The sequence below is a fragment of the Thermodesulfobacteriota bacterium genome, assembly GCA_040757775.1.
Classification (GTDB): Bacteria; Desulfobacterota; UBA8473; order UBA8473; family UBA8473; genus UBA8473.
In genome coordinates this window covers 1-92,369 of the sequence record JBFLWQ010000011.1, presented here as the reverse complement: position 1 = coordinate 92,369, position 92,369 = coordinate 1, and the positions used below count along the sequence as shown (strand labels likewise).

The following is a 92,369-nucleotide window of genomic DNA, read 5'->3' as shown; positions in this document are numbered from 1 at the left end:
TTCAAAGATCCGGGAGTGGCTGAGTAATAACGATGACAAGCCTGGCAAGACAGGTAAACCAAGAAAGAGCAACATCACGGACAACGAGTCTGCCAAGATGAAGACCTCTCATGGAGTTATCCAGGGTTATGACGGCGTGACGGCGGTAGACAGCAAGCGCCAGGTTATAGTTCATGCAGAGGCATTTGGAGAAGCACAGGAACACGACTTATTGAAACCGATGGTCGAGGGTGTGCGGGAGAACTTTAATGCCATTGAGAAAGAAGAAGACATTTTTACAGAAACGAAACTGACAGCAGATAGTGGATTCCATACGGAAAAGAATATGGAGATGCTTTTTACCGGGGGGATAGATGCTTATATAGCAGATAATCTTTTTCGGAAGCGAGATCCCCGGTTTGCCGACTACGAGCGTTACAAAGAGCGTAGCAGGAAAGAACGAGCTGAACGGGCCAGACAGAAGGGGCATGCTCCGCTTTTTAGTGTCAGAGATTTCATCTTTGACAAGGAACTGCGCTATTGTCTGTGTCCTGCTGGTAAACGACTCTACCGCAGTGGCGCCAACGTTGTAGTGAAGATCTTTCGGGCATATAAGTTTAAGGGCCCCAAGTCGGCCTGCCTTCCATGCGCCCTTCGTTCCCAATGCCTGCGGTATCCGGAGCGTACGGAGATACGGCAGGTTGCTTATTTTGTGGGAAGGTCGGCAAAAGGCGAGATTACCTTTACAGAGAGGATGAAGCGAAAGATCGACTCTGCTTTAGGTAGAGTTCTTTACGGAATGCGGCTGGCAATAAGTGAGCCACCGTTTGCCCATATTACATCAGCTATAGGACTCGACCGTTTCACATTGCGGGGGAAGATCAAGGTGAATACACAGTGGAATCTCTTCTGTATAGTGCACAACGTTAAGAAGATACACCGGTATGGATTGGGATTTGCCTGATGTACCCGAATGATGGTAAGATAAGCAGAGATGAAGCTAAACAAAGCAACGCCACCCGATATCTTCATAGATTGAAGGAAAGGCAATAATGCTTCGCCGGAAAAATTTATAGCCTCTGCCAAGTTAAAAGCCTGAAAAAATCCGTTTTTATCAGGAAACTACTTCCCTGTAAAAGGACTTTTTCTACAGACTCGTTATGCGAAAATAAAAAATGAGATAGAAGGTACAACAGACTAAAAGCTTTTAATTAAAATCAAAAAAAGGTAGAATTCTAAAATGGTGAACCTCTGGAATAATGACGTTGAAAAAAAGTTTTTTATTGAATCCTCTAAATTTGCCTCTCCCGAACAGTTGTTCTATGTAACAGCCGAAGGCAGCTATCTCGCTTATTGGCCCAAAGGGTATAAAGGGAAGAAAAGCACACTTCAAAGCAGAAATTCTTTAATTGGAAAGTTTACCGAAAAATGGACAAAGGACTTAATCCAAGAGGCTGTTAAAGATAAGGGGCTGTTTGCAGTTCAAGGGGCGATCTGTGAGGAAATTGCCTTATCAAACATGTCTCCTGCCGATGTCGTCATTTCAAAAAACAAAAATATAATACAGAAACCAGGGGACATCTTGACCATAGTTGAGGTTAAGATGTCCATCGTCTGGAACTGGAAATTCCATTCAAATTCCCTATCCTGTATTGGTGATTATAAAACTCATCAGGGAAATCCCGGGTTATTACGTTCAGATTCGATGCTAAAAGCTATAGGCAAAAGCATAAACATAAGGGTCTCAAGCTTCAAGGCTTCAACGATTCCATTAATTGTTGTGGGCAATACTCCCATTACAGAGAGCTACTTTTCAAAAGTTGACCATTTGAAAGTTGCTGGAATCATACAGGGTTTTTGGTCTGTAAATCCTAGGCCATTGGACGATAAAAGAGAAAACATCAAAAAAAACCGAGAAGGAGGGATTTATTCGGTTTGATGATTTTGAAGAATTAAAAAGAGCGCTCAATGTTTTGTTGGCAGAGGAAAGGAATTATTTTTCAAGTATGAAGAGTAAGAATGAATTGGGGAAGATTATTGAAACTGCAAATCTTGAAGGCACATACGAAAAGAAAGCTGAAGTTTTTTTAAGGCTTATTAAGGAATAATAAAACATGCCAGATTTTAAATTCAAACGCAATGGAACAAAAACGAGTTCCTTCGGAGCTCCAGGGCGGATCAATCACGATTCTTCAGAGTTTTATTCCAGCAAAATGTATGCAGGTAAACAACCTCCTAAACGGGTTAAGTTCATTGAAAACAACATACCCCCTGAAAACATAGACAAAATCTACTGCAAATCAAGTGAAGTTATGGATGAACTACCTGATTACAGTGTCCATTTAATGATCACTTCTCCACCATATAATGTAAAAAAGGAATACGATAAAGATCTTTCCCTCGACGATTACAGAGCATTATTAAAGGCTGTATTCAAAGAGACTTACAAGAAACTTGTAACCGGGGGGAAGGCTTGTATTAATGTGGCTAATCTCGGCAGGAAACCATATATCCCACTCCATAGTTATATCATAGAAGACATGCTTGAAATCGGATATCTGATGAGGGGCGAAATTATCTGGGATAAGGCTTCAAGCGCCAGCCCCTCAACTGCTTGGGGAAGTTGGCAGTCGGCTGCTAATCCTGTATTGAGGGATATACACGAATATATTTTAATTTTTTCAAAGGAATCGTTTTCTAGAAAACGAGGATATAAAAAGGACACTATCGGTAAAGAAGAATTCCTCGAATGGACCAAAAGCGTCTGGACCTTTCCGGCCGTTTCTGCACGCAGTATAGGGCATCCGGCTCCTTTTCCAGAGGAACTACCCCACCGCTTAATCCAGCTCTATACTTTCAAAGACGATGTTGTATTAGACCCTTTTTGTGGTAGCGGAACCGCTTGCCTTGCCGCCTTAAAAGACAAGAGGCACTATATTGGGTATGACATAGAACCTGAATATATAAAACTGACAAATCAAAGGATAAGGGCATATTCAAGCCAAGGGACCTTATTTGATAACGAAAGACCTTCCCGAACCATGAATCCAACTGGTGAGTTGGCACAGCAAAACATTCAAAAACCCGCATAACAACCGGCTGGACTTGATCGCTAAAACCTGCGGCAAGTCAGCCGAGGTGTTGAATCTGTAGAAAAAGTCTGGATGTCTCCAGTTACTTTATGATATGGCAGATTTATGGTACTATCACTGCAATAATATGAGGTCAAAACCTGTCTGCCTGACAGGCAGGCGCTTAACCTTTATGCAAGGAGATTGCAGTGGCTAGGTACAGATATTATTCTTGACAAAACACCACCTAAGATGTACACTTGAATGTACACATGAGGAGGTGTGTAAATGAAAAGCGTCGCATTCACAGATTTCCGCAAAAAGGCTTCAGATTTAATAACTGAAGTGGAGCATGGAGAAACGCTTATTCTTCTTAGGCACGGGAAACCAGTAGCTGAGATAGTCCCTTTTTCTGAAAAAGTACAAAGAACCCCAGCATGGAAACTATCAGGAATCCGTTTGCGTATCCAGGGAAGCGATTTATCTTCGGCTATCTTAGAAGAACGTGAGACGACCTCATGAAGCTTGCAGTTGATTCATCATCGTTTGCCAAAAGATATGTGCAAGAGACTGGTAGTGAAGAACTGGAAGGCTTTTTGGAGGATGCTTCGGAGTTAGCTTTCTCTATTGTTTTAGTGCCTGAAATTATGTCTGGCCTCAACAGGCGGCTAAGAGAGCACATTTTAACTATCGTTGATTATAGGGCTGTAAAAAAGCAACTGATGGATGATATTAGAGATGCAACTGTTTTGCAGATAACCCCTTCAGTAATCTCTCGTTCGGTAAAGCTCTTAGAGAACAATGCGTTACGCGCACTGGACTCTCTTCATGTCGCATGTGCTCTTGAGTGGAAGGCTGACCTGTTTATAACCTCTGACAAAAGACAATTTATGGCTGCAAAAAATTCAGGTCTTCATGCTGAATATATCGGCCAACCAGCCATTGGAGCCGATCGCTAACGCTCTAGCTCAACTTCACGTTGAATCTATAGGAAAAGGGCAATATAAAACAGGGACTTGGGAACGTTATTTATAATTAACACTACTTACTATGGGGGGATGGTTTTCGATCTTGAGGAGTAAAGAGCAGCTTTTTTATAAGTCTATTATGAATGTTTTACCGCTTTGATATTCTTAACTATTTAAAAAAGGAGGATAAAAAAGATGGATCTAGGTTTAGCAGGGAAAAATGTTATTGTCATGGGCGGAGGTTCAAATATAGGCAGAGCTATTTCGATGCTGTTTGCAGAGGAAAAGGCAAATGTCCTGATAGGTGATTGGGATGAAAAACAGGCAGAGAAGACAGCTGGAGACATAAAGAACCTTGGCGTTAAAGGTATAGCCGTGAAAACCGATGTTTCTGATTGGAACAGTGTGCAAAATACTGTAAAAAAAGCTTTGGAAGAATTCGGCTCAATAGATATTTTAATCAACAATGCAGGTTGGGCAGTTGACCGGCTCTTTGTGGAAAAACCAAGGAGTGAGTGGGAGAAAGAGATATCTATAAATTACTGGGGCGTTATAAACGGCATAAGGGCCGTTCTTGATCATATGATAGAAAGGAAGCAGGGAAGCATAATCAGTATCGGGTCGGATGCAGGAAGAATGGGAGAGTATAGGGAGGCTGTATATGCTGGGTGCAAGGGCGGAGTAATTGCGCTTACAAAAACTATAGCAAGGGAAAATGGGCGTTTCGGGATTAGGCTTAATGTAGTGTGCCCGGGGCTTACTCCTGGCAGGCTTGAAGATTGCGGTGAAATGAGCCTGTGGAAAGGTGAAGAGGGTGAGGTATTCTCACCTGAGGCTCAAGAAAGAGCTAAAAAGCTATATCCCTTAAGAAAGCTCGGTACGCCTGAAGATATTGCAAACGCAGTTGTTTTTCTTGCTTCCAGCCGTGCAGGTCATATAACGGGCCAGACTTTAAGCGTAAGTGGTGGGTATACGATGATGTAATTCGTCAAACCAGTTTGAAGTTATAAGGGGTATTCTTAAGATTATTTTCGCTATTCTGTATTCTGTCATTCCGTGCTTGACCCCGTGTCTGGAAACTGTGTCGTAATAGGGGAAAATGTCATTCCGAATCTGCCTCTTGTGGATGAGGAATTTTAACATCTTAATATTACTAATGATTTAGATTTCTAGCTTTGCTCGAAATGACAAAAAAGGGGATTGTGACACAGTCTTCAAGGGAGGGGAGACATTTTTGGTAAAGCTATTTATGAGTCAAAGCACCAACTAACTTTATGAGAGAATTAAATATCCTGAAAAAGAACAAAATAGATGCGGAATATCAAGCTTGTTATCGAATACGATGGTACCAACTATCACGGCTGGCAGATTCAGCCCAATGCAGTGACTATACAGGAGACCATCGAGGAAAGGTTACAGAAAATCACCCAGGAAGAAATCAGACTGATTGCAGCAGGGAGAACAGATGCAGGTGTTCATGCCGTAGAACAGGTAGCAAATTTTCCCACCAATTCTCGACTTGAAATAAACAACATACAGAGGGGGCTTAACAGCCTGCTTCCTCCTGATATTTCTATTAAAGAAATTAGTGAGGTAGAACAAGATTTTCATGCCCGATACAGCGCCAAAAGCAAGATATACAGATATGTAATCCTGAACCAGAGGTTTCCTTCTCCCCTATACAGGAATTTCTCCTGGTTTATACCCTTTAAATTGAACGTTAAGAAAATGAAAAAGGCTGTGAAATGCCTCATCGGGAAACACGATTTTTCTTCCTTTAAGGCATCAGGTTGCAACAGCCATAACCCTATCAGAGAGGTTTATGCTATATCCCTTGATAAAAGTCCAAAGGGATTCATAATCTTTGAGATTGAAGCCAATGCCTTTTTGAAACAGATGGTAAGAAATATTGTAGGGACAATGGTCGATGTGGGCAATGGTAAAATCGGGGGAAGTGAATTTGAAGAGATACTTAGAGCTAAAGACAGAAAAAAAGCCGGTATAATGGCCCCTCCCCAGGGATTGTTCCTGCTAAAAGTTAATTACTAGTGGACAGCACTAATTAGTCCCTCCTGAAAAAATGGAAGCTTTCATCTTTCCTTTTCCGCTTCATAAATCAACGGCTTTATATCATCACAATGAGCAAAACTTTGATAAACAGGACAATCCCTGCAAGAGGGCAGCTGACAGGAACAATTTTCTCTTAGTACCCAGCAGGGTAGTGTTTTATCTATAAAAGCCTTGCACGAATTTTTTACTTTTATTGAACAACCTCTTATCTTATGGCAAGGAATAAGCGCCATCATACGTCGCATTCCCTCAAAGTTGAGCCCCTCAACCTGTGTCATTTCTTTAATACAACGAATTTTTTCCAACTCTAAATCGGAATAAATCCGTCTTCCTGTAGATGTCTTAAAGGGGATAATCAATCCTTCCCTCTCATACTGGCGAAGAGAATGAACTGAAATATCCAGTTTCTTTGAGGCAATTCCGATTGTATAAACAGGTTCGCTGGATAGTATTTCCTTCTCCACCTTTTTACTTTCTGCCCTTCCTGTTTTCATCCTCTATTTTAGCACCCTTTCAGTTTCTTGTTTGTTTTTTTCGGCATCTCTATTGCTTTCTTTTCAGTCTTTGTTTTATCATCTACGGTCGAAGCCACGGGGGAACCCCCTCCAAAATAGTTACCCACGGCTATTTGTGACTTGTATTTAAGAACCTCATCATCTGAAGCGTTTATAGAGCATTGTGCCGGGTTTAAAATAAAACTGCTCCAATAATTAAAACCTCCTTCAAGGATATAAGCGTCGATGCCCGCAGTCTTCATTACAAGCCATGCCTGACTTGCATGAGAGCTTCCATTGGAATAAATCACAATAATCTTGTCTTTTGGTAACCCTTCAATAGTACTCTTTGTAATTAATTTTTGTAATGGTATATTTTCTGCGCCCTTTATTTTGCCCTTTTCAAATTCTTTTTCGCTTCTGATATCTATTAAAATAAAATCCCTGCGCCCTTCTATTATCCATTCTGAAAGTGTCTGAGGACCTATCTGGTCTGTACCTTCAATTATACTCCTGGCAACAACTTCGGGATCAAACCGATACTTTGAACTATCCTGATAAGGAAGAAAAAGCATTATCCCAGCCAAAATCAGGGCTATTAAAACTCCAATCTGTTTCCCTTGTAGTTTCATGCTTCCTCCTTTTCTCCAAACCTTTTTTCAGCCCACTCAGCACCCCAGAAACCGCCAAGTGCAATCAAAAGAACGAAGGAACCAACAACACCTGCCGATATTCCCAGGATTCCGTATAGTGTTATTCTTTCTCCCCAAAATCCGCTTATAAAGAAATCATTGAATAATGGGATGGTCTCTCCAAAAACAAACACTCCAAAAAGTACCCCGACAATATAAAATAAGGCATCTGTCTTCAATGTGCTGAGACCTACAGCACTCGTACCGGGTCAGTATCCCCCTATAACAAAACCGGCTCCCATGATTAATCCTCCAATAATCCCTGGCCAGAGATAGGTTGGGTTGATATAAATCGAATCAAGATCAAGCCAGCCGAAGGCATTAAAAAAAATCATTCCTGTCATCGCAGTAACAATAGCTGTAAACATCACCTTAAAAACAGTAAGGTCGCGGAAATAAAACTGAAGTGCAAGCTTGCGCGAATTTCCAAAACCTCCCCTTTCGAGAAAAAAACCAAATCCAATGCCTATGAGGAAACCAATCAACAAACTTATCTCCAGCCTAAAATCATGTGTTATTTCTAATGGCGCAAACATTATACTCCTCCTAAATCCACAATTTTCTGAAGACAAATGCAAGGGCATAAGCTCCGGCAAAGATTGACATCATAGTAATCCATGCGCCCAGAGAAAGTGCCGCTCCACCCGAAAGGGCTACTCCACTTGTGCAGCCTCTTGCCAGACGGGCACCAAAACCGAACAAAACACCTCCAATAACAGCAAAAACCCAACGCTGTCTTTTACTTATCCGCGGGCCATGATTCGTTTCCTTTTTTACCCTTCCCGCAAGGGCCCCTGAAATAAGCCCCCCAACAAGGACTCCAACAAGCTCGAATACATACCAATCCTTCAAAGGGTTTGTGTCCCCTCCTCCGTATTTTGCCAGGTACTCGTTCTGGTTAACATGTTCAGGTGAAAAAACCTTTTCGACTGCGACAACTGCACTCATCATAGAACCAGATGCTCCTAATCCATGCCCTGTTATAAAGAATGAAGCCAGAAGAACCAGTCCTAGTCCGACTCCTGCTAGATATGGGGAAGAGTATCTTTTGCCTGCCATACCGTACCTCCTTTTGTATTTACTTCCTCTTTATTAATAACCAATCCATGTTGATACCTGTCCTGCCTCAACGATTATAAACCTCAGCAAAATCCCTCCAAACAATACGAGAGAAGCTGCTATAGTGCCGGGGATTTTTCTGCCTTTCAGTTCCATAAACTCAAGAAAGGCAGGGAGAAGAAGACCAATCCCAAAGAAAAACACCCAGAAATACGTGGTCATCTCTCCGCCTAAAATCAATTGTATTGCCTTTAAATGTTGTTCTGAAGAAGATAACATTCCAGTGATGAATAATATAAGCAAGGATATTTCACCTGCGATTAACCAAATATCTACCCTTGTGAAAAATTCTATTTCTTCATGATCCTTTGAAAATAACACAACCATGGCAACCGCTGTCGAAACCCCTGACACGAGGAAAATAGGTCCCATGATTGGAGAGTTCCAGAAAGGTCGTGCACCAAAAGTACTCAGGAGAATTCCTGTATAGATACCAAGAAGGATACCAAAAGGAATGGCTATCTTCGCTATCAATCTCCTGTGTTTTTCAGAAAAACCGAGAAGCCAGAAATATGCGCTCAGGTATCTCCATATCCTGGGCTTCGATTGAATACAGGCGTCAATCCATAAAGAAGCCTTTGAAAAGCCCTTTCTAAATGTTGTCAGTGTCAGTAAAAAGCTTATCGGATATACAATGAGCAGTATCCAGGAACCCCAAGACATGGGGGATGTAAACCGAAAGGTCGTATAAAATCGCCATACATACAATTTATGCTCAAGGTCTACAAAAAGAGCAAGTATTCCTAAACTCAGAAGTACAGGTGCAAGAAGCGCCAGCCTATTGGCAACAACATGGGATTTCTCTCCTTTGTCTTTCAATAACATAAAAGAAACAACAATCAGTATCCCTGCTGTTACCCCCCCCAGGAAAAGATAAACGGGGACTTCCCACCCCCATATATGGAGATTTGGATCAACAAGATAATTCATTTTATTGGTGGTAATCTCAACTTCCATTATTGTCACCTCAAATAAGATGAAGTCGTAAAAAGTCAGGAAACTCTCTTTCTTGTCATTCCGGCGGACCCCGCACCAAGTACGGGGCAGGCACCGGAATCAAGTAATTTCAAGCACTTCTAGACTCCGGCTTTCGCCGGAGTGACGGCTTTGGGGACTTTTTAGGAGACCGTCAAATAAGATAATAGACATTCGGTCTGGTTCCTGCTTCAGGGATCAATGTTTTGTATCTCCTTTTTCTTAATAGTTTTAAAACGTTACTCACAGACTCATTTACATCACCAAAATCTATAGAATGGGTTGGGCATACAGACGCACACGCCGGGACCAACCCTTTTTTTATACGATGCTCACAAAAAGTACACTTGCTCACATATCCTTCAGGCATTATAAAACGGGCATCGTAGGGACATGCTGCTATACAGGCTTTGCAGCCGGTACATTTGCTTTTGTTCACAAGTACAATATTCGACCCGCTTTTTATATAGCTGGCTCCCGTAGGGCAATAGGTAACACATGGAGGATTCGAGCAATGATTGCACCTCTCGGAACGGATTTCCATATTAAGATTAGGGAATTTTCCCGAAACATCCTCCACAATCCAATCCCTGTGCAGACCTTCGGGAACAAGATTCTCAGTCTTGCATGCGATAACACAGTCACCACAACCCACACAGCTTTTTGTGTCAATGACCATTGCGTATTTTTTCACTTCTCTCTCCTAAACATTAAATGTCACAAAATTTGCTCTCATACCTACTCCTCCCATAATGGGATCGATCTTTGTTCTGGTAATAAGCCCGGTATCACTTGCCCCTTTCATATAAGACCGTTTCAATCTCTTCTGGTCATGACCAAATCCATGAACCATATAAATGCAGTCTGCCCGGATACGTTCGGTCACCTTTACTTTGACTCTGTTGCTTACTACCTGATCCTGGTTTTCGAGCCTGAGATACTGACCGTCCTTTAACCCCCATTCCTTTGACACGTCAGTATTAATCCATATCTCATTTTCTGGATCCATCTGGGTCAAGAGAGGGTTATTCGTTGTTCTTCCGAATGAATGGGATGGGGATCGACCGTAGAGAAGCCTGTAATATCCTTTGGGTGGCTCCTCATGGTGTACATACCTTGGCACGGGATCAAAACCATAGTCCTTCAATGTCTTAGAATAGAGTTCAATCTTACCGCTTGGTGTAGCAAACTTTACTTCCTCTCCTTTGGCGAAATAAAGGGGCGTTTCCCTTTTTAGAACCTTAACCCCAATTTCTTGCATCTCTCTTAAGGAAGTACCAGCTTTTTTTAAGCGGTAATCAAGATATTCCTCTATATTTTTCCATGAAAAGTACTGCCCAAGTCCCATCTTATCTGCCAATTGCTTCGCCATCCACCATGCCGGTTTTGTATTGTATTTCGGTTGGAAAGCTGGCATTCGCAAAGCTATCTGCGATTCCCGCCCCCATTCTGTTCTAAGGTCATCGTAGCGTTCCAGATACGTGCACTCCGGCAAAACAACATCTGCCCAACCCGAAATTTCAGAAGGCAATATATCGACAACAACCAGAAGGTCAAGGTTATGTATCGCCTCGATTGTTTTTTTTCTATCCGGTAATGCATGCAGCAAATTGGTTCCATATACAATCCACCCTTTGAAATTACAGTCACTGCGGGCAGAAGGGATAGTCGCTTCACAAATACCGGAAGATAGCGCAAGGTTTGCCAGCTCAAATTTCCCAGGGAAAGCATCCCGCCAGGATCTTTTTGGTTTCGGAAATTGAGGGTGAGGATATTCTGGAACATCTGGTTCTACCGGCATGAAAAAACCTCCTCTTCTTCCCCAGCTTCCAAGAAGTGCATTGAGAATAGCGCCTGCACGTACACGCTGAGTATCGTCCCCGTACCAGACAACATGCCTCCCAGGATGAATCAATGTTGCAGGCAGATATCTCGCCATCTCCCTTGCCGTCTCTCGTATAATCTCCGGTTTTATAGTTGTTATAGGATATGCCCACTCGGGTGTGTCGTCTTTAACTGATTTTCTCAGTTCATCAAAACCGATTGTATATTTCTTCACATATTCTTTATCATAAAGCTCTTCCTCGATAACGACATTGATCCATGCTAATAAAAGGGCCATATCAGTGCCCGGTTTGATAGGAAGCCAGTATTTAGATTTACTCGCTGCAACCGAAAATCTGGGGTCAACAGTTATTATAGTGGCTCCCCTGTGAATGGCCTGACCAAATTCATAAACCTGAGAACTATGTGTATTTTCACCAATATGGGAGCCTATCAACACTATGCATTTACTGTTGCTCATATCGGTTCGTTCCGGCGTACTGATTGCGTCTCCAAACGTGAGAAGATAAGCTTCTTCTCTTGGCCCACGACAATTGGCATAGGAAGGGGCTGCTATATTATCTGAGCCGTAACCCTGAAGAAAAGTCTTAAAGAAGCTCCCGCCCGTACCATGAGTAAATAGAGCAACACATTCAGGACCATATTCTTTCGCTATTCTCTTCAGTTTAGACGCTATATAATTAAAGGCTTCATCCCAGCTTACCTCTTTGAAAACCTGTTTCCCTCTCTCTTGCATTCTGATTAATGGTGTTTTGAGACGGTCAGGATCGTCATATGCGCCAAACCCGGCAGAACCCTTTGTGCATAGACGCCCGTAGCAATGCTGATCATTCTCATTGCCAATAATTTTCCACGGCTTGCCGTCTAACCTGTATGCCCAACCTGCACATTTAAAAGTACACATCTCACAATATGTTGGGGTTCTCAAAACCTTATGGGGATAAGCATTTCCATAACCCAATACATCAGATGCAAACCTCAGAAGACTCCCACTTGCAGCGAGTCCACCCAAACCTATACCCGAGATTTTTATGAATTCTCTACGGGTAAAATCTCTTTTCATGGCATAATCACCTTTTATGATAGTATGTTATAGTAACTATATTATCTATATCAAATAATATAGAATATCTAGATTAAAATGTAAAGCTTTTTTTGATGTTGGTTAAAAATTTTTTTGAACAGTCAATGAACCTCCCCGCAGCAAGCAGCGGGGTATTGTCTTCTGTCCTGGGGCTGTCATTCCGTGCTTGACACGGAATCCAGTGGATTTTTTGGATACCGCCCCGGTTTTCACCGGGGTGACGCGCCGGTATGACTAATTCGCAGCAAGGCGCGGGGAATCTACCTCGAAGAAATTAAACTTGGGCATCTTGAAGAGCTTAACTAATCAAGCCGTTTTCTAAAGCGACCGACAGCTCCTGCAAAGACAATCATGCCGAGGAAGGTCAATGCCGCAAATTGGGGCCAGAGAACATCCATACCTACTCCCTTTAAAAATACACCTCTAATAATAACAAGGAAATACCTTAAAGGATTCAGGCAAGTCAACCATTGCACCACAAGAGGCATGTTTGCAATAGGAAAGACAAAACCGCTGAGCATGAAAAAGGGGAGAATAAAGAAGAAGGTGGTCATCATTGCCTGCTGCTGGGTAGATGATATAGTGGATATAAAAAGCCCGATACCCAGTGTACTCAGGAGGAAAACACATGCGGCAACCAGGAGAAGGACAACATTTCCGGACACGGGGATACTGAACCATAAAACAGCAAAGGGGGCTACCACGAACATCTGGCCAAGAGAAATGATGATATAGGGGATGGTTTTACCTACAATAAGCTCAATAGGTCTCAAAGGCGTGACGATCAACTGTTCCATAGTCCCGGCCTCTTTTTCCCTGATGATTGCCATAGAGGTAAAGAGCAGGGAAATCAGCATAATCAAAAAAGCTACAATACCAGGTACAAAGAAGTTCTGGCTGTCAAGGTTTGGATTATACCATGTCCTGATTCTGGCATCTATTTTTCCATAATCCAACTGCTGTGGATATAGCTCTCTGATTAATTCCCGATTAAGCCTGTCGAGAATCAACGATGTATAGGCAATCCGTACAGATGCCATATTGCTCATGCTGCCATTAACTAAGATCTGAATATTTGCCGTCTCACCTTTTCTAATACGCCGACTCAAATCGGGACCTACCTTAACGCCAATATCTACTTTCCCTTTAAGGAGCAATTCTTCTAATTCACGGTGGTTTCTTGAGAAATGGGTAATTCTAAAGACCTTATTGGCATCGAAAGCATCAACCAGCATGCGGCTTTCCTGTGTGCGCGACTGGTCAAAAAAAGCGACCCGTATATCCCTGATATCGTAATTGACAACATAACCGAAAACCAGTAATTGTACGAGGGGTGAAATAATCAGTATGGGCCGGTTTCGTCTGTCTCTGAAAAGCTGAATGAACTCCTTGCGGATCAGTTCACGGATTCGAAGCCATTTCATGTTACATACCTTCCCTTTTCAGTATAACAAGATTTGCAATGGCCAGTGCAATGAACATCATCATCAGAACCAGGTAACTCGACCACAGGTGTATGAGACCCAGATTTCTTAAATATATTCCACTCAGAATATCTATATAATAGGTAGCCGGTACAATGTAAGTCACAAGATTCAGGACTTTGGGCATGTTAACCACTGGAAAAACAAAATTAGAAAGGAGGAGCGAAGGAAGGTATGTAATAAGGACAGCAACCTGATTCGCAACCAGTTGTGATTTTGTAACGACTGAGATGAATAAACCTAGCGTGAGGGCAACAGCAAGATAGATAGAAGATGCTATAATCATGAGCCAGAAACTGGCTTTCATGACTACTCCGAATAGGACCTGTCCCATAAAAATCGCTACCAGGACATCGGTAAGCCCAATCAGGAAGTAGGGAATTGCCTTGCCTATCAGAAATTCCCCTGCATTTATGGGTAAGGATCTGATCGTTTCCATCGTTCCGTTTTCGTACTCCCGTGCAATGACAAGAGAAGTCAACATAGCACCTACAATCATAATAATAATTGCTATGATACCGGGGATAATAAAGTTCCGGCTCTCAAGGCTTTCGTTGAACCAGACCCGGATAATGCCTTCGACAGGCGGTTCGATTTTTTCCAAACCTTCACGATTAAGAAAATCCACCAGAAGTTGCTGGTTATATCTTTCGATAAAAGCAGTAATATATCCCCTTGATATGCCGGCGAAATTAGGGTCGCTGCCATCAAGAAGCACCTGCAATGGTGCTTCCCGGTTTGCCCTGATATTCCCGGTCCATCCCGGAGGAATAATAACTGCCAATTTCACACGGTTGTGGTCCAGATATTCTGTTACAGTCTTTGTATCCTCGAGATGGGCAACAATATTAAAATAGGAAGATGCGCCAAGATGGCGGATAAGGTCGCGGCTAAGGTCTGTCTTTTCATGGTCTACAACGACAGTTCCTATATTGTTTACATCCAGGCTTAAGGCATAACCAAAAAGTAGGATCAAAAGTAGGGGAATTGCAAATGCCAGGTAAAGGCTTCTGAAGTCCCTTATCAGGTGGTATATTTCTTTGCGTGTAATGGCCTGAATCTTTAAAAGGTTCAATAGTTTTTTCGGGACATTAAGGTTATAAAAGCATCGTTTAAGTTTGCCGCAGGAAGATCCGGGCATGTCTCGCTAATAATCTTCGCCGGACTGCCCGTTGCTACTATCCTCCCCTCATTGATCATCACAATTCGCAGGCAATTACGGGCATCATCCATGTAGTGGGTAGTAACAAAGACTGTGATCCCCTCCCCTGCCAGTTGTCCTATGAATGTCCAGAAGTGCTGCCTCGTAATGGGGTCAACCCCTGAGGTGGGTTCGTCGAGGAAGAGGATATCAGGCTGATGAAGCAGGGCACAACCCAGAGCGAGCCGTTGCCGCCATCCGGGTGGCAATTCCCTGGCATACCGATGTCGCACCTCCTGGAGACGGACCACACCCATGATCCATTCAATCCGTTCTTTCCACTGGTTCTGAGGCACGTTGTATATTCCGAGATAAAAACGGAGGTTTTCAAGGGGGTTTAAATCTTCATAAAGGGAAAATTTCTGAGACATGTAACCTATGGACTGTTTTATTTCTTCGGATTCGGTAAATATATCATGCCCTGCCACCATTCCCTCACCGGATGTTGGAGTGATTATACCGCAGAGCATCCGGATAGTAGTTGATTTGCCTGAGCCATTGGGACCAAGGAAACCGAATATCTCTCCTTTCTTTACGGAAAAGGAGATTCTATCGACGGCAACAAATTGACCGAACCGCTTTTCAAGGTCTTTTACAACAATGGCATCAGAGTTTGAAGCTGTCATTAAGCAGTTCCTTATCCACCTTCTGAATGCGATGGATCATTGCTTCTTCCAGACTGGAAAAATTGGAGCGAATCTCTGCCGGGGTGGCTGTATCCAGAAGCTGTGATTGGTGCATCAAACCCAGATAGTCACATTTTTCACCCTCATCGAGGTATGAAGTGGAAACGAGGATGGTCATACCATCATAGCGCATCTGAGTCAGTATATCCCAGAATTCCTGTCGGGATACTGGGTCTACACCATTCGTTGGTTCGTCAAGAATGAGTATCCTGGGTTCGTGGATGAGGACACAGGCAAGTCCCAGCTTCTGTTTCATACCACCGGAAAGATTGCCTGCCAGTCGGCGGGCAAATGGGAGAAGGTTTGAAAATGCGAGATAACGTGCCCTCCTCTTCTTCCTTTCCGCTCCAAAAATACCAAAAATATCCATAAAAAAATCTATGTTCTCTTCGACGGTAAGGTCCTGGTACAGACCAAAGCGCTGCGGCATATAGCCTATCATTGACTTGACCTGCTTCTTTTCGTTTACCACATCCAGTCCATCGATGAAAATACTTCCTGAAGACGGCTTGATCATTGTCGCCACCATCCTCAGGAGGGTCGATTTGCCTGCCCCGTCTGAACCGACAAGACCGAATATAGTTCCCCTGTTTACTGCAAATGATACCTGGTGGACTGCCTCTGCCTGACCGAAGCTCATCGAAACGTTATCTACCTTAATAAACTTATCGTAACCAGGCATCGGCTGGCATTCCTGACTTTAATTCGAGGTTGGGGTTGGGGATAGAAACCTTGACCAGGTAAACAAGCTTGACCCTTTCCTTCTTGGTCTGGATGATCTTAGGTGTGAATTCACCTTCGGGAGAGATAAAAGAAATGCGCCCTGTATAGACCTTGCCGGGAAAGGTATCTACCCTTACCTCTACCTTCTGACCCGGTTTGACTTTACCGATTTCAGTCTCATCTACGAATATTTTAAGGTCCACTTTTGAAAGGTCGGAAAGCGTTATAACCTCACGGCCTGATGTGACCACTTCCCCCGGTTCCACATTGCGGCTGGTAATGATCCCGGAAAAAGGCGATTTCAACTGCGTATATTGCATCTGGATTTCTGTTTGATTGAGGGATGCCTTAGCCGCCTGAACCTGAGACCGGGCAGCCTCAACATCTTTCTTTGTGGCTTCTATCTTTATTAAGTTGCTCCGGGCCTGTTTAACAAGTGCCTCACCTTCGGAAAGCCTGGCTCTTGCTGTCTGAACAGTTTCCTTTCGGGCACCTTCCTTAACCAAATCATAGGATGCCTTGCTGACCTCATATTCCCTCGAAGCTATCTCATACTTGAGCTTCACAGCATCCCAATCCCTTTCAGAAACGATACCTTCCTGATAAAGATTGTTATACCTCTCTCTGGTCTTTTTTGCGTCTTCCATGACGGCATTTGCACTCAAAAACGCCTGGCGTGCCCGTTCTATATCCTGTGCCCTGTTGCCCGCCAGCAACTCATTTAGCTGCGAGCTTAAAGCCCTGACACCTGCTTCTGCCCTTGCCAGTTCAGCGGGCAGGGTCTTCTTATAAACCTCTAACAGGGTTTCAAGTTGCTGTTGATTCTTTAAGGATTTATCCAGGTTTGCTTTTGCCTGTTCATAGCGGGATTGGTGCTCTGATTTATCGAGTTCTGCGAGGAGATCTCCCTTTGCCACAGACTGACCTTCGTTGACCGTAACACTGGACACCCTGCCACCCACCTGGAAAGCAAGATTCGCCTGTGTCGCCTCGATGGTTCCCGAGTAGTACAATTCACTGTGCTGCGTCTTTCGCTGTCCAAAATAGACAAGCAGCCCAACACTAACAAAGAGGATAATGAAAATGAGAATGATGACTCGTTTCTTCATAAAGTGTTTTTCCAGAGGGCTTCATCTACTTCACCCTTTTACCAATTGCCCCCTGTACTCTTTTTATGCTCTCCAGGTCTCTATTCGTCCTTTCCTTGATTCCCAACCTTTCATTAACCTTAAATGCCCTCTCATAGAAACTCAATGCCTTGTTTAACTCTCCCATACCCTCATAGACATGACCGATATTATAAAGGTCTACACCAATCCCAGGTGAGTATTCTATCTGCTTATCAATCTCCAAAGCCATCTTGTAATGCTCAATAGCCGATTCCAACTCCCCTTTTGCCTCATAAACCATCCCTATATTGCTCAGGTTGTTTGCCATTCCTCTTAAGTTTTTTACCTCTCTGTTTATATTAAGGGCTTTTTGATAAAAATCCAGTGCCCTGTCCCGTTCCCCTGAGGAGTTATATGCAATGCCCAGATTATTCAGCCTGACAGCGGCCCCTTCCCTGTTCCCGGTACTCTCATCAAGGAGGAGCGCTTCCCGGAATTTCTCTATAGCCCCTTTTATATCGCCCTTTTTCAGCAATACATTGCCGATATTGTTCAGGCTAGCCGCCTTTCCTGACGAATCATGGATCTCCCCACCTATCCTTAACGCTTCTTCAAAATATTTAAGGGCATTATCCAGTTCTTTTGCATAATAGTACACAGTGCCAATATTGTTTAAGTCTCTTGCAATCCCCTCTCTGTTGTCTATGCTTTCATTGATCATCAAGGATCTCTTAAAGCAGTCAAGTGCCTTTTGATAATCAGCCTTTAAGTAATACATAGAACCCTTCTGGCTGAGTTCCGAAGCCATAGTCTTCTTTTCAGGCAGAATCTTTGCGCTACCACAGCCTGCAAGGATAACAAGGATAAATAGGATAAATAGGATAGGAATCTTTGCGGTCTTCATCTTTCTGCCCCTCTACTTATAAGGCTGTTCCCTGTTGTCAATACTTATACTCTTTCCAGGTTCCGGCTCTTTTATGTTTCTGCTTATTGGCCAGGTCTTGTTCACGGATTGAATTAGTTTATGTGCATCTTCCATAGTTTCCTGACCTGTATTTACAATTCCAGGGACATTAGAGGTTGACTTTTTGATATCATTTACTATTCCTGAAATATCAGAGCTTGCTTTTTCAAAGCTTGCCGTAATCTTTTTAACCAGTGCAGTCGATTCTAACAGGTTATCATACAGCCCTCTTTCTTTAATTGCAGCACCCAGATTTCCTTTTCCCTCCTTAATTTCACCGGTTATTGTTTCCAGATTGCCAAGGGTTTTTGTAAGACTCTTCGTACCCTCTATGATCTCGCTTGTGGTCTTATCAAGATTATGAGTAATCTTTCCCGCATTGCCGGTTATTTGTCCTACAGAATTATTGATCTTCTGAGTGGTCTCTCTAAGGCTAACTGCTATACCACCGGATTCTCTGTTAAATTTTTCTGTGATGGACTTTACATTATCAAGAGTCTCTGTCAGTTTATCTATTGGGGACTTGAAGTCTATCTCTTTAATTATATCGGTAACCTCCTTGGTCTTCTCAGACTTTATCACCCCTCCTTCATATAGGGGTTGTTGCAACATAGCCCCAACGGAGATCTCTATCACTTTACTCCCAATGATAGGGCCGGAAATCCTAGCCACAGAATCACCCCGAATTTTATCTCTATAGGTATCCAATATACTAAGGACAATTTCTACCTTATTGTCTTTGGTTAAACGAATATCTTTTACGCTTCCTATCTCCATCCCTGAAAGTACAACCTTTGACCCCAGTTCAACACCGCCTGCACTATCGAAAATAGTTATAAAACTGTATTTCTTCTCAAACCATCTCTGCCCTCGTCCAATAAAAACCAGGGCGGCTACCAGTACAATAATGGAGAATAATACAAATGCACCAACATATTTTTCAAAGCGTTTAACCCTAAAGTACATGACTAACCTCCCCTTTAGCACTGACCTTTATTTGTCGGCACTCAGCTATCAACAAAACTGAGAGCTGATAGATGATGGTTTCTCGTCTAACTAATTATTTAGTAACTGTGTAGGTAGGCACAAAGGGACAGAACACCAAAGGCACATAGGTAACCCCCCTTCACCCCCCTTTGGCAAAGGGGGGCAGGGGGGATTGCCTTTGCCACTTTGTGCCTGAGTAGCTACCTTATTTATTCATAGAAGTCATGCGTATTACATCAGGATTCTGACTATTCATTATCTCATCCGGTGTCCCTGTTTCAATTATATTGCCATTTTTTATAATAGCTATTCTGTCTGCAATGGAATATGCAAGGGATGTATCACCGGTTACTATTATAGAGGTAACCTTCAGATTCTTAAGCTCCTTAATAATCATGGAAATCTTCTGGACGGTCTGCGAATCAAAACTGGCAGTAATTTCATCAAATAATACAATGTCGGGTTCTATAACCAAAGCCCGGGCAATCCCCACGCTCCTCTTTAGTCCAAGGCTTAATTGGGCAGGCAGAAAATAATAATAACTTTTGTCTATCTGTAAAAGATTCAGCTTTTGTGATACCATCTTTTCTATTTCAGGCTCGCTCAGGTCGGTATGATAACGAAGAGGAAGGGCAACGTTATCGAAGATACAGGTATTGCTTATCAGTGCTGCATCCTGGAACACAAATCCAATCTTTGCTCTCAATTTCCGAATACGGTCCTTTGGTGCCTTATGTACATTAATACCCTTTATATCCACATCCCCATCTTTTGGATGAAAAAGGCCTGCACATAATTTCAGAAGGGTGCTCTTACCGCTTCCACTTGGTCCGATTATTACGAATATTTCTCCGGAAAAGACCCTCATAGTAACTCTACTGAGTACCTCCTCACCATTGTAACTAAAGTTGAGGTTGTCGATTTTTACCGCCACCTCAGGACTCATAAGCTTTAACCTACAAATAGAATAAGAGTGTTATAATAAAATTTACAATAAAACATGAAAGGATAGAGTTAACAGTCCCTCTGGTTGCGGCCTGGGGTACCTCTGTAGAAGAGAATTTTACAGACAACCCATTGTATGAACAGACAAGAGATATAATTAAACCAAAAACAAGACTTTTGAGCAAAGAAACAGAAACATCTGTTAGTGTAAGGGAGATTGCTAAATTATGGAGAAATACGGAAAACCTGGCAGTAGTTATCAAAGTGGAGACAACCAATCCCCCTACCATGGCTACCAGGTTGAAGTATACAGATAAAACCATAACTGCGATGGTCACGCCAATGATTCTGGGTGCAATGATAAAATGAACAGGGCTTATCCCCATAACCTCTATCGCTTCAATCTCATGGGCAACCACCATGTTCCCCAGTTCAGCAACAATCGCTGTACCTGAACGACCGATAACAACAAAGGCTGTAAGCAAAGGTCCCAGTTCCCTGATTATAACCATTATCAGGATCGGAGCAACCAGACTCCCACCTCCTAATTTTGTCAATTGGGCGCCTGATTCTATTATAACTACAGCACCCAGTACCAGAGAAATCAGGGTTATAACCTTTATAGCCTCGACACCGGTAAAGTATATCTGTTTCAAAGTGGTATCGATTATAACATTTAGTCCAAATCTCCTCTCCGTCCACAGCTCTTTAAAGGACAAAAACAGTAAGGTGAAAACATTCAGAACAAAGCCTGCCCTTGACCAACCTTTCCTGGCAGAAAAATCTATGACATTCGTTTCTGATTTTACTCCCCTCACTGTTAGTTTCCTTTTTATTATGCGTTTCTCTTATCTCAGCAACTGCAGGACCCTCCGCAGGCTCCTCCACTCGATAGATTGGAGGAAATAGAATAACCTGACCCTCTATCCGTTTCAATGAAATCTACTTTGACAGGTTGAACCCGCTTTAACAACTCCTTGTTTATTATAAAGGTGCTACCGTCTTTGTTAACAACTTCGTCGTCTTCCTGTGGTCCATCCAGGACCATGCCTAAAGCAGGACCTGCTCAGCCGCCCTCGTTTAAGACTACCCTTATAGAAGGGGCTTCTTCCCTGTTCTTAAAATATTCCTTCATAACTTCACTTGCCTTATCCGATACTTGAAACATCTCTACCTCCTCTTGACAATTATTCTGTTTATTTCAACCTTTCACATAACTTAACCATTAAGTTCACATCGTCAACAAATATTTTCAACCTTAAATTTTTAACCCCCTAACTTTGCTGTTAGTTTTTTAATATTATCCATCTTTTCCATGTCCATTATAATATCTATGATCTGATTGGTACCCTCCTCACCAAAAAAATCGGCGCACAGAAGTCTGAATTTACTTACCATATTTTCTTTGCTGGGTATGTATATACTACGGTCAGGCATTTCATCTCCAGTTGTGTATATCTTTCCATCGACAGTATGCACTTCGAGCAGGGGAAGGGAACGACCCTCCTCTTCCACCAATTCTACTTTCTTGGCTAACTCTCCGACTTCGGGGTCATTATAGTGCCCGGCAAAAAATTTAGCCGATGTAACAGGTTTATCCAAAACTGCAGCAGCAGCACAAAATTGCATACTCATCAGAGCCTGAAACTGAGATTCGAAAGGACCGGCAAAATCCAGTCCAGCATATGAAGTAGCACCTGTCCCCACTCTCTCCACAATTCTTGCAATGTCATTTGCCTTTAGTTTATGCTCAGTCAGAGGTTTTGCAATCTGTATTGGTCTTTGATTTGCACCGCAAACCGGAAAAGCCTTTATACGCATCCTGGAAATGACAAAATCCTGACCAAAGTTTTCTACTGCCTTTCCCATCTTTGCCGCACTTCCTCCCCAGCAACGGAAAAAACCATCTTTCCCCTCCAGTGCCTGAGGGGCAGAGGTAGCCCCTTCTTTGGCTAAAGTTGCAGAGAGGAGACCAGTACGTGCACTCACCCCTGCCTGAAACATCCCTTCCATAGTGCCACTCCACCAAACCTCGTTGGGTGTGCCAGGAGTCAAACTGGCAGCGTAACCTATAGCATTAACCAATTGTTTCTCACTGAGTCCCATTAGTTTGCCGGCTGCTGCAGTAGCACCAAAGGTAGTCAGGATCGGACTGGGCCTGAATGAGGAAACAGTAAAACGCCCTGTCGCACTCATTATACGGCCGACCAGCTCGTATCCCGCTACAGTTGCTGTCAGAACTTCCGTTCCAGAGGCACCCATTTTTTCTCCAACACCTATAACAGCAGAAACAACTGTACTCCCAGGGTGAACAAGTCCGGATAAAATATCGTCCTGAACTATGCTATGAATCATCACGCCATTCGCCAAAATTGCATCAGGTAACGCCACTTTTTTATGACAACCGATAATAGTAGATTTGCCGGTGCTGCTTTGGGCTACCCTGGATGCTATTTTAGAATGGGGAAGATCATGCCCGGCAATAGCACAGCTCAGAGCATCCAGAATACGAAGTTTAACCAGATTTCTTACTTCCTGTGGTATGCCTTGGTAATCAAGATTATGTATGAATTCTGCCAGTTTTTCAGATACGGTTTTTTGTTTCATATCTTTACTCCAGAATGTAAGAATGCCTGTCTAGCAGCAAGACACTTCCTTGCCCCCTTTAGAACAGGTATCTGCATTGTTTGACGTCTCTTTCGGCTCAATTACACAGCAGCAGGAGTCACCTTCGCGACCCAATGCAGCATTGATGATTGCGGCAGCACAACCAACGCCAGCGTTCACGGTAACGGCATCAGAGGGGCAGTTTTGTGCACAAGCCCCACACTCCATACAGGCATCACGATTTTCGATCTTGACGCTGCCGTTAGTAAGGCTCAGCACCGCATGTGGACAGACCAAAAGACATATACCGCAACCAGTACATTTTTCCTGGTCAAGCTTTAGAGTAACCACATCTTTAATATAAACCAGTTGTCCCATTATTTATCCTCCTTCAGGCAATGATGGACTCGTAAAAAGTCAATATTTAACTACCCATGTCATTTTGAGCGTCAGAGAGAAATCTGAAATTATTAAAGAATTAAAGATTCCTCGTCGCTCACGTTCCTCGGAATAACAAAAGCGGACTTTTTACTAAACCATCAGGCAATAAAGCGTGATCCGATCCATAGGGCAATGCCAACAACACCGATCCCAATCTCAAGAGGTATAGCCCAGCGCATCTCCTTTTTGACCCCAGATAGAGAAGTATAGGTAGATGCGCCGGTAAAGTTCATTGCCAGATAGGCAGTGACAGCCGAGACTATGCTCATCCATGCCAGGATTTCAAAACGGTTCGACAAACCTGTCAGGTACCCTCCCCTAAAGGCTGCCAGAATCAAACCCACAAGCAGCCCCAGTGCTAAACCTTTCATGGCAAATGCTCTACCTGGCAACCAGGGCAGAAGAAGCGGAGACAAAACCGAACCGGCAAAGACTGCACTAAGGAATGCCAGCACAGCAAAAAGGCCAGAATTAAAAGCATTGGCCCAGAATCCTTCAGTTCCCCCAAGTCCACCCAATAAAAATAGGATAGGCAAAGCAATCAGAGTTGGCTTAAAGGCACTTACTAATTCAATTGGAATCAAGACAGCCCTTTCCCACATGGTAAAAGTTTTGCACCGCATCTCCGGAGTAGCCTTAAAGCCGGCATCAATAAATGCGGGGAGGTCTTTTGCCCTAATCGGACCGTAGATAACCTTAAAGCCGGAAAGCTTATTTACTTGATGGGCAGCAACTCCCGGCCCAGCCAACTGGGGCAGGATTAACTGCCTGTGAGTCACTACGCCGGCAATGCCACTGGACTTAATGCGTCCAACAAGCTCCCTGGTCCCGAATGTACCCTTCCCTGCTGCGCACCAGACATTGATACCCTTGGTATCCAGAACCAGAATCCAGACATCTCGGCAGAGCATAGCCTCCCGTAAATAATCAAAACTCATCTTGTAATTGGCTGTAACCAGGACCGGAGCATGCTCATCTGGTTGCCCCGAAGCGTAAAGGCCCGGCTCAACACTGTAATGCATGCGGCCCACCCCCCAGCGGGACTTAAAAGTCCCAAGATGATCTTTCCAGATCAGAGAAGAAGAAACTTGAGGTACCATTCCGACAGGGGTCTGAATTGAGCCGATTACAAAGGGCTGGTTCAAACCTGGCAAGCTCACCTGAACCTTTTCCTCCGGAGGTCTGCAAATGGATTCTATCGATATTAGCTGTGACGGCTTTGAGCAGCAATCACCCATGTGAAGATTCTGATTTTCCAATTTTGACTGATAGTTTTTCTCTTTATCCATAAAAATCTTCTCCAACCCGCTACTTAAGACCGGCCAAAGCCTGGAACGCAAGTATTTTCTTTTTTGATTTCGGGGCAAATATTTTATAAATACGATCGTTATCGATATCGAACCCGTTTATGTATCCTCGGGCTAATGGCTTACCATATACACTGAGTGAGACCATACTTTCTTGGGTCAGATTTCCAATTTTATGTATGCCCTGATTCAGCGGGAGCGTAAATGTGGTTTCACCAGGTAAACATCTCAGCTCTTCGGTCTCGATCAGGTGTGCATACCCCTCCCGGGATTCATTGTCTTCTCGTTTGTAATTAAAGACCCCAAGCACCCCGGAAACAGGGCCTATCACACCCCATGAATTGTGGTCATGTATCACCGTGCATTCACCCGGCCCCCAGAGGAACATCCTCAGAGTAAACAGATGGGATGAATCCGCATGCAGAAGCAATTCGTTATCAAACATCGTTGAACGGCCCAAATCGGGGTAGGCCCCTCCCTCAACAATATTGTGCAGAATTTCCGCAAAAAGTGGTTTGTTGCAAAGGAGGCTGGGTAGTTCATCTCTAAAACGTTCAACACAGGATTCATCATCTGTAATGCCGTATAGGCGGTCTGAACAACGTTTACAGAATGAAGCAATCTCCAATTGTACCTGTGATGACATCATTATCTTCCCCTTCAACGGATTTTTGCCAAGTTACATTATAAATTGCTTCAGGATATCCGTTTCAGTGATCAGTCCAACTAATTTATCGTTTCCTACTACCGGTAGACAGCCAATTTTCTTTTCCAGCATAATTCGACCAGCCTCTTTTATATCGGCATCTGGTGAAATAGTTATTACTTTTTTAACCATGACTTCTTTAACTGCCACTGTTTTTAGAAAATCCCTCTTTGCCTTCTCACCAAACCCCATAACCGAAGCAAGGGAACTCTTAAAAAGATCCCGCTGGCTAATTATTCCCACCAGCTTTCCATTCTCAACCACCGGTAGGTGCCTTATTCTTCCAAGCTGCATAATATCGTCTGCCAAACTCAACTCTTCATCTACTTCCAGAGTGATCACCTCTTCAGACATAATGTCTTTTACCCTCATTCATACTTCTCCTTTCTAAAGCACTACTCATCAGTTTACGCCGAAAATGTCATCAGTTATGCCTTTTAACAGATTTTCTGTTAAATCTATAACATTAAATACTCGTTCAGTCAATTTCTTTCTAGAGTTGTCAAAACTTTCGACAGATTATATCTTGACTCCTGCTGCTAAATCTGTTAGAAAATTCGAGTAAAAAGTTTACTAATACATATAAATTGCTGTAGTAATGTTTCCTTTACCCCTTAAGGAGAAGACTAATGGACTTTGAACTAACTGAAGAGCAAAAAATATTAAGAAAGACTGTAAGAGATTTCGCTGAGAAAGAAATAAGGCCTGTTACAGCGGAACTGGATGAAAAACAAGAATTTTCATACGAAATCGTAGAAAAAATGGCAAACCTTGGAATAATGGGTATACCTTTCCCGGAAAAATACGGGGGAGGAGGAGCAGATTTTATATCGTATATTATTGCCGTTGAAGAACTCGCAAGAGTGGATGCATCTTCAGCTATAACCATGTGTGCCCATACATCACTGGGAACCAGTCCTATATACTACTATGGAACTGAGGAGCAGAAACAGGAATGGCTGCCAAAGCTCACCTCAGGTAAGATGCTGGCATCATTCGGGCTTACAGAACCAGATGCCGGTTCAGATGCCGGAGCAACCAAGACTACCGCAGTGCTTGAGGACGGTCACTGGGTAATAAACGGGTCAAAATGCTTTATAACCAACGCTGGAACAAAAATCAGCGGTATAGTAACAATAACCGCTATCACAGGTAAAAGAGAGGACGGAAGGAAAGAAATAGAGTGCATCCTGGTCCCTAAAGGTACAGAAGGGTACAATACAGGGTCTCACTACAACAAGATGGGATGGCGTTGGTCTGATACAACGGAACTATCCTTTGTGGATTGTCGTGTTCCCCAAGAAAATTTATTGGGAGAGAGAGGACACGGACTCCGTCAGATGCTGGAAATTCTCGATGGAGGAAGGCTGAGTGTTGGGGCGATGGGCTTGGGAGGCGCTCAAGGAGCCTACGAGATGGCTTTAAAATACTCAAAGGAGAGGTACCAGTTTGGAAAACCCATATGCAGTTTTCAAGTAAATGCCTTTAAACTGAGCGATATGTTGACAGAGATTGAGCTAGCCAGACTGCTTTTATATAAGGCTACATGGCTAAAAGACAAGAGCAAACCTTACATAAGAGAAGCCGCTATGGCAAAACTCGTTTGTTCTGAGACTATGGGCAGAGTCGTAAATCAAGCATTACAACTGCATGGCGGGTATGGATTTATGAAGGAATACCCTATAGAGAGGTTCTACCGTGACCAAAAGGTACTTGATATTGCCGAAGGGACAAACGAGATTCAACGAATAGTTATATCAAGGACAATAGGGTGTTAGGAGACAGATATGAGTATTTTAGTGGTCGGTTCTGTTGCCCTGGATTCGGTAGAGACACCATTTGGAAAAGTAAGGGATGTCCTGGGTGGGTCGGCGGTATATTTTTCCACGGCAGCCAGTTACTTTGCTGATATTAATATGGTTGCTGTAGTGGGTAGCGACTTTCCAAAAGATCATATTGATTTCTTAAAAAGCAAAAATATTGATATTAAAGGATTACAAAGGGAAAAGGGGAATACTTTCAGATGGGAAGGAAGGTATGGATTTGAACTGAATGAGGCACATACATTGAATACCCAGTTAAATGTCTTCGAAGGTTTCAATCCTAAAATACCTGAGGAGTATAAGGACTCTGAGTATGTATTTCTGGCCAATATTGATCCTGAATTGCAGTTAGATGTTCTAAAACAAGTTAAAAACCCTACTCTGGTTGCCTGTGATACTATGAATTTCTGGATAGAAAAGAAACCTAAAGAGCTCCAGAAAACCATTGAAAAGGTCGATGTTCTAATCATCAATGAGGCAGAAGCCAGGGAGTTTACCTGCGAACCCAACCTAGTTAAAGCGGCAAAAAGGATTCTCTCTATGGGCCCAAAGACCCTGATTGTTAAAAGGGGAGAATACGGGGCTCTTATGTTTACAGGTTCATCTATCTTTCATGCCCCTGCCTATCCACTGGAGAATATCTTTGACCCTACTGGTGCTGGAGATAGCTTTGCAGGAGGCTTTATTGGCTATCTGGCAAATACACGTAACCTGGAGGATGGAAATATTCGTCAGGCGGTTGTATTTGGAAGTGTAATGGCATCTTTTAATGTAGAGGACTTTAGTCTAAACAGGCTGAAGAATCTGACTTACCCTGACATGGAATACAGGTACAGAGAGTTCAAGAAATTTACGCATTTTGAGGACATATGAAGGGATGCTGTAATTCAAAAGGGGTTTGTATTTTTCTGCTCCTCATTGCTTTTATCTTCATCTTCAATGGATGTATCCAGGACAAAACAGTTTTAAAGGAAACATCCATGGTACATCTCAGGTTGGGAGTCTCTTATTTCAGTGAAGGAGATACCACCTCCGCCTTGCAAGAACTCCTGAAAGCCAAAGAATTGAGTCCCGATGACCCCCAGGTTTACAACATTATCGGCTTAATATATTTCAAGAAGAAAGAACATAATAAAGCCATCGATAATTTTAAAAAAGCATTGACTTTAGATCTAAAATTTTCTGAAGCACATAACAATCTGGGTACAGTGTATATGGATTTAAGACAGTGGGATGATGCCATTTTTGAGTTTAAAGAAGCCCTCAGTAATGATCTGTACAGTACTCCTGAACGGGCTTACTGTAATATAGGCTGGGCTTATTACAAGCAGGGAGATATAGGAAAAGCAATTGACAATTATAAAAATGCACTGAAGCTGAGCCCTGATTTTGTTTTGGCCCATTATAACCTTGGGATCAGCTATTTTAGTGTTAATAAGGTAAAAGAAGCTATAGACGAATTGAAACTGGTTATAAAGTTAGATCCCAAATTTGTTGATGCCCACTACCAGTTGGGATTGGCTTACCTTAAACTGGATAGGAAAGCTGAGGCAATAGTGGAATTTGAAGAAGTGGTTAAGACTTCTCCGTCCGGGGAAACCCAGAATGCAGCTAAGAGGTATCTAGAGCTACTGAAGTGATTCGGGGTCAGAAGGAAAACTTTGAAAGGATACAAAGACATTTTCGGCAGCCTTGATATTCATTCCAGGAACTGTGGTCAACTCATTTATAGACGCATCTTTAATGCTTTTTAAGCTGCCAAAGTGTTTTAAGAGTGCCTTTTTTCTCACTAATCCCACTCCTGGTATATCCTCCAGAATGGACCGCAGGTTCTGTTTTCTCCTGAGATTTTGATGGTAGGTTAGAGCAAAGCGATGAGCCTCATCTCTTATTTGTTGCAGCAGAAGCAGAGCTTTAGAGTCCTTTTGCAGTATTATAGGGTTTTTCCGATGTGGAATAAATACCTTCTCTCTATCTCCACCTTTAGCAAGACTTATGGCATCTGCGTCATCCTTTTTTAATTCTTTCAGGACTCTTACAGCAACATTCAACTGCCCTTTACCACCGTCTACCATTATCAGGTCGGGCATATCGTTCTTTTCAAATACCCTCCTATACCTCCTTTTAATAACCTCATACATCATACCACAGTCATCTGCCTGATTCACGGTTTTTATCTTAAAGTGACGATAACCGTTTTTATATACAATCCCTTCTTTAAAGATTACCATCGAACCAACCGCTAATTTCCCTGATATGTTGGATATGTCAAAACACTCTATCTTCCTCGGTAATCTCTTTAAATGGAGTCGTTTTTGGATTTCCTCCAATGCCTTCAGATTGTAACCTTTTTCTCTTTGCTTATCCATAAAGGAATTCTTTGCATTTTCCATCACCATCCTTAAAAGTTTAAGCTTTTCCCCCTTCTTGGGAATATGAATCCTTACCTTTTTGCCCTTTTTTTCCGAAAACCATTCTTCCAACAGCTTCCTGTCTTCTATATCTATGGGTATTACAATCTCTGACGGGATAGATCTATCTTCGCCATAGTACTGTTTCAGGAACGAAGACATAACCTCATTATCTGGAAGCCTCAAATTGGTCATGGAGAATGCCAGGGTATCTAAAACCCTTCCTCCCCGCATAATCATAAGCTGAAATTCAATAACACCTTCTTCTCTGTAAAAGGCAAATACATCCTGATCTGTCCCTAGATTGGAAACCACCTTTTGCCTCTCAATGGTCTTTTCGATAGACGAAATATGGTCTCTGAATCTGGCAGCCTCTTCAAAGTTCAAATTATCCGATTCGTGTTTCATACTTTTTTTTAAAAGCCGTAATAGTTCCTGGTTTTTGCCCTCTAAGAACAGAGTCGCTTCCCTGACATATTTCCGGTAACTCTCCCAATCTACAAGTTTACAACAGGGGGCAAGACACCTCCTGATCTGGTAGCTCAGGCAGGGGCGACTTCTGTTTTTAAAATTAGAGTCACTGCAGCCTCTTATATGAAAGATTCTGGATACCATTTTCAACGTATCTTTTACTGCATAGCTGGAAGAATAAGGACCAAAGTAGCGGGCACCGTCTTTCTTTACCTTTCTTACCAGGGAGAGTCTTGGAAATTCGTCCTGAATATTGAATCTCAGACTAAAATAGGTTTTATCATCCTTCAGGTTTACATTGTATCTGGGCTTATGTTTCTTAATCAGATTGTTTTCTAGAATCAATGCCTCTTTCTCTGTATCAGTGATTATGCAATCTATATCTTCTGCCTGAGACAATAAAAACCTGATTAGGTATCTTGAATCTTCTATTCTGGTAAAGTAGGATTTTACCCGAATCTGAAGGCTTTTCGCCTTGCCAATATAAATAACATCACCTTTCCTGTTCTTCATAAGGTAGACACCTGGGCTGGCAGGCAGTCTGTTTATCTTTTCTTCAGCAATCAATGCTCTAGCCATTAATAACCTCTAATATCTTCTTTACCAGGCGTGGTTCTTGCCCCCCTTCTGGTTACTGATATGGACGCAACCAGAGTGGCAAATTCAGTTGCTTCCTCCAACCCTTTATTCACTAACAAAGCACTTATAAGACCTGCGGCAAATGAATCACCAGCACCAGTTGTATCTACTGCCTTTGATCTTAATGCAGGAACCTCTCTGGTTAAATCTTTAGTTATCAATAAACACCCTTCTGCCCCACGGGTTATTATCACTGCTTTTGGCCCATACTCCAAAAGCCTTCTGCCTGCGTCTTCTCCCTGGAGCCCGGTAAGCATGTTTGCCTCAATCTGGCTTGGCATAATTAAATAGCAGTTAACCAGTATTCCACTCAGCGCTTCAGACCCTTCTTCAGCAAGTATTGATCCCGGATCGAGTATTACCTTTATATTATTATCATATGCAACGCCAGACGCAAATTCCAGTGCAGCTATTGCCTTTTCTCCAATAATGCTGGTTAAGTGTAAAAATCTAGCCTTTTTTATATAGTCAACGGATATGAGGGATCTGTCAAACTCTGATGAAACCCCGCTTGATGAATAGAGTATCCTTTCACCAGCAGGATTTATAGCCGCAAAGACCAGACCGCTATTGCCACCTGTTTGTATCAAATGGGATACGTCTACCCCTTCTTTTTTCAAGTCTTCAATAAGCATATTTCCAAATTGATCGGATCCAACCATTCCTACAAATCCTGAAGAATGTCCCAGTCTTGAAATCCCTACTGCTACATTTGCAGCAGAACCACCATGAAATATTTCTAAGCCTTGAACTGCAACTTCTTCATCTGCCACAGGGAATCTATTTACCTTTGCAATGAGATCTATATTAAGAGCACCTATTGAAATTACGTCTAACATCTTCTTGCCTAAATATCCGGGGTCAGACCATGCCCCCATTGTTTCAAAAGTGACAAAGGCACAGAAGTAACCCACTTCACCCCCCTTTGGCAAAGGGGAGCAGGGGGGGGGTTGCCTTTGTACCTCAAGCTATCCCGACAAGTCGGGACAGCAGTTGATGGACTAATTTATCAACAAAACAGAGATAGTGTCAAGGGATAAAAAGTGGTCTTGAAGGATAAAAGGAAAAGATAACAATAAAGGCAGGCTTCTTGGATTCCAATACAATAGAAAAGGGGCGTTTAACAAACGCCCCTTTTCTATTTATATGCCTACTACTTCTCAAAAAGATGTTTCATATCATCCGGGTAGAGATGAGGAACGTCTACCCAGTCGCTGTATCTGAGCACCTTCCCACCCTTGACCTGGTAAAATAACACCTTCTTGGCTGTCCTGCGGTCATTAGGAGTAATGTCAAACGGGGCACCGACGTCCCATGGAGTTTTCCAATTTTTGAATGTTTCTATTGTAGCAAGGTAGTTTTTCCCGGTAAGCCCCTTATACCCATATTTCCTAAGTGTCCTCCTTGTCCACTCAAATACAAACTGGGTTGCTCTCACACCTCTGAGATAGTATTCATCCGGGTCCTTACCATGATACTTCTGGCGCATCTCGATAGCCTTCTTGATACCAGGGAGGTTCTTCTCTACCTGGGTCATGTAAGTGTACGTACACCATATGTAGCCTTCAGTATACCTGGGTCCTATCCGCCTCAGCATCTCCGCACCGGTTGTCCACGAGAAACCAGCCACTGGTATCTTACCGTGCAGTCCCAACGATTCCATATTCTTCATAAATACAGTACAAATCTGGCTCAACCCCTGCATCCATATCCAGTTCACACCTTTATCCTTGAGTCTTAATATCTGCGGGGTGAGGTCTATGGGAACAACGGGGACAAACTCCTGCCCTACCACATCTACACCGATCCTCTTCCCAAACCTCTGTCCAGGTTCCAGGGCAGCCCTTCCATATGCCGTATCAGGTCCAATAATACCGACCTTCATTGTGCCCTTTTTTCCTGCTTTATCCCATTCTGCCTTTGCCATCTTCAAAAAGGCACCAAATGAATCACCATAGCCGGGGCCATCTGTATAAATAGTTGCGGGAGGATAGAGTTGGGGGTCGCTCCCACCGTAATTGTAGGAAGCTACATTCTCTTTTTCAAGGGTCCTCTTAAAGGCTTCACCTTCAGGGGATGAGACTATCCAGAGGAATTGAATTCCTGCCCTTTGGTACCTCTTGTAGTGGGACCATGCCCTTGCCATTATATTTCCGGTTTCACCCCATACAAGCTCTACCGGGTGACCGTCGATCCCGCCTTCCTTTTCATTTGTCCATCTATAGACATCGAGCTTCGCCTCCCATACATCAGGAACGAGTATACCATAGGGACCTGTTAGATCGACAGTTCCAAAATGTTTAATTGCTGGCTTGGCTGCTTCTGTCACGGAGTTAAAAGCTAACATGGCTGCACATATCAGAGCAGTAATACCAACAAAAATTAGCTTATTAAAACTCTTTCTCATGATATATTACCTCCTTTTTCTGATGATTACTTCTTTTCTGCCTCGACCATGGTGGTCCCTACCTTCCCACTCTCGAATCTCTGTCTCAATCCGCCTGAGGGTATATCTTTAGAGATTACCACCGCTGTACCTCTTGCCTTCCACTCGGCAGTACCACTCTCTATCGCTGGCCATGCAATAGCTGCCAGTGACGGAATTTTGAGGATGGTCATAGGTACCTCAAATTCAACGGTTTCTCCTGCAGGAATGTCTATCCATACCTCCGCCGCTTTGGACTCCGGAGGAAAAAATATAATGGTTTCCTCAGAAAGCCCGAAAGACATACTGCCTAAGATAACATCAAACTTGTTAGGGTTAGTTACCGCGAAGGTAACCGTGAGATCTGCCTTTGGTACCAAAGCCAGGAGGGCATTAGCCGGTATTTCAACCGGTCCCATCTTTTTGTCCTCTCCCATGCCCATAAGCTTGAGCCATCCGCTCTTTGATTCAGCCTTAGCGAGTTTCTGTGCCATAAGAATCTTATCGCTAAGGATCTTCTCTGCTTCCATCTTCACAGCCACATTCTTTAGTTCAACCTTTAATTCCTTAGGTGGTGCCTTTTTTGCCATGCCTTTTTGTCCACCTATAGCCATAGCAGAAATACCAAAGAGAAAGATAAATGCTAATGTAACCAAAAATAACTTTTTACTCATTGTTCTCTTACCTCCTTTCTCAATTTTTGAATATCTGGGGTCAAACCCGTAATCCGCTAGAGGCGGATAATCACAAATGTCGGGGCAGACCCCAATGGTTTAATTGTTTATCCATTAATAATTGAATGGATGTAACCTGTATGAGTGTTTAAACAACTCCCATCTGTGGGCAAGTCCTCTGGGTTCAAAAATTAAAAATATTATTGCCACGGCAGCGTATACAATCAGCCCCATAGAGGAAACTATTTTGCCGCCTGACCCAGCCAGTATACTATCCAGTAAAGGCGCAACATAATTAACCCCTTCACCAAGAAGCCTGTAAGCAAAAGCACCAAAAACGCAACCCATAACAGATCCCAGCCCACCGACAATCAAAAACACTGCGTAGTAGACGGAATCGACAATGGGATAAAATTCTGTGTTGATATACGTAACATAATGGGCCCATAATGCACCGCTAATCCCCGCATAGAAATTACCAATAGCAAAGGAAAGGAGCTTATAACGGAATATGTTTATCCCCATGACCTCTGCGGCAATGTCGTTATCGCGAATTGCAACAAATGCCCTGCCCGCCTTTGTCCTTACAAGGTTTTTCAATCCTAATCCCATTATAAGCGTAACAACGGCAACCAGATAAAAGTAGCTTAAATCCGTATTAAAAACAAATCCGAATAGAACGGGGCTTGCACACTGAATACCGTCTGATCCGAAAGTCCATTTTCTTAAGACCTCATTTACCAGATAGAAGAATATAAAATGAGCAGAGATAGTTGGAATAACCATGTAAAGCCCCTTGCACCGTACTGTCGATGTCCCTATTATCAACCCATAAAGGGCAGCACCAAGACCGGCAAGAGGTAGGGCAAAGAAGAAGTTCCAACCCAGATGATGTGTAATCACGGCACACACATAGGCTCCAGCCCCGACAAAGCCACCATGTCCCAAACTGATCTGGTGAGTGTAGCCTATCAGGATCTGCAGACCCCATAAGCCTATTATTGTTGTACCGATAATTACCCCAAGGCTTAAAATGTGACCGGTAAGAAAAGGGGGGATGCTGAAAAGAAAAATCAGAAAGAGACTAAACAGCACCCAATGGGCTTTGGTACGCAGTATTGCTTTATCCTGACTATATCTTACATCAAAAACTCCACAAGGTCTTCCCTTCATTGACAATTAACCTCCTTCCGCTCGCTAGATTCTCTCTATCCTTTCCAGTCCGAAGAGCCCATACGGCCGCCAGAAACTAATAATGAACATAACAATAAAAGGGGATACTTCGGAGATTCCGCCACCTAAAATGCCAGCAAGGTAGCCTCCAACCATAGCTTGAAGTATCCCCACAGCCAGGCCACCGATTATGGCGCCAGGGAAGGATTCCAGCCCTCCGAGGAGTGCAATAATTACTCCATATACAGCAACAAAATCAAGGTCCTGACTGATCCCTTGCATTGCTCCTACAAAATATGCGGTTATGAGGAATAAGATAAGGCAAATAATCCACGTATTGGAATACACCCTTGTTATCTTTATTCCCAGATTTTCGGCAACTATAACGTCTTCAGCAGTAACCCTCATGGCAAGTCCTGGACGGGTAAATTTGAAATAAATTATCAAACCCGCAATGCTAAGACCGGATATAATTATGCACCATATCATTATCTCAGGTATCCCAATTTCACCCACAAATATCGTGGGACGACTTGCCAGCCATGAGGGGAACATTTTGGGATTACCGCCCCAGAAGAGAAATGTTGTTCCACGGAAGAAAAACCAGAGCATATCGGTAAGGATAATAGCCGCGAGAATCGGCTGCCCTATCAGGGGACGAAGGGTAACCCGTTCAATTACCCATCCAACGATGGCCGTTGAGGCAATAGTAGCCATTATAGCCAGCACGACAGGAAATTTAAGCTGAACAAGAAACATCCATGCCAAATATGCACCTATTAAAAGCAGTCCTCCGGCCGAAAGGTTGAGCACCTTGGTCGCTTTATACACCACCACAACACCAAGGGCTGCTATAGCATAGATAAGACCGGTGGCTATTCCGCTAATCATAAGCTGGATAAAGGTATTCATCTAAATTATCCCTCCAATTTATTCAACACTATACACATTAATCTCTGTCTTTATAATTCCCTTTCTACCATCTCTATAAGTTACATGCGCTTCCACACTGATAACCCCTTTATCCTGATACAGAGATTCAATTATATCTTTGTAACGATCTTCTATAAAGGTCCTCCTCAATTTCCTTGTCCTTGTCAGCTCGGCCTCATCAGGGTCAAATTCCTTATGGAGGTTAACAAATCTCTTTACACGGGCAAACTCCGGTATCTCCTTGTTGACCTTTCCAATCTCACCTTTTATCATACCAGCTACCTCTGGTTTTTGTGAAAGGTCAACGAATGTGGTATAAGCTATACGTTTCTTTTCCGCCCATTTACCAACGTTTCCGTAGTCGATATTTATCAGGGCACCGATGTAATCTCTGTCTTTACCTCCCACAACTATACAGTCCCTGATATATGGACTGAAACGCAGACGCGTCTCAATATACTGAGGGGAATACTTCTCACCACTCTTCAGATCGAGAAGTTCGTCCACCCTGTCCCAATAGATAAGGTGCCCTTCCTCGTCAAAGAAACCGGAATCTCCTGTATAATACCAGCCGTCTCTTATCTTTTCTCCCGTTGCTTCAGGATTTTTATAGTAACCCAAAAAAAGTCCTGGATTTTTTACAACGATCTCACCATCAACAATCTTTACCTCACATCCCTCGATAGGGGTTCCAACGCTGTCGTATTTAAAATCAGTGCTACTGGGGATTGTTACAAGGCTTGCCTCAGTAGAGCCATAGATATTCTTGAGATTTAAGCCCAAGGCGTGGAAGAATCGAATAATATCAGGGCTTACCGCTGCCCCTGCAGTATAGCCAACCCTGGTTCTGGCAAACCCCATCCTGTGGCGTAATGACCGGAGTGCGATAAGGTTGGCAAAAAGATACAACCCCCTCCATAAAAGATTGGGTTTGGTCTTCTTTTCTGCGAACTTGTTCATCCAATGGCCAATCTTCATTGCTATATTGAACAACAGTCTTTTCCACCGTAAAGTGTCAGCGATCTTTACCTGGATCTCAGAAACCAGATTTTCCCATAAGCGAGCACTGTAAAAAAGGATTTGGGGGCCCAGGTCTACGATATCTTCCTGCACCGTTTCAGCCTCTTCAGGAAAACTGACACACAGAGCCCCATCCAGCCCTGAGGCTATACCAAGAAATTGCTCTGCTGCCCATGCCGGTGACACATAGGATAGATATTCATCAGTCTCATACCAGGGGTCTATAGATCGGATCCCACGGCCGAAGAATATGACACTGTTATGGGTCATCATAGCTGCTTTGGGAAGTCCGGTCGTCCCTGAGGTATAACAAAAACAGGCTATATCACTCCCCTTCCCTTGCCTTACATTTTCTTCAAAGAGACCCGGATGGTCCACCTCGTACTTCTTTCCCAGTTCTTCCAACCCTTCAAAGCTTAAAAGGATGGGATCCTCATATGACCAGAGTCCTCTATGGTCCCAGTATATTACTTTTTTGACATTGGGTATCTCATTTTTGTCCTTCAGATTCAGGAGTTTATCACACTGTTCCTGGTCTTCTGCAAAGACGAATACGGCATCTGAATGGTTGACATAGTACTTCACCTCGTCATCCATGGAATCAACAAAAATCCCTATAGCTGCTCCACCTGCTGATTGAACGGCTAATTCAGCCCAGTAGTACTGGGGGCCGTTATCTCCTATTATGCATACCTTGTCCCCCCGTTTCAAACCCAGGCTGACTAACCCCAGAGAGCACCATTTCACATGTTCGTAGTAAATCTTCCATGTATATGTAAGCCATAACCCAAAATCCTTCTTGCGCATAGCTACTTTTTTATCGCCATATCTCAGGTAGTTTCTCAACATCAATTTCGGAAGGGTATCCATGTCCTTATCAATATTCATACCTTTCTCCTTCAACAAAAAATCCCTTTAACCAAGCCACCTCTTTCTTCTCTTGTAGTGCTTAATAGTTTTATAGCTCTTCTTTTCCCCAACTTCAGTGAGTCCCATGTAAAACTCTTTAATGTCCTCATTCTCCAGCAGCTTGGGACCAGTATCATCCAATACTACCCGCCCGTTTTCCATTACATAGCCATAATCTGCAATCTGGAGGGCTGCTCTGGCATTCTGTTCTACAACCAGAAGGGATATCTTCTCCTCTTTATTCAGTCTTTCTATGATATTGTATATTTCTTTAACCAGCATGGGAGCCAATCCCAAAGAGGTTTCATCCAGTAGCATCAATTTAGGACGAGACATAAGCCCCCGTCCAACCACGAGCTGTTGCTGCTCACCACCTGAAAGATAGCCTGCTGTTTGATTACGGACATCCTTTAACCTCGGAAAGAATTCGTATATCTTGTCTATATCCCTCTTTAACTCCCCCCTGGTGGGGTTTCTCCCTATAGCACCAGCTATCAGATTCTCCTCTGCCGTAAGTTGTTCCAGAGTCCGTCTGCCTTCCATTATCTGAACGATCCCCATATCCACTATGGCTTTGGTTCTCAGTCCATCAATCCTTACACCATTATACTCGATAGAGCCATCAGTAACCCTCCCCTCCTCCGGATATAGCATACCTGATATGGCCTTGAGGGTAGTACTTTTACCTGCCCCATTGGCGCCCAATAATGAAATAATCTGTCCCTCAGGTACCTCTATGGTAACTCCTCTCAGTACGAGAATGACATTTTGATATTTTACTTCGATGTTGTTTAATACAAGCATCTATATACCTCCGTTACTAGTACTCTTCCTCTCCCAGATATGCCTTGATAACTGCTTGATTATTCTTTATTTCATCAGGGGTACCCTCGGCAATCTTCTTTCCCCAGTCCAGGGCTATAACCCTGTCAGAAATATCCATTACCACATCCATCTCATGTTCCACAAGGACGATAGCCGGTGATTCCTTTATTACGGTCTCCAATTTTGCCTCTTTGATATCCAGGACATATCTGGCCATATCTTCCTTCTCCTCCATATTCATCCCAGCCATGGGTTCATCAAGGAGGAGTACCTTTGGCTCCATAGCCAGAGCTCGCCCTAGTTCCACTCTTTTTCGGACTCCATAGGGGAGTACACCTACACGCTGATGTCTATAAGACTCTAGTTCCAGGAAGTCCATTATATATTCTACTTGTTCTCTATGTTCAATCTCGGTCTTTAATGCCGGACCAAAGTACAAAAACCCAGAGAGGAGGTTCTGCTTCATCATGATATGTCTGCCTGACAGCAGATTATCTACGGTGGATAGTCCTGTATAGAGGGCAAGGTTCTGAAACGTTCTCGCGATCCCCATGGCAGCGATCTTGTTGGGCTTAAAGTTATTAATCCTCTTTCCTCTAAAATATATATTTCCCTTTTGAGGACGATAAAACCCGGATATGGAGTTGAGAATGGATGTCTTCCCAGAGCCATTTGGACCAATAAGGGCTAATATTTGATCCTTCTTAATATCTACGTTCACTCCTGCTAGTGCTTGTACTCCTCCGAATGATAAATAAGTATCCTCTAAACTTAAAATAACTCTATTCTCTTGCATAGCTATTACACCTGACTTTTTGTTTTTTGAATAAAATATCTAAACCAAATTAAAATTTAAAACTATATTGATTGATGCAATCGATTTTATTTCCTTTAGATAAGACACCAGATACATGGTTTATTCTCATGGAATTGGAACAATAAAAAATAATTTAATTGGAGCGAAAAACGTTTTTTGAGGCAAGGGGATTAAGATTTTACAGGAATAGGCTCTGCTGGATCAAATCAGATTTTATACCAGGAAACATAAGTCATATAACAGAAACCCCTGTCTTTTCAAAACTAAAAAATGAATGAAGGCTTACTCAAGATGGGTAACTAGATTTTGGCTTTTATCATAGCAGTATCTATCCTGTCAAGAAAATAATAAAATTAATCTATATATTCCTGTATCCAATTTGATTGTCAAGCCCTGTCAGGCAACAGTCATTTAACTGGTTTACCTTTTTCAATCTTTTATCCAAGGGTTCCAGCTTCTTTACCTCTCATAATCTTCCTAAAAAACTCACTTTCAATAGTTAACCTATCTATATTATCCTCTTTTATAACTCCTACTTTTGGAAGAGATTCTGGATAGATATGCAAAAGCTGGTCGATTAACATTCTGTTCAGACTATGCCTTTTAATGGAGTCAAAAGACCAGCCACCTGCAAGTGCCATAACCATCTCTTTTCCCCCTGTTGAAAAGATTTCCGCCATAATTGATATAACAATAGTATGGTCCGATATACAGGCAATTTCTGCTTTATTCAAAGCATACCTGTTACCATTAAAAGAGACAGCAACCCCTCCGCCTTTTTTTACCATATCTAATGCATGGGCATCTGTAATACTATCTCCTATATACATCACATCCTGGAGATCGTTTCCTGTCGTTTTGAGGCTATGTAGTATGGCATTAGCCTTTTCAATACCACCAACGGGATTTATCTCCTTTAACATCTCCCCTGATTTCATGGAGAGAATATCTTCCCAGAAGAATCCATCTAGTCTTTTTACTGCTTCTTTCACCTCATCCGGGAGACCATCGAAATCCCCAACATCTGCAGGAATTTCTAGTTTAGCCAACGAATCTATTTCTTTATGGATTTCTTTCAGTCTTATAATTTCATGAGATTCTATTATATACTTATCTAAATCGAGCTTGGTACAATAGACGTGTTTTCTATCAAAACCTATGTAATCACAGAGGGCATTTAAGTAAGGCTCATAACTCGTACTGATTATGAAAGATGGCATCCTGCTGCCAATATATTCCAATGTGGCGTCTGCCCCTGGAACAATGATTATATTCTTGGCACTGTATTCCTTAATAGCCCCATTTGAAGCCCCATATGCCTTCAGAAACGGCAAAATCAATTTAAGGGTGTCTCCAGCCTTATACCCTGGCCTCTTCACTATGTCCGCAAGGATATCATCGTATTTACTTATCTGGGCAAAAAAACGATCTCCATTGGGTATAAAGTGTTTCGTCAATTCATAAGCATTATCATTTAACGATATGGGGCCTTCACAATCTGTAATGAACTGCCTTGCTTTCATAGGTAAGCTTCTATCTCCTTATTTAAACATAGCCCATCTTTTATCGTCTCATTTCCCATAAATAATCTTTTATTCTCAAGCCTTATCCTACCCTCCGCAAACGCTTCGACTGTTTTGATTAAAAGAGGTTGCTCTCTTATAAACCCTTGTCTTCTGATTTCCATAAAAAGTTCATTACTTTCACCATCCTCTCTCATAATCTGGGTAAGACTTTTGGTCTTTAACCTTTTGTTTAAGTTGTTCCAAATCTTATCGAATACAGGACCTTTGACAGGAAAGGTGCAGTACGTAACTGGAGGGCCTTCATCCAGTTTGCTTGTTACCAGATGTATCATAACCCCTGTTGCATCTGCTTTCAAATCTATCAGCTTCCATATTACTTCCTGCCATGTGCCAGACGGGCCGCCAGGTGCCGCTGGATGAAGGTTTATCATGTCCAGTTCCTCACACATCTTACTGCTGACTACCAGCATATAACCAGCCAAAACATTTAAGTCGGTTGTATAGTTAGTTAGCCTTTTTATAATCTTATTATCATACTTTCTCCTCCACTTCTCCAAAACAACAGGATCAGTTATCCCCGCTCTTCTCATATCGGGTTTAAAGTTTTTCGAAGAGTAACAAATTAAATCAATACCATAATCTTCCACCATCTTCAAAAACCGATCGCTTTCTTCACTTTCCCCTAATGCCCTGTTACAAAATACAAAGGATAGAGTAGCCTTCATCTTACCCAACTTCATAGAGTTATAGATTGTTCTTAACAGGTCTCTTGCAGCCTTATCACGGCCAGTAGAGAACCATCCAATTTTAAAGACCATAAAGCTATTGTCTCCTTCGGGGAATAAGAGAAAAACCCTCGCCTTTTGCGCCACAAGGGTTCGAGGAGTCAAGGATTCCAGGGTTCGAGAGTAGTAAAGAAAAAAATCTCTCTTGATCACTTAACTCCTTTCCGCCTCTGGCGGACTTAAACCTTTAAGCCTCGATCCTATCGGGGTAGTTGACTTTATATAGGAAGTTGAAGGAAAAGTCAATATCTTGAAGATTCGAGGATTTATCATTGACTATGTATCTTTGATGTGATAATTCATTAACTAATCTGGATCCATGGGGTTAAGGGTTCAAGGATTCAAGTGAAATACGAGACTCCATGAACCCTCTAATCCGCTTTCCCTAATATTGGAGTTTAAGCAAGACAGTGCTTAAAAAGAGCGTAAAATACTTCTCAACCCTATTTATAATAATATTTTTCTCCTCTTGTGCTACCGTTGATCTTTCAAAGCCCCCCCCTTTGAAAGAATCTCCGATAACAGAGACAGAAAAAGCCAGCTCATTGGCATATTATCATTTTTCTCGAGCTCAACTTTTCGAAAATGAAGAAAATATAGATTCTGCCATAGAAGAATACAAACTGGCTTTAAATTATGATATGGATTCCCCTGCCTTAAGAATATACCTGGCGATTATCTATATAAAAAAGGGGCTTTTAAAGGATGCGATTCACCAGTGCCAAACTGTAATTGCCAGTCACCCAGAATATTCACCCGCTCGTTTACTTTTAGGGGGGTTATATTCTAGTACCGGCAATGAACATGCAGCTATCAATGAGTATGAAACCGTAGTCAAAATTGACCCTAAAAACAAAGAGGCTTACTTTTTCCTGAGTGCTTTGTATCTCAAGGTTAAAGAACACGAGAAGTCCATCTCTTCCCTGAAGAAGCTACTTGAGATTGATCCAGATTCTGCGATGGCTAATTACTATCTGGGAAGAGTATACGCTGAGATAAAATTCTTTAAAGAAGCTGAAAAATACTATCATAAAGCTTTAATGCTTAAACCAGATTTTGGTGCTGCCTTAATCGAACTAGGCACAATTTATGAGTTTCAGGGAGAAAATAAAGGGGCGATTGAAATATATGAAAAGATATTAAAGATTAACCCTTCTGATTCTTCTGTCTTAACACGCCTTGGCCATTTATACATTAAACAAGAGAAATTAGATAAAGCTATAGAAACGTTCGAAAAGTTAAAGAAGCTAGATATTAATAATAAGGATGTCGGTATAAAAATAGGGTTGATCTATCTTGAGCAAAAGAAATATGAAGAGGCTATAAAAGAATTTAATCTTATCCTGGGTGTTGATCCTAATTTTCATAAGGCTAGATATTATTTGGCTGCTACTTACGAAGAAAAAGGAGAACTGGAAAGAGCAATCGAGGAGTTTAAAAAGGTACCTTTGGATTCAGAACTTTTTCCTGATTCACAGATCAACATAGGGTATATCCTTGAAGAAAAACAAAAGAATTCCAAAAAAGCTGTCGAAGTTATTAAAGAAGCCATTGAAAAAAAAGGGGGCAACGTTAAATTATATGAGTTCCTGGCATCCCTGTTTGAAAAGGGCCATGATTATAAAAACAGTATTGATGCATTAAAGAAGGCATTGGAATTGAAACCAGATGATATAAATCTCCACTATAACCTTGGCATTCTTTATGATAAAGCTGGAAACATTGAAAAAGGCATAGAGGAGATGAGAGAAGTCTTAAAACTGGATCCTAAAAATGCCAATGCTTTAAACTATATTGGATACAACTATGCTGATAAAGGTATAAATCTAGACGAGGCAGAAGAATTAATAAAGAAGGCATTAGAGATAAAACCTGAAGACGGCTATATTACAGACAGCCTTGGTTGGGTTTATTATAAAAAAGGGAAAATTGATGAAGCCATTAAAGAGTTGGAGAAAGCTATTAAGTTAGTACCTAAAGATCCAATAATTGCTGAACATCTCGGCGATGCGTACCTTAAAAATAGTAAAAAAGATAGGGCATTGGCTATGTATGAAAAGGCCCTGAAGTTAGATTTAAATAAGAAACTATTGAAAGAAAAGATTAAGGCGCTAAAGGAAAGCAAATAATAGGGATAAAAACAAATTTGATGGTCTCGTAAAAAGCCATGTTTTGTCATTCCGAGGAGCGCAAGCAACGAGGAATCTTTAATAATATCAGATTTCTCGTCCACCAGAGGCGGACTCGAAATGACATAGGAATCGGTTTTCGATTTTTTACGAACACATCAAATTTAAATCCCGAAAAGGTGGATTTTTAATATATTCAAAACTATCTTCAAGTTCAGTATTCTTCTCATCTTTTCTGTCTCTATTTTGACTGGCTGTACCGGTCTGAGACATTCCAGATTCCCAGTTAAACCATTAAGCTCTCCAGATGATATACTAAAAAAAATAGCGATCAGGGAAAGGGAGATTAAAGATTTAAAAGGAATAGCAAAGGTAACAATAACGAATGCAGATAAAAATTATCATCTTAAAGAGGTTATTATTGTTCAAAAACCATCATCATTGCGGATGGAAACATTGGGGTTCTTTGGTCAGCCATTGTTTTTTTTAACAGCAAAAGACAACCATCTGTCCATTTTATCTCTGTCAGAGAATAAGCTTTATAAGGGCGAACTTACTCCAGAGAATCTCTCAATTGTATTTCCCCTGTATTTAAAATCAAAAGACCTGTTTTCTATACTGCTGGGTAGTACCCCGTTGATTGATCATATTGATATGGACATTGGAATTGTTCAAGAAGAGAATCTCTACCTTGTGAGGGCTTTCCAACAGGGAGGGATTACAAGGCAATCTATATGGGTTGAGCCTCTAAATTTTTCTATAATCAAAAGCGAGATCTACGATTCGTCAGGGAATTCTCTTCTAAAAGTTAAGTTCGACAACTATAAGACGATAAATGGTCTCTTGTTTCCTATGTCTACCACTATTTTATTACCTTCAGGCAGGGGCACGATGCGCCATGCCCCTACTAAAATAGAGATCGATTACAGTGACCTGGAAATAAATACTGGTATAAACCGGAACAGTTTTGATCTGGATGCTCCACCGGGTGTAACGATAGTCTATCTGGACTAAATAGATGAACAGTATTGGCTCCGTTTTAGAAGAGACTCTGAGAAAGCTGAAATATAACACCAAATTAAAAGAACACCTTGTTTTGGAAGTTTGGGATGAGGTAGTCGGAGAATATGTTGCAAAACAAACTCAACCAAAGAGCATCAAGGATAACAAACTTTTCGTGAGGGTCTCAACACTTGTCTGGATACGCCAGTTAGAATCTCTGAAACAAATGATAATAGAACGCTTGAATAGAAGAGTAGAAAAAGGAGTGGTAAAAGATATACAGTTCAGCCTCGGTGAAATTCTTAACCCCAAAGGTCTAAAGGCTATGGTTAGCTATAAAAAACGGTTAGATATAGAGGTAGATAATCCGTCAGAGGCGGATCTGGAAAGCATAAAGAAGGATTTAATTCATATAAGAGACCCTGAAACCCGGGATATTCTTTTGCGCACAATGATTAAGGATGCTAAACTTCGAAGCTCTCGGGAGGATCAGAAATTGGAATCCCATTCAGATCATGAGTAAAAAGGGGTTCCAGTATTTTTAACCCCGCACCCCTACCCTTGGAGGCCTCTACCAGAACAAGCTTTCCTTGAGACTTTATGTTAGGGTAGACAATCTGTAATTTTTTAGGTTCAAGTACAGTTTCCCTGAGATTGTACATCAGGTCTCCAAGTCTGACAACAGGAAAGATAAGATACACTTTACCTTTTGGTTTTACTAAGTATCTTGCAATTGTTAATGTATCCTGTAAAGAGCATTTGATCTCATGCCGGGCTATGGCTTTTTGATAATCCGGGTTAATCCTTCCAGAATTTACCTTTCGATAAGGTGGATTGCTGAACACTATATCGAAAGACTCTGCCTTAAATAATTCCTTTAGATTGTTTATATTTTCATGGATGATTGTAACCCTTTTGGAAAGATCGTTTAACCCCACACTTCTGTTTGCCATTTCAGCCATATCCTTCTGAATTTCAACCCCTACTATCCTATTAATTTTGGTTTTGTGAGCTAATAAAATGGGTATTATGCCACATCCGGTACCCAGATCGATGATAGATTCAACTTTAGGGACACCAACAAAATTTGCAAGGAGTATAGCATCGATAGAAAATCGGTATCCGCCTCTTTTTTGAATGATCTTTAAATCTCCATCAAGCAAATCATCAAGGGTTTCGTCATCTTTGATAACTTGATAAGGTTTTTGCATGACAGGCCCTTAAAAAAGGCAGGTATTAATCAGGCATTACCCCCAGGAGACTGTTAATTACCAATCCAGAAGGAAGTTTCGGGTAAAAAAAAGTAGATTTTTGAGGCATCCTTACTCGTTCGCAGGCAGCTTCATTAACCTGTCCAACCCTGGTTGGGTTCATCAAAAAAACCAGCTGATATTTGTCCTTTTTAACTAATTCTATAGCTTCATCACCGTCTTCAATGAAATCAACATTTTTCTGATTTTCCATATTTCGATCGCTAATACCCAAAATACCATTTAGGATAAATGCCTGCAGGATGTTAACGTCCAGCCCTCTAAGAACAGGTATAATCTTATCCATAACCCGTGAATTCAAAAGGTCTTCATTTTTCATGGTTAAAAGACTGAAGTAATTTGTGTCTTTCACATAAACACCAAAGGTGTGCTTTGATTGTCCACGCTTTTCCAGTTCTGCAAATAACTCTCCTCTAATCCACAAATCGTTGCTGCCGTTAAACACAAAATCCTCCACATGGAAATATTCTTCAGCCTTCTTGTAGAAAAGGTCCAGATTAAAATCATTTAGGTTATACACAAGACGGTGAGTGGGTAGAATTACTAACCCGTCATCATCCATATTTGACAGGTACATCATTACATAGTTGTAAGCCTCGTTACCGTTAAATCTCCTGTTTTTCTCTCTCATTTGAATAGAATAATTGAGGGCAGTTTCGTACCTATGGTGGCCATCAGCGATAAATAAGGGCAACTCTTTTATTGCATCGGTTATCTTATGTATAATCTCTTTATCATGTATTTTCCATAACTGATGTCTTGTTTTTTTGTCATCAAAGAAATCGATAAATGGAGAAACAGGCTGTCTTCTTTCAATAATCCTATCTATCTTTTTTTCAGGATCAGAATACAGAGAGAATATCGGGCTCAGGTTTGCATTGCAGGATTCCATCAATTTTAGTCTGTCGGCTTTGGGGCCTGTCATAGTCTTTTCATGAGGCAGCACCACCCCACTGCTAAAATCCTCCAGCTTTACAAGTGCGATAAAACCCGTTCTTGTCCTTCTTTGTTCCTTCCTTAAGGTAAATTCTTGTTGATAATAATATATGGATGGAAGATCATCCCTCACCAGAATGTTCTCTTCCTGCCATGTTTTTAAGTAATCAGCAGACCTGGTATATTTATCTGTCCTATCATTATCTCCGGGAAGGTCTTTCCCTAAATCCAAACGAATTATATTGTTAGGATGCCTCTGATAGTATTTTTCCTGTTCTTCTTTTGTAATAACATCATAGGGAGGAGTAACAATCAGTGATACATCGCCTATCTTTTCCTGATTATAGAAGATCCCTCTGAATGGTGCTAAGATCGCCATAGATATTCTGTTCCCTTCTTCATTATTGCTCATTTCGAGGATTCCAGTACCTGAGAGCAATAAAGAAAAGATTTTCCCTTGATCACTTGACCCCTTTCCACCTCTGGCGGACTTGAACCCTCAAGTCATCCCGACAAATCGGGATGGTAGTTGACTTCAACTATCTCTGTTCCAAATAATACCTAATGCCATCAACGGGGATAAAGTATTTACCCCTTGCCTCATCATGGGCTACATATTTCGCCAACTCGTAGTAAGCAGGTCTGTTAAACCTGGCGTCGAACCTTTTATCCTTCACTCTACAGTATAAAACGTTATCTCTGCCGATCCAAAGGGTATCTAACCGTAAGGGTTCTTCACTTCCATCATTCAGGACTACTTTGAAAATATCCTGAAAGTCCACTTTCTTTACGACAAAGGGGGTATCTTCAACATCAAGATAACACTTCTCGTTATTTATGTGAAGCAGGTATCTTCCGCCAGACTCCTTTATAAGGTGTTTATTGAAATAAAGATAGATGTCTCTGCGTATAACCTGGGCCCCCTTATAATACCAGTTTCCCTCTTTATCGATCCTGATATTACAGGGGGGAATCTCTCTCATATTAATTTAAATATCTCCTTTAATAATAATTAGTTATACCAAAATGCTAAAGTGACTTCTATCATTATTTACTGCATTTAGTAGGGCATTATCATGCAAAATATTCCCCCTATTTCAACCTCCAAACGGTATGATAATGGGATAATTTTGTCAAGAAAAAATGAGTTTATTACAACGGTTAATTCGTCAGGAAAACCCTTGACAGCGGTTGGCTCTCTGATATATTTTTAGGTATAAACCATTTAGTCATTGAATGGAGGGTAATATGGATCTAAAAAAGGTAAAGATAGACATACCAGAAGGGTGCAATGTAGTCCTGGGACAAACCCATTTTATCAAAACAACCGAGGACCTTTATGAGGTAATGGTAAACACAGTGCCATCGGCCAGGTTTGGGATAGCCTTCTCAGAGGCCTCTGGCCCCTGCCTGATAAGGTCAGAAGGAAACGATGAGCTACTTAAAAAAACTGCTCTGGAGATCTCCGCTAAGATTGATTGCGGGCACACCTTTACAGTGGTAATGAAAGACGCCTATCCTATCAATGTCCTCAATGCTATTAAGATGTGCCCGGAGGTCTGTTCTATCCACTGTGCCACAGCCAACCCCATAGAGGTAATAGTCATAGAAACCGGGCAAGGAAGAGGTATAATGGGGGTAATAGATGGCTTTAAATCAAAAGGTGCGGAAGGAGATGCCGATAAATCGGCAAGGAAAGAACTCCTGAGAAAGATTGGGTATAAACTGTAGGGGTTGTAACTATTCAGGTAGGCAGAAAGGGAAAATAGGCAAGATAACTTTGTGCCTCTGTGCCTTTGCCCCTATGAACCTGAGTATTTTCACTCCCATTCACCGACTAATATGAAAGGTGCCCAGAAGAAAGGGTGAGTGGTGCTGGTTTGAACTTTCTTGCCACGTTCTACTATCTCCACGCCACGGCTTAAATCATCTGATATTAAATTTTGATTTTTTAATTCCAGTTTAGCCAATCTGAGAGCTTCTTCCTTGGACTTTCCGTTTTTAAGGTGTGTATAGAAGCTCTTCATTAAGACTGATGTGGAATTAGATTCCACGCTCCAAAGACTAACGATGACCGATTTGGATCCTGCAAGTATGAATGCACGGCTTAGCCCTATGACACCCTCCCCGGCAATTTCTTTTCCAAGCGCCGTCTTGCATGCCGATAGTACAACAGCATCGGCATTCAGTTTTAATTCCAGAATTTCACTCATTTTAAGGAACCCGTCATCAGGATTGCGGTTTCCCGGCTGAGTAAGGACCAGCGCAGGCTCCAGGATATAAGGAATATCACCGCTCAAAAGACCGTGGGTAGCAAAATGGATAAATCGGTAACTGCCAAGATCGGCTTTTAAAAGTTCACTTTTTGAGGCGTCCATATCGAGCTTGATGTTGGAGTCATTCATTTGGTATCCGAAGAGTGTGGCGATTTTTAAGACTTCATCCCGGGTCTCTGGCAGGCGGGGCAAAGAGAAGCCGCTACGGAGCAGGGTACTGCGTAAAACAATGCTGGGAGTCTGATAAGCTGATGCCACGACTATGTTGTCGGACTTTCTCTTGGCGTAACGCACATCCGAATCCTCATAGACTGGATCACCCATTGCAAACAGAGGGCGGGAAAATTTGGGGCTCTCCTTGAACTGACGCATAGTCGCCATAACCGAGGCAGAGGGATAATAGCTTATCTTGTATTTTTCTCCCACGTATTGAATTGGATTTCCTGCTTTACCAGTCGTTAATGCCTCAAAGGGAAGCATGTTTAGCACCCCATCGGGGGTTATGATGATATTTTTGTCGGGGTCTATTCGGCTGAGAGCATCTTCAAACAACAGACGACCTAATGCCCGCCCCTTCTCTTGATCGTAAGCATCCAGTTGTCCCGGATTTTCAAGACCTCTCCGAAATTCCCTGACTTTCCGGATAAGTTCTTCCCGGCTTACAGCTATTTCGACAACCGAGGGTTGCTTACCTTTTTCTATGATCCAGAGATAGGTCTTTCCTGGATTAACCTTGTAAGCGAGAAGAATTTCGTTGCTGTGCAGCGGAATATTTCCGGCTATGACCGGCGCCGGATAGCGGATTGAAGCATAATCAGGATATTCTCTCCGTAATCTGTCAATCAGAGCATCCAGTTCGAGTTTTGATTTTTTCAGAACCTCCTGCTGTGCTTCCGACTGCCCCCCTTTTGATGACTGGATCGAATTAATGGCGTTGAGCAATCGCTCCTCCTGTTTGGCAAGTTCTCGGGGAATCCGATTGGCAAATGCACCCGTTCTGGCTTTGGAGAGCAGTTCTAAAAAAGACCGTGTTTTGGTGCTTTCTGCATAGAAGAATGCCACTTCCGAAGGGGTTAAGCCCATTTTGGTAAATCGTGGATCCGGTCGGACATCACCGGTTTCCGTTAACAGAATATCGATGGCATGTTCATAAGCGGCAATTTTATTGGCCAGGAAGAGTGATCTGAATTCCGTCGAACTCAGACTGCCTCTCAAGTCCTCAATGAATTTGATTGCGGTGTTGTAGTATAGCAACGCGTGATCATTGCGGTGCTGCTCTTCGTTTAACAGTCCCAGACCATAATTGGCGTACATCTGTTTTTCCGGGTATTGCAGATTCATGACGGCCAGGAGCCCTAACCCTTCCTTAAAAAACATGGCGGCTTCGTTGTATTTTTTCAAAGATACCAGACAGAAACCGATGTTGTTGAGGATGTCTACAATATCGGAAGTATTGTAACTTTTCCGGGCGAGTTCTAGGGCATGCTGATAATGGGTAATCGCTTCCTGATAACTCCCAAGGCCGAAAAGGGTCGTGCCCAGGGAAGAATAGACCAATTGTTTGAGCTTGTCATCCCTGTAGCTGCCGATGGTGGAAAGTGACCTGGTAAAGATATCCAGTGCCTGGGATAAACGGCCCTGCTGTGCGAGGTTTTCCCCCGTGCTGATTGCAATGAGCGGATGTACACCCTTTTGGGACTCACGACTATCCTGTAGGGCAGTCGCCAGAACCTCTTCTGCCTTTTCCGTATCCCCTATTTTTTTGTAGCACTCTGCCAGTCCAACCGTTGCCAGGACGATTCCCTCCGGGTACTGGCTGCCTTTAGCAGAGGATAACGATTGGTTATAATAGGACAGCGCCTTGTCGTATTCGTTCCGGTCAAGATATGCCTTGCCCATATGGCGGCAAACATCGGAGGTCTTTCCCCCATTATCGGAGTAAAACCTTAGCGCCTCGCGCATGGAGGACAGGAACTTGTCGAAAGAACCTTCGCGCAGGTAGTCCATGCCTTCCAGCATGAGGATATCCCCCTTGCTCTTCGTGGCGGTCATGAAGAGAGGGTGATAGTTGGCAAGACCTTCGGACTGAGTTAGCCCTCGAGTGAGGCCGCAACCGCTGGTGCAGAGGACCAGGAGAATCAACAGAGATTTTTTAACCCACATAGTTTGCCCCTATTTTAACTTGATAATTCTCTGTAGCTTGCTACAGGGTTTTTATAGTCATTCCTGCGAAAGCAGGAATCCAGAAAACTAAAAGACTGAATTCCGTGCCTATCTCGTACTCGATACGGGGTCAAGCACGGAATGACAGAATACAAAATAAGGAAAATTTATAATATTTTTGGACACCCCGCAGCTTGCTGCGGGGAGATTCATTTAATAAAGTTCATCAAGCTTCCGGGAAAATTCCTTCAGAAGGTTGTTTATAGCCTCGTTCACCGCATAACGCGCCATATCATAGTTCGTTTCCATCTTGAATTGATTGAACATGCTTCTGCTCCCATCAGCCTCGACGATGAAACTGTTCTGCTGTCTTCCGTCCCCGGCAAAGATTTCTGTCTCCAGTTCAATAGAGGCGGTATGAGAACCCATCCCGGTAAAAGGGGGGGAATACTTGAATGACTTAATGTGAGGAACAAAATAAAGATCGACATCGTGCATTTCATTTGCATCGCGGGCAATGGACACGTTCCCAAATTTGCTGGAGACAAGCCCGTATAACGCCTGGGACAGATTTTTACCGATTTCCATTTCCCCCTGTACCTTTGCCAGCAGATACACCTGGGTACCAGTCTTGAAAGCATATTTGTAATTGGTAAACTGGTCATTGAAAAGCAGTCCTGCTTTCAGGGAACTTCTCTTCACATTCTCCGTCGAGATTTTTGGCATAACCGAAATTTTCCGCATATCCATAGTACCACACCCAGAAATGAGTAACGTTGTGATACACAGAAAAAGAGAGAATTTTTTCATGGGAACCCCTTGTGTTTCTTTATAACGCATTGTTACATAATAACTAATAAAAAATATGAGATTTCCTCTGGTCTGTCAATTTAATTCATCTAATCCATAAAGTCAATAGCTGTCCTGTTACTCCCCATGGTTTTAAGGAACTTAAGTAAAACCGAGCAGGGAAGAGGCATAATGGGGGTAATAGATGGCTTTAAATCAAAAGGTGTGGAAGGAGATGCCGATAAATCGGCAAGGAAAGAACTTTTGAGAAAGATTGGGTATAAACTGTAGGCATATAGGGGCAAAGACGCAGAGTTGTGCCTCTGTGCCTTTGCCCCTATGAACCTGGTTTTACTTTCTAGATGCCAGCCTTAATAGAGAAAGAAAGCACTTCCTGTATTCCTTATTCGCAATTGCCCTGAAGCACTCTACCAATTCTCGTTCCTCTGATAAGAGATCGCCAGGGTCTTGACAGACAGATGGCTCTTCCCTGATATCTTTCAGGCTGGCACTTTCCTTTATCTCTTTTCTTGGCTTCTCATCTCTATCCTGAAAGAAAAAATCAACATTAACATCCAACGAGTTAGCGATCTTTTGCAACATCTCTGCATTAACCTTATTTATCCCCTTTTCATATTTCTGAATCTGCTGATAGGTTACCCCCACCATTTCACCCAGTTTTTCCTGGGACACATTTAACCCTTCTCTCCTGAGTTTGATCTTCATTCCTATGTATTTACTGTCTCTTATTGTATCCATAGCATATCCCCTTTAATAGGGATATGCTACAACCTTAAGTTACCAAACTCTACAAATCAAAGGTTGTATTTTTCTCTTGACATGCACAACTTATGGTTGTAAATTGGTAAAATCTTGCAGTTAAGGGAGGGGGCAAGAGCGAATTTTAAGTATTTTGATTATGAGAGAGTTGTGTGCCATTGAAGGCAGAAAAAGAAGAGAAAAATGGCAAATAGGACAAATAACCCCTCTGGGCTTTTGCTATGGGGAATTTTAATCGGTGTTGGACTATTTTCCCTCATTTACTGGTGGATTAGGACAATCACCTTTAGCGTTACAATAGGACTAAGTAATTGCGAGTTGCTCTGCTTCTGAAGCAAATGTAAAAGGGGTAAAAGTTTGGGTAAAAGGTGATAGACCCTAGCCTAAAAAGAAAGGTCATTTATATTTCAAATCATTAAAAATGGAGGTGTATCATGTTCAAAATTCGTCTGTTGTACCTTTATAGTTCCACTGTTTCTCTTGGTCAGTTGTCAAACAAGCATCCCGATTGCGGTACAGAAGGATAAACTGGTCAAGCCAATGTCTCCAGCAGTGAACACGAATTTAACCTTACTGTCCAGGGCCAAAAACATGCGAAGTCAGGACAGAAATCAGGTTGGCCGACATACCATCACCGTGTTAATGATTCCAGGCTTTAGGGTCATGTCGGGACGCGAAGATCTCGAAGAGGCCATTGTCAACCGTACGTTGGAGACATTGACATCATTAGGATTCAAGGTTAACTTGATTGACAAACTGGAACAGTCCAAGGAACCTGTCCTCGTCATTCAGATTGATAGCCTAAAAAATTACCTATTCAGCTGGCTTTATCCTATTGGGATTACCTGGGGAAATATGAGATTGAGCCTGCACATGATGTCTCGGATGCCGGAGAGTTGTGGAAAGCCAATCTAGCAGGAGGCAGCGGGGTCATGCCGTCCCTTTTCTACATGAGCGGATTCACAACCCGTGTAAAAAACGATTTGACCGAAAATATGAATCAGCTTATTGAAGTCGTTTCTTCAAAGGAATTCCCAGAGCACCTCCAGAAAGCACATGCAGACAGCGACCGCGATAAGTAAACAGGCATGTTGAATCGGCAAGGGGGCATTGCAAAGACCTTGCCGAGGGAAACATCTAGCTCTGAGTAGCCATCATCCTGGAATACACCTGGGAATGTGCATAAAACCGCAATCCCGGTTTGAAGTAGAGGATTTGTTCCGAACCGGCGTTGTCCGGGGATATGAGTTCCTTTTTCTAGAATTGTTATAAGATTTACCGTTCAGGACATCGTTTCACTAAGGGGCAAGATGAAGCTGTTGATTTCAAAACATAGCGTAGTAATAGTGATATCGATAAGGGTCATGGCGGTATTGCCCATCGTCTTTCTTTCAGGCTGCATTTATATGATGGATGCGATGAATCCGCCCCGTGAAACATGGAAAGATCGGGAAAAGGCAAGGATCAGCGGATCCAAGTCTGCTACAGACGTCAGTATTTCCGATGTTGACACACCTCCAGTAATCCAAGTCAGTACCAGGAGTAACGCCTATGCTGTCGTAATCGGCATCGAAAATTACCGCCAAAAGCTACCGAAGGCTGATTTTGCAGTACATGATGCACGAACTATAACGGATTATCTTACAAAGGTCATGGGGTATCCTGAACAAAATGTGGTTACACTTGTAAATGATAATGCCGCAAAGAGTGATTTAGAAAAATACTTTGAAAAATGGCTCTCAAACAATGTTGAAAAAGATAGCAGAGTATTTGTTTACTATTCAGGCCACGGCGCACCGAACCCAAAAACAGGCGATGCCTATCTTGTGCCTTATGATGGAGACCCAGCTTTTATTGACCAGACTGGCTATTCTCTAAAAAGGCTTTACGATTCCCTTGGAAAACTTCAGGCGAAAGAGATTATTGTTGTACTTGATTCGTGTTTTTCAGGGGCAGGAGGAAGATCTGTTATCGCAAAAGGTTCAAGGCCATTGGTTATGACAATGGAAACTTTAGCAATCCCTTCAAAAATAGCAGTCCTCTCTGCTGCATCAGGCGACCAGATAAGCTCAGCATATAAAGAGAAAGGGCATGGATTATTTACCTATTTCATGCTTAAAGGTATAAAGGGCGAGGGCGATACAAATGGAGATGGAAAAGTAGAAATCGGAGAATTGTTTGAATATATCAAACCAAATGTGGAAAAGATTGCAAGAAAAATTTACAACAACGAACAGGCGCCACAATTGATTATGCCAAAGGAAAAACAGAGAATGCTTTTAACAGATGGCATGAGATGAAAAAAATTTTCTTTTCTCCCCATCCCTCATTCTCTTGCAGGAGAAACTCATAAGATGAAGCTGGTCAATTGAGAACAAATTTTTCATTCTCCCCTTGCTCCAATCGGGGAGAATGCGGCGCTTAACTGCCGCATTATTTAACCTCCTGAAGAAGGCCGTATCTTTTTCAAGTTGGGATACGTACGGCCTTTTATTTTTTCCCTACAACATCGCACTTTATTATAAAAACCCTATTCTTAAGGGATAAGTTGGAAATGGTAGTTTTTAAGCTCATGTGGTAGCTACTTTTTCAAGTGGCAGGTTTTCATCCTCCTTTTAGCATGGCGGTCATACCTTATGGACTTCATAAATATTCTCTCAAAGATTAAGCTGGCCTTCGATATCCCTGAACTTTTCCTCAAGATATCTTACTCTGCTTTCAAGGTCTTTAAACCTTTTTTCTAACTCTGCATATGAAAAACGTATAAGGGCCGATAGTTCTTTTTCAACTCGCACGATTTCTTCCCGGTTTTTTATGATTTCGCCTCTTAAAACATCATGCCCTTTTAATACAAGTTGGAATTTCGAATCAATGTTTTCGAGGAGAGTCTCAAAATGATTTCTCTCCATATTTCACCCCTCTCGACCTTTCTGCCTTTCCATGATGGACGATAACAACTTATGAATTAACTCCTTTTGATTCACGTACACCTTTATGGCATCCCATCTGAAATTGAGATATTTGTGAGCTAGCCAATTCCGCTGCAAGGCTAGAGTAATTCTGAACTACCATCCTTGTTTATCCTATTATAGACTGATTTTATTAAAGCTTTCAGAAAATGTCAAGCTACATTCAACAGCTACATTCAACCTTGAATGCAACAAAAGAGGAAGCTTCGGCTTTCCTCCAAATTAGTAAAGTAAATCCCTGCCCTTCCTTTTCAAAAGAAATCGGGTACATCTGCCCTATACCACATTTTCCTATATCATTACCTATTCCACTTGACAAACCTACCTTTTTCTATATACTAAATTTTTAAAAAGCTTGAGCGTAAGAAATGAATAAAAGGAAACAGATTAAATATATTCATGAAGGGCATTATGTTGCAGAAGTTGATGTCGAACTGATTGATGCAGAGGAAAGCTGGTCACCATATTTAACAATTGATGAAGCTCTGAAACTTGATGATGTCAGAGCTTCATTACGGAGAGGAGACCTGAAAACTGCATCACGCTCCGCGCGTATCTACAGGATGCCCCCTATTGCTTAGATAAGAGGGGAAAGAGAAAGGGGACGTTGTCCAAAATTATCACTTTTTCTCCTCATTTTTCACTCTCCGAGGAGAAACTCATCTAACATCACATAAAGAACTCTATTCTTAAGGAATAAGTTGGAGATGGTAGTTTTCCAGCAAATAATACCTCCCAGCAATTTTGTATTGACAATAGGTAAGCCCTCATTCACAATAGATATCAAAACAGAGTAGAAGTTTTTTCTATAGGAGGATCAAGAATGCAAAAAAATAGAGTGGAAGAGTGGAAGAAAGGTTTTGAAGCCTCTTTGAAAAAAAGTCCTGATGGGGAGAAAGAGTTAAAAACGCTCTCAGGAATCCCAATAAAATGCATTTATACCTCAGAGGATTTAAAAGAATTTGATGACGATTGTGAACTGGGATTACCTGGTGAGTACCCTTATACAAGAGGCATATACCATTCTATGTACAGAGGTCAAACATGGACAAAAAGGTTTTTGGTAGGGCATCAAAGTCCGGAAACATTTAATGCAAGGCAAAAGGAGATGCTTAATGCGGGACAGAGCGGTATTAATTTTACGCCGTGTAATTCATACTGGAGGGGATATGACTCCGATGCGGTTGATAAGACTTTATTGGGAAGGTGTGGAACGACTATAGACTCATTAAAAGATGTAGAGATCGCCTTTGACGGCATTACTCTCGATCAAATAAGTCTGGGTATGAACGACTTTGCACCATTTATGATGGTGGCATCGATTATAGCTCTGGCTGAGGAAAAGCATATCCCTGCTTCTTGCCTTCAGGGTACGACCAACCAGAGCGATTTTATATCTCATTATGTCAGCTGTAATCAGCCCATCAGGTTTGGAATGGATGGTCATTTAAAGATAATGATCGACCATGTAAAATATTGTACGAAACATATGCCGAAATGGCATCCAGTAAGCGTCATAGGAAAGCATTACCGAGAATCGGGAGCAACCCCTGTTCAGTCTATGGCTTTTGCTTTGGCATCTGCAATATTCTATGTTGATACATTCATAAAAGCCGGACTAAGAGTAGATGATTTTGCCCCCAGATTTTCCTTTTTTTTCGATGCAAGTGGTGACTTATTCGAGGAGGTTGCCAAGTTTCGTGCTGCAAGGAGGATGTGGGCAAAGGTTATGAAAGAAAGATTTGGGGCAGAGAATCCTAAATCCTGTATCTTAAGATTTCATGTACAGACATCCGGTACAGAATTAGCCCGGCAACAACCCATAAATAATGTTGTGAGGGCATCTCTTCACACCTTGTCAGCCATACTTGGGGGAGCACAGTCCATCCATACAAATGCATACGATGAACCCCTCTGGATTCCTACCAGCAGGTCGCAGCGCATAGCTATTATGACGCAAAACATAATTGCAGAGGAGACTGGTGTGGCAAATGTTATCGATCCTCTGGGCGGGTCTTATTATGTGGAATCATTGACAAATAAAGTTGAGGAAATAGCATGGGATTATATAGATATAATCGAAAAAAGGGGGGGGATGTTTAAGGCAACAAAAGAGGGTTTTATCCAAAAAGAGATAGATAAGATATCTTATGAATACCAGAAGGAAGTGGATAGTGGAGAAAAGATAGTGGTCGGACTGAATAAGTACGTTGTGAAAGATGAGGAGGAACCCCCGGAGCAAGTCAAGGTGGATCCTGAGTTAATAGAAAAACAGATAAATCGTACAAAGAACTTGAAGAAGAACCGAAATCAAAAAAAGGCTGCTGAGGCATTGAAGAGGATTCGAGAAGCGGCTACGGATCCTCAAAAGAATGTATTCGAGGCGGTAATTGATGCAGTTAAGGCAGATGTGACGAATGGAGAGATGGTTGGAGAATTGAGAGATGTGTACGGATTTGGCAGGCCATTATTGATTTAAACTGTTAAAGGGATTTGACAAAGGAAAACTATTCAAGTATAACTACAATCCTGTTCGGAAGATTAAACAATTAAAGGGGGTGAATAGATGTAACATAACACTGTAACAGGTTTTTTTTGAATGTTGTGATTAATCACGCAGTCTACCTGACGAGGAGGTTCAAGATGATGAGGAAAAGTAAAACATGCTTAGTGGTTGCGTTCACTTTGATTTTTCTGATAGGTTCAAGTAATTTGCTTTCTGCTGTGGATGTAAGAGGAGTTTCAGGAAATCAGATCAGTATCGGTTTAATAGCTGACCAGACAGGACCGGCAGCTCAGTTAATGATGCCTTATACAGCTGGTGCCAGAGCGTATTTCAGGCATATAAACGATACAGGTGGTATAAATGGCAATAAGATTAGGCTTACCGTCGAAGATGACCGCTACTCTATTCCAATGGCAGTAGCAGCCTTCAAAAAGCTGGTTTTCAAAGACAGAGTACTTGCAATCCTTGGGTGTGGGGGTACAGGTCAAAATACCGCTTTGTTCTCACAGATAGAGAAAAACAAGGTCCCTGTAATCAGTCTGAGTTGGTCCTGGACCATGACCGATCCAGTGCAACGATACGTGTTTACAGCAATTAATGACAACAAAGATGAGATCAAAGTAATGATGGATTATATTGTAAAGATCAGGAAGGCAAAGGACGCACGCATTGCCTTTGTTGGTCCTGACGTTGAATACGCAAAATCGGGCTACAGGGTCCTGGAAGAAAAGGCGAAAGAGTACAATGTTGCTCTCGTGGGCAGAGAGATTCTGGCTATGGATGCCCTGGATGCAACTACCCAAATTCTCACCTTAAGGAAACAAAATGTTACCCATCTTATAGCTATTACGGTCGACGGACCAACCCTTGTTTTACTGAGGAGTGCCAAAAGGTTGAACTACTGGCCCATGTTCTTCAATACCTTTCATGCTATCGGAGATGGAATCGCACAAACTGCTGGGGATACAGCAAAGAACCTGTACAGCTCGGCGCCGATTGCTTCATGGTTTGATGATACTAAAGGTATGGCTGAGTTGAGGAAAATAGTTTTGAAGGATGATCCAAAGATAGGACCTGTCCACAGGTATTTTATAAAAGCCTGGGTTACTTCAAGGATAGCTCACGAGGCGATAAAAAGGGCTGGAAAGGAATTGTCACCTGATTCGTTTGTGGATACATTAGAAACTATCAAAAACCTGGATATGAAAGGTCTAACCGGACCTGTAAGCTATAGTCCTACAAATCATAAGGGTAACAGTTATTCAAGGATGGACAAGGCTGACTTAAAGAAAGGTTATTTTGTTCCTCTAACAGATTGGATAGAAGCCAAATAGAATAATGTTTATATAGAGTTTCCTGCAAAACTTAATTTCTAAAATCTAACTGATATGGCTGTCACTCCCCTCTACGCGGGAGTGACAGCCGACAAGATACTTCACTTCCTTACTCAATCCCCCTAGATTTCAAAAAAACGATACCTTTCAGGAGATCCTCTCTACTCATAGCATAAACAGCGCACTTAAGTGCGCTGTTTATGGGGACATTCCAGTAGTCAGGATTTTTGAATTGCAGTAAGGGATTGAGTATGATATAAACATCTAATAACTTTATGTTAAGGGGGAAATATGGAAAAGGATATTGAAAAATTGACTGTTCCAGAATTACGAGAAGAGGCAAAGAAGTATCCAGAAATAACCGGTGTTAGTGCAATGAAAAAAGCTGAACTGATTGAAGCCATTAGAAAAGTCTCAGGAAAACCCAAGAAGAATAAAAAATCAACAAAAGAAAAACCTTTAAAATCAAAGACAGACATAAAGAGAGAGTTAAGAAGTCTTAAACCTCAGAAACAAAAGGCTTTAGAAAACAGGGATAAAAAAGCATTAAAGAGTCTTAAAAACAGGATAAAAAAACTGAAGAGAATGACAAAAAGACTGGGAAATACAATCAGCAGGAGTTCTTAGATGAAGACGAAATTGATCTTTGTAACAGGGGGAGTGCTCTCATCTTTGGGAAAGGGTTTAGCATCAGCTTCAATTGGGGCATTGCTGGAATGCAGGGGATTAAGGGTTGCTATTCAGAAACTCGATCCTTACATAAATGTAGACCCCGGCACTATGAATCCTTTTCAGCACGGTGAAGTATTTGTAACTGATGACGGTACTGAGACTGATTTGGACCTAGGCCACTATGAAAGATTTACCACCGCCAAATTGAGCAAAAAGAATAATTTCACTACTGGACAGATATATGATTCTGTGATTTCTAAAGAGAGAAGGGGAGATTATCTTGGCAAGACAGTACAGGTAATACCGCACATTACTGATGAAATAAAGGAAAACATATTGAAAGTTGCCAATGACGTTGATGTCGCTATTATCGAGATAGGAGGCACGGTAGGAGACATTGAGAGCCTCCCATTTATGGAGGCAATAAGGCAATTCAAAACCGACCTGGGGAGGGATAACGTCCTCTACATTCACCTGACCCTGGTTCCTTTTATCCCTACCGCTGGTCAATTAAAGACCAAACCAACTCAGCACAGCGTAAAGATGTTACAGGAAATAGGTATTCAACCAGATATTCTCCTCTGTCGTACCGATCGACTTCTACCCCCTGAGATAAAATCTAAGATAGCCCTATTCTGTAATGTGGATAAGGATGCAGTAATTACTGCTAAAGATGTGGACAGTATCTATGAGGTGCCTGTGGTTTTCCATAGTGAAGGATTAGATGAGAAAGTCGTTGAGATGCTTCATATGTGGACCAGAGCGCCAGTTTTAGATGAATGGGAAGCAATGGTTAAAAAGATAAAAGATCCCAAACAGCAAACAGAGATTGCTATAGTGGGGAAATACGTGAGTCTGAAAGATTCCTATAAGAGTTTAAACGAAGCCCTTGTCCACGGAGGAATTGCCAATGATTGCAAGGTAAACCTGAAATATGTGGATTCAGAAGATATAGAAAAAGAGACCCCGGATAAACTTTTGGTCAATGTACGTGGAATTCTGGTGCCAGGTGGGTTTGGTGATCGAGGGATTGAAGGGAAAATTAAGGCTATTAGATACGCCAGAGAGCATAATATCCCATTTTTTGGAATCTGTCTGGGTATGCAACTGGCTGCAGTTGAGTTTGCAAGAAACGTCTGTGGATTGAAGGGGGCACATAGCTCAGAGTTTGATAAGGACACTCCTTACCCAGTAATAGGTCTGTTGAAAGAGTGGATTGACTATAAGGACAATACAATCCAGCAAAGAGATGAAAATACGGATTTAGGCGGTACAATGAGATTAGGAGCCTACCCCTGTAGATTAACGAAGGGTAGCTTTGCCTATAGAGCGTATCAGCAGGAACTCATTTCTGAAAGGCATAGACATAGATATGAATTCAATAACAAATATAGAGAAGATTTGGTTAAAAAAGGGCTAAGGACAAGTGGTGTTTCTCCTAATGGAGAACTTGTTGAGATAATAGAAATCGAGTCTCATCCCTGGTTTTTGGGCTGCCAATTTCATCCGGAGTTCAAATCACGTCCTATGACCCCACATCCTCTATTCAGGGAATTTATTAAGGCATCTCTTTCGTCAGATAAATCTAAAGATATGGTTCACAGTTAACAGTTGACAGTTCACAGTTCACAGTGACCCCTGAAACGGTACTATAAGGAAGGCCGGGATTGACAAAGGTAATTAACATCAAGACCCCCCTCGGTGGGGATATTATCAAAATAGGCGGCGGCAATCCTTTAGTTTTAATCGCAGGGCCCTGTGTAATCGAGGGTCATAAGAAGACAATACGCACAGCAGAACGGCTAAAAGATATAGCTTCTGAATCATCTATTTCATTGATATTCAAGTCTTCTTATGATAAAGCAAACAGGACTTCCCTTCATTCTTACCGCGGCCCTGGTATCTCAGAAGGTCTGAGTATACTCAACGAGGTCAAGATGAAAGTGGGGATTCCTGTATTATCTGACATACATCGCTTTGAAGAGATCGATCAGGCTGCACAGGTTCTTGATGTTCTTCAGGTACCTGCCTTTCTCTGCCGGCAGACAGATTTCGTTATCGATACTGCCAAAACCGGAAAGGTAATAAACCTAAAAAAGGGACAGTTCCTGGCCCCTTGGGATATGAAGAATATTATTGAAAAGGTAGAATCAGTTGGCAATGAAAAGATACTACTAACCGAAAGGGGGACTTCATTCGGGTATAATAACCTTGTAGTCGATATGCGTTCTCTATTTATTATGAGAGGTTTTGGATACCCTGTGGTTTTCGATGCTACTCACAGTATCCAGCTACCAGGAGGAAAAGGTACAGCTTCTGATGGACAGAGAGAGTTTGTCCCTAATATCTCCATGGCTGCTGTTGCAGTCGGGATAGATGCTATATTTATGGAAGTTCACGAGAATCCTGATCGTGCGTTATGCGACGGTCCCAATTCGATAAGCCTGGATTCTCTGCCCGCATTGCTAGTCCAAATTAGGAAGATCGACAATATTGTTAAAGGGCACTGATACCATAAAAATAGAAGATTCAAGAGCCAGAAGTCAGAATCAAAAACACCCCCCTTCCTTCGTCATTCCGGCGAAAGCCGGAACCAGGAACCAGTTGAAAACACTAGATTCCGCGCCTGCCCCGTACTCGATACGGGGTCAGGCACGGAATGACAGGAAGGTAATTTAGTTGAAAGGAAGGGCTAAAAAAATCAAGGAAAATAGAATTGAAGATAGAATAATTGAGAAGGCAAAGGCAATAAAACTTGTTATCCTGGATGTGGATGGGGTTTTGACCGACGGCAGAATAATCTATGATGATAAAGGTGGGGAGTTAAAATGTTTTGATGTCAAAGACGGACATGGTATAAAGCTGTTAAAGCGGGCAGGGATTGAGGTAGGGATTATCAGCGGAAGAGAATCCAGGGCTGTCGGGTATCGTGCTAGAGATTTAGATATTTCTATTTTGCATCAAAGAATATTTGATAAAGTAAAAGTATATGAAAAAATACTAAAAGAAAAAGGGTTGGCTGATAACCAGGTATGTTTCATAGGTGACGATCTGGTTGATATACCTTTGTTGAAAAGAGTCGGTTTTTCTGTGGCAGTGGTTGATGGATCTGAATATTTGAAAAAGGTGGTTGATTATGTTACAGTAAAGAATGGTGGAAACGGAGCAGTCAGAGAGGTATGTGAATTGATCTTGAAAGCCCAGGATAAATGGAATATGCTTACAGAAAATTACTTTGGAGATACCTAATCTAAATTCCATAGATGAAAAAGACAAAGTTTATCGTTATCTCATTGATTATCTTAGCAACCCTCGCTGTTATAAAAATATTTATAAATAACTATGCGGGGCATTGGAATCAAGTAGAAACAATAGATTCGGTTACAAGTAAAGCTGATGTGACTATTAAGAACATCCATTACATAAAAACCAACCGTGGTGTCAAAGAATGGGAAATTAAAGCAAGTTCAGGGCAGTACTTCAAAAACAAAGATATGGGAACCCTTAGGGATATCACGGTTAAAATATTCTTTAAAGATGCCAAACCTTTAACATTGACCGGAAATGAGGGAAAGGTTATAACCAATACCAGAGACATTGAAATATGGGGAAATGTGGTTGTAAGTTCCGACAATAGATATCAATTCCATACTCAGTCATTAAAATACAGCTCAAAAAAAAGGGAAATCTATACTCCAGATAAGATTGAGTTTACCGGTTATGGGATGGAACTCAGCGGGGTAGGAATGACCATTGATGTTGACAGAGGAAGGTTCTTTGTGTTAAATGATGTCTCAACAATAGTGAAAAATCTTAAGAGGGATTAATCCGCCTATGGCGGGCTGGTTGGGTTATTATGAAATTACAGGCCCCAAAAAAATGCTTGATTTTAACGATAGTTATAGCTTCAATACTGTCCTTTAATGTATATCTATCCATGGGTCTTGATACCTCCTCAGGACTGCATAAAGGAGACAAGTTTGAACTAAATGATAAGAACCAACCTATAGTAATCAATTCGGATCATCTTGAAGGAGACAATAAGAAAAACGTCGTAAAATTTACTGGGAATGTAGTTGCTAAAAGAGGAGAACTCACAATACGTTCGAAAAGTATATCTGTAATGTATGACAAGGCGAACAAGAAGGTGATGGAAATTGTGGCGGAGGGAGATGTAAGGATAAATCAGGGAAATAAAAAGGCCCGTGGGGAAAAGGCTGTGTTTATGAATTCTCAGGAAAAAATTATACTTACAGGAAATCCTAGAGTTTGGGAAGGAGACAATATAATAAAGGGGGAAAAGATAACTCTCTTTTTGGCCGAAGATAGGGGTGTGGTAGAAGGGAATAAAAATACAAGGGTAAACGCTACAATTAATATAGAGAAGGATGAAGGAGAAAAAAGATACTAAATGCGAACTCTATCGGCCAAAGGTCTAACAAAGGTATTTGGAGATAGAAAGGCTGTTGATGATATAACCCTGGAAATCAATACAGAAGAAGTTATCGGATTGTTGGGTCCCAACGGAGCTGGGAAGACAACTATCTTCTTTATGATGGTTGGCATAATTAAACCGGATCAGGGAAGGGTATTCCTGGATGACGAGGATATCACAGACTACCCTATCTATCTACGGGCAAGGAAAGGAATCAATTATCTTCCCCAGGAATCATCGATATTCCGTAAATTGACAGTAGAAGAGAATATTTTAGCAATTCTGGAAACGTTAAAGTTATCAAAAGAAGAAAAAAAAGAAAGGTTACATAAACTGTTAGATGAGTTAAACATAGCTTCTATCTCTAAGAATAAAGCTTATTCACTTTCTGGAGGAGAACGTAGGAGGGTAGAGATTAGCAGGGCACTTGTAACCTCTCCTGCTTTTATTCTACTTGATGAACCCTTTGCCGGAATAGACCCTATAGCAGTTATTGATATTCAAAATATCATAAGACAATTGAGATCTAGAGGCATAGGGGTTGTTATTTCCGATCATAATGTCCGGGAAACTCTAGGTGTTTGTGATAAAGCCTATATTATAGATCAGGGAAGAATCCTGGAATTTGGAAACCCTCAACAAATTACTGACAGTAAAAAGGCCCGAAAGATATACCTGGGTGAAAAGTTTAAATTATAAGTGTTTTAGACCGGATATATTATGGCTTTAGAAATTAAACAGAGCCTAAAACTGGCACAGCAGACAATTATGACACCGCAATTGCAGCAGTCAATAAAACTGCTGCAGCTCTCAAGATTAGAATTGAAGGATCTTATTCAAAAGGAGATTGTAGAAAATCCAGTATTGGAAGAAATTCAAGATTTTTCTGATGGGGACAATTCCAACAAAAGTGACGGGATAAGAGAACTCGAACCCGATAAAACAAAAGAAGTAACATTTGATAATCAAGACACAAACATGGGTATTAAGTGGGAAAACTATATAGGTGGTTTTATTCCAGACAGTTCTGGTTCCGGCATTGAAGACGATGAGAAACTCTCATTAGAGAACAGACTAACGAAAAAAATGACCCTTTATGATCATCTGACGTTGCAGCTCCGTCTCTCAAATTTTACTAAAACAGAAGAGCTAATAGGCAGCTTGATCATTGGGAATATAGATGACGATGGCTACCTTCGGGTTAGCTTAGCCGATATTGCTGAGACCACCGAGGTAGATGAATCTGTGGTTGAGAGTGTCTTAAGGCAGATTCAAGAATTTGACCCTCTGGGTGTTGGAGCCAGAGATCTCAAAGAGTGTTTACTTATTCAAGCAAAACACCGTATTGGAGATAGTCCTATTGTAGGAGAAATCTTAGCCAATCATATGCCTGAACTGGAAAATAAGAGGCTTCAAATAATCGCTAAAAAATTGGGGGTCTCTTTAGAAAAGGTTGTGGAGGCTGCAAGGTTAATTTCTGAATTGGGTCCCACCCCTGGCAGACATTTCAATGAGGAAGAAGCTCAATACATTACCCCTGATATATATGTCTACAATGTAGGAAATGAATTTTTTATAGTCCTGAACGAAGACGGTATGCCCAAATTGAGGATAAGTTCCTTTTATCGCAATGCCCTCTCCCAAGGAGACCTAACATCAAAAATAACAAAGGAATACATACAAGAAAAGATCCGTTCTGCGGTGTGGTTAATAAAGAGTATCCATCAGAGACAGAGAACCATACATAAGGTTATGAAAAGCATTATTAAATTTCAGCGGGATTTCTTTGAGAAAAATACAGGACACCTGAAACCTCTGGTTCTTAGAGACGTAGCTGAAGATATTGGTATGCATGAATCAACTATTAGCCGGGTTACAACAAATAAATATGTACACACCCCTCATGGAATCTTTGAGCTCAAATACTTTTTCAACAGTGGAATCGACTATTCAAGAGGAGAAAGTATAGCCTCTGAGAGCGTTAAAGATAAGATCAAGCAGATTATTCTTAATGAAAACCCCAAGAAACCTTATAGTGACCAGAAACTTGTTAATATTCTGAAGGAATTAAATATAAATATTGCGCGAAGAACAGTAACTAAATACCGTGAGGTGTTAAATATTTTACCTTCATCAAAGAGAAAAAGGTTTTTTTAGCAGGAGGAGTAAGAAATGCAGATAACTGTGACCTTTCGACATATGGATGCTGTTGAAGACTTTAAAAAGTACATTGAAGAAAAATTGGCTAAAGTAAAAAAATACATCGATAGACCCATTGAAGCGAATATTGTACTTTCAGTAGAAAAACACAGAAATATAGCGGAGATAAGTCTTGTTGCTAACAGGACAGTAATAAATGGTAAAGAGGAAACAGACAATATGTATTCTTCAATTGATCTGGTTATGGATAAAATTGAGAGACAGCTTCGTAAGTATAAAGAAAGGTTGAAAAAACATAAAACTATAAATCCTAATTTAGGGAATTTATCGGGTAGAATCAATGTGTTAACAGCAGACAGTCTTGAAGGGGGAGAGGAACCAAAGGTTATAAGAAGCGAAAACTTATCCATAAAGCCTATGTTTGTAGAAGAAGCAGCAATGCAATTAGAATCGTCGAATTACGGTTTCTGGGTTTTTACCAATGCTTCCTCAGAAAAGGTTAATGTGATTTATCGGAGAAAAGACGGAAATTATGGTTTAATTGAGCCTGAGTATTAATGCAAGTGCATCCGAAGAGGAAACTGATGAAGATTGCTGATATTTTAAGCGGAGATTTAATAATTCCTGAATTAACCTCTAAAAGCAAGAAGGAGGTTTTAGAGGAACTTGTTACTGTTATTGTCAAACAAAACAAACTAATAAATAAAGGAGAACTCTTAGATGTTCTCTTAGAAAGAGAAAAATTGGGAAGTACAGGTATCGGAGATGGTATAGCAATACCTCATGGGAAACTCAAAAATATTGACACCCTGTTAGCCTCTTTCGGAAAAAGTGTAGACGGAGTAGATTTCGACTCCATGGATGGGAAACCAACCCACCTTTTCTTTTTACTAGTTGCACCAGAAGATTCTGCGGGTATCCACTTGAAAGCATTGGCTAGAATTTCACGTCTGTTGAAAGACAACTCTTTCAAACAAGAACTAATGGAAGCTAAATTAAAAGATGACCTCTTTAACACTATTATCGAAAGGGATGAGAATTTTCAATGATGCGTGATGAGGTTAGGTCTCACCTTCAAATTAAATGAAGAACATCCGATTTGTCATTATAACTGGTCTCTCAGGCTCAGGAAAAAGCACAGCAATAAAGGCTTTAGAGGATATCGGATTTTTCTGTGTAGACAACCTGCCAGTTATTCTACTTCCAAAATTCTTAGAGTTGCGCCTTCAAACTCCGGGAGAAATCTCCAAGGTAGCCTTTGTAATGGATGTCAGGGAAAGGGGGTTTTTAAAGGAATACCCCCAAATTTTTGAAGAGTTGAAAAAGGAAGGCTATCTAATGGAAACAATATTCCTGGAGTGCTCTGAGGAAATCCTGCTCAGGCGCTTCAGTGAGACCCGAAGGTCCCATCCTCTGGCAGAAGGCAAATCGGTCATTGAAGGAATTAGATTAGAAAGAGAAACTCTTTCACATTTAAAGAGTACAGCAAATAAGGTTATAGATACCTCTAATTATAACGTCCATCAGTTAAAGGATGCTATCTACCAATACTTTAGTGAAGTATCTTCCTTGAAAAAGATGACTATAAATTTACTCTCTTTTGGATTCAAGTATGGGTTACCATACGATGCTGATTTAACAATGGATGTGAGATTTTTACCAAACCCATACTTCATTGAAGAATTAAAGAACCTCACGGGTGAAAACAAAGAGGTTTCTGATTATGTTTTAAAAAGAAGCGAAACAAAAAAATTTATTAAGAAATTTTCCAATCTAATTCACTTTTTGGTTCCTCTATACGAAAAAGAAGGGAGAGTATACTTAACTATCGCTATTGGTTGTACAGGGGGAAAGCACCGTTCTGTAGCCATTATCAACGAGTTGGTCAAATCTTTTGATAAAGAAAAATACATGGTTAGTATCAGACACAGGGATATAGAAGCTCTGTGATTCAGACAGCAGACCATAGACATCAGACTGAAATTAGCCAGGGATTATACAATTGGATAGTTTGGGGTCTAACGTCTGAAGTCTGTTCTCTGAATTGCAGATAGAAGCTGTTTGATCAGTATTTTCAGTATGGAGGAATAATGGTCGGGATTCTGGTAATAACTCATTACAATTTAGGGGCTGAGTTGGTTGCTGCTGCCGATATGATGGGTGGCAGGATAGATGGTATTCACGCCATATCTGTTGACCCCAAGAAAGACACAGATAAATTGAGGAAAGAGATCTCAATGGCTATTAAAAGGTTAGATAATGGTGAAGGTGTCTTGATAATAACTGATATGTTTGGTGGTACACCTTCTAATCTGAGTCTCTCTTTTTTGGAAGAAGGAAAGGTAGAGGTATTAACAGGAGTAAACTTACCAATGCTCATTAAGCTTTCTACTTACCGGGAAGATAAAACATTAAACGAACTGGCTGTGCAGCTGAAATCTTTTGGACAGAAGAACATTAATTTGGCCAGTGAGATTATGAATAAAAAGGTTACGTAAACGACATTCTATGAACTCAACTTCCCAAAGTCTTGAGAGAAATTCTCTTCAGGTAACAGACCTAGAGATAGCAGAGATGGAGGGTAAAGATATTGACGAGGTTCTGGATATTGAAAATCTATGCTTCAAATCCCCCTGGACCAGAGATGCCTTCGAACAAGAGCTGAATCTTGAGTGGTCAAAGATTCTTGTTGCCAAAAAATCCACTCCCCATCAAAAGAGGACAGTTGGTTATATCTGTCTTTGGTTGGTAACCGATGAAGTTCACATCTTAAATCTTGCTATCCACCCCAACTTTCGCCGACAGGGAATTGCAACCAGGCTCCTTAACTCTGGCATTGAGTTTTCTATCCGTGTGGGTGCAGAAGTTGCAACTTTAGAGGTCCGTAAATCAAACTTTTCTGCTATATTATTATATAGAAAATTCGCTTTTGAAGCCATAGGGGTACGACGCCGATATTACTCAGACAACTATGAAGATGCTATTATTATGTGTTCAAAGCTGATGGCTTGAGGGTTCAAGTCCGCCTCAGGCGGAAGGGGTTCCCCCCATTCTCCGAATGAGATGATAAATGTACCAGGTGTTTTCAAAAATTCTCTTTAACACAGAGGTGTCCCCAACTTATTATAAGATGGGGTTAGACTGTCCGGAGATAGCCTCCAGAGCAGCTCCCGGTCAATTCATTATGGTAAGAGTCAGCAACCAATGGGACCCTTTCTTGCGACGTCCTTTTGTAATACACAGGACTGGGAAAGCAAATACTAAAGGAGAAAAAAGGTGTAGTGATTGTCAGCTAGAAATACTCTATAAGGTGGTAGGCAAAGGGACAGAGATAATGTCTGAGATGAAGGAAGATGATGAGATTGATCTCTTGGGACCTATGGGCAAAGGATATAGAATAGATACTAATATCAGAACAGCAATCTTGGTTGGTGGAGGGATCGGAGTAGCGTCCCTTTTTAGTTTGGCAGAGAACATAATTTTACAGTGTTCAGGGCTTAAATCCCTTTTACTCTTCTTGGGTGGAAAAGGCAGGGATGACGTTTTATGCGTTGAAGAGTTTGAAAAACTTAGTTTAGAGGTTAGAGTAGCTACAGAAGATGGGAGTCTGGGACAGCAAGGAGTAGTTGTTGATCTATTACTGGATTATCTTAAATTCGGAGATTATAGTCCAGGTTCTTCTACCCATTGCTTTGCATGCGGACCAGACACCATGTTAAGAGAGGTATCAAAGATCACCGGCGAAAAAAGCATATCATGCCAGATATCTCTGGAGGCAAGGATGGCCTGTGCTGTGGGCGCCTGTCTGGGGTGTATAGTTAAGACAAAGGCAGGCGGAGATGTTTATAAAAAGGTTTGTAAAGATGGCCCTGTCTTTGACAGTAACGACATAATTTGGAAGTAAGGAATCCTTATGAACCATGAGCCTGTTGAGTTATCCGTAAATATTGGTGGGATTCAATTAAAGAATCCAGTAATGACCGCCTCTGGCACCTTTGGTTATGGTGAAGAGTATGCCCCTTATGTGGGCCTGGATAAACTGGGGGCGATTGTAGTAAAAGGTATTTCTTTAGAACCAAGACCTGGCAATCCGCCTCCCCGAATCGTTGAGACAACAGGGGGAATGCTAAACTCCATCGGTTTAGAAAACATTGGAGTAGACCGTTTTATTGGAGAAAAGCTCCCCTACTTGATAGACAGCGGTGCCACGATAATCGTAAATATCTTTGGCAGTAGCATAGAAGAGTACCGTGATGTAGCGAACAAGCTGGATGATACTCATGGTATCTCAGGGTTAGAAATCAACATCTCCTGCCCGAATGTAAAAGAAGGTGGAATGACTTTTGGAACTGATCCACATATGGCATTCGAACTAGTAAATCTGATACGGGAATCAACCAAACTTCCCCTGATTGTAAAGCTTTCTCCTAATGTCACCGATATAACAGAGATTACCAGAAGCGTTCAGGACGCTGGTGCAGATGCTATATCTTTAATCAATACCATAAAGGGAATGGCAATAGACATCAAAACGAAAACCCCTAAACTGGCTAATATAACGGGCGGGCTATCAGGCCCTGCTATAAAACCTATTGCTCTGGGAATGGTGTGGGAAGTGGCAAGGGTTGCGGAAATCCCCGTAATCGGTATCGGGGGGATAATGAATGCCCATGATGCACTGGAGTTTATCATTGCCGGGGCATCTGCTATCCAGGTGGGAACAGCAAACTTCATCAACCCTAAAGCTACTATGGACATCCTTTCAGGTATTGAAAAATACCTGGGGGATCACGGAATCGGCGATATAAAAAGCCTCATAGGGACATTAAGGATTTGACGAAAGCATCTCAAAGCAGCACCCTCTTAAAGATTTCCGCGTATTGAAGGTTAGCCTTTTTGCCAAATTCAATAGCCATCCCTGTCATCCTTTCCTTCCAATCTGGGTGAATCTTAATCTGACTCTTGTGCTGTTCTATAGCCTCCAATTTCTTATACAGGGTCTCTGTAATATCAACAAAAAGGTCGGGGTTCTCTGGAAACGTAAAGTGGATTTCACGGGGAGAATGAGCATCAAACCCTGCATTCGTCTGTGCCGGCAGGAAGAGGTGGTCTCTGGCGGCAATCACAGCATCCGTTGTGGTAAAGCCGACTGCCCTGTGATCAGGGTGCAACAGGTATGGACGCCAGGGGTCATGGGTTACTAGAATATGGGGTTTGTACTGACGAATAAGAAGGGCAAGTTCGCTTCGAAAGGCAAGGTCCGCTACTAGTTCTCCATCCCTGTGACGCAGAAAGGTCACACTTTTTACACCCAGTACCTCAGCAGATCTAAGCTGTTCATCCTCTCGCATTTCAGCCAGGCGATGCGGGGAAAGTTCCAGGTTTTTGGTTCCCTTGTCTCCATTGGTACAGACCACATAACGAACCTCATGCCCCTCTTTTATCCACTTTGCTATTGTCCCTCCACATCCCATCTCAGCATCGTCCGGATGTGCCATTATTAACATTATTCTATCTTTTTCCATTTGGCTGCCTTTCTCCCCAAACCCCTCAACTACTCAACCCTTTTAAGGCAAACACGCAGGTTTGCCCCTACCCTTCAACTCTTCAACTTTTTAACTTACCAATTGCGAGTACAGACTAATCACTTTATCAGCAATCAAAGACCACCCAAACCTTTCCGCCCGTTTAACGGCATCTCTTCCGAATTTTTCCTTTATAAAAGGGTTGGCAACTATAAAGCTGATTTTCTCAGCCAATATCTCAGGATCACCTTCAGGTACTAAAAATCCTGCCCTTTCATCTCCCATAACATAGGAAAGCCCCCCAACTTCAGAGGCTATCACAGGAGTCCCGCATGCCATAGCCTCAAGGGCAACTATGCCAAAAGACTCATACCTGGATGGAAGTACGCATACCTCAGCACTGGAGTAATAATACGGCAATAAATCCTGTCTCTTAGTGCCAAGGAATTCTATTCGATCTTCAAGGTTTAACTCCGAGGTTAACTTCATCAGATTTTTTAATTCGCTTTTTCCTTCATTACCTTCATCAGACAGGGTACCCCCAATGACCAGTAATCTCAAGTCGTTACCATTGGTTCTATCATCCTTTGTCAATATGCTCATAGCTCTGATGAGATTATCTAAGCCTTTTATCGGATCAATCCGCCCCACAAAGAGTATAAACTTTTGACCATTTAACCCCAAACGAGACTTTGCCTCCTCTGATTTCCATGGTTTAAACAGATTCAAATCTACCCCGCAGGGAATCACTTTAATCCTGTCAAGGGGTATGTCAAATTCTCTATTTATCTGGATTTTTTCCAGAGGAGTTGTGGTAACTATCTTATCAGCAGCCCTGAGAACCCTAATCTCATTTTCTAAGCGCAAAGGAGGGTCTTTTTCATCATCAATCTTTGCTACCTGGTTTTTCAGAAAACCCAGGGTGTGGGACATATGAACCGTTGGGATTTCCCATTCTTGACTTAGCTTACTGGCTATCCATCCAGACAGCCAGTAATGACTATGGATTAAATCATAGGTTATCCCCTCTTCCCGGGCAAAACGATAGACCCCCTCCAGAAACTCTGGTAAATAGTTCCAGACTAGGTTCTTATGATAAGGTTTTTCCAAACCTGCCCTCACATGGATAACCCGAACCTTTTCATCTATGTAAACTATCTTAGGTACAGACGGATTCTTAGAGCGGGTAAAGATATCCACTCCAATACCCCTTTGACCAAGCTTACGGCTGAGCTCCCGGACATATACGTTCATCCCTCCGGTATCTCTTCCTCCTAGTATGTCCAAGGGGCAACTATGGACAGATATCATAATCACCCTGTTTAACGACATATTTATCCTCTTCAGTTCACATTTAAAAGGCACCCATTCCTGTCATTGCGAGCACCGACAAGTTGGGGCGAAGCGATCTCATCATTTTCAACAGCACACTTAAGTGTGCTGTTATAGGGGTCGCTCGCCTATGGCGAACTCCTCGCAAAGACATTTTCCTTGTCCTTTGTGTCTCTTTGAGGCATGTGGGTTTCATCTTCCAGGGTCAATTCTTTATCGCTTTCCTTACTTATAACCATCCTGTATATACTGGAATCCTTAGCCCCAAGGTGATACTTATAAGGTTCCTCCCCCCTTAAGAAGTCAAATTCACTCCGCCCTGACTCAATTGCCTCTCGGATCAAATGAGCCATAAGGACTATGCCCGGACTTAAATAGGAATACTCCGGGTCATAACCTGAGTTGTACAGGTATAGTTTGTTCTGGTAATCGAAACACATTGAAGATGCCATACAGGTTCCATCAATCTGCAAAAAAGACAATTTCAACCAATTCTCCGTGAAGAGAATATTGGCAATGTCTTGAAAAAATACCTCCATCTCCTTATCCATGAAGCCTTCCTTTTGTACATCACTTTTACGGTGCAACAAAAGAAACTGTTCAATATCATCTGTTACAGAATTGGAATCTTCGATACTATAACCGTTACCAGATTGAGACACTCTTTCGACCCGTCTAACCTTACGTCGCAGTTCGTGACGGTCTTTCTTATCTAAGGATTCCAGATATTCCCCCCATGAGGGAGGCAAACTGACTCTGGGACACACATCCTCTACAGAAATCTCTGTATAATATTTATTTTCCTCAAGAAACTGTTTCAATACATTCAATGCAATCGAGGATTCTTTCAAACAGTGAAGGTCAATAAAATCCCACTCATCTTCTGTGTACCTCCAGAAATCCACTGTATTTTTACAGACATCTTCTTCATACCCGGCTCTGGCAATAATATCAAGGTAATCGGTCACATCAGTTCCCCCCAGAAACCTCATTACCCTTTTGCCACCAGGGAATGATTCGACAGAGAAAGAAGCCAAACCTATAAGGGCACCTTTTTCCTGACGAAAAGCCATAATCCTTAATGCTTTATCCTTCCCAAAATGTCTCCACCAGGTATTCTGCCACTGCCAGGTAAGAAAAATTTCGTTAGATGAACTCTTATCTATAAGACTTCCCCAATGATTTTTAAGTATGCTGAATGCACTGTCTTCAGTATATAGCTCTGTTTTCACGTCCATACTCTCCTGACAACCCCTTATAACATCAAAGGGGCACTAAGTCAAAGACATAAAAACCCATCAAAACATGGTAGTTTAAGATGGGTTTTTCACATTTTTATAAACTTTCGATTTTAGATTCCTGTTTTTCAGGCGTTTAAGGAAGGCTCATACCAGCATCGCGGGTCTTCTGCCATCATATCTCTGGAGTAATAATAGGCTACTCCCCTGTTACCACCACAGACGAACTTATACTCACAACTCCCGCATCTGCCTTTAAGATTTTCTCTCTCCCTCAGGTTTGCGATTATCTCAGAACTCTTCCATATCTCTCTAAGTGATTTCTCTCTTAGATCCCCTATTTCTACTCTAAGGGTAGGGAAAGGTATCACTTTGCCGTTTGGCTTTATCCCATAATTGAGTATCCCTCCGGCATCGCCAATTACCATCACATCGCTGTAAGGGTCGAAGCAGTTTTGCATGAATTCTTCATTGTATGTTATAAACCAGAAGGGATCATCCGGTAAAGAGGCTACCGGAGATTCCGCCCTGAACCTCCTCTCTGCTAGATACTCACACATCCATTTTCTCTGCTCCTTTGTAAGGGTTTGATCTGATATGTTTTCCCCCCTTCCAAAGGGAAGAAAATCCGTCACCTCAAAACAGTTTATATCAAAATCCTGAGTTAGCTTCAAAAGATCGGGGAGTTCATGAATGTTTGCCTTTGAAACTGTATGCATAACACAAACCTGAAGACCTATCTCAAGGCAGTTTTTTATGCCTTTTATAGCCCTTTCAAAGGACCCACCTCCTCTTATGGAATCATGGGTCTTGGCAGTCGCCCCCTCCAAACTTATACCCATCACCCAGATGCCCGTCTCCTTGAGATTTTTAGCGTAATCCCTGTCTATTAGTACGCCATTGGTGCACACAACCAGTTCAAACCTTCTCCCGGCATATTCTGCTATTTCAAGAAAATCATTCCTTAAAAGAGGTTCACCACCGAGGATCATCAAAACCTTCGTATCCGATTCTGAGATATTATCTATCAGAGCCAGGGCATCATCTGTAGCCAGTTCATCTTTCTTCGGTTTCCCAGCGGCTAATCCACAGTGGGTACACCTTAGATTACATGAATGGGTAATTTCCCAGAAGGCAAAATGGGGTTCCTTAAACCTTAGAAGTTCATTATGGTATTTACTATGGGTGAAGTCAAGAATGTCCTCTGGTGAAAAATCTAACTTCTTTCTTGGAGCAATTGACTGGCATGATTGACACATGATGGGTCCTCCTCTGTTAGGATGCCTTGAAAATGTGGTTCTTCTCCAATTTCGTTGCTAAAAAGGGTTCCAGGATTCAAGGATTCAAGTGCTTATTTATTCCACTCGAATCATCGAGTCCTTGAATCCTTATTATCTTACCAACTTTTTGGGAGATGATTAGAATATGTTAATCAATAAGTAACAACCACCGTTTTTTATATATAACATCCTTCTATTGAAAATTCAACCTTTTTGTCAAACACTTTGTCAAAACACTTATACAAAGCCTTCATTTTTTTCTTGACAAAAATATCCTTTAGATTAAATTATAACTATATGACTAATTGGTAAAATTATCAAATAATAATAAATACGGCAGGTGATAAGAATATGGAAAAGATCTATTCAATGAGAGCGGAGATATTCAAGGCACTCTCCCACCCTATTCGCCTAAAGATAGTTGAATGTGTGTCTAAAGAAGAAAAGAGCGTGGGAGAGATTATAAAATATGTAAGGGCAGAGGCATCTAATGTTTCAAAGCATCTGGCACTACTGAAAAAAGCAGGTATCCTGTCAGACAGAAAAGAAGGACTGAACATCTATTATCGCATGGAGATTCACTGTGTTATGGATTTCTTCAGTTGCGTGAACAAGGTGGTTAAAACTCGCCTGGAGTCGAGCAGGGATCTGCTTAAGAAGATATAAATTTTTTTGTCTATTAATTTACTAGATGACAAATTAATCAAATAGTTTGGGTACTAATAGTTGTTCAAGGATATAACTATTTTAACACTGTTTGGAACGTTGAAGATTTAACTACAAAAAAGGAGAGGGGGGGAAATAATGTTGCTTAAAGGATATAAAATTACCGTCGGTATGTGTTTAGCAGACCCTGAGAAAATCAGGATAGTGGCAGAGCTCACAGATGATATCGGGGACGTACTGCCTTATCTCAATGCCACTTTCAGAGGATGTATGTATAATCACAATGGGCAGGTTCTCACCCTGAAAAAGGATGGCAGACAGATAACCTTTCGGCCCCAAGAGATTGCCATAACCAAGTTGGAAAACGAGAATAAGGCAATAGAAATCTTGGACTGGTTAAAAGGTCTCATAAATATGACCTATGATAACCGTGAAAGTACCAAGCCAAAGCTAGAGAGCTGGCTGATATTGACCCCATTAAGCCTTTCCATCTCTCTTCCGGGTGAGAAATGTAAAGATTGTTCCGGGAAAGACTGCTATGGCTTTGCACAGAAGTTAATAGTTGGAGAGGTAAACATTATGCAGTGCAAACCTCTCTTCACCTGTGAATTAATAGAGAAGAAGAAAAAGGTATTGGGTCTTTTAGAACAAGCTGGCTACAGTGTTCCTGTCGAGTTTTTATAAAGATATGAGAGAAGGACGATAGACTAAAGGTGACAAACAACCTCAGAAGGCTTGGCAAGACAATAAAAAGACCAAAGTAAAGGTATAGATAGACACATATATATTATTTAAGGAAGGTTGGTATTTATGACAGAGGACATATCCATGGTAATCGTAAGTGGTCAGAAGGTCGGCATGATCGGTTTAAAGGAGATACTCGATGATGTAAAAGAAAAGGCAATTACCGACCAAGAGATAATCAAACACGAACTCATCGAGAGGGCAAAATCAAAAAACTACATCACAGAGAAGTTTGAAGGAGAATATGCTGCCGCCCTATTCAGAGAATACAGGAAGTTCCTTGGAGAAGAGGTAGAAGATGATGACATGGGAATTCAAATCAAGATATTAGGCCCTGGTTGTATAACCTGTGATAAGTTAGAACAGGAGACTATTGCTGCCCTTGCTGAGCTTGATATTGCTGTGGATTTCGAGCACGTCAAGGATCCAAAGGAAATTGGAAGGTATGGAGTAATGGGAACCCCTGCCCTGATAATTAACAAGAAGGTGAAATCTATGGGAAGGGTTCCCGATCGTGAACAGATAAAGAAATGGGTTGTGGAAGTTGTGAATAAACAATAGGAGAAGGCTAAATGATAAAAAAATCCGTCATCTGGATACTTTTAATATTTCTCTTTGCCTGTTCAGAAAATGCGGTTGATTCTCCAGATTTCAGGGAATCCGACAAAAATCAGAAACACGAAATTACCTTTATCGAACTTGGATCGGTAGGATGTATACCGTGCCGCATGATGCAGCCCGTAATGGAAAGACTGGAAAAGGACTTCGCAGGGAAAGTAAGGGTCGTATTCTACGATGTCTGGACAAGAGAGGGGGAACCGTATGCAAGGCAATACAGGATAGAAGCGATCCCTACCCAGGTCTTCCTCGACAAAGATGGTAATGAGTTCTATCGTCATGCAGGATATTTTCCATATGAAGAAATTGTGGAATTGCTGAAAAAACATTCTGTAAAACCAAGTTAAGTAACGACAGTATGACACATGGGTCTCTGCCTTTTAACTCGATAATTCCCTGTAGCTTGCTACAGGGTTTCCTTGTGTCATTCTCTGGCTTGACCAGAGAATCCAGTTTCTTTGTTTCTGGATTCCCCGATCAAGCATGCCTTCGACTGCGATCGGGGGTCGGGGAATGACGATGTGCTTTGTATATTTTTTTGGATACCCCGCAGCTTGCTGCGGGGAGGTTCATTTGATCAGTCTGATATCCAGCACAGCATACAAAACAATGTAATGAGGAAAATTTAATGTTAGAAAGTTTTTTTGTAACCGTTAACGCGTGGATGGGAAGTGGAACAGCTATTGCCGGCTTGGGCTGTCTTCTCTGGGGGATTATCAGCGTGCTCTTCAGCCCCTGCCATCTGGCTTCCATACCTTTGATAGTGGCTTATGTGGCTGGTCAGGAACAGGTATTGAAACCCAGACAAGCAGGATACTATTCGGTTGCTTTTACCTTTGGACTGTTTATTAGCATAGCCCTGATCGGTATTCTTTGCGCCCTTTTAGGCCGCATGCTGGGCAACGTAGGGAGCTACTGGCAGATCCTGGTCGGGTTGGTCCTGATCTGGGTAGCACTTGGTATGCTCGGTGTGGAAAAATGTTCAATGTCAGGCACTTTCTTACACCGTCTTAATCTGAAAGGCATTTTCGGGGCATTTGCCCTGGGCCTTTCCTATGGAGTGCTTTCAGGTTCCTGTACATTTGGATTCATAGCCCCAATCCTTGCTGTCATCACCATCCAGCAGAAGATAATCAGCGGGATTATTTTTATCCTGCTTTTCGCTATTGGCCATTGCCTGCCTATTGTGGCAGCAGGCAGTTCTACAGCATTAGTGAGAGGAATACTTGAGAATCAATCCTGGCAGAGGAGCAGTAATTGGTTTCGCAAGGGCGCAGGCGTGCTTATCGGGATTTTGGGGATATATTTTACCGTCAATCCATTTTTCGGGACATGAATACATTTATAAAGGTGTTTTCCCTTAAGCAATGAAAGCTCCCGTAAGGATCGGTTATCTGATCAACATTCCGTGATGGAGGAACGCTATGCTACTTAAAAAATATACCAAAGAAATTTTCAGGGCAAAATGTAATCCAAGCTTTCAATCCGTGCATTGTATTGCCCATCTGGACGATGATATTGGAAAGGTACTTCCCTACCTCAATTCTGTGCTCGGGGGTTTTACCTACATTAAGGATCCTCCTGCCGTAATGTTTAAAATACACGGCAAATTCATAACTGTTTATCCCCGCGAGATCGCTGTCAATGCCCTCAGGGACGAAGAAGAAGCCGATAACATACTGGAGTGGTTAAAAAAGGAAATCAACGAGACATGGGAAAAACGGGCGGAAATCGAACCGAGATATGAAGGTATACCAAAACCCAAAGTGCTGGAAATTCTGAAGCTTTTGCCCAGAACCAATTGTCGTGAATGCGGTGAGCCTACATGTATGGTCTTTGCTACCCTCGTGGCCCAGGGGGCAAAAGGATATGAGGATTGCCCACCACTGATTGGGGAGAACAAAAGAAAACTTGAGGAATACATGAGCCAATTTCGATTGGATTTTTAGCATATATGGAGGTAACCATGAAAGAGTGGCATAAATTTCTTATCTTCGCGGGTGGCTTTTTAGCGGCATATTTTATCCCCTTTAATAACGTCCACGTGCAGAAGGCGATTCTTGAATCCTTTTATATGATTCAGGACTATGCGCAGAAGCATGTGCTTTTGTGTCTCGTTCCGGCTTTCTTTATCGCCGGAGCCATATCCGTCTTTGTTTCCCAGGCTGCTGTTATGAAGTATCTGGGTCCGGCGGCACACAAGCTCCTTTCCTACTCCGTGGCGTCCGTCTCAGGGACAGTCCTGGCGGTATGCTCCTGCACAGTGCTACCTCTTTTTGCGGGGATTTACCGGATGGGGGCGGGGATCGGGCCTGCATCGGCATTCCTCTATTCCGGACCGGCTATCAACGTCCTAGCCATCGTCCTTTCTGCAAATGTCCTGGGTTGGCAGATCGGTCTGGCGCGGGCCATCGGCGCCGTAGTCTTTGCTTACATCATCGGGCTTCTTATGGCATTTACCTTTAGGGAGGAAGAAAAGAACAAGCAGCCCATCGTCATGCCTGGAGCAGATGAGCCGAAGAGGAAACTCTGGCAGGACACTGTCTATATGGCATCCATGGTGGGCATCCTGGTCTTTGCGAACTGGGGAAGACCTCTGGAAACCGAAGGCGTCTGGTACACACTCTATGCGACAAAGTGGTATTTGACCGGATTTTTCGGCATCCTCTTCGGGTATGTGATTATCAGATGGTTTGGCGCCAAAACCTTTCCAACAGTTATCACTGGAGTCATAGTGCTCCTCTTAGCTCTCCTCTTCCCGCAGTGGCCCCTCCTGTCGTTTTCGGCAGGTATTGCAGGACTCGTCTGGGTGACAATGACCTCATCGGATGAGACGAAAAACTGGCTTGACTCCACCTGGACATATACACTTATGATTGCCCCTCTGCTTTTGGGCGGAGTTCTTATCGCCGGTTTTCTCCTCGGCATGCCGGGTTCAGATAATGGGATCATCCCTTCCCGGTGGATTTCTATGCTTGTCGGCGGAAACAGCTTCACGGCAAACTTTTTCGCCTCCGTCGTGGGCGCCTTCATGTACTTTGCCACCCTGACAGAGGTGCCCATTATTCAGGGGCTTTTAGGTTCCGGTATGGGGAAGGGTCCGTCCCTGGCACTGCTTCTGGCGGGGCCGGCACTTTCGCTGCCGAACATGATCGTGATTCGGAGCATCCTGGGGACAAAAAAAGCCGTAGTTTTCATTTCATACGTGATTATTCTGTCAACGGTAGCGGGTATGTTCTTTGGATGGATCACGGGATAACAGTATAAGAATACATGGAGGAAGGAAAAATGAGAAAAATTCAGATCCTCGGTACAGGATGCCCTAAGTGCATCAAACTTACCGAACACGCCGAGAAAGCGGCTAAAGAGGCGGGTTTCGCCTACGAGATCGAGAAAGTTACAGACCTCAGGAAGATCATGGACACTGGGGTCATGATAACGCCGGCGCTTACCATAGACGGGGAAGTGAAGAGCGTGGGCAAGGTGCTCTCCGTGGAGGAGATAAAGAAACTGCTGTAAGAAAAGGACCCATACATATAACTGAAGCAAGGTAGAAAACATCAACATATCTTAAATACAACAGAAAGAATGAGGTAAACAATGGCAACTGAAACGTGCGTTACCAAGGAGTTCAAAGGGTTGCGCTTTTTTAAAAAGTATATTTACATCCTGTTTGGGTAACAACCTGTTAAGGAGGAAATCTATGTCTGTATCTGTAAGCAAACGTCTTTCTTTTCTCGACCGTTTTTTGACTTTATGGATATTTCTAAGTATGTTCGTTGGGGTTATGTGGGGATATTTTTTCCCGGAGATCCGGGAGATAATCAACTTTTCCCAGGTCGACACAACGAATGTTCCTATCGCCATCGGTTTGATCTTGATGATGTATCCCCCTCTTGCCAAAGTAAAGTACGAGCAATTGGGCAAGGTATTTCGTAATGTGAAGGTTCTCGCTCTTTCCCTTGTCCAAAACTGGGTGATAGGCCCGATCCTCATGTTCCTTCTGGCCGTCACCTTCCTTTCGGGGCACCATGAATACATGGTAGGGTTAATCTTGATCGGTCTGGCACGTTGCATCGCCATGGTAATCGTCTGGAACGACTTGGCTGCAGGAGACAGGGAATACTGTGCAGGACTGGTAGCATTTAACTCCATATTCCAGGTGCTCTTTTTCTCTGTCTATGCATACATCTTTATCACCATGGTTCCTCAATGGCTGGGATTGAAAGGGGCCGTTGTGGCTATCTCCATCGGTCAGATAGCCAAAAGTGTCTTTATATACCTGGGTATCCCTTTTATTGGGGGTATGATTACCAGACTGATTGGACTGAAAGTAAAAGGACGTACATGGTACGAAGAGAAATTCATCCCTAAAATCAGCCCCATCACCTTGATTGCCCTGCTATTTACCATACTGGTTATGTTCTCCCTCAAAGGTGAATATATCGTCCAGCTTCCTTTAGATGTGGTCCGGGTGGCAATCCCCCTCTGTTTCTATTTTGTGATCATGTTCCTCGTTTCCTTTTATCTGTCGATGAAAGTGGGGGCAACCTATGAGCAATCGACAACCTTGAGCTTTACCGCAGCATCCAACAATTTTGAACTGGCTATCGCTGTAGCTGTCGCTGTTTTTGGAATCGACTCAGGTCAGGCATTTGCAGCTGTCATCGGTCCTCTGGTAGAGGTGCCGGTACTCATCAGTCTGGTCAATGTCGCCCTGTGGTTTAAGAGGAAGTATTTCCCTTTTGCCATAGAAACGCCTACAGGGGTCTGTCATTTGACCTGCAAACCATAATGGAGGGACACTATTACTTAAATTTTGTTTGAATTAGAGCCTTAATGAAAAATAATGTCTTTACTCAGCTCAGTAAGAATGAGAGAATAAAAAAAGGGAGAATGTAAATGTCGCTTATAAAAGCAGAAAACATCAAAAAGGACTATCAAGCAGGAGAATTAGTCATCACCGCACTGGACAGGGTGAGTTTCGAGATTGAGCCTGCATCTTTTGTTTCCTTTGTGGGCCCGTCCGGGAGCGGAAAGACCACACTTCTTAACCTCATCGGGTGTCTTGATAAACCAACAGGAGGAACGCTCAAGATCGCTGGCGCTGATGTAGCATCCCTGAACCGCAAAGAGAGCGCTACTTTTAGGGGGACTAATATCGGCTTTATTTTCCAGGACTTCAACCTCATACCCGTATTGACGGTGTATGAAAACATAGAATACCCGTTGCTCATGGTGCAGTCAGTTCCTGCTGCAGAAAGAAAAAAGAGAGTCACTGCTCTTCTGGAGGCAGTAGGCATGGTTGATCAGAAAGACAAATACCCTGACCAGATTTCAGGAGGACAGAAGCAGAGGGTAGCGGTTGCGAGGGCATTGGTTACAAATCCCAAGCTCATCCTTGCAGACGAACCCACCGCTAATTTAGACCACAAAACCGCTTATATGGTGATAGAGCTTATGAAGAAAATGAGGGATGAATTCAAGACCACCTTCATCTTTTCGACCCACGATCAGAAGATAATTGGCGAGGCTGAAATTATTTATATGCTTGAGGACGGGGAACTGAAGGGCAAAGAGGTGAAAGGAGGTGGCGGCAATGGGTAATCTATTCAAGATAGCAATCAGGAATCTTTTGCGATATAAGAGAAGGACATTGCTGACCGCATCCCTGATAACAGTCGGCGTGGTCTTTGTCCTCGTGTTTATCTCCGTTTCAGGCTCGTTCAAAAATATGATGATAGGACAGATAACCGACTCCATGATTGGGCATCTTCAGGTGCACAGGAAAGGCTATGTGGCTTCCATAGAAAACCTTCCTCTCAACTTGAATCTGAAATCAGGAGACATAACACGACTTGAAAATATCCTCAATAAACAGCCAGAAATCCTGGCATATTCTCCGAGGATAAAATTCGGCGGTATGTTCAGCAATTTTGTCGATACCACCAACATCAGACTAAATGGTGTCTATCCTGACAAAGAATTAAAAACTGTATCGCTCCTTGCATCAAGGCTCACAGAAGGTAAAAGGAACATTCAGAAAGGGGAAATCTGGGTACCTGAACTACTGGCAAAAGGTATCAATGTAAAAATTGGAGATACGGTAGTCATTGTTGCCACGAACAAGGACGGCTCTGTTAACGGCAAGCAGTTCAGGGTAGAAGGCATCCTGCAGAGTGCTACCGGACCCGGCGGAAGGGACGGCTATATCCATATCGATGATGCAATGGAAATCCTGCGAATGGATGGAAAGGAGATAAGCGAGGTTGCCATCAGGCTTAAGGATTTTGGGAAGCTCCACAAATTCAGCAAAAAATTAGACGGCCTGCTTGCGAAAGAACTTAATCAGCAGAGCAAATCTATTTTTGAACTGCACACATGGGAAAAGCTCTCGCCTTTCTTCAACATCGCCAAGATGATAGATGTGATGACATTTTTCATCAAGCTCATGCTCATAGCCATAGTCCTCATCAGCATTATGAATGTAATGATAATGGCTGTGTATGAAAGGATAAGGGAGATTGGGACAATCGCAGCCATAGGGACACTGCCGGGAAAGATTTTGAATATGTTTGTGATCGAAGGTTTTTGCCTCGGAGTTGCGGGAGCAATTATCGGTAATGTTGTTGGGACCGTCATAATCCTTATACTCAACATGTCGAAAATAACCTTTAATTTCGGGCAGCAGACTGGGTTAATCCTTCGGGCAAATGTAAACTTGCATGACCTCGTCGTCATATCGGTAACCGTAATAATCGTCTCGGTCATAGCCAGCCTCCAGCCTGCGTTCAAGGCCTCGCGGATGGAGCCTATAAAGGCGCTGAGACATGTATAAGGAGAGTCTTATGATACGCATCATCCTGAACCTTATAGCCCTGCTCCTCGTTGCCCCTGCATACGCAATTGACGGCACGGAGCTTTTAAAACAGATAGACAGGAGCCTGAATCCGGGGTCTTACGAATCGTACCGCAAGCTCATCAACATTGAGCCTGACGGCAGGAAAAAGGAGTATACCCTCTTTACCGTCAAGAAGGGAGTGGATAAGGTTGCCTCCATTTTCCTTGCTCCTGCCAGCGAAAAGGGCAGAAGCACCCTGAGGCTTGGAGACAACATGTGGCTTCATATTCCAAATGTCGGAAAGCCCATAAGGATAACGAGCCTTCAATCCATCGTGGGCGGAGTTTTTAACAATTCAGACATTCTTCAACTCGATTATGCAGCAGAATACAACGTAGAAAAAGTGGAGGGGGATGGCAGCGAATATCTCCTTTATCTGAAGGCAAAGACAAAGGCTGTGGCGTATGACAGGTTGAAGATATGGGCTGATAAAACAAGAAAGCTCCCAACAAAGATCGAATGCCTCACAGAAGCAAACATGCTCATAAAGACCCTCCATTTCAAGGATATCAAAGACTTCGGCGGAGGTATTGTCCGTCCATCGGTGATTGAGACAGACAGCCCACTTTACAAGAATTACAAGTCGGTGATGATATTTGCAAAGATAAAAAAGAGGGATTACAAAGACGAGGTCTTCACCCTGACATTTATGCCGAATATGGAATCACTGAGGTAATAGATGACAGGGGACAGAAGTCAGAAGCCAGACCTAAAAAAACACAGACAAAAATATAAATGCCCATATCTCTTGTCTATCATCTGTATTCTCGCTTCTGTCTCCTGTCTTCTCAGTTCTGCTTTTGCGGAAGAGTACACCTTCGATATATCGGAAGTTGAGAAAAAACCCTATCACATCGGGGGCTATGCGGAATTCAGACCTGTGCTTTTCGGACTTGATAAGGATACCTCTCTCTATAAGCTGAAGTTTTACAACCGCAATGAAGGCTCTACAATTGAAGAATACAACTCCACCCTGCGACTGGAAGGCAGTCTGGAGAAAGGCATTGCGCGCCTTTTTGTAAGAACGAACACAGACTTTAAAAACTCATACCTTGGCGAAGACAAGGAAACCAATGTTTACGAGGGGGTTCTGTCACTAAAGCCTTCGTCGTCACTGACCATAGATATGGGCAAAAAGACATTGAAATGGGGCAAGGGGTATGCGTGGAATCCTGTGGCTTTTGCTGATAGACCTAAAGACCCCGACGAACCTGAACAGAGCATGGAAGGATTTATCATGGCATCTGTGGATTATATAAAAAGCTTTGATGGCCCACTAAAAACCGCTTCATTTACGCCTATCTTTATACCTGTCTATGAGGATGTGAATGATACCTTCGGCGATACGGACAAGCTTAACCTGGCGGCGAAGCTGTATTTCCTTCTTTACGACACGGACATTGACTTCATAATCCTTACAGGCGGAAGCAAAACAACACGGTATGGAGCAGACTTCTCGCGGAATATCACCACAAACCTTGAGATACATGGAGAACTCGTCTTTATAGCCGATTATAAAAAGAAATTTATCGACAGCGACGGAAATAACTTTGAAGAAGAGTACGATGCCAAAAGTTATCTGATAGGGATACGCTATCTCACGGAAAAGGACACCACATACATTGTTGAATACTACAGAAACGGCACCGGCTTTACATCCGGAGATATGAGGGATTATTTTTCATTCATTGACAAAGCCTACAATTCTTATATTTCATCCGGCAGCGATGCATTGCTGAAAAAGGCATCAACCATAACCGCAGGCAATTACGGCATACCAAACCAGATGACGGATTACCTTTACTTGAGGGCGAGCCAGAAAGAACCCTTTGACATCCTCTATTTCACCCCGGCCATTACCTGGATATTCAATGTGGATGATCAGAGCTTCTCTCTTTCACCGGAATTGGTTTACACGGGCATCACCAACCTGGAACTGAAACTCAGAGGCACGTTCCTCTCGGGGGAAAAACTCAGCGAATACGGTGAAAAGCAGTACGACTACCGAATAGAGATGAGAGTGAGATACTATTTCTGAGCCCTGATGCCTTAAGAGCTTTATCTGAGTTATGGACTTCACCAACTTCACCAAAGTGTTTGGCGAAACTTCTTGAAATAAAAGAAACCTGCTGACTATTCTCACTAGATCAGACCCATGCGGTAAGAACACGGGAAAAGTTACTGTTCCCACATCACCCGCCCGCAATCTCTTAAATCATAACCACCAAGAGCCTTTACCGCCTGATGAAAAGCAGAAGAGGTCATTACATCTAAAATCCGCCGGATATACGGAGTATCCCAATATTCTTTCAGAATACAGAGATCGTACCTTTCCTCTGTCACGTAGATGAAATCCAGCCCCAGAGCACAGGCAGCAGCCCGTATACCCAAGCCAGCATCAGCAGAGCCCCCGGCTACCGCAGCAGCTATTGCCATATGCGTAAACTCTTCTCTTTCATAGCCCTGAATTTGCCTGGCATCCAGACCCAGTTCTTTCAGGCGATAATCCAGCAATACCCGGGTGCCAGCTCCACGCTGCCGGTTAATATACCTTACCTCAGAACGTATAAGGTCTTCTATACCATGGATCTTTTTAGGATTTCCTTCTGCTACGATCAGACCCTGCTCACGATAAACCAGATTTACCAGCATTACCGGCCGGTCAGGCAAAAATCTTTTAATATAAGAAATGTTGTACTCACCTGTCTCCTCATCCAGGAGATGAGTTCCTGCACAGTGAGCCTCCCCCCTTTTTAAAGCCATCAGACCACCCAGGCTACCTACATGGGAAGAGGAAAGGGTTGCAAATGGGTATTTCTGGCGCAGGTAACTTGCCAGTACATCCAGAGCCACATCATGGCTGCCTATAATTACCGTTGTTTCTTTAATCTCCTTTAGTGGCCTAAGCAATTCAACCGTTGCTTCAGTGCCGGCTTCTATTCCCTCAGATAAACGGGGGAGACGCAATATCCCATCAGCTTTAATCAGCGAGGTTATCAAGCCGGCCCCCCGTGCCAGCGGTGTAGCAATAATCCTATCTCCAACCTGACCCATTTTAATCCTGAGAAATTCTTCCATCCCTAAAACAGAAACTATCCGCTGGGAAATAACTGCTGTTATCTTCTCTTGTTCGGGCAGAGTACTCCCCTGTTTCTTATATATGATCGGTTTTACAAAAAGCTCTGTGGACAGTATAGCAGAAACCGGATAGCCTGGAACACCCACTACCGGCTTACCATTTACAGCCCCCAAAACCACCGGTTTACCAGGCCTGGTAGCAACACCATGTACAAGCACAATCCCCATCTCCCGAATCAAAGCAGCAGTGAAGTCCTCCCGTCCTGCAGAAGAGCCCGCATTAATTAAGACCATATCAGCCTCTTTAAGTGCTTCGGCAAGAGCCTTTTTCAGCTCCTCAAAATTATCGGGAATAATTCCTCTTCTAATCGCCAGCCCACCCCATTGGGTTACTAACGCCCCTAAAACACGGGTATTGTATTCAATAATATTACCGGCTATTAACTCTTCTCCAGGCTCTACCAGCTCGTTTCCGGTTGCAAGCAGGGCTACCAGTGGGCGGGGATGAACCTTTACACCCGTTACCCCACCAGCCAGTATTCCACCCAAATCAACAGGGCGAATCCTGTGGTTGGCAGGCAGTATCATTTCCGTAGCCACTATATCTTCCCCAATGGGGCGTACGTTTTGCCAGGGAGAAAAAGCACTTACAATTTCAAAGCTATCCTCACTTACAAAATGTACATCTTCGATCATAATAACGGTATCGTATCCTTCCGGCAGAGGCTCTCCTGTGTCTATCAAGAGAGCCTGTTCCCCAAGCTCCAATTTTAAAGGGATGGCCTCAGATGCCCCAAAGGTAGAAGATGCCTTAACCGCTATTCCGTCCATAGCGGCAGCGTGGTAATGGGGAGATGAAATGCAGGCAAATACCGGCTCAGCCGTTATCCGTCCTACTGCATCCTTAGCAGGAACTTGCTCCGGCAGACCAGGTTTTAGAGCCCCCTGTTCTTCCCAAAAATCAAGGTATTTTTTCAGTGCCTCTTCCCAGGGCTGGTCGTCCAGGTAAACATCCCTTTTCATTCACTTCTCCTCTCCTTCAAAATACTTTAACCTCTACCTCTTCTCCAGCTTCAATTCCTTCCCGGCTGGCCTGGATTCTTACCATACCATCTGCTCTTACCATAGTAGCAATTAAACCCGACTTTCCCAGAACCGGTTCTGCATACAGCCTTCCATCCCTGTCAGATAACTTAACCCGCAGGTAGTCCTCGCGCCCAGCCGCAGAACGGACATTTCTGGTCAGGTAAGCTCGCAGTGGAAACTCAAGGTTACCCTCTTTTTCATCAGGATAGCAATTATATTTAATCAAAGGCTTTACCAGCAGATCGAAAACCACCATAGCCGAAACCGGATGTCCGGGTAAACCAAAAACCGGTTTGCCCTCAACCACCGCTCCAATAGCAGGCTTTCCGGGACGTATTGATATACCGTGAAATAAAATTCCAGGTTTACCAAAAGAGGTAATCACCCCTTTGGCAACATCCCTTGCCCCTACTGAACTGCCACCGGAAATTAATACCAGATCATTTTCCTCTAAAGCCTTCACCATCAAGCCCTGTAAGGCACTGAAATCATCAGGAATAACACCGTAGAGAGTTGGCATGCCCCCGCTTTCTATTACCAGACCATAGAGTGTATATGAATTTACATCCCGCATCTGACCTGGCCGGGGAGTTGATTTAATATCCACTACTTCATCACCGGTAGAAATAATGCCTACCTTTAACGGGGTTCTTACCTCTACTGTTGTTATACCCAATGCTGCCAGTAATCCAAGATCCTGAGGCCTCAACCTATGACCAGACCGGAGAACAAGTGATTCCTTTGACACATCTTCGCCCCTGCTAACAACGTTTTCACCTGGTGCAACCGGCCTGGTAATACCAATAGTACGTTCATCCAGCTCTTCAGTATATTCCAGCATCACAACTGCATCTGCCCCTGAAGGCAGCATACCACCGGTAGGGATTGCCCAAGCCTTTCCTGTTTCAAGAATACCAACGGCACCCTGCCCCATACGAGTTTCACCAGCCATCTCAAGGTAAGCAGGCAGAGTGACGGAGGCTCCAAAAGTATCGCTGGCATGAACTGCAAAACCATCCATTGTAGAACGATCAAAGGATGGAATGTCTTCCTGCGCCAGAACGTCTTTTAAAAGATACAGCCCATAAGCTTTATCAAGAGACACCTTATCTCCACTCTGCTTCCATTTAAGGTGCTGCCTTAAGCATTCCCTCGCCTCTTCAACTGTAAGGGTTTGAAAAAGTTCCATAATTGTCCTTTCTTGTCCCCTTCGGGGAATGGGAGAAAAATCAACAGCAGGCTTAAGCCTGCTGTTGATTCCCTTGATCACCTGACCCCTTTCCGCCTCTGGCGGACTTGAATCCTCATGATGTTACCAACTTTTTTGGAGATAATCCTATATTTGTAACAATTTGCCCAATGTGCTTCGCTATTAAATAAAAAACTGCAAAACATACCTCATAGCCAGAAAGGTTATGATCAACCCCAGCATCATTTTAATGAACTTCTGGGGCACAAACTTCTGTAATCGTGCACCGCAGTACATCCCGGCAAACCCGCCGGCCCCAAACAGAAACCCCAGGAGCCAGTCCGGCCTTGTAGAGAAACCTGTCTCTATTGGGATTACACTGTAAAACAAGACACCGGCAATAGATGTGAGAAAGGTACCCATCAGGGCAGCGCCAGCCACTGTATAGACAGGTAGTTTAAAGACCGCCACACAAAAAGGTGCGATAATCGCCCCACCTCCTATCCCATAAGTCCCTCCAACGATACCCACGATGAAGGCAAGCAGAAACATGCCAACTGTATTGAAGGAAAAACAATGGCCCCAGAATTCATATTCCACCCGGGTGGGGGAAAAAGATATGGTCTTGACCACAGCCTCTGCGGGAAGACCTGAGGAGATTCTGGTATTCTGCTCCTCTTTCAACCTTTTAACATGCTGGTTGAATTTCTCGTCCAGGGCATTCATCTCCTTTCTCCCTTTTTGTGAGTGCGGGGTCATCTCGTAGAGAAGACGTCCCCCTATATACAGAAGCACACAGCCGACAAACAGCTTAAAGGCACTTGGGTCAGGCAGGTAAAAGACTCGAAGATAGTACCCTATAAATACCCCGGGCAGAGTCCCAACAATCACAACCCAGGTCAGCGGCCATGCCATCCGCCCTTCTTTAAGATACCGATAAACCCCACTTGGTATGGCAACGATGTTAAACACAAAATTCGTGGCACTGACCGATGGCGAGGTAAAATGGAGAAAGCTTACCTGAAATGGTAAGAGCAGAAACGCCCCGGAAACACCTCCCATAGACGTGAAAAAAGAGACAACGAACGCTACCAACGGAGGCACAAAAACCCAGGTATCAACACCGGAGACCGGAAAATGCATTCTTAGAATGTCCATAATCTTCTCCTTGTTTTACCACCGCCATAATTGTCTTTTCACACTGGCTCCTGACTTCTGACTTTTAAGTTACCATATCTCTTCGCTAAAAGTAATAAAAAAGTTAATCAAAAAACCCTGTTGTCAACAAATAGAATTGTCCGCTTTTGTAACAAATGAATTGTCCACTTTTCTGTCCTCGGAGAAATGGTAAATTTGGAGTCGGAATATCTCCCCTGGGATAGAAGACGAGCGGCGGACCTAC

General features: G+C 42.4%; 97 protein-coding genes and 1 pseudogene. 50 read left to right on the top strand and 48 right to left on the bottom strand.

Annotation, left to right across the window (positions count from 1 at the left end):
* The 8 genes from AB1401_08680 to truA all read left to right on the top strand — a co-directional run.
* Positions 1-943: transposase (locus AB1401_08680; protein MEW6615523.1), on the top strand; the 943-nt coding region annotated here is incomplete at its 5' end.
* 276 nt (positions 944-1,219) lie between these two features.
* The gene (locus AB1401_08675) at positions 1,220-1,918 is read left to right on the top strand and encodes a hypothetical protein (GenBank protein ID MEW6615522.1); all 699 of its coding nucleotides are present in this window, start codon (positions 1,220-1,222) and stop codon (positions 1,916-1,918) included.
* 34 nt (positions 1,919-1,952) lie between these two features.
* Positions 1,953-2,087 (top strand): hypothetical protein, encoded by a 135-nt coding sequence (locus AB1401_08670; protein ID MEW6615521.1) that lies wholly within the window; start codon positions 1,953-1,955, stop codon positions 2,085-2,087.
* 6 nt (positions 2,088-2,093) lie between these two features.
* A complete protein-coding gene (locus AB1401_08665) occupies positions 2,094-3,071 on the top strand; it encodes a site-specific DNA-methyltransferase (protein MEW6615520.1) in 978 nt (325 codons plus the stop codon).
* Positions 3,072-3,338: 267 nt separating this feature from the next.
* Positions 3,339-3,572 carry a type II toxin-antitoxin system Phd/YefM family antitoxin gene (locus AB1401_08660; protein MEW6615519.1) on the top strand — a complete coding sequence of 78 codons (234 nt, stop codon included), beginning with the start codon at positions 3,339-3,341 and terminating at the stop codon, positions 3,570-3,572.
* Entirely contained in the window at positions 3,569-4,009 is a 441-nt protein-coding gene (locus AB1401_08655; protein MEW6615518.1) for a type II toxin-antitoxin system VapC family toxin, read from the top strand. The genes AB1401_08660 and AB1401_08655 overlap by 4 nt, the downstream gene beginning before the upstream one ends.
* 204 nt (positions 4,010-4,213) lie before the next feature.
* A complete protein-coding gene (locus tag AB1401_08650; protein MEW6615517.1) occupies positions 4,214-5,002 on the top strand; it encodes an SDR family oxidoreductase in 789 nt (262 codons plus the stop codon).
* A gap of 327 nt (positions 5,003-5,329) precedes the next feature.
* Complete coding sequence (gene truA, locus AB1401_08645) at positions 5,330-6,067, top strand: tRNA pseudouridine(38-40) synthase TruA (protein ID MEW6615516.1); 738 nt, start codon at positions 5,330-5,332, stop codon at positions 6,065-6,067.
* 41 nt (positions 6,068-6,108) lie between these two features.
* Here the strand turns inward: truA and AB1401_08640 are convergent, their stop codons facing one another.
* From AB1401_08640 to AB1401_08530, 23 genes are all read right to left on the bottom strand, one after another.
* Positions 6,109-6,582 (bottom strand): MerR family transcriptional regulator, encoded by a 474-nt coding sequence (locus AB1401_08640; protein MEW6615515.1) that lies wholly within the window; start codon positions 6,580-6,582, stop codon positions 6,109-6,111.
* Between the two features lie 8 nt (positions 6,583-6,590).
* Positions 6,591-7,214, bottom strand: coding sequence for a rhodanese-like domain-containing protein (locus tag AB1401_08635; GenBank protein MEW6615514.1), 624 nt, complete (start codon positions 7,212-7,214; stop codon positions 6,591-6,593).
* Entirely contained in the window at positions 7,211-7,408 is a 198-nt protein-coding gene (locus AB1401_08630) for a hypothetical protein (GenBank protein ID MEW6615513.1), read from the bottom strand. The genes AB1401_08635 and AB1401_08630 overlap by 4 nt, the downstream gene beginning before the upstream one ends.
* A 75-nt stretch (positions 7,409-7,483) precedes the next feature.
* Positions 7,484-7,810, bottom strand: coding sequence for a YeeE/YedE thiosulfate transporter family protein (locus tag AB1401_08625; GenBank protein MEW6615512.1), 327 nt, complete (start codon positions 7,808-7,810; stop codon positions 7,484-7,486).
* Between the two features lie 10 nt (positions 7,811-7,820).
* On the bottom strand, positions 7,821-8,333 hold the full coding sequence (locus AB1401_08620) for a YeeE/YedE thiosulfate transporter family protein (GenBank protein MEW6615511.1): 513 nt from the start codon (positions 8,331-8,333) through the stop codon (positions 7,821-7,823).
* Between the two features lie 33 nt (positions 8,334-8,366).
* The gene (gene nrfD / locus AB1401_08615) at positions 8,367-9,350 is read right to left on the bottom strand and encodes an NrfD/PsrC family molybdoenzyme membrane anchor subunit (GenBank protein MEW6615510.1); all 984 of its coding nucleotides are present in this window, start codon (positions 9,348-9,350) and stop codon (positions 8,367-8,369) included.
* Positions 9,351-9,522: 172 nt separating this feature from the next.
* The gene (locus AB1401_08610) at positions 9,523-10,062 is read right to left on the bottom strand and encodes a 4Fe-4S dicluster domain-containing protein (GenBank protein ID MEW6615509.1); all 540 of its coding nucleotides are present in this window, start codon (positions 10,060-10,062) and stop codon (positions 9,523-9,525) included.
* Between the two features lie 9 nt (positions 10,063-10,071).
* Positions 10,072-12,276, bottom strand: a complete 2,205-nt coding sequence (locus AB1401_08605; GenBank protein ID MEW6615508.1) for a molybdopterin-dependent oxidoreductase — start codon at positions 12,274-12,276, stop codon at positions 10,072-10,074.
* 323 nt (positions 12,277-12,599) lie between these two features.
* On the bottom strand, positions 12,600-13,721 hold the full coding sequence (locus AB1401_08600; protein ID MEW6615507.1) for an ABC transporter permease: 1,122 nt from the start codon (positions 13,719-13,721) through the stop codon (positions 12,600-12,602).
* Between the two features lies 1 nt (position 13,722).
* A complete protein-coding gene (locus AB1401_08595) occupies positions 13,723-14,856 on the bottom strand; it encodes an ABC transporter permease (protein MEW6615506.1) in 1,134 nt (377 codons plus the stop codon).
* A complete protein-coding gene (locus AB1401_08590; protein MEW6615505.1) occupies positions 14,853-15,608 on the bottom strand; it encodes an ABC transporter ATP-binding protein in 756 nt (251 codons plus the stop codon). Before AB1401_08590 ends, AB1401_08595 begins: the two co-directional genes overlap by 4 nt.
* Positions 15,589-16,350 carry an ABC transporter ATP-binding protein gene (locus tag AB1401_08585; GenBank protein MEW6615504.1) on the bottom strand — a complete coding sequence of 254 codons (762 nt, stop codon included), beginning with the start codon at positions 16,348-16,350 and terminating at the stop codon, positions 15,589-15,591. The genes AB1401_08590 and AB1401_08585 overlap by 20 nt, the downstream gene beginning before the upstream one ends.
* The gene (locus tag AB1401_08580; protein MEW6615503.1) at positions 16,334-17,500 is read right to left on the bottom strand and encodes an efflux RND transporter periplasmic adaptor subunit; all 1,167 of its coding nucleotides are present in this window, start codon (positions 17,498-17,500) and stop codon (positions 16,334-16,336) included. The genes AB1401_08585 and AB1401_08580 overlap by 17 nt, the downstream gene beginning before the upstream one ends.
* A 25-nt stretch (positions 17,501-17,525) precedes the next feature.
* Positions 17,526-18,404 (bottom strand): tetratricopeptide repeat protein, encoded by an 879-nt coding sequence (locus AB1401_08575; protein ID MEW6615502.1) that lies wholly within the window; start codon positions 18,402-18,404, stop codon positions 17,526-17,528.
* A gap of 12 nt (positions 18,405-18,416) precedes the next feature.
* Positions 18,417-19,430: an MlaD family protein gene (locus tag AB1401_08570; GenBank protein MEW6615501.1), complete on the bottom strand. Its 1,014-nt coding sequence runs from the start codon at positions 19,428-19,430 to the stop codon at positions 18,417-18,419.
* A 226-nt stretch (positions 19,431-19,656) separates the two neighbouring features.
* Positions 19,657-20,385: an ATP-binding cassette domain-containing protein gene (locus tag AB1401_08565; protein ID MEW6615500.1), complete on the bottom strand. Its 729-nt coding sequence runs from the start codon at positions 20,383-20,385 to the stop codon at positions 19,657-19,659.
* A 22-nt stretch (positions 20,386-20,407) separates the two neighbouring features.
* Positions 20,408-21,214 carry an ABC transporter permease gene (locus tag AB1401_08560; protein MEW6615499.1) on the bottom strand — a complete coding sequence of 269 codons (807 nt, stop codon included), beginning with the start codon at positions 21,212-21,214 and terminating at the stop codon, positions 20,408-20,410.
* Between the two features lie 35 nt (positions 21,215-21,249).
* Entirely contained in the window at positions 21,250-21,564 is a 315-nt protein-coding gene (locus AB1401_08555) for an IscA/HesB family protein (protein MEW6615498.1), read from the bottom strand.
* Between the two features lie 98 nt (positions 21,565-21,662).
* The gene (locus tag AB1401_08550; GenBank protein MEW6615497.1) at positions 21,663-23,003 is read right to left on the bottom strand and encodes an MmgE/PrpD family protein; all 1,341 of its coding nucleotides are present in this window, start codon (positions 23,001-23,003) and stop codon (positions 21,663-21,665) included.
* A gap of 30 nt (positions 23,004-23,033) precedes the next feature.
* On the bottom strand, positions 23,034-23,381 hold the full coding sequence (gene hgcB, locus AB1401_08545) for a mercury methylation ferredoxin HgcB (GenBank protein ID MEW6615496.1): 348 nt from the start codon (positions 23,379-23,381) through the stop codon (positions 23,034-23,036).
* Positions 23,382-23,542: 161 nt separating this feature from the next.
* A complete protein-coding gene (gene hgcA / locus AB1401_08540) occupies positions 23,543-24,682 on the bottom strand; it encodes a mercury methylation corrinoid protein HgcA (protein ID MEW6615495.1) in 1,140 nt (379 codons plus the stop codon).
* A 70-nt stretch (positions 24,683-24,752) separates the two neighbouring features.
* Positions 24,753-25,400 carry a cysteine dioxygenase family protein gene (locus AB1401_08535; protein MEW6615494.1) on the bottom strand — a complete coding sequence of 216 codons (648 nt, stop codon included), beginning with the start codon at positions 25,398-25,400 and terminating at the stop codon, positions 24,753-24,755.
* A gap of 30 nt (positions 25,401-25,430) precedes the next feature.
* On the bottom strand, positions 25,431-25,829 hold the full coding sequence (locus tag AB1401_08530; protein MEW6615493.1) for a CBS domain-containing protein: 399 nt from the start codon (positions 25,827-25,829) through the stop codon (positions 25,431-25,433).
* A 257-nt stretch (positions 25,830-26,086) separates the two neighbouring features.
* Here AB1401_08530 and AB1401_08525 point away from each other — a divergent pair, with 257 nt between their 5' ends.
* From AB1401_08525 to AB1401_08515, 3 genes are read left to right on the top strand one after another with little or no spacing between them, the layout of a single operon-like run.
* Entirely contained in the window at positions 26,087-27,235 is a 1,149-nt protein-coding gene (locus AB1401_08525) for an acyl-CoA dehydrogenase family protein (GenBank protein ID MEW6615492.1), read from the top strand.
* A gap of 9 nt (positions 27,236-27,244) precedes the next feature.
* Positions 27,245-28,153: a PfkB family carbohydrate kinase gene (locus tag AB1401_08520; GenBank protein ID MEW6615491.1), complete on the top strand. Its 909-nt coding sequence runs from the start codon at positions 27,245-27,247 to the stop codon at positions 28,151-28,153.
* On the top strand, positions 28,150-28,920 hold the full coding sequence (locus AB1401_08515; GenBank protein MEW6615490.1) for a tetratricopeptide repeat protein: 771 nt from the start codon (positions 28,150-28,152) through the stop codon (positions 28,918-28,920). The genes AB1401_08520 and AB1401_08515 overlap by 4 nt, the downstream gene beginning before the upstream one ends.
* On the opposite strand, the gene uvrC is transcribed toward AB1401_08515, so the two are convergent.
* The 11 genes from uvrC to AB1401_08460 form a co-directional block, all read right to left on the bottom strand.
* Positions 28,909-30,741, bottom strand: coding sequence for an excinuclease ABC subunit UvrC (uvrC, locus tag AB1401_08510; GenBank protein MEW6615489.1), 1,833 nt, complete (start codon positions 30,739-30,741; stop codon positions 28,909-28,911). The two genes, AB1401_08515 and uvrC, sit on opposite strands and share 12 nt — an antisense overlap.
* Complete coding sequence (locus AB1401_08505; protein MEW6615488.1) at positions 30,741-31,715, bottom strand: carbohydrate kinase family protein; 975 nt, start codon at positions 31,713-31,715, stop codon at positions 30,741-30,743. The genes uvrC and AB1401_08505 overlap by 1 nt, the downstream gene beginning before the upstream one ends.
* 239 nt (positions 31,716-31,954) lie before the next feature.
* Entirely contained in the window at positions 31,955-33,208 is a 1,254-nt protein-coding gene (locus tag AB1401_08500; protein ID MEW6615487.1) for an ABC transporter substrate-binding protein, read from the bottom strand.
* A gap of 26 nt (positions 33,209-33,234) precedes the next feature.
* Positions 33,235-33,900, bottom strand: a complete 666-nt coding sequence (locus AB1401_08495) for a hypothetical protein (protein ID MEW6615486.1) — start codon at positions 33,898-33,900, stop codon at positions 33,235-33,237.
* Positions 33,901-34,014: 114 nt separating this feature from the next.
* Positions 34,015-35,073: a branched-chain amino acid ABC transporter permease gene (locus AB1401_08490; GenBank protein ID MEW6615485.1), complete on the bottom strand. Its 1,059-nt coding sequence runs from the start codon at positions 35,071-35,073 to the stop codon at positions 34,015-34,017.
* A gap of 24 nt (positions 35,074-35,097) precedes the next feature.
* Positions 35,098-35,985 (bottom strand): branched-chain amino acid ABC transporter permease, encoded by an 888-nt coding sequence (locus tag AB1401_08485; protein MEW6615484.1) that lies wholly within the window; start codon positions 35,983-35,985, stop codon positions 35,098-35,100.
* Between the two features lie 18 nt (positions 35,986-36,003).
* The gene (locus AB1401_08480) at positions 36,004-37,914 is read right to left on the bottom strand and encodes an AMP-binding protein (protein ID MEW6615483.1); all 1,911 of its coding nucleotides are present in this window, start codon (positions 37,912-37,914) and stop codon (positions 36,004-36,006) included.
* 27 nt (positions 37,915-37,941) lie between these two features.
* Positions 37,942-38,739 (bottom strand): ABC transporter ATP-binding protein, encoded by a 798-nt coding sequence (locus AB1401_08475; GenBank protein ID MEW6615482.1) that lies wholly within the window; start codon positions 38,737-38,739, stop codon positions 37,942-37,944.
* Between the two features lie 16 nt (positions 38,740-38,755).
* A complete protein-coding gene (locus tag AB1401_08470; protein MEW6615481.1) occupies positions 38,756-39,556 on the bottom strand; it encodes an ABC transporter ATP-binding protein in 801 nt (266 codons plus the stop codon).
* Between the two features lie 458 nt (positions 39,557-40,014).
* Complete coding sequence (locus tag AB1401_08465) at positions 40,015-41,100, bottom strand: HAD hydrolase family protein (GenBank protein MEW6615480.1); 1,086 nt, start codon at positions 41,098-41,100, stop codon at positions 40,015-40,017.
* Complete coding sequence (locus tag AB1401_08460) at positions 41,097-41,921, bottom strand: formyltransferase family protein (GenBank protein MEW6615479.1); 825 nt, start codon at positions 41,919-41,921, stop codon at positions 41,097-41,099. The genes AB1401_08465 and AB1401_08460 overlap by 4 nt, the downstream gene beginning before the upstream one ends.
* A 377-nt stretch (positions 41,922-42,298) precedes the next feature.
* Between AB1401_08460 and AB1401_08455 the strand changes: the two genes are divergently transcribed.
* The 3 genes from AB1401_08455 (at position 42,299) to AB1401_08445 (ending at position 45,542) form a co-directional block, all read left to right on the top strand.
* Complete coding sequence (locus AB1401_08455) at positions 42,299-44,017, top strand: tetratricopeptide repeat protein (GenBank protein MEW6615478.1); 1,719 nt, start codon at positions 42,299-42,301, stop codon at positions 44,015-44,017.
* 246 nt (positions 44,018-44,263) lie between these two features.
* Positions 44,264-45,031: a DUF4292 domain-containing protein gene (locus tag AB1401_08450; GenBank protein MEW6615477.1), complete on the top strand. Its 768-nt coding sequence runs from the start codon at positions 44,264-44,266 to the stop codon at positions 45,029-45,031.
* 4 nt (positions 45,032-45,035) lie between these two features.
* Positions 45,036-45,542, top strand: coding sequence for a DUF721 domain-containing protein (locus AB1401_08445; GenBank protein ID MEW6615476.1), 507 nt, complete (start codon positions 45,036-45,038; stop codon positions 45,540-45,542).
* On the opposite strand, the gene AB1401_08440 is transcribed toward AB1401_08445, so the two are convergent.
* The 3 genes from AB1401_08440 to AB1401_08430 form a co-directional block, all read right to left on the bottom strand.
* A complete protein-coding gene (locus AB1401_08440; GenBank protein MEW6615475.1) occupies positions 45,484-46,230 on the bottom strand; it encodes a tRNA1(Val) (adenine(37)-N6)-methyltransferase in 747 nt (248 codons plus the stop codon). The two genes, AB1401_08445 and AB1401_08440, sit on opposite strands and share 59 nt — an antisense overlap.
* A gap of 25 nt (positions 46,231-46,255) precedes the next feature.
* Positions 46,256-47,638, bottom strand: coding sequence for a DUF1015 domain-containing protein (locus AB1401_08435; protein MEW6615474.1), 1,383 nt, complete (start codon positions 47,636-47,638; stop codon positions 46,256-46,258).
* 127 nt (positions 47,639-47,765) lie between these two features.
* Complete coding sequence (locus tag AB1401_08430; GenBank protein ID MEW6615473.1) at positions 47,766-48,209, bottom strand: DUF1285 domain-containing protein; 444 nt, start codon at positions 48,207-48,209, stop codon at positions 47,766-47,768.
* A gap of 265 nt (positions 48,210-48,474) precedes the next feature.
* Between AB1401_08430 and AB1401_08425 the strand changes: the two genes are divergently transcribed.
* Positions 48,475-48,957 (top strand): adenosine-specific kinase, encoded by a 483-nt coding sequence (locus tag AB1401_08425; GenBank protein ID MEW6615472.1) that lies wholly within the window; start codon positions 48,475-48,477, stop codon positions 48,955-48,957.
* A gap of 89 nt (positions 48,958-49,046) precedes the next feature.
* Here AB1401_08425 and AB1401_08420 read toward each other — a convergent pair whose 3' ends face one another.
* Together AB1401_08420 and AB1401_08415 are read right to left on the bottom strand one after the other, a co-directional pair.
* The gene (locus AB1401_08420; protein ID MEW6615471.1) at positions 49,047-51,509 is read right to left on the bottom strand and encodes a CHAT domain-containing tetratricopeptide repeat protein; all 2,463 of its coding nucleotides are present in this window, start codon (positions 51,507-51,509) and stop codon (positions 49,047-49,049) included.
* Positions 51,510-51,878: 369 nt separating this feature from the next.
* Complete coding sequence (locus AB1401_08415) at positions 51,879-52,475, bottom strand: hypothetical protein (GenBank protein ID MEW6615470.1); 597 nt, start codon at positions 52,473-52,475, stop codon at positions 51,879-51,881.
* A gap of 141 nt (positions 52,476-52,616) precedes the next feature.
* Here AB1401_08415 and AB1401_08410 point away from each other — a divergent pair.
* Positions 52,617-52,745, top strand: a pseudogene (locus AB1401_08410) (adenosine-specific kinase).
* Between the two features lie 60 nt (positions 52,746-52,805).
* Here the strand turns inward: AB1401_08410 and AB1401_08405 are convergent.
* A complete protein-coding gene (locus tag AB1401_08405) occupies positions 52,806-53,213 on the bottom strand; it encodes a helix-turn-helix transcriptional regulator (protein MEW6615469.1) in 408 nt (135 codons plus the stop codon).
* Between the two features lie 612 nt (positions 53,214-53,825).
* Here AB1401_08405 and AB1401_08400 point away from each other — a divergent pair.
* The 3 genes from AB1401_08400 (at position 53,826) to AB1401_08390 (ending at position 55,534) form a co-directional block, all read left to right on the top strand.
* Complete coding sequence (locus AB1401_08400) at positions 53,826-54,149, top strand: hypothetical protein (protein ID MEW6615468.1); 324 nt, start codon at positions 53,826-53,828, stop codon at positions 54,147-54,149.
* 17 nt (positions 54,150-54,166) lie between these two features.
* Complete coding sequence (locus AB1401_08395; protein ID MEW6615467.1) at positions 54,167-54,316, top strand: hypothetical protein; 150 nt, start codon at positions 54,167-54,169, stop codon at positions 54,314-54,316.
* A 228-nt stretch (positions 54,317-54,544) separates the two neighbouring features.
* Positions 54,545-55,534: a caspase family protein gene (locus AB1401_08390; GenBank protein ID MEW6615466.1), complete on the top strand. Its 990-nt coding sequence runs from the start codon at positions 54,545-54,547 to the stop codon at positions 55,532-55,534.
* Positions 55,535-55,891: 357 nt separating this feature from the next.
* Here AB1401_08390 and AB1401_08385 read toward each other — a convergent pair whose 3' ends face one another.
* Positions 55,892-56,143, bottom strand: coding sequence for a hypothetical protein (locus tag AB1401_08385; protein MEW6615465.1), 252 nt, complete (start codon positions 56,141-56,143; stop codon positions 55,892-55,894).
* A gap of 428 nt (positions 56,144-56,571) precedes the next feature.
* Between AB1401_08385 and AB1401_08380 the strand changes: the two genes are divergently transcribed.
* From AB1401_08380 to AB1401_08295, 18 genes are all read left to right on the top strand, one after another.
* Entirely contained in the window at positions 56,572-56,784 is a 213-nt protein-coding gene (locus AB1401_08380) for a hypothetical protein (protein MEW6615464.1), read from the top strand.
* 242 nt (positions 56,785-57,026) lie between these two features.
* A complete protein-coding gene (locus AB1401_08375) occupies positions 57,027-58,682 on the top strand; it encodes a methylmalonyl-CoA mutase family protein (protein MEW6615463.1) in 1,656 nt (551 codons plus the stop codon).
* Between the two features lie 164 nt (positions 58,683-58,846).
* Positions 58,847-60,043, top strand: a complete 1,197-nt coding sequence (locus AB1401_08370) for an ABC transporter substrate-binding protein (GenBank protein MEW6615462.1) — start codon at positions 58,847-58,849, stop codon at positions 60,041-60,043.
* Between the two features lie 291 nt (positions 60,044-60,334).
* Positions 60,335-60,670 carry a Rho termination factor N-terminal domain-containing protein gene (locus tag AB1401_08365; GenBank protein MEW6615461.1) on the top strand — a complete coding sequence of 112 codons (336 nt, stop codon included), beginning with the start codon at positions 60,335-60,337 and terminating at the stop codon, positions 60,668-60,670.
* Positions 60,671-62,323 (top strand): CTP synthase, encoded by a 1,653-nt coding sequence (locus AB1401_08360; GenBank protein MEW6615460.1) that lies wholly within the window; start codon positions 60,671-60,673, stop codon positions 62,321-62,323. It begins immediately after the preceding gene.
* Between the two features lie 77 nt (positions 62,324-62,400).
* A complete protein-coding gene (kdsA, locus tag AB1401_08355; GenBank protein MEW6615459.1) occupies positions 62,401-63,225 on the top strand; it encodes a 3-deoxy-8-phosphooctulonate synthase in 825 nt (274 codons plus the stop codon).
* Positions 63,226-63,442: 217 nt separating this feature from the next.
* The gene (locus tag AB1401_08350; protein MEW6615458.1) at positions 63,443-63,964 is read left to right on the top strand and encodes an HAD-IIIA family hydrolase; all 522 of its coding nucleotides are present in this window, start codon (positions 63,443-63,445) and stop codon (positions 63,962-63,964) included.
* A 14-nt stretch (positions 63,965-63,978) separates the two neighbouring features.
* Positions 63,979-64,542: an LPS export ABC transporter periplasmic protein LptC gene (gene lptC, locus AB1401_08345; GenBank protein ID MEW6615457.1), complete on the top strand. Its 564-nt coding sequence runs from the start codon at positions 63,979-63,981 to the stop codon at positions 64,540-64,542.
* Positions 64,543-64,571: 29 nt separating this feature from the next.
* Positions 64,572-65,126, top strand: a complete 555-nt coding sequence (lptA, locus tag AB1401_08340; protein MEW6615456.1) for a lipopolysaccharide transport periplasmic protein LptA — start codon at positions 64,572-64,574, stop codon at positions 65,124-65,126.
* Entirely contained in the window at positions 65,127-65,849 is a 723-nt protein-coding gene (gene lptB / locus AB1401_08335) for an LPS export ABC transporter ATP-binding protein (GenBank protein MEW6615455.1), read from the top strand.
* 21 nt (positions 65,850-65,870) lie between these two features.
* The gene (gene rpoN / locus AB1401_08330) at positions 65,871-67,307 is read left to right on the top strand and encodes an RNA polymerase factor sigma-54 (GenBank protein ID MEW6615454.1); all 1,437 of its coding nucleotides are present in this window, start codon (positions 65,871-65,873) and stop codon (positions 67,305-67,307) included.
* Between the two features lie 15 nt (positions 67,308-67,322).
* The gene (gene raiA / locus AB1401_08325) at positions 67,323-67,868 is read left to right on the top strand and encodes a ribosome-associated translation inhibitor RaiA (GenBank protein MEW6615453.1); all 546 of its coding nucleotides are present in this window, start codon (positions 67,323-67,325) and stop codon (positions 67,866-67,868) included.
* Positions 67,869-67,894: 26 nt separating this feature from the next.
* Positions 67,895-68,359, top strand: a complete 465-nt coding sequence (locus AB1401_08320) for a PTS sugar transporter subunit IIA (GenBank protein MEW6615452.1) — start codon at positions 67,895-67,897, stop codon at positions 68,357-68,359.
* A gap of 43 nt (positions 68,360-68,402) precedes the next feature.
* Complete coding sequence (gene rapZ / locus AB1401_08315) at positions 68,403-69,260, top strand: RNase adapter RapZ (GenBank protein MEW6615451.1); 858 nt, start codon at positions 68,403-68,405, stop codon at positions 69,258-69,260.
* A gap of 140 nt (positions 69,261-69,400) precedes the next feature.
* Positions 69,401-69,808, top strand: coding sequence for a PTS fructose transporter subunit IIA (locus tag AB1401_08310; protein MEW6615450.1), 408 nt, complete (start codon positions 69,401-69,403; stop codon positions 69,806-69,808).
* Positions 69,809-69,884: 76 nt separating this feature from the next.
* Positions 69,885-70,322 carry a ribosomal protein S18-alanine N-acetyltransferase gene (gene rimI / locus AB1401_08305; protein ID MEW6615449.1) on the top strand — a complete coding sequence of 146 codons (438 nt, stop codon included), beginning with the start codon at positions 69,885-69,887 and terminating at the stop codon, positions 70,320-70,322.
* Positions 70,323-70,380: 58 nt separating this feature from the next.
* Positions 70,381-71,214: a dihydroorotate dehydrogenase electron transfer subunit gene (locus tag AB1401_08300; GenBank protein ID MEW6615448.1), complete on the top strand. Its 834-nt coding sequence runs from the start codon at positions 70,381-70,383 to the stop codon at positions 71,212-71,214.
* Between the two features lie 9 nt (positions 71,215-71,223).
* The gene (locus tag AB1401_08295; protein MEW6615447.1) at positions 71,224-72,147 is read left to right on the top strand and encodes a dihydroorotate dehydrogenase; all 924 of its coding nucleotides are present in this window, start codon (positions 71,224-71,226) and stop codon (positions 72,145-72,147) included.
* 10 nt (positions 72,148-72,157) lie between these two features.
* On the opposite strand, the gene AB1401_08290 is transcribed toward AB1401_08295, so the two are convergent.
* From AB1401_08290 to AB1401_08275, 4 genes are all read right to left on the bottom strand, one after another.
* Positions 72,158-72,835, bottom strand: a complete 678-nt coding sequence (locus AB1401_08290) for a PIG-L deacetylase family protein (protein ID MEW6615446.1) — start codon at positions 72,833-72,835, stop codon at positions 72,158-72,160.
* A gap of 90 nt (positions 72,836-72,925) precedes the next feature.
* Positions 72,926-74,167 carry a glycosyltransferase gene (locus AB1401_08285; GenBank protein MEW6615445.1) on the bottom strand — a complete coding sequence of 414 codons (1,242 nt, stop codon included), beginning with the start codon at positions 74,165-74,167 and terminating at the stop codon, positions 72,926-72,928.
* Between the two features lie 128 nt (positions 74,168-74,295).
* Positions 74,296-75,399, bottom strand: a complete 1,104-nt coding sequence (locus AB1401_08280) for a GNAT family N-acetyltransferase (protein MEW6615444.1) — start codon at positions 75,397-75,399, stop codon at positions 74,296-74,298.
* A gap of 134 nt (positions 75,400-75,533) precedes the next feature.
* Positions 75,534-76,664 (bottom strand): radical SAM protein, encoded by a 1,131-nt coding sequence (locus tag AB1401_08275; protein ID MEW6615443.1) that lies wholly within the window; start codon positions 76,662-76,664, stop codon positions 75,534-75,536.
* 372 nt (positions 76,665-77,036) lie between these two features.
* Here AB1401_08275 and AB1401_08270 point away from each other — a divergent pair, with 372 nt between their 5' ends.
* The 13 genes from AB1401_08270 (at position 77,037) to AB1401_08210 (ending at position 87,652) form a co-directional block, all read left to right on the top strand.
* Positions 77,037-77,351, top strand: a complete 315-nt coding sequence (locus AB1401_08270) for a metalloregulator ArsR/SmtB family transcription factor (protein MEW6615442.1) — start codon at positions 77,037-77,039, stop codon at positions 77,349-77,351.
* Between the two features lie 138 nt (positions 77,352-77,489).
* Positions 77,490-78,035, top strand: coding sequence for a (Fe-S)-binding protein (locus AB1401_08265; protein ID MEW6615441.1), 546 nt, complete (start codon positions 77,490-77,492; stop codon positions 78,033-78,035).
* A 126-nt stretch (positions 78,036-78,161) separates the two neighbouring features.
* Positions 78,162-78,656 (top strand): thioredoxin family protein, encoded by a 495-nt coding sequence (locus AB1401_08260; GenBank protein ID MEW6615440.1) that lies wholly within the window; start codon positions 78,162-78,164, stop codon positions 78,654-78,656.
* Positions 78,657-78,667: 11 nt separating this feature from the next.
* Positions 78,668-79,060, top strand: coding sequence for a thioredoxin family protein (locus AB1401_08255; GenBank protein ID MEW6615439.1), 393 nt, complete (start codon positions 78,668-78,670; stop codon positions 79,058-79,060).
* A gap of 281 nt (positions 79,061-79,341) precedes the next feature.
* Positions 79,342-80,049 (top strand): cytochrome c biogenesis protein CcdA, encoded by a 708-nt coding sequence (locus AB1401_08250; protein MEW6615438.1) that lies wholly within the window; start codon positions 79,342-79,344, stop codon positions 80,047-80,049.
* An 88-nt stretch (positions 80,050-80,137) separates the two neighbouring features.
* The gene (locus AB1401_08245) at positions 80,138-80,662 is read left to right on the top strand and encodes a (Fe-S)-binding protein (protein ID MEW6615437.1); all 525 of its coding nucleotides are present in this window, start codon (positions 80,138-80,140) and stop codon (positions 80,660-80,662) included.
* A gap of 17 nt (positions 80,663-80,679) precedes the next feature.
* Positions 80,680-81,972: a permease gene (locus tag AB1401_08240; protein MEW6615436.1), complete on the top strand. Its 1,293-nt coding sequence runs from the start codon at positions 80,680-80,682 to the stop codon at positions 81,970-81,972.
* 29 nt (positions 81,973-82,001) lie between these two features.
* Complete coding sequence (locus tag AB1401_08235; protein ID MEW6615435.1) at positions 82,002-82,232, top strand: thioredoxin family protein; 231 nt, start codon at positions 82,002-82,004, stop codon at positions 82,230-82,232.
* A gap of 184 nt (positions 82,233-82,416) precedes the next feature.
* Positions 82,417-83,508, top strand: coding sequence for an ACR3 family arsenite efflux transporter (gene arsB, locus AB1401_08230; GenBank protein MEW6615434.1), 1,092 nt, complete (start codon positions 82,417-82,419; stop codon positions 83,506-83,508).
* 107 nt (positions 83,509-83,615) lie between these two features.
* Positions 83,616-84,320, top strand: a complete 705-nt coding sequence (locus tag AB1401_08225; protein MEW6615433.1) for an ABC transporter ATP-binding protein — start codon at positions 83,616-83,618, stop codon at positions 84,318-84,320.
* On the top strand, positions 84,313-85,551 hold the full coding sequence (locus AB1401_08220) for an FtsX-like permease family protein (GenBank protein MEW6615432.1): 1,239 nt from the start codon (positions 84,313-84,315) through the stop codon (positions 85,549-85,551). The genes AB1401_08225 and AB1401_08220 overlap by 8 nt, the downstream gene beginning before the upstream one ends.
* A 10-nt stretch (positions 85,552-85,561) precedes the next feature.
* Entirely contained in the window at positions 85,562-86,290 is a 729-nt protein-coding gene (locus AB1401_08215) for an outer membrane lipoprotein-sorting protein (GenBank protein ID MEW6615431.1), read from the top strand.
* Between the two features lie 3 nt (positions 86,291-86,293).
* Complete coding sequence (locus AB1401_08210; protein MEW6615430.1) at positions 86,294-87,652, top strand: hypothetical protein; 1,359 nt, start codon at positions 86,294-86,296, stop codon at positions 87,650-87,652.
* A gap of 140 nt (positions 87,653-87,792) precedes the next feature.
* On the opposite strand, the gene AB1401_08205 is transcribed toward AB1401_08210, so the two are convergent.
* From AB1401_08205 to AB1401_08195, 3 genes are all read right to left on the bottom strand, one after another.
* On the bottom strand, positions 87,793-89,715 hold the full coding sequence (locus tag AB1401_08205; GenBank protein ID MEW6615429.1) for a molybdopterin biosynthesis protein: 1,923 nt from the start codon (positions 89,713-89,715) through the stop codon (positions 87,793-87,795).
* A 16-nt stretch (positions 89,716-89,731) separates the two neighbouring features.
* The gene (gene glp / locus AB1401_08200) at positions 89,732-90,967 is read right to left on the bottom strand and encodes a gephyrin-like molybdotransferase Glp (protein MEW6615428.1); all 1,236 of its coding nucleotides are present in this window, start codon (positions 90,965-90,967) and stop codon (positions 89,732-89,734) included.
* A 183-nt stretch (positions 90,968-91,150) separates the two neighbouring features.
* Positions 91,151-92,110, bottom strand: coding sequence for a sulfite exporter TauE/SafE family protein (locus tag AB1401_08195; protein ID MEW6615427.1), 960 nt, complete (start codon positions 92,108-92,110; stop codon positions 91,151-91,153).
* Between the last annotated feature and the right edge of the window lie 259 nt (positions 92,111-92,369).

Coding starts and splice junctions, on each gene's coding strand:
- hgcA (MEW6615495.1), bottom strand. CDS start 24,682: ATGGGTGATTGCTGCTCAAAGCCGTCACAGCTAATATCGATAGAATCC.
- AB1401_08360 (MEW6615460.1), top strand. CDS start 60,671: ATGAAGACGAAATTGATCTTTGTAACAGGGGGAGTGCTCTCATCTTTG.
- AB1401_08390 (MEW6615466.1), top strand. CDS start 54,545: ATGAAGCTGTTGATTTCAAAACATAGCGTAGTAATAGTGATATCGATA.
- AB1401_08605 (MEW6615508.1), bottom strand. CDS start 12,276: ATGAAAAGAGATTTTACCCGTAGAGAATTCATAAAAATCTCGGGTATA.
- AB1401_08245 (MEW6615437.1), top strand. CDS start 80,138: ATGCTACTTAAAAAATATACCAAAGAAATTTTCAGGGCAAAATGTAAT.
- AB1401_08485 (MEW6615484.1), bottom strand. CDS start 35,985: ATGAATACCTTTATCCAGCTTATGATTAGCGGAATAGCCACCGGTCTT.
- AB1401_08675 (MEW6615522.1), top strand. CDS start 1,220: ATGGTGAACCTCTGGAATAATGACGTTGAAAAAAAGTTTTTTATTGAA.
- glp (MEW6615428.1), bottom strand. CDS start 90,967: ATGGAACTTTTTCAAACCCTTACAGTTGAAGAGGCGAGGGAATGCTTA.
- AB1401_08425 (MEW6615472.1), top strand. CDS start 48,475: ATGGATCTAAAAAAGGTAAAGATAGACATACCAGAAGGGTGCAATGTA.
- AB1401_08285 (MEW6615445.1), bottom strand. CDS start 74,167: ATGTCGTTAAACAGGGTGATTATGATATCTGTCCATAGTTGCCCCTTG.
- AB1401_08515 (MEW6615490.1), top strand. CDS start 28,150: ATGAAGGGATGCTGTAATTCAAAAGGGGTTTGTATTTTTCTGCTCCTC.
- AB1401_08585 (MEW6615504.1), bottom strand. CDS start 16,350: ATGCCTGGTTACGATAAGTTTATTAAGGTAGATAACGTTTCGATGAGC.
- AB1401_08310 (MEW6615450.1), top strand. CDS start 69,401: ATGGTCGGGATTCTGGTAATAACTCATTACAATTTAGGGGCTGAGTTG.
- hgcB (MEW6615496.1), bottom strand. CDS start 23,381: ATGGGACAACTGGTTTATATTAAAGATGTGGTTACTCTAAAGCTTGAC.
- AB1401_08275 (MEW6615443.1), bottom strand. CDS start 76,664: ATGTGTCAATCATGCCAGTCAATTGCTCCAAGAAAGAAGTTAGATTTT.
- AB1401_08250 (MEW6615438.1), top strand. CDS start 79,342: ATGTTAGAAAGTTTTTTTGTAACCGTTAACGCGTGGATGGGAAGTGGA.
- AB1401_08290 (MEW6615446.1), bottom strand. CDS start 72,835: ATGGAAAAAGATAGAATAATGTTAATAATGGCACATCCGGACGATGCT.
- AB1401_08470 (MEW6615481.1), bottom strand. CDS start 39,556: ATGCAAGAGAATAGAGTTATTTTAAGTTTAGAGGATACTTATTTATCA.
- AB1401_08240 (MEW6615436.1), top strand. CDS start 80,680: ATGAAAGAGTGGCATAAATTTCTTATCTTCGCGGGTGGCTTTTTAGCG.
- lptC (MEW6615457.1), top strand. CDS start 63,979: ATGAAAAAGACAAAGTTTATCGTTATCTCATTGATTATCTTAGCAACC.
- AB1401_08655 (MEW6615518.1), top strand. CDS start 3,569: ATGAAGCTTGCAGTTGATTCATCATCGTTTGCCAAAAGATATGTGCAA.
- AB1401_08635 (MEW6615514.1), bottom strand. CDS start 7,214: ATGAAACTACAAGGGAAACAGATTGGAGTTTTAATAGCCCTGATTTTG.
- AB1401_08365 (MEW6615461.1), top strand. CDS start 60,335: ATGGAAAAGGATATTGAAAAATTGACTGTTCCAGAATTACGAGAAGAG.
- AB1401_08435 (MEW6615474.1), bottom strand. CDS start 47,638: ATGAGCAATAATGAAGAAGGGAACAGAATATCTATGGCGATCTTAGCA.
- AB1401_08625 (MEW6615512.1), bottom strand. CDS start 7,810: ATGTTTGCGCCATTAGAAATAACACATGATTTTAGGCTGGAGATAAGT.
- raiA (MEW6615453.1), top strand. CDS start 67,323: ATGCAGATAACTGTGACCTTTCGACATATGGATGCTGTTGAAGACTTT.
- AB1401_08530 (MEW6615493.1), bottom strand. CDS start 25,829: ATGAGGGTAAAAGACATTATGTCTGAAGAGGTGATCACTCTGGAAGTA.
- AB1401_08465 (MEW6615480.1), bottom strand. CDS start 41,100: ATGAAAGCAAGGCAGTTCATTACAGATTGTGAAGGCCCCATATCGTTA.
- AB1401_08195 (MEW6615427.1), bottom strand. CDS start 92,110: ATGCATTTTCCGGTCTCCGGTGTTGATACCTGGGTTTTTGTGCCTCCG.
- AB1401_08550 (MEW6615497.1), bottom strand. CDS start 23,003: ATGAAACAAAAAACCGTATCTGAAAAACTGGCAGAATTCATACATAAT.
- AB1401_08385 (MEW6615465.1), bottom strand. CDS start 56,143: ATGGAGAGAAATCATTTTGAGACTCTCCTCGAAAACATTGATTCGAAA.
- AB1401_08295 (MEW6615447.1), top strand. CDS start 71,224: ATGAACCATGAGCCTGTTGAGTTATCCGTAAATATTGGTGGGATTCAA.
- AB1401_08440 (MEW6615475.1), bottom strand. CDS start 46,230: ATGCAAAAACCTTATCAAGTTATCAAAGATGACGAAACCCTTGATGAT.
- AB1401_08525 (MEW6615492.1), top strand. CDS start 26,087: ATGGACTTTGAACTAACTGAAGAGCAAAAAATATTAAGAAAGACTGTA.
- truA (MEW6615516.1), top strand. CDS start 5,330: ATGCGGAATATCAAGCTTGTTATCGAATACGATGGTACCAACTATCAC.
- AB1401_08320 (MEW6615452.1), top strand. CDS start 67,895: ATGAAGATTGCTGATATTTTAAGCGGAGATTTAATAATTCCTGAATTA.
- lptA (MEW6615456.1), top strand. CDS start 64,572: ATGAAATTACAGGCCCCAAAAAAATGCTTGATTTTAACGATAGTTATA.
- AB1401_08225 (MEW6615433.1), top strand. CDS start 83,616: ATGTCGCTTATAAAAGCAGAAAACATCAAAAAGGACTATCAAGCAGGA.
- AB1401_08270 (MEW6615442.1), top strand. CDS start 77,037: ATGGAAAAGATCTATTCAATGAGAGCGGAGATATTCAAGGCACTCTCC.
- AB1401_08590 (MEW6615505.1), bottom strand. CDS start 15,608: ATGACAGCTTCAAACTCTGATGCCATTGTTGTAAAAGACCTTGAAAAG.
- AB1401_08300 (MEW6615448.1), top strand. CDS start 70,381: ATGTACCAGGTGTTTTCAAAAATTCTCTTTAACACAGAGGTGTCCCCA.
- AB1401_08400 (MEW6615468.1), top strand. CDS start 53,826: ATGCGAAGTCAGGACAGAAATCAGGTTGGCCGACATACCATCACCGTG.
- arsB (MEW6615434.1), top strand. CDS start 82,417: ATGTCTGTATCTGTAAGCAAACGTCTTTCTTTTCTCGACCGTTTTTTG.
- AB1401_08495 (MEW6615486.1), bottom strand. CDS start 33,900: ATGAGTAAAAAGTTATTTTTGGTTACATTAGCATTTATCTTTCTCTTT.
- AB1401_08420 (MEW6615471.1), bottom strand. CDS start 51,509: ATGGACTACCTGCGCGAAGGTTCTTTCGACAAGTTCCTGTCCTCCATG.
- AB1401_08520 (MEW6615491.1), top strand. CDS start 27,245: ATGAGTATTTTAGTGGTCGGTTCTGTTGCCCTGGATTCGGTAGAGACA.
- rpoN (MEW6615454.1), top strand. CDS start 65,871: ATGGCTTTAGAAATTAAACAGAGCCTAAAACTGGCACAGCAGACAATT.
- AB1401_08205 (MEW6615429.1), bottom strand. CDS start 89,715: ATGAAAAGGGATGTTTACCTGGACGACCAGCCCTGGGAAGAGGCACTG.
- AB1401_08665 (MEW6615520.1), top strand. CDS start 2,094: ATGCCAGATTTTAAATTCAAACGCAATGGAACAAAAACGAGTTCCTTC.
- AB1401_08405 (MEW6615469.1), bottom strand. CDS start 53,213: ATGGATACAATAAGAGACAGTAAATACATAGGAATGAAGATCAAACTC.
- AB1401_08650 (MEW6615517.1), top strand. CDS start 4,214: ATGGATCTAGGTTTAGCAGGGAAAAATGTTATTGTCATGGGCGGAGGT.
- AB1401_08480 (MEW6615483.1), bottom strand. CDS start 37,914: ATGAATATTGATAAGGACATGGATACCCTTCCGAAATTGATGTTGAGA.
- AB1401_08600 (MEW6615507.1), bottom strand. CDS start 13,721: ATGAAATGGCTTCGAATCCGTGAACTGATCCGCAAGGAGTTCATTCAG.
- AB1401_08415 (MEW6615470.1), bottom strand. CDS start 52,475: ATGAAAAAATTCTCTCTTTTTCTGTGTATCACAACGTTACTCATTTCT.
- AB1401_08490 (MEW6615485.1), bottom strand. CDS start 35,073: ATGAAGGGAAGACCTTGTGGAGTTTTTGATGTAAGATATAGTCAGGAT.
- AB1401_08220 (MEW6615432.1), top strand. CDS start 84,313: ATGGGTAATCTATTCAAGATAGCAATCAGGAATCTTTTGCGATATAAG.
- AB1401_08575 (MEW6615502.1), bottom strand. CDS start 18,404: ATGAAGACCGCAAAGATTCCTATCCTATTTATCCTATTTATCCTTGTT.
- AB1401_08620 (MEW6615511.1), bottom strand. CDS start 8,333: ATGGCAGGCAAAAGATACTCTTCCCCATATCTAGCAGGAGTCGGACTA.
- AB1401_08535 (MEW6615494.1), bottom strand. CDS start 25,400: ATGATGTCATCACAGGTACAATTGGAGATTGCTTCATTCTGTAAACGT.
- AB1401_08375 (MEW6615463.1), top strand. CDS start 57,027: ATGCAAAAAAATAGAGTGGAAGAGTGGAAGAAAGGTTTTGAAGCCTCT.
- nrfD (MEW6615510.1), bottom strand. CDS start 9,350: ATGGAAGTTGAGATTACCACCAATAAAATGAATTATCTTGTTGATCCA.
- uvrC (MEW6615489.1), bottom strand. CDS start 30,741: ATGGCTAGAGCATTGATTGCTGAAGAAAAGATAAACAGACTGCCTGCC.
- AB1401_08370 (MEW6615462.1), top strand. CDS start 58,847: ATGATGAGGAAAAGTAAAACATGCTTAGTGGTTGCGTTCACTTTGATT.
- AB1401_08430 (MEW6615473.1), bottom strand. CDS start 48,209: ATGAGAGAGATTCCCCCCTGTAATATCAGGATCGATAAAGAGGGAAAC.
- AB1401_08210 (MEW6615430.1), top strand. CDS start 86,294: ATGACAGGGGACAGAAGTCAGAAGCCAGACCTAAAAAAACACAGACAA.
- AB1401_08640 (MEW6615515.1), bottom strand. CDS start 6,582: ATGAAAACAGGAAGGGCAGAAAGTAAAAAGGTGGAGAAGGAAATACTA.
- AB1401_08460 (MEW6615479.1), bottom strand. CDS start 41,921: ATGGTCTTTAAAATTGGATGGTTCTCTACTGGCCGTGATAAGGCTGCA.
- AB1401_08580 (MEW6615503.1), bottom strand. CDS start 17,500: ATGAAGAAACGAGTCATCATTCTCATTTTCATTATCCTCTTTGTTAGT.
- AB1401_08660 (MEW6615519.1), top strand. CDS start 3,339: ATGAAAAGCGTCGCATTCACAGATTTCCGCAAAAAGGCTTCAGATTTA.
- AB1401_08475 (MEW6615482.1), bottom strand. CDS start 38,739: ATGCTTGTATTAAACAACATCGAAGTAAAATATCAAAATGTCATTCTC.
- AB1401_08570 (MEW6615501.1), bottom strand. CDS start 19,430: ATGTACTTTAGGGTTAAACGCTTTGAAAAATATGTTGGTGCATTTGTA.
- AB1401_08395 (MEW6615467.1), top strand. CDS start 54,167: ATGCCGTCCCTTTTCTACATGAGCGGATTCACAACCCGTGTAAAAAAC.
- AB1401_08500 (MEW6615487.1), bottom strand. CDS start 33,208: ATGAGAAAGAGTTTTAATAAGCTAATTTTTGTTGGTATTACTGCTCTG.
- AB1401_08255 (MEW6615439.1), top strand. CDS start 78,668: ATGATAAAAAAATCCGTCATCTGGATACTTTTAATATTTCTCTTTGCC.
- lptB (MEW6615455.1), top strand. CDS start 65,127: ATGCGAACTCTATCGGCCAAAGGTCTAACAAAGGTATTTGGAGATAGA.
- AB1401_08445 (MEW6615476.1), top strand. CDS start 45,036: ATGAACAGTATTGGCTCCGTTTTAGAAGAGACTCTGAGAAAGCTGAAA.
- AB1401_08235 (MEW6615435.1), top strand. CDS start 82,002: ATGAGAAAAATTCAGATCCTCGGTACAGGATGCCCTAAGTGCATCAAA.
- AB1401_08260 (MEW6615440.1), top strand. CDS start 78,162: ATGACAGAGGACATATCCATGGTAATCGTAAGTGGTCAGAAGGTCGGC.
- AB1401_08380 (MEW6615464.1), top strand. CDS start 56,572: ATGAATAAAAGGAAACAGATTAAATATATTCATGAAGGGCATTATGTT.
- AB1401_08265 (MEW6615441.1), top strand. CDS start 77,490: ATGTTGCTTAAAGGATATAAAATTACCGTCGGTATGTGTTTAGCAGAC.
- AB1401_08215 (MEW6615431.1), top strand. CDS start 85,562: ATGATACGCATCATCCTGAACCTTATAGCCCTGCTCCTCGTTGCCCCT.
- rimI (MEW6615449.1), top strand. CDS start 69,885: ATGGAGGGTAAAGATATTGACGAGGTTCTGGATATTGAAAATCTATGC.